Consider the following 115,001-nt stretch of genomic DNA (forward strand, 5'->3'; position numbering starts at 1 on the left):
CAGACTTGACAGCGTTGTTGCGCAGGCGAGCCTTCTCGTTGGTGAGGATGCGCTTCTTCTGGGACTTGATATTAGCCACGTGTGTGAACTCTTCTTTAATGCGGAAATGGTCTAGAGGGTTTTCAGGTTGGCCATCGACTGAGCGGCGTGGGGATGCCTATGGCAGCCAACCATGAGTGGCCGTCGACCTGCACGGACACACAGCCATAAATATTATCAGACTCGGCGCTTTTCCGGGGATTTGGCGTCTACGCCGAGTCGTGTTGCCCGCGCAGCCGACGCGCCACTAGTTGGAAATTGCGTTTGTCCAGGATGGCGCCCTCACGCCGGATGTCGGCAGGGTGGACGCGAACCACCCGGTCCACTTTGACTTCGCTGGGCCGCCCGCGGGGGTCCCAGGCGCCGGTACCGATGTCGACGTAGTCACCTGACCGACGGTCGCTATCGTGGTCTTTGCTGGTGAGCATCAGCCCCAGCAGCCACCCGCCGTCGTGCCCTATCAAAAGAACCGGCCGATCCTTGCCCTGGGAATAGTCCTCTTCGTAGGGGACCCAGGACCACACGATCTCTCCGGGGTCGGGCTTGCCGTCGGGATTGGGGGAGTAGCGCGGAGACACCGCGCCCCGGAAGTCGCCCGGATAGGGGCGGGAAAGCTGCCCGACGCCGGTGCTAGCGTTCCGGGGGCGGTTTGCCCCCGCCGACGCCCGGGTTTTCGGTGACTGGCGGGGTCCTGTACCGGCGGGCGCTCCGATGATCCGTCGAAGGTAACCCAAAGAGCCGTTGATGAGTCTGCCAAGCAAATGTGTGTCCGATGCCATGGCACCACCGTACTTTCCATTGCCATCCTGCGTCGCCCACAATGCAACGGCGCCTGATCACAGTGCACAACCGGCGTCGTGTTCATGGGAGACTATAAGTTCAGATATGCGGCATCGGCCGGATTGGTCCAGACCAGTCCGGGGTTCGGCCGTGTGAGTGTCGACAGTAAGGACCCTGCGTGTCTCCCATGGCCCGCACCGCACCGGTGCCCGCCGCGACAGATCCGGCCATCATCCGGAACTTCTGCATCATCGCCCATATCGACCACGGTAAGTCCACCTTGGCCGACCGCATGTTGCAGTACACCGGCGTCGTTAAGTCCCGCGACATGAAGGCCCAGTATCTGGACCGCATGGATATCGAACGTGAACGTGGCATCACCATCAAGTCCCAGGCCGTCCGCATGCCTTGGGAACTCGACGGCACCAGCTACGCCTTGAACATGATCGACACCCCTGGCCACGTTGACTTCACCTATGAGGTCTCCCGATCACTCGCGGCCTGTGAAGGTGCAATCCTCCTCGTGGATGCGGCACAGGGCATCGAAGCACAGACCCTGGCCAACCTCTACCTGGCGATGGAAAACAACCTCACCATCATCCCGGTGCTCAACAAGATCGACCTTCCGGCAGCCCAGCCCGAAAAGTACGCGGCGGAGCTCGCCAACCTGATCGGCGGGGACCCCGAGGACGTGCTGCGAGTGTCCGGCAAGACCGGTGCTGGTGTCGAGGCACTGCTGGACAAGATCGTCCGTGATTTGCCGGCACCTGTCGGTGACCCCAACGCTCCGGCGCGCGCCATGATTTTCGACTCCGTGTATGACACGTACCGCGGCGTGGTCACCTACGTCCGCGTGGTGGACGGCATGCTGCACCCGCGCGAGCGGATCCAGATGATGTCCACCCGGGCCACCCACGAGCTCCTGGAAATCGGCGTGAGCTCTCCGGAACCCACTCCTTCCAAGGGACTGGGCGTCGGCGAGGTCGGCTACCTGATCACTGGCGTGAAGGACGTCCGCCAGTCCAAGGTCGGCGACACCGTGACCAACCTGGCCAAGCCCGCCGCGGAATCCCTGGCTGGGTATGCCGACGCAAAGCCCATGGTCTTCTCCGGCCTGTATCCCCTGGACGGCACAGACTATCCGGTGCTTCGTGACGCGCTGGAGAAGCTGATGCTCAACGACGCCGCGCTCGTCTACGAGCCGGAGACATCGGCCGCGCTCGGCTTTGGCTTCCGCGTGGGCTTCCTGGGCCTGCTGCACCTTGAAATCACCCGTGAACGTCTGGAGCGCGAGTACAACCTGGACCTGATCTCCACCGCTCCCAACGTGGAGTACGAGGTCACGCTGGAGGACAAGCGGGTCATCCACGTCACCAACCCCAGCGAATACCCCACGGGCAAGATCTCCGAGGTCCGCGAGCCGATGGTGTCCGCCACCATTCTGGCTCCCAATGAGTTTGTCGGCGCCATCATGGAACTGTGCCAGACCCGCCGTGGCGTCATGGGCGGCATGGACTACCTCTCCGAGGATCGTGTGGAAATCCGGTACCGCCTGCCGCTTGCCGAGATCGTCTTCGACTTCTTCGACATCCTCAAGTCCAAGACCCGTGGCTACGGCTCGCTGGATTGGAAGGCCGACGGCGAGCAGGTCGCCGACCTGGTCAAGGTGGACATCATGCTCCAAGGCGAGCAGGTTGATGCCTTCAGCGCCATCACCCACCGTGACAAGGCTTACGCTTACGGCGTCATGATGACCGGCAAGTTGCGCGAGCTCATTCCGCGCCAACAGTTCGAGGTGCCCATCCAGGCTGCCATCGGCTCGCGCATCATCGCGCGCGAAAGCATCCGCGCCATCCGTAAGGACGTCCTTGCCAAGTGCTACGGCGGTGACATCACCCGTAAGCGCAAACTTCTGGAAAAGCAGAAGGAAGGCAAGAAGCGCATGAAGATGGTGGGCCGCGTAGAGGTTCCACAGGAAGCGTTCATTGCAGCCCTGACCACCGACGAATCCAAGGACAAGGCCAAGAAGTAATGGGGCTGTTCGCCCAGAACGCGGCGGGACGGGCGCGCGGGGGACGGGTACTTGGGGGATCCTGTGCCTAGTGTCCTTCCCCTCGGAGATCCGGCACCTGCGGATGGCGTCCTGCCGCCGCAGGTGCTTGACGGTGTCGAGTCGCGCAAGTTTGGACTGTACGTCCACATACCGTTCTGCGCCGTGCGCTGCGGATACTGCGACTTCAACACCTATACCGCCACCGAGCTTGGGGGCGGCGCGTCCCAGGACGCCTACGCGTCCACGGCAATTTCGGAAGTGGAATTCGCCGTCAAGGCCATGGGCGCCTCCGGGCTCCCGCATCGGCCCCTGAGCACGGTGTTCTTCGGCGGCGGCACACCGACTCTGCTGCCTGCTGAAGATCTGGCACGCATCCTGACGGCCGCCGTCGGGCACTGGGGTCTGGAAACCGGAGCCGAAGTCACCACTGAAGCCAACCCGGACTCGGTGACCCCCGAGTCGCTCCAGTTGCTGGCCGACGCCGGCTTCACGCGGGTCTCCTTCGGCATGCAGTCAGCGGTCCCGCACGTCCTCAAGGTTCTGGACCGCACCCACACGCCGAGCCGGGTCCCGTTGGTAGTCCAATGGGCGCGCGACGCCGGCCTTGCCGTGAGCCTCGACCTGATCTACGGCACTCCAGGCGAGTCGATGGCCGATTGGCAGACTTCCTTGGAGACAGCCCTGTCCTACGAGCCGGACCACATCAGCGCCTACGCGCTGATCGTGGAAGAAGGCACCAAGCTGGCTGCCCAGATCCGGCGCGGAGAAGTCCCGGGAATCGACGACGACGATCACGCCACCAAATACGAACTCGCCGATCAACTGATCAGCGCGGCCGGTCTGGACTGGTACGAGGTCAGCAACTGGTCCCGCACGCCTGGCCAGGCGTGCAAACACAACCTTGCCTACTGGCGGGGAGACGACTGGTGGGGCATCGGACCCGGTGCGCATTCCCACATGGGCGGCGTCCGCTGGTGGAACGTCAAACACCCCACCGCCTATGCCAGCAGGCTCGGTAGCGGGGTGTCGCCGGCCGCTGGGCGAGAAACCCTCGACGCCGGAACCCGGGAAGTGGAACGCATCATGCTGGAGGCGCGCCTCGGCACCGGGCTGCAGGTCGATGCCCTCGACAAGGTGGGCCGCCACGCCGTCGCGGGCCTCATCGCGGACGGCCTGGTTGAGCCTGCGGCGGCGTTCCAAGGACGGCTGGTATTGACGCTCAAGGGGCGGCTACTGGCTGACGCCGTGGTGCGCCGCATCCTCCCGGAGTAGCCTGCTGGCGCAAGCACTAGCTGGCCCGAACACCAGCGCGCCGGGGAGCAGCGGCTACTTGATCCAGCGCAGGTTGAAGCGGTAGCGGTGCGGCTGCCCGTGGTTGACACGGATGCCGGCCGAGACCGAGAAGCAGGTCACAGCGACCCAAATTGCCGTGGCCAGAACCGCGAACAGGTTTCCAACCACCGGGAGCAAGACCAGGATGTTGGCGAGCACTGCGGCAATCGTTGGAGGCAACGTGAAGTTCAGCGCCTCTTTGGATTCCTGTGCCGTGAACGGGCCACGTTCGCGGAAAATCAGGTAGATCAGGAGCGAGGGCACACACCCAAGGATGCCGCCAAAATGCGCCAGGGTGGCCCACTGCCTGTCTTCGGAGGCCGTCAAGGGCAGCGCATTGGCAGGAACGCCGTGGTACTGGGACTGGCCCGGGGCGCCGTCCCGTTCGTCAGGAGCGTTGTCTGCCACAGTTTCTTCCTTCGAGTGTCTATCGGTGCAGTGTTGCTGTCCCAGAATACTTGCTCGGCCGGCATCAGGGGACCAACCACCGGACCAGGAGTCAGGGTACGGTCAGGAAGTCGATCACTTCCTCCACCCGTCCCAGCAAGGAGGCCTCCAAATCCGCGTAGCTGCGGACGGCGCCGAGAAGCTTCTGCCAGCCCAGCCCTACGTCCTCTGCTGTCTCGTGCGGCCAGCCGAAGGACTTCAGGATGCCGGTCTTCCAATCAGTCCCGCGGGCGATAGTGGGCCATTGCTCGATCCCCAGGACCTTGGGGCGGATGGCCTGCCAGACGTCCACATAGGGGTGGCCCACGATCAGGACGTTTCCTGCCGCGCCGGGCAGTGTCATGGCGTCGGCAGCAATCCGCGACTCTTTCGAATCCGGCACCAGGTGATCTACCAGGACTCCGAGCCTGCGGCCCGGGCCGGGAGAGAACTCGGCAATCGCCGCCTTGAGATCGTCAACGCCATGCAGGGGTTCGACGACGATTCCCTCCACCCGGAGGTCATCTCCCCAGACCTTCTCCACGAGTTCGGCGTCGTGTTTGCCTTCCACCCAGATCCGACTTGCCTTGGCGACTTGCGCGCGCTGGCCGGCAACCCGGACGGATCCCGAAGCGGTCCTGCCTGTTTGCCCGGCAACCGCTCCGGCCGCCACACGTGGCGCCGGCGGAAGAAGTTTCACCGGTTGTCCGTCGAGAAGGAATCCAAAGCCGAGCCGGAACGACTTGTTCTTTCCCCGGCGGTCTTCCAGCACCACAATGTGCATGCCGCCAGACTTTTCCACCCTGGTCACGGCCCCGACCCAACCGGACTGCACGTCTTCGATAACCATCCCGCGCTCAACGGGGACCTCGGGCAGCTGCCGCTTGGCAGGCGAGGAAAGGTCTTGCGGGCCCCAATTGTCGTAAGACACGGTCTTCACACCACTTTGCGCTAAGGGATCAATGACAGTCACGGACATTCCGCCGGACCGCGCGGGAATCATGTTCGCCGCGAGCGGTACCAATGCTAACAACGTGGTGGCTCATACTAGACTTGTTAGCACTTGGGCATGTTGAGTGCTAATTGTTGAAAATCAGGTCGCTGAGTAGTAACTGTTCAGCACTGGCTGTTGAATGGAGGTGGGCAGTGAGCGAACCACGCAAGCTTGAAGTGTTGCGCGCCATCGTGGAGGACTACGTTCACTCCCGCGAGCCCGTCGGATCCAAGGCCTTGGTAGAACGGCACCATTTGGGAGTGTCGAGCGCCACCATCCGCAACGACATGGCCCTCCTGGAAGAAGAAGGACTCATTGCCGCACCGCACACCAGTGCCGGCCGCATCCCCACGGACAAGGGCTACCGCCTGTTCGTCGATCGTATTTCCCAGGTCAAACCGCTTTCGGCCGCCGAGCGCCGGGCCATCCACTCGTTGCTTGAGGGACCCGACGACGTCGAGGACATCCTTGAGCGCACCGTTCGGCTCCTGTCCCAACTGACCAATCAGGTCGCCGTCGTGCAGTACCCGCACCTGAGCCGCGCCCGCGTACGGCACATTGAGTTCGTGCTTCTGGCTCCGCGCCAGGTCTTGGTGGTACTTATCGCCGATACGGGCAAAGTGGAGCAGGGCGTGGTACACGCAGCGGCGGATGCCACGGACGACGAGCTTATGGCCTTGCGTACGCGTTTCCTTGGAAGCATTGCCGGCTCGCAGCTTGACCTCATGCCGCAGGTCCTGCCGTCAGTAGTTGCCCTGTGCCCGCCGGCGCTCCGAGGCCTTGCCAGTGTCCTCGCCCACGGTTTGGAAAGGCTGGCTGACCGAAGCCGGGACGAACGCATAGTCATGGCAGGCACAGCCAACCTGGCCCGGTCCAACGTGGATTTCCCGCTCAGCATCGGACCGGTCCTCGAAGCCCTCGAAGAACAGGTGGTCATGTTGCGCCTGCTCTCGGACATGGCCGAAGACCCCCGCGGAGTCACCGTGAGCATTGGCCGCGAGAACCCCTACGACGGTCTCTCCGAAGCATCGGTGGTCGCCACCGGCTATGGTCCGGGAAGCAGCGCCAAGATCGGCATTCTTGGTCCTACCCGGATGGACTATCCCAACACCATGGCGGCCGTCCGCGCCGTCGCACGCTACCTTTCCCGCATTCTGGGCGGCTGACAGCCGCGGCCGGAAACCGTCTCGCAAGAAACGCAGTACAACAAGGAAGAGATACCGACTTTGAGCAGCCACTATGACGTTCTGGGCGTCTCACCGGAAGCAACCGGCGAGGAGATCAAGAAGGCCTACCGAAAGCTCGCCCGTAAGCTGCACCCCGATGTGAATCCCGGGGAAGGCGCCGCCGAGGAATTCAAAGCCGTGACCCACGCCTACGAGGTCCTCTCCGACCCCCAGAAGCGCCGCGTGTATGACGCCACGGGCAACGAGAACGGCACCGACAACGGCTTCGGTGGAGGCTACGCGGGCCAGGGGTTCGCGTTCCAGGACATCTTCGACACCTTCTTCGGCGGAGGTGGCGGCGGCATGCAGGGACCGGCATCACGTATGCGCCGAGGCCAGGACGCCCTGATCAGTGTCCGCATCGATTTGCGCGAGGCCGTCTTCGGCGTCAACAAGAAGCTTGAAGTGGATACCGCGGTCGTCTGTCCCACATGCGAAGGCTCATGCTGCCGGGCAGGCACCCACCCGGAGCGCTGCGACATTTGCGGCGGCTCGGGTCAGGTTCAGCGCGCAGTCCGCTCGATCCTCGGCCAAGTCATGACTTCCGCACCGTGTGGTTCATGTGAAGGTTTCGGATCGATCATCAAAGATCCCTGCAATGAGTGCAGCGGCCAGGGCCGCATCCGCAGCCGCCGTTCGCTCACCGTCAAAGTGCCGGGTGGAGTGGCTACCGGAACGCGGATCCAGCTGTCGTCCCAAGGCGAAGCAGGTCCCGCGGGCGGCCCTTCCGGTGATCTCTACGTGGAGATCCGCGTCAACACTGATTCCACCTACATACGTGAGGGCGATGATCTTCACGCAACCCTGAGCGTCCCCATGACCGCCGCGGCATTGGGTACCGAGCTGCAGCTGGATACCTTCGATGGTCCCCAGGAGATTGATGTCAAGGCCGGCACGCAATCCGGCGAAGTCATCACTTTGCGTGGACTCGGCGTCACCCATCTCCGCGGTTACGGCCGGGGAGACCTCAAGGTACACCTGCACGTCGAGACGCCCGGGAAGATCGACGCGGCGCAGGAAGAGTTGCTGCGCCAGCTTGCCAAATTGCGCGGCGAACAGTTCACCGAGGGCAAGCTCGTAGCGAGCGGCGGTATGTTCGCGAAGCTGCGGGACAAGCTCGGTAACCTGTAGCGGTGAGCAACCCCGTATTTTTCACGCCCGCCGGGACGCTTGACGGGCTCGGGCCGGGTGACACGTTCGTGCTCGACGGCGCCGAGGCAAGGCATGCTGTCACCGTCAAGCGCCTGGAAATCGGCGAAGCGGTCGACATTGCCGACGGCGCCGGAAAGCGGCTTACGGGTACAGTGACCGAGTCCGGGAAGGGAACCCTGACAGTCCTTGCCTCCGCTGTCGAGGAGGAGCACCAGCCTATTGTGCGGCTCGTTCTAGTCCAGGCCCTCGCCAAGGGGGACCGCGATGAGCTCGCCGTCGAGACGGCAACGGAACTCGGGATCGACGCCGTGGTGCCCTGGCAGGCGGAACGTTCCATTGTCCGTTGGAAGGGGGAGCGGGCAGCCAAAGCCCACGCGAAGTGGCAATCCGTGGCCACTGCAGCGGCCAAACAGGCGCGGCGCGCGTGGATTCCGGAGGTGCGTGCCGCCGTCGACGGCTCGGGCTTGGCGGCGGCTGTTGCCGCGGCTGATCTGGCGATCATCCTGCACGAGGATGCAAAGCGCCCGCTGCGGGATGTTCTGGAGAAGTGGCACGATCAGCTTTCTGGCCATGACTCCGGAGCGGGGCGCGAGGTCCTGCTCATCGTGGGTCCGGAGGGCGGCATTTCGCCGCGCGAAGTGACCAAACTGAGCGACGTCGGCGCTGTCACCGCTCTCTTGGGGCACCACGTACTACGCTCATCGACCGCGGGCCCGGCCGCCGTCGTGCTGGCCAGCGACATTCTGGGGCGCTGGTAGGAAATCGCCGGGGCGCTGCCCACGTCGCCTAGCCCGTCGCAGGGCTAGCGGTCCACGTACCTGGTCAGCGGACGTTGAAAGAACGGGTGTCCGTGGAGACGTCGGCGTCGCCGGGACCCACCATGGAAACGCGCAGCTCGTAGCGGCCGTCTCCGAGGCCCACAGTGAAGTTGAAGGCGCCACCTTGCCCCGGTACGGCCGAAGCGGTGGCCTGGCCGGCCAGGTACGATGTCTTCTCGCCGCTTGAGTTCTCGCGGAGGATCTGCCAATGCAGTTTCTTCGAGGGGTCCGTGCTACGCCCATTGAACTTGACCGGACCAGCAGGGAGGGTCAGATCCTCCTGCGGGTCAATGATCCAAACGGGTGCCACCATAGTTGCGTCCCGGACCATCGGATCACCTAGCTTGACCTGGCCGAACGCCATGTAATCCGTGTGCCCGTCGACCAGGATGGTCACCTTGATCAGCTGTCCGGAGTCGATCAACCCTGAGCTAGCCGCAGCAGCGGTAGCGGTGTAGACGAGTTGCTGGACCGCCCGCTGCGCCATTCCGGCGTCGAGGTTGGAATTGAACGCGTCGCGGGAAACGTCGACCGTGACTACGTTCTTCCCGGAAATCGAGGTCGCAAGGTCGCTCGGATTTTGCCATGGCGTGAAGAAATCGTGATCCAACGGCTTCTGGGACATCATGATCCGCAGGGCAGTGGTGATGGGGTTCTCGTTGCCCGGGTTGTCACGAAATTCGCGGTACAGGAAGATATCCGTGTCGCTACGACCGATCCAGTACACCGGAATCTTGTTTGACGCCTGGGTTGTCTCAAGCGGCGCATTGGTGGCGGGTGCCGCCTGCAGGGCGGCGGACGGAGTGGGGACCGGCGTCGTTGATCCCTGTTCCGAACGGTCAGCAACGCAACCTGAAAGAATAAAGGCAGCCGACAGCGCGGACACAAGCATGGCGGAACGTCTCCGGATGCGTGTGTCCTCTGGAATGCCGGCTGGCCTGGTAATAGTGGATTCCTGCTCGTATCGGCCGCTGTCGTGCGGGGAGTCATACGCCCGAAGACCGGGTGCAGGGCATTTTGCCCATGAATCAGCTTGTCATAGTCCCTGCGGCGCTTGCTGGCGTTTCCACCCTCCGACGGCAACTGCAATGCGATTGATACGAGGTCGATACGGAGTTGATACCAAAGCGGCGGAAATCGGGCGCGTGCGGCTCTCCCGCGCATGGTCTGGAACCACCCTCCAGACTGGCTGGCGTAGGATTGGAAGCAATCCGAGGCCCGCGATCCTGCGCCCATCCAGCGAACGGAAATCGGAGCAAATCGATGGACATAACCAAGCCGGAGGAGCACAGGCCGCAAGGCCAGCACTATGACAGAATCATTGAACGGGCGGCCCAGGGCCGGCAGCGTTGACACAGGTCCGGCCGAGTTCGCACACTCTGTCCCGGGCGCCCGGACGGAAGTTGTTGTTTTCGACAACTCTGATCAGATGGTTCAGACCCTCGGCAGTCATGACGAGGCACTGCGCTACATTGAAGCCCAGTTCCCCGGCATCGACTTCCATGTGCGCGGCAACGAACTCTCCTTCAGCGGACCATCCGACGATGTTCCCCGGATCATGCGCCTCCTGGAGGAGGTCCGAGGTTTGGTGGGCAAGGGAACGGTTATCACCCCGGACGTACTCCAACAGCTCGTTTCCCTGTTGCGCAGCCAGTCCCTCCAAAATCCCGTGGAAGTGCTGACCCACAACATCCTTTCCAGCCGCGGACGCACCATTCGCCCCAAGACGCTGAACCAGAAGAGCTACGTCGACGCCATTGACGACAACACCGTGATCTTCGGGATCGGTCCCGCGGGCACCGGCAAGACGTACTTGGCCGTAGCCAAGGCCGTGCAGGCGTTGCAGCTCAAGGAAGTCAGCCGCATCATCCTCACTCGGCCAGCCGTCGAGGCAGGGGAGCGCCTCGGCTTCCTGCCGGGAACGCTGAGCGACAAGATCGACCCATATCTGCGACCTTTGTACGACGCTTTGCACGACATGATGGACCCGGAATCGATCCCGCGCCTCATGGCTGCCGGGACCATTGAAGTAGCGCCACTTGCGTATATGCGCGGCCGCACGCTCAACGACGCCTTCATCATCCTTGATGAGGCACAGAACACAACCGCCCAACAGATGAAGATGTTCCTGACGCGCCTTGGTTTCGGTTCCAAGATGGTAGTCACGGGGGATGTCACCCAGGTGGATCTGCCCTTTGGAGCCACTTCCGGCCTGCGCATCGTCCAGGAAATCCTCAGTGGGATCGACGGCGTGAACTTCACGATGTTGGACGCTTCCGACGTCGTCAGGCACCGGCTGGTCGCCGATATTGTGTCCGCCTACAGCATTTGGGACGAAAAGCACCGGGTCCGTGCACAGCACGCGGCCGCGCATGACAAACGGGGAGAACACAGATGAGCATCGAGGTCAACAACGAGTCCGGCGTCCAGGTGGACGAAGCACAACTGGTGACGCTTTCGCGTTTCATCTTTGAGAAGCTCTACATCCACCCCCAAGCTGAACTTTCCATCCTGCTGGTGGACGAACCCGCCATGGAAAAGCTCCACATCGAGCTCATGGACGAACCCGGCGCAACCGATGTCCTGTCTGTTCCCATGGATGAGCTGACGCCGGGAACACCAGGGAAGCCGACGCCACAGGGCATGTTGGGCGACATCGCGATCTGCCCGCAAGTGGCCGAGGTACAAGCGCGCAACGCCGGTCATTCAACGCAGGATGAAATGCTCCTGCTCTGCACGCACGGAATCCTTCACCTGCTCGGTTTCGACCACGCTGAGCCGGAGGAGAAGGAAGAAATGTTCGGCCTGCAGCGAGAGCTGCTGTCCGCGTTCCTCGGCAAGGACGCCCCCATGGAGACCATGCAGTGACCTCACTCATCCTGGTCGGCATGGCGTTGGTGTTCCTCAGCTTCGTCGCCCTGTTGACTGCGGCGGAGGCTGCCTTCACCTTCCTGCCGCGCCACGAGGCAGAGCAGGCTGTCGTCAAAAGCCGAGGGGATTCGCTCCGAAGTATCCTCGCCCAACCCGTTGCCCACATACGGGCACTGCGATTCTGGCGGGTCTGGTTCGAGATGGCGGCAGCGGTGGCCGTCGCCGTGGTCATGCACAGTCTCCTCGACAACGTTTGGCTTGCCGGACTGGCGGCGACGGGCATCATGGCCGTCATCGGTTTCGTCTTGGTGGGAGTCTCGCCTCGTCAACTCGGGCGCGCCAACTCAGGCGGCGTGGTCCGCTTCTCGGCGCCCCTCATCAGGTTCCTGTGCTGGATACTGGGGCCCATTCCCGGCTGGCTCGTAGCGATCGGCAGCGCGGTGGCGCCCGGGGCTCCCAGCGGTGATGAAGCCTTCTTCAGCGAAGAAGAGTTCCGTGAACTCGTCGACAGGGCAACGGAATCGGACATGATCGAGGACAGCGAGGCCGAACTCATCCAGTCGGTCTTCGACTTCGGCGACACGTTGGTCCGCTCGGTGATGGTCCCTCGAACGGACATTGTGAGCATCGAGTCGGGTTCCAGCCTGGAGCAGGCGATGGCCTTGTTCCTGCGTTCCGGCTACTCGAGGATTCCCGTTATCGGCGAGAACGCAGATCAGATCCGCGGCATTCTTTATCTGAAGGACGTCGCCGCCGCATTGCATCGTCCGGAGCAGCCTTCGGTCCTCCCGGACGTGGACGCCATAGCCCGCGAGGCCCGTTTCGTTCCGGAATCCAAGCCCGTCAGCGACCTCCTCAGCGAGCTTCAGCAAGAGTCCACCCACGTGGCCGTGGTTATTGACGAATACGGCGGCACGGCGGGACTGGTGACCCTGGAGGACCTCATCGAAGAAATCGTCGGGGAGATCGTGGACGAATACGACTCCACCGACGTTGAGGTCACTGATCTGGGTGATGGCACGTACCGTGTCAGTTCACGGATGAGCATCGACGATCTCGGCGAGCTTTTCGATCTTGACCTCGACGACGACGAGGTGGACACCGTGGGAGGCCTGCTCGCCAAGACCCTGGGCAAGGTGCCGATTGTAGGCAGTGCGGTAGAGGTGGATGGAATCTCCTTGAAAGCCGATAGGCTGGAAGGCCGGCGAAACCGGGTCAGCCATATCATTGCGGCAGCCATTCCAAAAGAAGACACTGACCTTGAAGACCTTCTCGACGAGGCCGACACAACGCAACAGGGAGTTCCACGTGAGCAAGCACAATAAGAAGTTCGAAGCCGATCAGGACTTCGGCGGCTTCCACGCAGGCTTCTCGGTTCTAGTGGGCCGTCCGAACGCCGGCAAGTCGACCCTCACCAACGCTTTGGTTGGCCAGAAAGTGGCAATCACCTCGGCAAAGCCGCAGACCACCCGGCACACGATCCGCGGCATTGTCCATCGCGAAGACGCCCAGCTGATCCTCGTGGACACTCCGGGTTTGCACCGCCCCCGGACCCTTCTGGGCAAGCGCCTCAACGATCTCGTAGCGGACACCCTCTCGGAAGTGGATGCCATTGGGTTTTGTCTGCCGGCCAACGAGAAGATCGGTCCGGGTGACAAGTACATTGCCGCGCAGCTCGCTGCCGTTGGACGCAAGCCCATCATCGCCATTGTCACCAAGACGGACCTCGTGGACCGTCAGGCCCTGACCGAGCAGCTCCTGGCGGTCGCGGCGCTGGGCCGGGAAGTGCTCGGCGGGCAAGGGTGGGCGGACATCGTTCCGGTCTCCGCGACAGACGGCTTCCAGGTCAATACCGTTGCCGATGTCCTCATTGGGCACATGCCCGCTTCTCCACCTCTTTACCCGGACGGTGAACTCACGGATGAACCTGAGGCCGTCATGGTCGCCGAGCTCATTCGCGAAGCCGCATTGGAAGGTGTCCGGGACGAACTCCCGCACTCCCTGGCAGTGGTGGTGGAGGAAATCCTGCCCCGCGAAGGCCGCTCCGAAGACAACCCGCTCCTTGACGTACGGGTCAATCTCTACGTTGAGCGCCCGTCCCAAAAGGCCATCATCATAGGCAAGGCGGGAAGCCGCTTGCGGGAGGTCGGAACGAACGCCCGCAAGGGGATCGAGGCCCTCCTCGGAACCAAGATCTACCTCGACCTGCACGTCAAAGTGGCCAAGGATTGGCAGCGCGATCCGAAGCAACTCGTGAAGCTGGGATTCTAGCCGCTGGGGATTTTCCCAGTTCGGGCCCGTAAAATGGCCCGAATCCCATTTTCCGAGGAAAGGTTGAGCGCGTAGTGCGACGTCGCGATGCACGCGTACAGGAGCCCGGCACCATTGGTGCGCGCGGCGCTGCACGCCACGGGGAAGCCCGCAGCACCCCCCGCCACATGAATGCGCCCAAGGGGCTCCCGCTCTGGCTCAGGATCACCGCAGTGTCGGTGTCTGTGCTGCTCGTTGCCGGCATTGCTTTCGCCGCGTACTGGGTTATCCGGTTGCAGGCGAACATCAGCAAGGCACCATTGACGGCGGGCGCCACGAGAACCGAAGCCGCGGCCAACGATGCCACGGACCGCTTGCAGATCCTCATCCTCGGTTCCGACACCCGGGATGGGAAGAACTCCCAATACGGTTCCTCACAGGACTCCACAGGCTACGGCCAGTCGGATGTCATGATGCTTCTGGACATTTCCGCGGACAACAAGAGGGTGAGCCTCACAAGTTTTCCCCGCGATCTCCTGGTGAATGTCCCGAAGTGCACCGACCCCAAAACCAACACGGTCTATGAAGCCCACCCCAACGTCATGATCAACTCAGCGATGGCTGAGGCCGGCATCGGTTGCGCAGTCGACACCGTGAACAAGCTCACCGGGCTCGAAATCGACCACTTCATGATGGCTGACTTCAACGCCGTCAAGGAACTGTCCAAAGCTGTCGGCGGAGTCGACGTGTGCGTGAGCGATGCCGTCTTCGACCCAGACTCCGGGCTCCGGCTCCCCAAGGGGACCTCGAAAGTCGAAGGCGAACAGGCATTGGCCTTCCTGAGGACCCGCCATGGTTTTGGTGATGGAAGCGACCTCGGACGCATCCAGGCGCAGCAAGGATTTCTTTCTTCGCTAACCCGCAAAGTCAAGGCTGACGGCACGCTCAGCAATCCGCAGAGCCTGCTTTCGATCGCCGATGTGGTGACCAAGAACCTCACCGTGGATAACGGCCTGGCATCCGTCCAGTCGCTCCTGACGATCGGGAGCCGCCTCAAAGACATTGACCTGTCCAAGGTGGCCTTCGTTTCGGTCCCCACCCAGCCTGCCGCCGTCGATCCCAACAGGCTCGAACTGGTCCAGCCGCAGGCCACGCAGTTGTTTTCGGCGATGCGGGCGAACCTGGACCTGACCAACCCCGGCGCCACGGCAGCTCCGTCTCCCAGTGCCTCGCCTGACCCGACGGCCGCCCCCTCATCGGGGGCACCTGAATCCAGCTCTCCCGCCGCCCCTGCCTACAACAAGGCTCTCCAAGCAGTGACTGTAGCCGACGGTTCGGGCGTTGCGTCGCGAGGCCGGGAACTCGCGGCCGCACTCATTGGCGGCGGGTTCACCAAGGCCGGCCATTTCCTGGCTGCGTCTGCTTCCAAGACGGTCGTGTACTACGGGACCGGCTATGCCGACGTTGCGCCGGACGTTGCCAGCGTGTTGGGCATTCCCGCCGCTCAAATCGAGCCGTCTCCGGGCATCGTCGGAGTCCAGGTGTATGTGGGCACCGACTTCACCACGGGAACAAAGTTCGGAATGGTTTCCGTTCCGGCCGACGTCGTCAAGCAGACTGCAGGCGACGTAAAGTGTCAGGCCGTCAACCCCGCCCTCATCACCCGGTAGTCGAGCGACAAAGCGAAGGGAGCGCTGACCACAGCTCGTGGTCAACGCTCCCTTCCTTTTGTATTGCCGTTTACCAGATACTGACGCGGTCCTCAGGCGACAGCCACATTCCATCCCCGGCTTCCACCGCGAACGCCTCATGGAATGAGTCGAGGTTCTTGGCGATGGCGTTCGTGCGGAACTCATTGGGGGAGTGCGGGTCCGTTGCGACGCGCCGGATGGCTTCCTCGGGCCTGATGACTTGGCGCCAGCCGGCAGCCCAGGACATGAAGAAGCGCTGCTGGCCGGTAAGGCCCTCCAGGACGGGCGGTTCCGAACCGTCGAGGCTCAGCAGGTAAGCCTTGTAGCCGATGGTCAGGCCTCCCAGGTCGCCGATGTTTTCGCCCAGTGTGAGCTTCCCGTTGACCTTGTGCTCAGGAGCTGCATACGGTGCAAGGGCGTCAAATTGGGCCACGAGCTTAGCCGTCAGTCCTTCGAAGGCCTTGCGGTCTTCCTCGCTCCACCAATTCCGCAGCGCTCCGCTTCCATCGAACTGGGAGCCCTGGTCGTCGAAGCCGTGGCCGATCTCATGTCCGATGATGGCACCGATGCCGCCGTAGTTGACGGCGTCGTCAGCCTCCGCCGTGAAGAAGGGCGGCTGCAGGATCGCCGCAGGGAAAACAATCTCGTTCAGCATCGGGTGGTAATAGGCGTTGACGGTCTGCGGGGTCATGAGCCACTTGTTCAGATCAACCGGCTTGCCGATCTCATCAAGGTGGCGGTCGACGTCGGCGTTGTGGGCCCGCTCGACGTTCCCCAGCAGATCAGTCGGGTCAATGTCGACAGCGGAGTAGTCGATCCACTTGTCCGGGAATCCGATCTTGGGCCGGAAGGCGTCGAGCTTCTTCAGAGCTTCCGCCTTGGTGTCCTCGCCCATCCAGTCGAGGTCCGTGATGCTCTGGCGGTACGCCTCGATCAGCTTGGCGACCAGTGTCTGCATCCTGGCCTTGTAACCCTCGGGGAAGTGGCGCTCCACATAGATCTGTCCCACTGCCTCGCCGAGGGCGGCTTCGACGACGGCGACGCCACGCTTCCAGCGGTCCTTGTTCTGCGGGGTGCCGCTCAGGGTGGTGCCATAGAAATCGAAGTTTGCATCGACGAAGACTGACGACAGATAGGGGGCAGCGGCGTTGAGCACACGCAAAGCCAACCATTCCTGCCAGGTTGCGAGGGACTCGGACTCGACAAGCGCAGCCGCGCCGGTGAAGAAATCCGGCGTGCTCACCACCATCTCGGTGAATTTGTCGCCCTCAATCCGGGCGGCGTCGAACCATGCGTCCAGGTAGGGGAACAGCTCACGTCCCTCGTCCGCGGTCTTGAGGTTGTAGGTCTTTTGCGGATCGCGAAGAGTGACGTTGTCCCAGTGGTGCGAGGCAAGGGCCTTTTCAAAGGCGACGACGCGCTCGGCCGCTCCGTCAGCGTCGGGAATACCGGCCAGGCCGAAGAGTTTGGCGACGTACTTGCCGTAAGCACTGACGATCGGCTCGAACTTCTCGTCCCGGTAATAGGACTCGTCTGGAAGGCCCAGCCCGCCCTGGCCGATGTACAGCAGGACCCGGTCCGGGTTCCCGGCGTCGGGCGCAGGGTAGATGGAGAAGAGGCCGGAAACGTCCGAGCGGAACAACCGCCCGGTCAGGGCAACGACCTCTGCGGGCGAAGCAGTGGCGAAGACCTCATCGATCCGGGCGCGGATGGGTTCCATGCCCTTGGCCTCTGTGGCATCTTCGTCCATGAAGCTCTCGTAGAGCCCGCCGACTTTCCGCTCAATTCCGCTGGCGTCCTCGCCCTTCGCGGCCGCCTCTTCGATGATCGCTTTGACTGCCAATTCGGCGCCATCACGAAGCGCGGTGAAGGTTCCCTCCAGCGCACGGTCGTCCGGAATAACGGTTGACTTCAGCCACGCGCCATTGACGTGCTGGTAGAGGTCGTCCTGCGGCCGAACGCTTTCATCGATGTTGGACAGTGTGATCCCCGACTGTGGCACAAGAACTCCTTCGGACGACGAGCGGATCCGGCTCACCACCGTAACCGCGTCTGCATAGTGGACGTTGCTTCAGGTATTGCATTGTCATCATACGCACCCGTGTTACTGTGAAATGGTGCGTGCAGGAATGCTTCTCCTTAGCTGCCGCGGCGGGGCCTTGAAAGCGAATATTCGCTAGGCCAACCCTCGCTGCGGAGTTAGCTATGCCCGGCCAATCTTCCTTCAAGATTAAGGAAAAGGCCCTAAGTCATGCGCAACGCACAAAAGCCCTCCGGAATGCCGATCCACCGGTACCTGCCCTTCCAAGACCAGATCAAGGTCGAGCTGGCAGACCGCACCTGGCCGGACAAAGTCATCACGAAAGCCCCGCGCTGGTGCGCCGTGGACCTGCGCGACGGCAACCAGGCCCTGATCGACCCCATGAGCCCGGCCCGCAAGCTGAAGATGTTCCAGCTGCTGGTCAAGATGGGGTACAAGGAAATCGAGGTCGGCTTCCCGTCCGCGTCGCAGACCGACTTCGACTTCGTGCGGCAGCTCATCGAAGGCGGCCACATTCCGGATGACGTTTCCATCCAGGTCCTGACCCAGGCGCGCGAGCACCTCATCGAGCGTACCTACGAGTCCCTCGTGGGCGCCAAACAGGCCATCGTCCACCTGTACAACTCCACCTCGGTCCTCCAGCGCCGGGTCGTGTTCAACCAGGACGAAGACGGGATCCTGGACATTGCCCTGCAGGGCGCGCGCCTGTGCAAGAAGTACGAAGAAACCCTCACAGACACCCACATCACCTACGAGTACTCGCCGGAGTCCTTCACCGGAACCGAGCTCGAGTACGCAGCGCGGGTTTGCAACGCAATTGCCGACGTTTTCGAAGCGTCCGCGGACAAGCAGGTCATCATCAACCTGCCTGCCACAGTGGAAATGGCCACGCCCAACGTCTACGCCGACTCCATTGAATGGATGCACCGGAACCTGCATCCCCGTGACGGCATCATCATCTCCCTGCACCCACACAACGATCGCGGCACGGGCGTCGCGGCGGCAGAGCTGGGGTACCTGGCAGGCGCCGATCGGATCGAAGGCTGCTTGTTCGGCAACGGGGAGCGTACCGGCAACGTGGACCTTGTCACACTGGGCCTGAACATGTTCGTGCAAGGCGTCGATCCGATGATCGACTTCTCGGACATCGACGAAGTCCGCAGGACCGTAGAGTACTGCAACCAGCTGCCCGTGCCCGAGCGCTCCCCGTATGGCGGCGATCTCGTGTTCACGGCATTTTCCGGTTCGCACCAAGACGCCATCAAGAAGGGTTTCGAAGCCCTCGAGAAGGACGCCGCCGCCGCCGGCAAGGCCGTTGACGACTTCATTTGGCAAGTCCCGTACCTGCCGATCGATCCCAAGGATTTGGGTCGCAGCTACGAGGCCGTCATCCGCGTCAACTCCCAGTCCGGCAAGGGCGGCGTGGCATACCTGCTCAAGAACGAGCACAGCCTGGATCTGCCGCGCCGGGCGCAGATCGAATTCTCCGGCGTCATCCAGCACCGTACCGATACTGTGGGCGGCGAAGTCAGCGGAGCCCAGCTGTGGGCCATGTTCCAGGACGAGTACCTGCCGGCCAGCACTGCCGATGGTCAATGGGGACGCTACTCCCTGGGCGCTATCCGCACCGAAACAGATGAGTCCGGCGAGCTGACGCTGCACGCAGCCCTGCGGGTGGACGGCACAGTAGTTCAGCGAACCGGCACGGGCAACGGACCCATCGCGGCGCTGCTGGATATCCTGCGTGAAGACGGCGTGGACGTGCGTGTCCTGGACTACTCGGAACATGCATTGTCCGAGGGCGGCAGCGCTAGTGCGGCAGCGTATGTCGAGTGCGCCGTCGGTGAGCGGGTCCTGTGGGGCGTCGGCATCGATCCCAACACGAGCACCGCTGCGCTCAAGGCAGTCATCTCTGCTGTCAATCGCGCCATTAGGGCTGTCCGGGCATAGCCATGTGCCGTGCGGCACCGTCAACACGGTGCCGCACGGCGCCGCCGGACCCGAGAAGGCCCGGCGTGGTGCGAAGATTTAACTGTGGCCAATCCTTCTTCGTTCGCAGCGCGGTCCTATCGGGACGATGCCGTTGTGCTGCGCACCCACAAACTGGGCGAAGCGGACCGCATCATCACTCTGCTGACAAAGCACCACGGCCAGGTTCGTGCGGTAGCAAAGGGTGTGCGGCGGACCAGTAGCCGCTTCGGGGCCCGGCTGGAGCCCTTCATGGTGGCAGACCTTCAACTCGTCTCCGGCCGCACCCTGGACATCGTCACACAGGCAGTCGCCAAAGGAGCCTATGGGAGCTCTATTGCCGCCGATTACTCCCGGTACACCGTCGCTGCTGCCATGACGGAAACAGCAGAGAAGCTGACAGACGCCGACGCCGACTCGGGGACCGCGCAATACAACCTCCTCGTGGGGGCTCTTGCCTCCCTGAGCCGTTCCGACCACCCGCCGGAACTCATTCTTGACTCCTACCTCCTCCGCGCTTTGGCCACTGGCGGCTGGGCGCCCAGCTTCACGGACTGCGCCCGCTGCGGGGCGGCCGGTCCGCACACCGCCTTCTCCGCTCCCTTAGGCGGAATGATCTGCAGTAACTGCCGCCCTCCTGGTTCGCCGGCGCCCGCACCCGAGACCGTGGTCCTGTTGGGCGCACTGCTGACGGGGGACTGGGCCACCGCGGATGTGTCCGAGAGCATGCATCGCCGCGAGGCAGCCGGTTTGGTGGCGAGCTACCTGCAATGGCATCTTGAACGAGCATTGAAGTCCCTCAAACATGTGGAGCGAAGCTGACAGTGGCACTGGGAAAAAAGAAGACGGCGATTGCGCGGAAGACCCCGGTGAAGGCCCCGTACCAACATCCCTCGGGGGCCAGGCCGCCCGCCATACCCGCCGAACTGGTGCCTCAGCACGTGGCCATCGTCATGGATGGCAATGGCCGCTGGGCAAACCAACGCGGCCTGCCACGCATCGAAGGGCACAAGGCCGGGGAGCCGGCGCTGCTGGATGTGATGGCCGGCGCGATCGAACTCGGCATCAAGTACGTCAGTGTCTACGCTTTCTCCACCGAAAACTGGCGCCGCTCTCCTGAAGAAGTGCGTTTTCTCATGGGATTTAACAAGGACGTGCTACGTCGACAGCGAAACCAGCTCGACGAGTGGGGGGTGCGGATTCGTTGGGCTGGCCGACGTCCCAGGCTATGGGGTTCCGTGATCAAGGAACTCGAGGAAGCCGAGGAATACACCCGCGGCAACGACACGTGCACGTTGACCATGTGTGTTAATTACGGCGGACGCGCCGAAATCGCCGACGCCGTCGCGGCGATTGCCCAGGACGTAGCCGATGGCCGCCTGAAACCCGGCTCGGTCACGGAGAAGACCATCCAGAAGTACTTGGATGAACCGGATCTTCCGGATGTCGACTTGTTCCTGCGCAGTTCCGGGGAGCAGCGGCTGTCCAACTTCCTCTTGTGGCAATCGGCCTACGCGGAGTTCGTGTTCATGGACACGCTGTGGCCCGACGTCGACCGCCGGACCTTGTGGGACGCCGTCGAGATCTATGCCAAACGGGACCGCCGCTACGGCGGTGCGGTGGACGCTGCAGCGCCTCGCTGACAATTAACACAAGTGCGCTGGCAAAGCCCGTCAGTCCGGATAGGAAGCCAACCAGATAGCGACGTCCCTGTAGGCCTGCTGCCGGATCGTGCGCCGTGACAAGAACACGTCGTGGAGGGCGCCCGGATAGCGGAATACTGCTGTCCTGCGGCCAAGGCCCAGCGCCCGGCGGGCCGTCTGCTCGACGTCGATCACGGCGTCGACGCGCATGAGCTCCGCGGTCCATTCGGCCTGGATCCGGGTCCGTCCGGAAAGCAGCACGAGCACCGGAGCGTCGATATTGAGTTTGCGTTCGACGGCGGCGTGCCCCGCAAGGACAGCCCTAGTCCACCCCGCGCGAATCGGGAAGGAAGCCCGCGGCCGCCATTCCGAATCAAGGGTCCATTCCCCGTGGGCCAGATTGCTGACGCTCTCCCAATAGGCCGGCATCTCAGGGAAACGGAAGGGTCGCTTGGGGTCGGTACGCGCAAACGGTTCCACCAGACGCATCGCCATGCTGCGGATCAGGCTGCTGCCCTGAAGCTCGAGCCACGGCGAATTCAGCGTCAGGGTGGCAATACGGCCGGGATTTCGATCAGCCCACAGCGCCGCAATCAGGCCTCCCAGGGAATGGGCCAGCAAGTGGACCGTAGGTACCTCCGTGCTACCGGTCATCTCGGCAATGTCCCGATGTATCGCAAGCAGCGCGGCATCGATATCTTCGTCATACACCGACAGATCGGTGGTGTAGCCGGGAGTTTGCCCCGGCCGTAGGCTCCGTCCGAACTTGCGTAGGTCAAGCGCATAGAAATGAAATCCGGAGGCACCCAGGAACTCCGCCAATTCTGTCTGCATGAAGTAGTCGGCCCAGCCGTGGAGGTACAGCACCACCCTCGGCGGGCCCTCCGTGACGGGAACTTCCCTCCGGCGTCGGCGTCTGGTGAAAGCCGTCAAGGCATCCAGGAGTCCGTGTGGCGCTGACTGTGCCGGCACGCTACGGACGTGTCGGACAAGGGTGGCGCAAACAGGACCCTCTTCGTCGGGTGGAAGTGCCAGTTCCAATGCCTCGAAACCACCTCCCAAGAAGTCCTGTTGCCATACCGGCAACCCCAGCTCGGTGGTCATGGAGCTCCCCCGTTTGTCCAGGCTCGTCGCCTGCCGCGTGCTCCGGACCTGGCCCGCTGGAAATGTAACCGTGAATCCAACGCGCAAGCCGGGCATAGGCGTCGGCACGCACCGGGCCTGCCGAAAGGAACACATCGTGGAGGCCGCCATCCACCCGTTCCAAGGTGACGGTACGGCCAAGAGTCATGGCACGGACAGCCATGGTGTTGACGTCCAGGACTGCGTCTGAACGCCTCATGGACTCCTGCCAGATCATGCCGTTCGCGCTCGCTCCGGAGATCAGCACAAGGATGGGGATGTCAATTCTCAGCCCGCGAGCCACCCTCGTGTGTCCGCTGAGGACCGCACTGAGCCATCCTGCCCTCATGGGGAAGGCCAAGGGTGGGCGGTATTTGGGATCGACGAGCCATTCGCCCTCGGCGGAGCTGCTGATGCTGCGGTAGTAGAACCCGCGTTCGGGCAGGCGCAGGATCGTCTTGGGCCGGAACCGCGCGAGCGGTTTCACCATGGTCTGGGCTGCGCGGCGGACCAAGGAACTTCCATGCATTTCAAGCCACGGGCTGTTGAGCACCAAGTATTGGACCGCGCCCGGGTGACGGCTGACCCACAATGCGGCCACGAGGCCTCCGGTCGAATGTCCCATGAGGGTCAACGAACCGGGCGACTCCTCGAGCGGGTTCCCGGATCGGATCATGTCGATGGCTTTGCCGATCTCGGCGTCGTAATCGTCCAGATGCTCCACGTAGCCACCCGGGGTGTCCGTCTGCAGGCTCCGGCCGTGGTTGTGCATGTCGAGTGCGTAGAAATGGAAACCTTGTCCGGTCCAAAACTCTGCCAGGGCCACGTTGAAAAAGTAGTCGCTCCAGCCGTGCAGGAAAAGGATGGAACCGTTGGTGGCCGGTGGGAGATCACCAAGACTATCCGCACCCTCGTGAGGGACGTGGCGAACCAGTGTTGCACGGCGGACCACCCCGTTGGGTCCTGCCGCATCGAATGCGCAACTTTCGAAGTCCGCGCCGAGGATATCGGTCTGCCACTCCATGGGAACAGCTTAGACACTCGCCGCGGCATCGCGCCCGGCTGCGCGTCCGGAGAACAGGCAGCCGCCAAGGAAGGTTCCTTCCAACGCCCGGTAGCCGTGGATTCCACCGCCGCCGAAACCCGCAGCCTCTCCTGCAGCGTACAAGCCCGGGACCGGCGTTCCGGAACTGTCAAGGACGCGTGATTGAAGGTCCGTTTGTAGTCCGCCAAGGCTCTTGCGTGTCAGCACGGAGAGCCGAACCGCCAGAAGAGGGCCGTGCTTCGGATCGGTGAGCCGGTGCGGAGGAGCCACACGCATGATCTTGTCGGTGGCGAACCGCCGCGCCGCCCGGACAGCGGCGAGCTGCGGATCCTTGCCCAGCCCGCTCGCCACTTGCTGGTCCCGGTCGCGGATCAGGGAATCGAGCTGCATGGCATCTATCAAGGGCGAGCCCGTCAGCGAGTTCATTCTCGCAGCCAGTTCTGCGGCTGTTGCGGCCTGGAGGAAATCCACACCATGGTCCAGGAAGTTGCCCAACGGGGAATCACTGCCGGGATTTAGCCGGGAGGCGAGGAGCCGGATGTCCCTGCCCGTGAGATCCGGATTCTGTTCTGAACCTGACAAGGCGAATTCCTTCAGCGCGATAGTCCGGTTGCACACGAACCACGAATGTTCGTGTCCGCTCGCCAGGATATGCCGGAGTGCGCCCAAGGAGTCGAAGCCTGGAAAGAGCGGGGCGGGCAGCTGCCGTCCTTTCGCGTCAATCCACAGCGACGACGGGCCAGGCAGGATGCGGATGCCATGCAAGGGCCACACGGGGGAGTGGTTGTGGATTCCTTCGGGGTAGTGCCACATGCGGTCGCCATTGATGAGCCATCCACCGGCGGCTGCAGCGGCGGCGAGGAACTCGCCGTCGACGGATGCCGGTACACCGCTCAGCATGTGTTCCGGCGAGCGGCCGTCCGGCCACTGCCTCCGCACCATGGTGTGGTTCCCGCCGATTCCGCCGGTGGTCACGATGGTCGCTCCTGCGGTCGCTTCAAAGCACCCGACGACGGTCCTTGGCGATGCTTCGCCGCGTCCGGCTCCGGACGCCTCGAGGATCTCGCCGACGACCCCGGTGACGCGGCCCGCCGTCGTCGTAATTTCCGTGGCGCGATGCCGGAAATGGAGGGATATCCTTCCGAGCGCGACGCCCTCGTTCACTTTTGCCAGGAATGGTTGCACGACGCCGGGTCCCGTGCCCCACGTGACGTGGAACCGCGGGACCGTGTTGCCGTGGCCTTGGGGACCATAGCCGCCGCGCTCGGCCCACTGCACCAACGGGAATAGCCGCACGCCGAGCGATCTCAGCCACCGGCGCTTCTCCCCGGCGGCAAAATCCACATAGGCTTCCGCCCACCGCCGGGCCCAGGAATCCTCCGGCCGGTCAAAGGCCGCGGACGCCATCCAGTCGTTCAAGGCAAGTTCGGCGCTGTCCCTCACGCCTAATCTTCGCTGTTCGGGAGAGTTGACCAGGAACAGTCCCCCGAAAGACCAATGTGCCTGGCCACCCACAGAGGCTTCGGGTTCCTGGTCCACTACAGCAACCCGTTTGCCGAGTGCGTAGGCTTGGGCCGCGGCGACCAGTCCCGACAGTCCCGCCCCAATGACGACGACATCGGCTTCAATAGTTGCCTTGGAGTGAACTCCATCACGTGGATTGCTCGGCATTGGTACATGCTACCGTCCGGTAACCGCCCTGGTTTGGTGCGCGACCCGTAAACCGGAAAACTAGGACCATGCGCGTTTACCCCACATTCTTCAAGTTGGCCTTCTCCTGGATGGATGCCGAAAAGGCCCACAAGATCGGCTTCCAGGCGATCCGCTTTGCACACCGCTCAGGAGCAGGACGCGTTCTGGCCAAAATGACGGCTCCGCACCCCTCCCTGCGAACGGAGGCTTTCGGGCTGACGTTCCCCTCGCCGTTCGGTCTTGCGGCCGGTTTCGACAAAGAGGGCCACGGAATCGAAGCCCTCGCTGAGCTGGGCTTCGGCCACGTGGAGGTAGGTACTATCACCGGCCAGGCACAGCCCGGAAATGAGAAGCCACGGCTTTTCCGCCTGATCGAGGACAAGGCGGTGATCAACCGCATGGGCTTCAACAACGACGGCGCGGCGGCCGTGGCCCCGCGGCTCAAGGCCGCCCGGGCGGCATTGCAGCGGACGCACTCAGGCGTTCGTCCCGTGATCGGAGTCAACATCGGCAAGACCAAGGTTGTTGAGCTCGACGACGCAGTTGAGGACTACTTGGTCAGCGCCCGCAGCCTGGCACCCGCCGCCGACTACCTGGTGGTCAACGTCAGCTCGCCCAACACTCCTGGATTGCGACTGCTCCAGAACGTCGAGACGCTTCGCCCGCTCCTGCGCGCCGTCGGAGATGCCGCAGACGAATCCGCTGGCCGCCACGTGCCGCTGCTCGTCAAGATCGCGCCGGACCTGAGCGACGAAGACATCGACGACGTCGCCCGCCTCGCCCTTGACCTCAAGCTCGACGGGATTATTGCCACAAACACCACCATCGGCCGGGAAGGCCTGGTTTCCGATCCGGGCAAAGTGGACGCGTGCGGCGCCGGCGGACTCTCCGGTGCGCCCCTCAAGGAGCGTTCGCTCGAGGTATTGCGCCGCCTGAAGGCCGCTGTGGGGGAGGGTCTGGTGCTCATCGCCGTCGGCGGTGTGCAGTCCGCGGCCGACGTCCAGGAAAGGCTGGACGCCGGCGCCACCCTGGTGCAGGGATACACGGCGTTCCTCTATGAAGGTCCTTTCTGGGCCGCCGGCATCAACAGAGCCCTCGCGAAGCGTCGCCGCTAAACAGGGAGCCGACGGCCGGGCACCTCGATCACCACGTGCGGACAAGCAGAAAGACCCTGGAACAGCTGTTCCAGGGTCTTTTCGCTTAGTCGGACTGTCCTTGGTGGCTTGCCGACCTAAGAGGGGTACTGGCCACGCTGGACCTGCGGCTTCGGAAGACGCAGGCGGCGGAATTGGAGGGAACGCATGCTGCCGTACCAAACAGTGCCTCGCTCGACGTCGCCGAACTTCTGCGTCAGGCCCTTGCGAAGCTTGCGGGAAAGGATGAACACGTCCGCGAAGACCGCCAGGAACATGACCCAGAACCCGATCAAGATGTAGCTGAGGGCGTCACTTCCTGAGGGAATGATGAAGGAGATCACTACGAACAGCAGTGCTCCGAACATCAGGTATTCACCGAGGCTGAAACGGGCATCGACGTAGTCGCGGGCAAAGCGCTTTTGGGGTCCCTTGTCGCGCAGCGGCAGGTATTTTTCATCACCGGTGTCCAGTGCCTGGCGCATTTTCTGGCGCTGGTCCTGCACGGCGATGCGCTCGGCCTCCTTGGAGGCCTTACGGTCTGTTGGCACCAGGGGGCGCTTGCGCGCCGCTTCCTGTTCCTTGCGCTTGGGTGTGGGTGCGCCCTTACCAGCACCTGCACCTTTCGCGGCGGCATCGTCGGCAAGCTGGTCTACTGAGTCTTGAGCGCTCGGCTCATCCTTTTTACGTCCAAACACCCCTACAGAATACCCCGCAGGAACCGCCCTGAAGTCAACGCAACGTGCGGCCACGTGAATGAGCCCGCCACGCGGTCCATACCGGTTCCCCAGCACCACTCCCGGCGGTAGTGTTTTCGCCATGACTTCAATGAATGCGGAGATCCCGCAGACCTTTTCCGGCGGCTCCGGCACGATCAATGTCGATGCGCTCAAGTCCGCCGTCGAATCTTCCTTTGACGAGACCATGGCGCGATTGAAAGCGCTCGTCGCCATCCCGGGGATTGCCTGGCCAAGTTTCGACCCGGCCGAACTTGAGCGGAGCGCGGAGGCCGTTGCGGCACTGGTCCGCGAGTCAGGCTTCGCCGACGTGCAGATCCTGCGCTGCGATAAGGCCGACGGCACCCCGGGCGGACCGGCCATTGTTGCGCGCCGAATTGCCGCGCCGGGCAAGCCGACCATCCTCCTGTACGCGCACCACGATGTGCAGCCGCCGGGCGACGTGAGCCTGTGGGACACGGAGCCGTTCGTGGCCCAGGAACGTGAGGGCCGCCTTTATGGCCGTGGCGCAGCCGACGACAAAGCGGGAATCATGGCCCACTTGGGAGCATACGCCGCCGTAACCCAGGTGCTGGGAGACGATTTCGGTCTCGGCGTCACCCTGTTCTTCGAGGGCGAGGAAGAGGCGGGCTCGCCAACCTTCCGTCCTTTCCTCGAGACACACCGCGATCTTCTCGAAGCGAACGTCATCGTCGTGGCCGACTCCAGCAACTGGAAGGTCGGTGTTCCAGCCCTGACAACCAGTCTCCGCGGCCTGGTCGACGGCACCTTCGAGGTGCGGGTCCTGGACCACGCGGTGCACTCCGGCATGTTCGGTGGTCCTGTATTGGATGCGCCGACCCTCTTGTCCCGCCTCATCGCGACCTTGCACGACGACGACGGCAACGTGGCCATCGAGGGCCTGGTTGCGAGGGACGACGTAGTAGAGGACGTTGACGAGGAACAGTACCGTGCGGACGCCTCTGTGCTCGACGGGGTGCAGCTTGCCGGCAGCGGCAGCATAGCCTCACGGCTATGGACCAAACCTGCCTTGTCCATCATCGGGATCGACGCACCCGCAGTTGACGTCGCATCCAACACCTTGCTCCCGTCCGCGCGGGCGAAGTTCAGCCTGCGTTTGGCTCCCGGTCAAGATCCGGATGCCGCCATGGACGCGATGGGCAGGCACTTGGCGGCCCACGCGCCATTCGGAGCGAAGGTGACGTTCGTGCCGGGGGAGCGGGGCAACGCCTTCTCTACCGATACTGGCTCGGCTGCGGCCCGGATCGCGATGTGGGCACTGGGTGAAGCATGGGGTGTGCAGGCCGTCGAAATGGGAATCGGTGGATCCATACCGTTCATCGCGGACCTGACCGAAATGTACCCCGATGTCCACATCCTCGTGACCGGTGTAGAGGACCCGGATTCCCGGGCCCACAGCGCCAACGAATCCCTTCACATCGGTGACTTCCGTAACGCAGTCCTGGCCGAGGCACTGATGCTGGCCCGCCTGAACTCGGAAGGCCTCTGATCCTCCACATCCCGAAGGTGCTTGTATGCACCACCGGAGAGACGAGATCCACTGTGGGGAACAAGGTAACGGTCCCGGCGGTTACGTCAGGAGTTATAGCTATGCGCCGGCTCGACGTAGCATGTAGCTATAACCCGCACGTATTTGGGTAAGGGCAGGTAGCGCGAAGGCGCAGCCGCCAAGAGCGTCATGAGAAGGTAGGCCAATGAGCACTGCAACCAACGAAAACAGCACCGGAGCGCAGCTCGCAGGCGGCGAGCTTCCCGAGCACGAGGTCAAGTTGACCGACGTCGCCGCAGGCAAGGTCCGGAGCCTTCTTGAACAAGAAGGGCGCACTGACCTGCGGCTCCGCGTCGCTGTTCAGCCGGGCGGCTGCTCGGGCCTGATCTACCAGCTCTACTTCGACGAACGCCTGCTCGACGGCGATGCCGTCCGCGACTACGACGGCGTTGAAGTGGTTGTCGACAAGATGAGCGTGCCGTACCTGAGCGGTGCCAGCATCGACTTCGAGGACACGATCTCGAAGCAGGGCTTCACCATCGACAACCCCAACGCCGGCGGGTCTTGCGCCTGCGGCGATTCGTTCCACTAACCCGGGCATTCGCAGGCTGTTGGCCCAGTTCAGGAACGGGTTTCAACCCGACCCGACGCACTGGGCCAGCATGTCGGCGAAAACCGCTCGGTAGCGGTAAGCTCTACATCGGGTAGTAAAACTTTAGTGTGCCCGGTGGGCCTTTGGCCTGCCGGGCTGCAGCAACAAGAGGAAGGGCCGTCTGTGAGTTCGCAGAACCGAACCGGCAGCCGACGCATAAAGATCACCTCGATCACTGGCTTGGCACTAGCCGGCGCGTTGGTTTTGACCGGATGTTCACCAGAGGTAGAGAAGGGCTGGTTGCCCACCGAGCGTGGCACCACCAACCACACCGATCGGATCATGGACCTCTGGGTCAACTCATGGATCGCCGCCCTGGTCGTCGGCATTATTACTTGGGGCCTGCTGGTCTGGTGCATCATCGCCTACCGCCGCCGCAAGGGCACCACGGGTTTCCCGAAGCAGCTTAGCTACAACCTCCCTCTGGAGGTCTTTTATTTGACCATTCCGCTCTTCATGGTCTTGGTGTTCTTCTACTTCACCGACCAGGATCAGCGTGCGATTGATGACCGCTCGCAGCCGGCCGACGTCGTCGTTGACGTCCGCGGCAAGCAGTGGGCCTGGGACTTCAACTACGTGAAGGGCTCGGTCGTCACCGAGGACCTCCACGAGGCAGGCGTCCAGGCGCACCTCACGGGCAACGACGTGGACAAGGAGAAACTCCCCACGTTGTACCTTCCGGTCAACAAGTCGGTTGACCTGCAGCTGAACTCCCGCGACGTCATTCACTCTTTCTGGGTCCCCGCCTTCCTGCAGAAGCGCGACATGATTCCCGGCAAGACCAACTACATCAGGTTGACCCCCACCAAGGAGGGAACCTATGACGGCAAGTGCGCCGAACTTTGCGGTGAATACCACTCAGAGATGCTGTTCCGCGTGAAGGTTGTTTCGGAGGCTGAGTTCCAGGCTCACATGGACCAGCTTCGCCAGAGCGGCAACACCGGTCTTCTCGATTCGAAGTACGACCGCAACCCGAACCTGAACGAGAAGAATTAAGGGAAGCGACGTGGCTACTTACACTCAATCCGCCGGAGTCCTTGAGTCTCCGGTAGTACCGAAATCCAAGGGACGCATCGTCGTCAACTGGATCACCTCGACCGACCACAAGACCATCGGGTACATGTACCTGATCGCGTCCTTTGTGTTCTTCTGCCTGGGCGGCGTCATGGCGCTGCTCATCCGTGCAGAGCTGTTCGAACCCGGCATGCAGATCCTGCAGACCAAGGAACAGTACAACCAGCTCTTCACGATGCACGGCACCGTCATGCTCCTGATGTTTGCGACACCGCTCTTCGCCGGCTTCGCCAACGTCATCATGCCGCTGCAGATCGGCGCCCCTGACGTCGCCTTCCCGCGGCTGAACGCGCTGGCCTTCTGGTTCTTCCTCTTCGGCTCCACCATCGCCGTATCCGGCTTCATCACCCCGCAGGGTGCGGCGTCCTTCGGCTGGTTCGCCTATGCGCCGTTGTCGAACACAACATTTACTCCGGGCGTCGGCGGCGATCTCTGGGTCTTCGGCTTGGCACTGTCCGGCTTCGGAACCATCCTGGGTGCCGTCAACTTCATCACCACCATCATCTGCATGCGCGCTCCGGGCATGACGATGTGGCGCATGCCGATCTTCACCTGGAACACCCTGGTTACGGCCATTCTGGTTCTCATGGCGTTCCCGCCCCTCGCCGCTGCGCTCTTCGCGCTCGGCGCGGACCGCCGCTTCGGCGCCCACATCTTCGATCCGGAGAACGGCGGAGCCGTCCTCTGGCAGCACTTGTTCTGGTTCTTCGGGCATCCTGAGGTCTACATCATTGCCTTGCCGTTCTTCGGCATCGTTTCCGAGATCTTCCCGGTATTCAGCCGCAAACCGATCTTCGGCTACAAGGGCCTTGTCTACGCGACCATCGCCATTGCTGCACTGTCGGTGACCGTCTGGGCGCACCACATGTATGTCACGGGATCGGTCCTCCTTCCGTTCTTCTCCTTCATGACGATGCTGATCGCGGTACCCACCGGCGTGAAGTTCTTCAACTGGATCGGAACACTGTGGCAAGGCTCGATCACCTTTGAAACGCCCATGCTCTGGAGCATCGGCTTCCTGGTCACCTTCCTCTTCGGTGGTCTGACCGGCATCATCCTGGCCTCTCCGCCGCTTGACTTCCACGTTTCGGACTCGTACTTCGTGGTGGCACACTTCCACTACGTGGTCTTCGGTACGGTGGTGTTCGCCATGTTCGCGGGCTTCTACTTCTGGTGGCCCAAGTGGACCGGCAAGATGCTCAACGAACGCCTGGGCAAGATCCACTTCTGGCTTCTGTTCCTGGGTTTCCACGGCACCTTCCTCATCCAGCACTGGCTCGGCGTCGAGGGCATGCCCCGTCGCTACGCGGACTACATGCCGCAGGACAACTTCACCTGGATGAACCAGTTCTCCACAATTTCATCCTTCGTCCTTGGTGCGTCGCTCCTGCCCTTCTTCTGGAACGTCTACATCACGTGGCGCAGCAACAAGAAGGTTGAAGTCGACGATCCTTGGGGCTTCGGAGCCTCGCTCGAGTGGGCTACGTCCTGCCCGCCGCCGCGGCACAACTTCACTTCGCTTCCCCGTATCCGTTCCGAGCGTCCGGCCCTGGACCTGCACCACCCGGAGCTCGCACAGCACCACACAGCACAGACGCCTGAGCCGGCAGCAACACTGCTCGGCAATGCTGATCAGAAGGATGCCAAGTGAAGATCGAATCATGGATTTTTGGAGCCGGGGCCTTCTTCTTCGTCCCCGTCGCATTGGCCTACGGTTTCCTGACCCACTGGTCTGAGTGGGTTGGCACCCTGGGTATCCTCCTGGTCGGTGGACTGGCCGGCATGATCGGTGCTTACCTCGGTTTCACAGGCAGGCGCGTCGGCATGCGTCCGGAAGACCGTCCGGACGCCGAGATTCACGAAGGCGCCGGCGAGCAGGGACACTTCAGCCCCTGGAGCTGGTGGCCACTGGTCCTCGGCTTGGCTTGTGCCGGTGGCTTCCTTGGTCTCGCCGTAGGTTTCTGGATTACGTTCGTCGCCGCTGGCTTGGCTCTCGTAGCCCTGGTCGGTTGGGTCTTCGAATACAGCCGCGGAGATCACGCGCACTAGAAGTACCTTGAACAACGACGTCGGGCCCCACCAATTGGTGGGGCCCGACGTCGTTGTCGTGTAATACCCGCCGGCAGGCCCCTGGGGCCGGGCCTCTGCCTTTGCCTTTGCCTGCTCAGCGCCCTTCTACGGCCTCCAGGACGGCCGAAAGGGCGGCCAGGGCATCAGTGACCTCTGCAAGCGTCCGACCAGCCGGTAGCGGTTCTCCAGGGACGGATAGAACCACTTCGCAGCCATGGCCGAAGTCCTCGGTCATCACCTCAAGCAGGGACCTGGCATCGACCGCTTGCTGGCCGGGTTTCCGAATGGTCACCGGAAGGCCCGTGGCCGTCACCGCACGAACAAACACGGCGGCTGCCCGTGCATGGAGGCCGATCTCTGCGGCGACGATGGCTTTGTGCTCGGGCAAACCGGCTCCTTTTGACTCGGACGGCCAGATGCCGACTGCGATTTTGATCCTTACAAGCGTAGCGCCGCCACACGCGGGCACGGCTCACAGCGACCAGCTGGTCTAGACCTGTGGGTGGATTGGCCTACGCTTGTTTCATGGAAGATTTCGTGGCCGGAGACCGTCATGCCTGCTGAAGCAGCACGTATCTCGGGGGAGATCGACCGCAAGAGCGGCACTCCCATATACGTTCAACTGCGCGAGATCCTGCGCAGCTACATCTCCGAGTCCTGCAAGCCTGGTGCTGCGTTGCCATCCGAGCGGGACCTCTCCGAACGTTTCGGGCTTGCCAGGATGACGGTGCGGCAGGCCATTGATGCCCTCGTCGGCGAAGAGGTCATTGAACGAGTGGTTGGCCTAGGGACTTTCGTGCGCAAACCGAAGCTGGATCTCCAAGTAAAGCTCACGTCGTACAGCGAGGAAATGCAACGTCGCGGCATGGTTCCAGCGGCGAAGGTCTTGAGCTTCGAGCAGATTGCCGCGAGTGCATTCCTGGCGCGCGAACTCCAGCTGGAAGAGGGGACACCGTTGGTTCGCTTCAGACGGCTGCTGCTCGCCGACAATGAGCCTATGAGCGTGGACGAGAACTTCATTCCTGCCCACCGCGTGCCGGGCCTGTTGGACGAGGCGCCCCCCACTTCCCTGTACAACGTATTGAGCGAAAAGTACGGACTCGTCATGGAATGGGGCGAGGACATGATCGAAGCAACGGCAGCTTCGCCATCGACCGCGCGGCTCTTGAACGTGGACGTCGGTACCCCGCTGCTCAAGATTCAGCGTCACGCTTTCGTCGCACGCGCCATGGTGGACTACTCCGTGTCCTACTACAGGGCTGACCGGTACAAGTTGTGGGTCCCGCTGCAGCGCCCGGGAGTTCGGTCCACCCGGAGCCAGTCCACGGGGTACCGCAACCACTAACCTCAAGCGTCAGGGCGTACCCCGGCCGGTACACACAAACAACGAGAGAGGGCCCCGTCCGCGTTGGACGGGGCCCTCTCTCAATTGCTATTGCCGAAAGCTAGTGGCTCAGGCTCTTGTGCTCTTCGACGGATTCGATGGCCTCATGGTGGCCATGCCCGTGTGCGGCTTCAAGCTCGGCGGGCGTTGCCGGAGCAACACGGTCCTCGAAGAACCACTTGGAAAGAGCCGCGCGGCGCTTTTCCTTCGGGGTGACCACACCGTGCTCGTTCGGTTCAGCCGGCAATGGGACCGGTGACTCGAAGCCTACGAGCTTGTAGTGCTTGTAGTCGTCCAGCGGTGCATGTACCTCGATGAACTCACCATGCGGCAAGCGTACGATGCGACCGGTTTCGCGGCCGTGCAAGGCGATCTCGCGGTCCTTGCGCTGCAGCGCAAGGGCCACGCGCTTGGTCACCATGAATGCAATGATCGGGCCAAGGAAGAAGAGCGTGCGCAGCCAGTACGTGACGTCGTTCAGGGCAACGTGGAAGTGCGTTGCGATGAGGTCCGAACCTGCAGCGGCCCACATGACGCAGTACCAGGTGAACCCTGCGACACCAATGGCGGTGCGGGTCGGAGCATTGCGAGGACGGTCGAGGACGTGGTGCTCCCGGTTGTCCTTGGTGATCCACCGCTCAATCCACGGGTACATGAAGAGCACCGTGAAGATGATGCCGGCAGGAACCAGGGCTGGGAGGAGGACATTCAGAGTCAGCACGTGGCCGAAGATGACGTACTCGAAGTGGAAGTCATTGACGACACCTGGCATAAGACGCAGTGCACCATCGACGAATCCGATGTACCAGTCAGGCTGTGTACCGGCAGATACGGGGGAGGGGTCGTACGGCCCGTAGTTCCAGATCGGGTTGATGGTGAACATCGCAGCCATAAGCGCGACGACACCGAACACGATGAAGAAGAAGCCACCGGCCTTTGCGGCGTAAACCGGGCCCAGGGGGTAGCCAACGACGTTGCCGTCGTTGCGGCCCGGACCAGGGTACTGGGTGTGCTTGTGGACAACCACCATGAAGAGGTGGATGACGATCATCAGAAGAATCATGGCCGGCACCAGCAGAATGTGAAGCACGTACAGGCGGCCGATGATGGCTGTTCCCGGGAACTCGCCTCCGAAGAGGAAGAACGAGATGTACGTTCCAATCACCGGGATTGACTTGATGACGCCGTCGATAATGCGCAGGCCGTTACCGGAGAGCAAGTCGTCGGGGAGGGAGTATCCAGTGAAGCCTTCAGCCATTGCCAGGATCAATAGGACACCACCCACAACCCAGTTCATTTCACGCGGCTTGCGGAAGGCACCCGTGAAGAACACGCGCAGCATGTGCACACCAAGCGAAGCCACGAACAGCAGAGCCGCCCAGTGGTGCACCTGGCGGAAGAACAGGCCACCGCGAATGTCGAAGGAAATGTTCAGCGAGGAGCTGTACGCCACTGACATCTCGACATTGGTCAACGGAGTATATGAACCCGAGTAATGGGTCTCAGCCATGGACGGGTCAAAAAAGAACGTCAGGAAGGTACCCGACATGAGGAGGATGACGAAGGAATACAGCGCCACCTCGCCGAACATGAAGGACCAATGGTCAGGGAAGACCTTCCGGCCAAACTCACGCAGGATTCCGGATCCGCCGACGCGCTCGTCAACGAAGTCCGTGATCCGGCCAACTTTGGTCTTCGGTGCGAAGGGGACTTCAGCTGTTGATGAGGCGCTCATGCTCGTCACGCTCCCAGTAACTCGGTCCTACAGGTTCTTTGAAGTCGCTCGTGGCTACGAGGTAGCCCTCAGCGTCGACCGCGATGGGCAGCTGGGGGAGCGGACGGCTGGCGGGTCCGAAGACAACCTTGCATTCCTTGGTGAGGTCGAAGGTTGACTGGTGGCACGGGCACAGCAGGTGGTGCGTCTGCTGCTCGTACAAAGCAACCGGGCAACCAACGTGGGTGCAGATCTTGGAGTAGGCAACAATTCCGTTGTAGCTCCAGTTTTCACGGCCCTTGGAGATCGTCAAGTCGCCCGGGTTGAGGCGCATGAGCAGAACGACGGCCTTGGCCTTCGCGTTCAGCTTGCCTTCTTGGAGCTCGTTAAGGCCTTCGGGGATCACGTGGAACGCGGAACCGATGGTTACATCCGATGCCTTGATCGGAGTTCCGTCGGGGTCGCGGGTGAGGCGCTTGAGCTTGCCGTCCTGGGGTGCCCACATGGTGTGTGCGAGCTTGTCATCCGGGCGGGGTCCAAGGTCACCGAAAACGGCCAGGGCCGGGAGGGGTGCCAGTGCCACAGCACCCAAAAGGGTGTTGCGGATCAGGGGGCGACGCTTGATGCCGGTTTCCTCGACGATGTCCTCGACGATGCGCACGGCGGCCTGGCGGTCTTCCTCGGTACGGATGGCGTGGCGCTCTTCCGATACCTCGTGGTCCGGCATGAGGGCCTTGGCCCAGTGCACGATGCCGGTGCCGATGCCGAGCATCGCGAATGCGGTGCCAAGGCCAAGCAATAGGTTCTGGGTGCGGATCGTTGCGATCGTGGAGTCTTGCCCAAGATCGATGGCAAAGTACGACACCAGGAAGATCACCGTGCCGATGACGGAGATGCCAAACAGAATGGCTACCTGTCGCTCGGCTCGCTTAGCGGCTCTCGGGTCCGTGTCAGCCAGGCGCAAACGGTGCGGAGGAAGTCCAGGATCCTGGAACTTCTCCACAACATTCTGACCAGCCGTAGCTACGGTGCCCGAGTGGTTCGGACTGCCGTCACTATGGTTGCCCATAATTCGCCTCATCCTTCTCTCGTTGTCCCGGCCGGAACCGGGTTAATGTTCAATTCAAAACTGCTGTGGGGACAGCAGAAGCTTTTAGTGCGTCTGGACTAAGACGTACGCGACGTCAGCCAGATGGTGAAGGCGATGATGACGCCGAGGCCTGCGACCCAGACGAACAGGCCTTCGGAAACCGGACCCAGCGAACCGAGGTCGGCGCCACCCGGCGAACCGTTGGCTTCGATCTTCTTCAGGAAGGTGATGATGTCGCGCTTGCCCTCAGGAGAAATGTTCGCGTCGTTGAAGACGGGCATGTTCTGCGGACCGGTTGCCATGGCTTCATAGATGTGCTGGCCAGAGACACCGGCCAGTGCCGGAGCAAACTTTCCGCGGGTCAGTGCACCGCCGGCAGCTGCCGCGTTGTGGCACATAGCGCAGTTCACGCGGAAAAGCTCGCCACCCTTGGCGGCATCTCCCTTTTCGTCCAGCAGTGCCGCATCGGGAATGGCCGGGCCGGCGCCGAGCGAAGCGACGTAAGCCGCCAGCTGCTGTGTCTGCTGGTCATTGAACTGCCTCGGCTTTTCTTGTGCCTGGGGTCCGTTCATCTGCATGGGCATACGGCCGGTGCCAACCTGGAAGTCAACCGCAGCCGCACCCACGCCGACCAGCGAGGGGCCGTCCTTGGTTCCGCTGGCGCCCATGCCGTGGCAGGTGGCGCAGTTGGCGGCAAAGAGCTTGCCACCCTCCTGGGCGTCGCTTGCGCTGAAGGTAGTGGTGTCTGCCTTCGCCTGGTTGACCGTTGTGGCAACGGCGTAAAGCCCACCAGTGACGAGGAGTCCCATCAGCAGCAGCGCAATGGCTGCCAGTGGATGACGTCGCTTCTGCGAGAGTGCCTTCACGTGGTGGTTCCTTTATTCGATCCTGCGTCGGCTCCGTGAGCCGCTTCTTGAAAATTCATCCTCTTGCGGAACAAGAGTCAGTGCCGGGCTACTTCAGGACGTAGATGACCAGGAAGAGGCCGATCCACACAACATCCACGAAGTGCCAGTAGTACGAGGTGACGATTGCCGAGGTCGCTTCAAAGTGTCCGAACTTCTTGGCCGCGTAAGCACGGCCGATGATGAACAGGAAGGCGATGAGGCCGCCGATGACGTGGAGACCATGGAAGCCGGTGGTGATGTAGAACGAGGAACCGTAGGCGTTGGCCGAAAGTGTGACGTGCTCGGAGACGAGCATGGCGTATTCGGTGGTTTGCCCGGCAACGAAGAAGGAGCCCATGAGGAACGTCAGGATGAACCACTCGTTCATACCCCAGCGGGTGAGCTGCAGCACGCCGCCTCGACGGCGTGGCTCAAGTCGCTCGGCAGCGAAGACGCCCATCTGGCAAGTAAAGGAACTGGCCACAAGGACGATCGTGTTGACAAGCGCAAACGGGAAGTTGAGCTTGCCGGTTTCTTCAGCCCACAACGCACCTGACGTGGAACGCAGGGTGAAGTACATGGCAAAGAGACCGGCGAAGAACATCAACTCACTGGAAAGCCACACAACGGTTCCAACGGAAACCAGATTGGGGCGATTCAGCGTCGGGTGCGCCGGGGTACTGGGGGCATGGGTCGCAGATGTCACAAGGACATTATGTCTGTAAAAGTCCGGACTTCCCAATGCGAACCGCCTTTTGGGGGGACTTTTTCTACAAACACGCGAATTCGCGCGGAAAAGTTCCCGGAGTGGTTCGCATTGGTCATGGAGCCGGGTGGATCGCTAGCATCAAGTGGTGACTTCACAGGCATCTGCACAGCAGGCAAGCAACTCGTGGCCCGGACTCATCTCCGCCTTGATCAAGGGGCAAGACCTCTCGGTCGAGAACACCGCATGGGCCATGAACACGATCATGTCCGGGGAAGCTGCTCCTTCCCAGATTGCCGGCTTCCTCGTTGCGCTGCGCGCCAAGGGGGAGACCGTGGAGGAGGTCACCGGACTGGTCGAGGCGATGCTCTCCAACGCCAATCCCGTGAGTATCCCGGGCGAAAAGCTGGACATCGTTGGCACCGGCGGCGATCAGCTCAACACCGTCAACATCTCCACCATGGCTGCACTTGTGGCCGCGGGCGCCGGCGCGCGCGTCGTCAAACACGGAAACCGGGCGGCGTCGTCGTCGTCAGGCTCCGCGGACGTTCTGGAAGCCCTTGGCGTGAGGCTCGACTTGCCGATCGACCGCGTTGCCCGCAACGCCGAAGAGGCTGGAATCACTTTCTGTTTCGCGCAGGTATTCCACCCGTCATTCCGGCATACCGGAGTTGTCCGGGCCGAACTCGGTATCCCCACGGCTTTCAACTTCCTGGGACCCATGACCAACCCGGCCCATGTGCAGGCCTCGGCCGTTGGAGTGGCCAACGCCACCATGGCGCCGCTGATCGCGGGAGTCCTGGCACGCCGGGGGAGTCGCGGACTGGTATTCCGCGGAGGAGACGGCCTCGATGAACTGACCACCACGGGTCCATCCACGGTGTGGGAGATCAGGAACGGGAAAGTCACCGAACTGCTGTTCTCGCCGGCGGACCTGGGAATCGCCTCGTCGACCGTCGCAGATCTCCGCGGCGGCAACGCCGAGGCGAATGCCGCCGTCGTGCGCGAAGTACTGGGCGGGAAGCCGGGCCCGGTCCGCGACGCTGTGTTGCTCAACGCCGCTGCTGGCTTGGTTGCCTTCGACACTTCTGCCGACGGACCGTTCCTGGACCGCATGAAGTCGGCCTGGCTGCGGGCCGCCGAATCCATTGACTCCGGAGCAGCGGCCAGGGTGCTCGGCACTTGGGTCGGACTCACTCAAAGCTGAGCCGGCCAGGCGGCGGGGTATTGGCGTTTACTGCTCGAAGCCCAAGGAAAAAGCGGCGTCCAGATCGTGCTGGGAGTATGCCCGGAAAGCGATGTGCGTGGTGGTGTGAACCACGGCAGGAACCTTGGAGAGCTTGTCTGCGATGACGTCCGCCAGCTCTTCATGCTTGGCGACGCGTGCCACGGCAATAAGGTCCCATTCTCCTGTAACGGAGTAGACCTCGCTGATGCCCTGGATGGCGGAAATCTCCTCTGCCGTCTCCGGGATACGTGAAGCGTCGGTCTTGATCAGGACAAAAGCGGTGATCACTGGGGGGCCTTTCCGAAGTGCAGCAGTGGACGATGCAAGCCTAGTGCATGGGCTGGCGCTCAGGGCTGACGGCTCCGTCGACGAACACGGGTCACGAGGGCGATCACTGCGCGGTAGCCAAGCAGCAGGATCGCCAAGCTGATCAAAGCAACGATGATGAAAGCGAGCACCACGGTCTGGCCGGTAACGGCCCGCAACAGCATGCCCCCGGCCACGGTTCCGATCCACACAGCGACGCCGGACGGCCAGATCGCGAAGGGCGCCCGCCAGATCCTCGCGGCGAGCCACCCTATCGCGGCACCCGCAAGAAACGGCCAGGCCGTCGAGAAGACCCCCGTCAGGACATCGGCGCGCTGGTGCGCGTCCCGGCCGATGGCCGCGAAAACCAGAATGAGAACGGCGTCAACGAATGCCGCGACGAGGGCAGTCCGGACCAGGGCGGGTTTTGAATCAGGCATGGAAACGACCATATCCCGCACGGAAGCTGAACTCGAACCGAAGGTTCCGGTCCTGGAACCAACGCCTGGAACCAAGTCCTTGAACCCCAACCCTGCGGCGCGGAAGATGTGGCTACCAAACATAAGAAGAACCAGTCCCTGGAGGTAAGCAATGAGGTTGATCCAGGTCGCCCAGCGGGCGGTTGACCTCGACCGGGCAGCAGCTTTCTACTCGCGGCTCCTGGGCAGCGGGCCGACAGCGAAGTTCGATCCACCCGGCCTCCTGTTCTTTGATCTGGACGGGGTTCGGCTCCTCCTGGATAAGGGCGCTCCGACGTCGCTGATTTATCTGGACGTGGCCAATGTCAGGTCCGCGATTGAAGGGATCCGTGCCTCAGGGGCCAAGGTCATTCAGGAACCACAGCTCATCTACAGTCACGTTGACGGGAGCCTTGGACCTGCTGGAACCGACGAATGGATGGCGTTCATCGAGGACAGTGAAGGCAACACGGTGGGACTTGTCGGTCGGGAGCCGAGAGGAAACTAAGCGACGGGTCACGTCCGGTCTGTGGCGATTTTGGCCGCTAACCCGATGAGTACGACGCCGGCGATGCGGTCCGTGACTTTGCTCACAACAGGCGATTGGAGCCATCTGCGGGCAAAATGGGTTGCCGCGATGATGCCCGCGAACCACAGGATGCCTTCGATACTGTGGACAGTCGGCAGAAGTACCCCCATCAACAGCGGCGGGGCGTCGGGCGGCAAAAACTGGGGGATCATCGCCATGTAGAACACTCCTACTTTGGGATTCAGCAGACTGCACGTGATGCAGGTGAGCCATGAAGATCGTCCGCTTGCCTGCCGGGATTGCTCCAGGGCTTCGGCCATGGCTGGGGCAACGTCCGGAGCTGATGCTTGGGGGACCCGCCGGAAACTCTTGATCAGCATGGATACACCCAGCCACGCCATATAGGCGGCGCCGGCCAGCTTGAGGACCAGGAATGCGGCTTCCGAAGCAGCGAGCAAAGCAGACGCTCCGACGGCGGCGGCAACACCCCAGACCATCGTGCCTGTGCAGATTCCCCCGGCTGCGGCGAAGGCTGGAACCCGGCCGTGGCTGATGGCAGTGCGCAGCACGAGGACCGTATCCATTCCTGGGATGATCGTGAGCAGCGCGGCAACGAGGGCGAAGGAAGCCAAAGCGGCGGGGATGGTCATGCTCCATGGTAGCCAGCCGCCGTCGGGCATTGTTTTCCGGACCGGGCGACGGCTGCCAGAGCGCCTAGGACGGCGCCTGAGGGTGGCGTCCGGCACGGAGCAAATTCCTGTGGATGCTACAGGCCGGCGCTGTTAGCATGACGCAAAGGTAGCAGAATCCGCTGCCACAAAAACTGAGGAGCCATGTAATGACCACCAACCTCAATCCTTACATCAGCTTTCGGGACAACGCCAAGGAGGCCATGGCCTTCTACAAGTCGGTCTTCGGCGGAGAGCTGACCCAGAGCACCTTCGCGGAGTTCCACGCCAGCGAAGACCCGGCTGAAAGCGATAAGATCATGCACTCGGCGCTCAAGACCGACAACGGACTGCTGTTGATGGCTGCGGACACTCCCAACAGCATGGATTACAGCCCTGGCAACAACATTTCGGTGTCCCTCAGCGGAGACGATGAAGCCGAGCTTCGCGGCTATTGGGACGGCCTTGCCGACGGCGGGACGGTCACCGTACCGATGGAGAAGGCGCCGTGGGGCGACATTTTCGGAATGTTGACCGACAAGTTCGGAATTGCGTGGCTGGTCAACGTCACAGGGGAGCAGCCCCAGTAACGGGATGTTCAGGTAACAACCGCTTTGTGGCGGCACCGCCGTCCCGAACCCCGGCGGTAAAGACAGGTCCAGCCTCTGGTCGCTTTGCCACCAAAGGCTGGACCGGCGCCCTGTGGGTGATGCGGCGCAGGACCCATGGCGCCAGGTACTCCCTTGCCCAGAGGATGTCGTCTGTTCGGGCCTCCCTCCAGCTGCTCGCGGGAAATGTCTTAGGTTCGAAAGGCCTGAGGGAGTTCTCGACATTGAGGGACTTCAGAACCATCATCGCCACCGTGTGGTGTCCCAGCGGCGAGAAATGCAAGCGGTCCGGGTCCCACATCGTCGGATTTGCCAACTGCTGGAGAGCCCACAGATCCGCAACTATGCCGTCGTGGCGGCTTGCAATTGTCCGAAGATTTTCATTGAAGATGGCAACTTTGCGGCGGTTGTGCCTGAAAACCGGGGTTGATCCCCAGTCCGGACCGGCGAAAAGCACGATGGTGGCACCTGTGGACACCAACTCTCCGACTGCGGGATCCAGTTCATTCGCCAAGCGGTCGGGATCGCTTCCACGGAAGACCAAGTCATTTCCGCCTGCCGAAAGTGTGACCAAGTCTGGCCGTAGTGCCATCGCCGCTCCCAGTTGCCGGTCCAGGATCTGGTGTAGCAGGAGCCCACGAACTGCAAGATTGGCATATGTGAAGCCGGGATGGCCTACGCTGAGTTCTTCCGCAACGCGGTCGGCCCAGCCTCGGAGGCCGCCCGGGTTGCGAGGCTCCGGATCGCCCACTCCTTCCGTGAAGGAGTCTCCGATCGCCACGTATCGATTCCATGGATGCAGGCCCTGGCGCACAGTCACGGGGCGGCCGGGCTCGGCGTGCTCCTGACTGGAATCGCTCATGTCTCATACTGACCCTCATTCAGCCACCGCACCAGACAAGCACGGGACCACCGCTAAGATTCCGTCAAGATCGTCCGGGATTGCGCTCCCCGCCATGGACGCGGTGCTAGGGTCTGCCTTAATCGGGCAGCGCTTCGCATCTGGCGAAAGGGCACAAATGACCAGCATGAGTAGACCGCCTGCAGATCCTTCCGCGCTCCCTCCAGGGACCAAGGAAGCACTCAGGACATGGCTGCTGCTTGGCCTTCAGGATTCCAAGGGCTCCCATCAGGGCCCTGGCGGGGTACTTGCCTCGCAGGAAAAGCCGCACTCCTGGTGGCGGGTGATGTGCCTGACCGGGGTCGACTACTTCTCAACTCTGGGCTATCAGCCCGCCATCGCGGCACTTGCGGCCGGGGTGATTTCGCCCTTGGCCACCTTGGTGCTGGTGGCAGTCACACTGCTGGGGGCGCTCCCGGTCTACCGCCGCGTGGCGGGTGAGAGCCATCGGGGCGAAGGTTCCATCGCCATGCTTGAGCGTTTGCTTCCCCGGTGGGGCGGCAAACTTTTTGTCCTGGTCCTGTTGGGTTTCGCGGCAACGGACTTCTTGATCACCATGACACTTTCCGCGGCAGACGCCTCGGCGCACCTCGTGCAGAATCCTTTTGTCCCAGGCTGGATGCAGGGCCAGAACCTCATCATCACTTTGATACTCCTGGCGCTTCTGGGAGCCGTCTTCCTCAGGGGATTCAAAGAGGCCATCGGGGTGGCCGTAGTGTTGGTGGCCATATACCTGGGCCTGAACGTCGTCGTGGTTGTGTCAAGCATCCTTGAGGTGCTCGCTCGACCGGGTGCTGTTGGCGACTGGTGGGTGGCCCTCTCCACGTCCCATGGAAATCCACTCATGGCGGTCGGCATAGCGCTTCTTGTCTTCCCCAAACTCGCGCTCGGCCTATCAGGCTTCGAAACCGGAGTGGCGGTGATGCCGCAGATCCGGGGTTACGGATCCGACACTGAAGATCACCCGACGGGGCGCATTCAAGGCGCCCGCAGGTTGTTGACCACGGCCGCCGTGATTATGAGCTGCTTCCTCATCACCAGCAGTTTCACCACCGTGGTCCTCATTCCTGAGCAGGAATTCCAGCCAGGCGGGCAAGCGAACGGCCGCGCCCTGGCTTTCCTCGCCCATGAATACCTCGGGCCCGGGTTCGGTACGGTGTACGACGCAAGCACCATCGCGATCCTCTGGTTCGCGGGGGCCTCAGCCATGGCGGGGCTCTTGAATCTCGTTCCGAGGTACCTGCCGCGCTATGGCATGGCCCCGGAGTGGAGCAGGGCAGTTCGGCCACTCGTGCTCGTCTTCACCCTCATCGGTTTCCTCGTCACCTACCTTTTCAACGCCGACGTCGACGCCCAAGGAGGCGCGTACGCGACAGGCGTACTGGTGTTGATGACTTCGGCGGCGGTCGCAGTCACGTTGTCGGCCCGCCGCCGCCAACAACACAAGCGAACCGTGGGATTTGGGCTCATCGCAGTCGTATTTATCTACACCACCGTTGCCAATATCTTCGAACGCCCTGAGGGGATACGCATCGCCGCATTCTTCATTGCCGGCATTGTGCTGATTTCCCTGCTCTCCCGGATCATGCGATCGTTCGAGCTGCACGCAACCCATGTCCGGCTCGATGCGAAAGCACTTGAGTTCATTACGGCCAACGACACTGGGCCGATCGGCATCATCGCCCACGAGCCGCTCCGGATGACCGCCGCCGACTACCGGGACAAACTCGATTCGGCCATGGCAGTGAGCCACCTTCCCGATGACTATCCGGCGGTGTTCCTTGAGGTCACGGTAGATGATTCTTCGGACTTTGAAACCGCGTTGGAAGTACATGGCCTCTACCGGCACGGCTATTCGGTGTTGGAGGTTCACGGGCCAGTGGTCCCGAACACCATTGCTTCGGTTTTGCTGCATATCCGTGACGTCACCGGACTGATGCCGCACATTTACTTCCGCTGGACGGAAGGAAACCCCGTGATCAACCTGTTGAAGTTCCTCTTCCTCGGGGAAGGCGAGATAGCCCCGGTCACACGGGAAGTACTGCGCCAGGCCGAACCTGAAGTCACCCGCCGTCCGTGGGTCCACGTCGGCTAGCGAAGACTTCCGTACGAATCAGGCGACCAGGAAGAAGGCACCCCGCCGCGCAACCCTGGACAGGGGCGCCCTGTGTACCAGCTACCCCGTGGGGTTGGTTGCCTGACACGTCTGGTCTTGGGCGGTCTGGGCAACCACATCATTCGGCTTGGGTGCCGGGAGCGTCGGCTTGCTTCCTGTCGCGAAGTCTTGCCCAGCGTAAAGCTGGACTCCCTGGACGCTGGCAACCTGCTGCACGCTCGTCGCCGGCAACCCGAACATGGCAGCAACGTCCGCTGCCACGTCGGCAAACCCGGCACCGTAGTAGACCATGGTTTGGGGCCGCGCGTCGGCTTGAATCCGGGCCACCTTCGTGAAGCCACCGGAAGAGAGTAGCGCTGCGATGTCCTGGCTCCTGCCAGTCACGCCTGTTCCATTGGCGACGGCGATCGGCTGAAGCGCCTTGTTGTAGGCCGCCTTCGGAGCCTCAGTGGACGGGGCAGGTGAGGGAGCAGCGCTGGCGGCGGGCTGGCTGAGGTCGGCGCTTTGTTTCAGGGCGGCAAAGAAGTTGCTGGCAGCCGGTTGATCGAGGTCGAGTCTGTTTGGATCTGATGCCGCTGGCACATTCGGGACGGTGATGAAGTTGACCTTTGCCGGGTCTATGTTCTTCAGCCGGTCGGCGATGGTCAGCAAAGCAGGAACGGAAGCAAGGCCGTCGTCGACGGTCAGGTTTTTGGTGACCGTGTCGGCGATGCTCAGCATCTTCTGTGGGTTGCCGAGTGTTCCGTCGGCTTTGAGTTTGCGGGTCAGCGAGCCAAGAAACGCCTGCTGGGCCTTGATGCGGCCGAGGTCGCCGCCATCCGCAAATGCGTGGCGAGTGCGTAGGAAGGCCAGCGCCTGATCCCCTTGGACCTGCGATGTGCCTTTGGGCAGGTGAAGTCCGGAGTCGGGGTCGTTCACGGCCGAACTCACGCAGACGTCCACGCCACCGACCGCATTGGACAGTTCCTTGACTGCGTTGAAGTCGGCCATCATGAAGTGGTCAATCTCCAGGCCCGTCAGATTGTTTACGGTGTCTACGGCGCAGCCAATGCCGGCCTCGGCCATCGCGCTGTTTATCATGGCGTTCTGCCGCTCTGCGTAGTGCTGGCCGGTCTTGTTATCAGTACACGCAGGGACGTCGACCAGCAGGTCCCGAGGAAGGCTGACGACGTTGACGTGATTGTTGTCCGCGGAAATATCCAGCAGCATCATCACATCGGACTGTCCATAGCCAGAGGACTGGTCTGTGGTGCCGAATTGTCCGTTTTTCCCGCTTCTGGTGTCTGTACCGAGAACGAGGATCTGCAGGCGGTCCTTCCGGTCATCTACCGGGCCTTCCGATCTGTGGCCACCGGCGCCTAGAGCAGACGTCGAAATGTTGGATTGAAGCCTCCACACCCAATATCCGCCGAAGGCAATGACGCCGATCAGCAGGACAGCCACCACGGCGCTCGTGATTTTGAACCAACGCGGCGCCCGACGATAGCTGAAACGCCGGCTGCGGGTAGCCAATTTGCCCTGCCCCGGATAGGCGACAGGTGCGGACTGACCCGATTCCGGGTTGGGTGCATCGTGGCGAGTTACCAAAAGGGGGACTACCTCTCCGGGGGAATGACGGACGGCCCCCATTGTAGCGGGGACCTCTGGGAAGGTTCCGTGCGCCCCGCGACGCCTAGCACCAACCTCCGGCAATGGTTGAATGGGACGATGACTCTGAGTTCACTGGCGGCGTTCGTCGGGTTGTGCGCTGTTTTGGCCCTTACGCCCGGCCCAGACTCCTTCCTCGTGCTCAGGTACAGCCTGTCAAACGTCAAAGCCGGCCTCTCAGCCGCGTTCGGATCCTCGCTTGGCAGCATCTTCTGGGCAGGTCTCGTGGGCATCGGATTGGCGGCCCTTCTGGAGCAGTCGGCCGAGGCCTACAGGGTGGTGAAGATCATCGGTGGTCTGTACCTGATTTACCTGGGAGTCAGCGCCTTTGTCCACAGCCGTCGTCCCCAAGCAGCACCGCAACCAGACGACGGCCCCGGGGTGCGCGGCCAACTGCGCTCAAGCTTCGCCGCCGGACTTGTATCGTGCCTGCTCAATCCGAAGGTCGGACTGTTTTTCCTCGCCGTTGTACCCCAGTTCCTGCCTTCCGGTGAAGCATCATTTGGCTTGACGATGATGCTCGGCGTGATCGACTTTGCAGTCTCGTTGATCTATCTCGGAATCCTGTCCTTCGTAGCCACCAAGGCCGTTCTCTGGTTGAAACGACCACCCGTGACCAAGGCGTTGGAGCGGACCTCCGCTGCGATACTCACGGCGCTGGGCGTGGGGACTGCGGTTTCGGCAAGTAGTTGAGGGGGCCGCGCCCACACCGTTCAGCTCAGGTCAAATGGTCAAAGTCTCCGCGTGCCCATGCAGCATGCCGTTGCGCTGAATCATGCAGCACGGCTTTGGCCTCTGAGGCGATCACGTTGTTGAAGTTGCCGTAAATCCGATCGAATTCGAGCATCCCGAGTTGCCTGGCGATTCGCAGCGCCACCGCGCCGGATAGCGGAAGGCGATTCGGGTAACTACGCATGAAGGCGATAGAGCGACGGTCGGGATTCGGAAACACGCTGTCTCCGGTCAGCAGGGCTCCCTTTCCGCCTGCCCCGGCAGCCCAGTGAGCTACCGAGCTGCCAGGGAAATGCCCCCCGGTCTGGTGCAGCGTGAGCCCTTCAGCGAGCGGTCGGCTGCCGGACCAGAATTCGACGGCGGGTCCCGTTCGCCCCAGCCAGTCGCGGTCGGCGTCGGCCACAAGTACCGGCACCCCGCCCAAACGGTGGGACCATTCGAGCTGCACGCCGAACATGTGCGGGTGGCTCGCAGCGATCGCGAGGACCGGGCCCCGTCCGAGTACGACGTCCACAGCGTTGTCATCAACGTAACCTGTGGGATCCCACAGGAGCGAACCCGCTGGCGTGACCACTAGCTGTGCGGTCTGGCCAATCCCGACGGCGGGCTCCGTGGCGATCCCGGTCAGCCCCGGCTCGTTCTCCTTCAACACGGTGCGCTGGCCGCCCTGTTCGAGCTCGTCCAGTCTGAGCCAGCGCTGTCCGCTGGCGGGTACATACTGGCGCTCATCATCACAGATCGGGCAGACCGCCGGGGCGGGCTCCTCGTATTCGACGGCGCACGTTGCACAGATCAGCACTGTGGGTCCCTTCTTCGCGTCAGCTTTCCCTTCTCGCCGATGCTCCCACTCGGCGATGAGTTCGGGAAGGCTGGTGGCGGTGATTCTGCGCGTCAGCTGAGTGAGGCGGCAGCTTTCCTGATCACGTCAGCGACCACGTTGGGACGTGACACATAGACTGCGTGACTTCCAGGAGTCTCACTGACCGTAGCTCCGATACGCTCTGCCATGCTGGCCTGAGCGATCGGCGGGATCATTTTGTCCTCGGTCACGTGGAGATACCAACTGGGCTTAACGCGCCATGCGGCGGAAGAAACCACTCCGCCAAGCGCTTCGAGCCCCCACGGGACCTGGGAGTCTGCAAGGAAAGCCGCTTCTGCGGGCGTGACGTCGCCGGCGAAGGACTCATGGAACCTATCGCGGTCGAGGAAGAGGTACCCGTCGACGGGAGGCAGGATGGGTGGCTGGGGGCCGTCGCTTGGGAACGTTTCGAGCAGGGAGTTCACGGATTCACCCTGATCCGGGGCGAATGCCGTGATATACACGAGCGCCGATACCTTTTCGTGATTGCCTGCTTCGGTGATGACGGCTCCGCCGTACGAATGACCCACAAGTACGACCGGCCCGTTTGCTTCGTCAAGGACCTTCCGGGTGACTGACGCGTCATCGGCCAGCGATTTCGTGGGGTTTTGCACAACTCGAACATCGAAGCCATCTTCGGTGAGGTCGTCGTAGACCCTCCGCCAGCCGGATCCGTCAACAAATCCGCCGTGGACAGGGACGATCGTTGGTTTCATGATTTGCTCCTAACAGTTGTTGGACAGGAGCAACAGTAGGGTTTCGCCTCCGCGAGGTAATCCGTCAAATGACGTACATTCACAGGCGCAATTGATCGCCCTCAGCTGAGAGGGCGTCACGCAAACCCGCTCGAGTCGAGATACCGAGTTTTGAAAACGTACGCGAAAGATGGGTGGAAACGGTTCGCGGCGACAAGAAGAGCGACTCGGCTATTTGCTTGTTTGACAGCCCCTTCGCGGCGAGGTCGGCGACGACCGATTCCTGAGGGGTTAGTCCGCTCGAACGCACCCCGGAGGCTCGCATTGCCCGCAGTTCCCGATCGGCGCGCAGGGCCCATGCATGCGCACCCAGCTGTATGAAGACCTTCTTTGCCTCGGCGAGCTGGACTTTGGCGGCAGCGTGGTCCCTCCGGCGACGAAGCTCCTCACCGAAAAGTAAGCGGATCCGCGCGCGGTCGAACTGCCAGCGCTCACTGTCAGGGGTGGCAAGAGCGGTCTCGAACTTTTCTTTCCACTCCGGGCCCTCGGCCAGCAATCCTTGGGCCGTCAGGACGAGGGCACGCAACCGCGGAGAGTGGCTAGCGATTTCCGTGCTTTCAAAGGCCCGCAAGTGCATCTTGGCCTGTTCCCGACGGCTGGATCGTGTAGCCGCTTCGATGAGGTCGAAAGCCGACCAAATAGCGTGGGGGATATAAGGCGGGAGCGTGCCAGGTGGACTGATCGTCGCTGCATGGATGAAAGCTTCCTCGAATTGGCCGGCCGGCAACGCTGTCATGCATCGAATGTGTGATGAGTAATTGGCAAGCGCGATAAGTCGACGCGGCGCGGCCCAAATAAGTAGGTCTTCGGCAGTGCCGTGCGCGAGTGTTTCCTGGCCACGTGCCGCCTGAACCAGCGCCAGCAGGAACCTGGCCGGGGCAGAAGTAAGGGCATAGCCGTGTTCGAGTGAAAGATCGAGGCCTTCTTCTACTACAACCTCGAGCTCTTCCCAGCGGCCAGTGAAGTAGTCGTCATTCGCGAGCAGGAAGAGGGCCTGAATGGCAGGAGTGATGGCTTCCCCTCTTCGCCCGTCTTCAACAACCCGCCACAGGGCGTCGCGCATACCGCCAAGGGAATCGATGTAGGCCCCAGCGGTAGCGAATCGCGCGATATACAGGGGATCTGTGACGAATCGAAGATGATCCATTCCTTGGCGAAAGTGCTCGATCATTGTACCTTGAGCGCGAGCAACATCAACGAATAGTTCGATTTGAAACCGGAGCACATCGGGCAGCCTGGCTTCAGTCGACGAGTGCGCCAACAGCGTCTGCCAAAAGTCGCCGCTGCCTCCGAAGAACCCCACCAGGACGAGCGTGTACAGGGCCTCAACATAGTCATTGCGGTCCACATTTGGTCCGGAAACTCCAGCCGATAATGCGGCAAGCAAGAGCCGGCGAGCGGTCGCAACATCACCTTCACTGTTAAGTCAGGTTGTAAGTCACCGCAATGACGGTCGCGAGTTGTGGTGACTCAGAGGGGTTTCGAAAAGCTTCAGTGAGGAGGGCCGGGCTTTGATCGATGGCTCCCGCAATCAATGAGCCAAGATATGCCGAGCGCGCCACCCTGCGTTCACGATCGCTGACGGAAGGGGTGAGCTCAGCCGCCCTGAGCATTGCAGCAGTTGCTCGAGTGCCGTCACCAATCTCAATGAGCCGCTGGGACACGCTTTCGAGAAGCGCCGCGACTTCCTCGTCGGGACGGGTCGCCGCTTGACCGAGGTGCCAGGCTCGCCGTTCGGGCTCCTCCGCGAAGGCGTCGGCGAGGATTGCGTGCACGCGCCTGCGTTCGTCCTCCGTCGACTGCTCGAACACGGCCGTGCGGATCAGCGGGTGCCGAAATTGCCATCGCCCCGAACGCGGGTCGAAACGGACGATTCCTGCGCGCTCCGCTGGACGGAAGCCTTCGCGCCCAGAGCTCGTCGGGATACATTTTTCGACGGCCTGGCTATTTTCGGCGCCAGCGAGAACCACGAAAAGCAACATTTCGCGCGTCCGCTGCGGCAGCGCCAACAACCGGTCGCCGTAGAGCGATTTCAGGCGGTTCGTGAGTGGCAGCATGCCGGGCAACCGCTGCGTACTGGGGTACGAAAGGGCGGCGGGTAGCTCCAGCAGTCCGAGTGGATTGCCGAGCGCCTCACTTTGGATCCGCCGTCGAACGCTTTCGGACAGTGCCGGGAAGCGTTCGGCGAGCAGGGCGTCCGCGGCGTCGTCCGGCAGGGGAGGAAGAAGAAGCGACGGAAAGCCGCTGCGGACGAAGACTGTTTCCTCGTCCGTTCGGGCAGCCACCAGGATTTTCGCCGATCGGTCGCCTAGGCGTCGGCCGAGGTAGGTCAAAGTCATGGCGGAAAGCAAGTCCATCCAAGGAGAGTCATCCACCATCAAGAGCACAGAGTTCGATTCCTCTTCGGTCTGTTGGAGCAGCGCAAGCGCCGCGGCGCCAGCAACAAGCAGGCCGGGCATAGCACCGGCTTGAAGCCCGCAAATGATACTGAGCGCTTCCTGGTGGTCCGGAGCGAGCCGCGCGAGGGAGTCAGACAACGGGAGCAGCAGCTGATTGACTGTGCTGTACGGAAGGTCAGCCTCAAACTCGAGGGCCCTCGCACGCAGCACTCGGGCACCGTGGAGCGCGGCTCGATCTCCGATCAACTCAAGCAGGGCGGATTTTCCGACGCCGGGATCTCCGCCGATAACGAGGAGTGAATCTCCTCCGGGTTCGCTAAGGAACGCCTCGATAGCCTTGAGCTGGACATCCCGACCGTGCAACGTTGCTTCCATCAACCTGAATCTCCGACACGAGGTCTTCACTTATGAGGAAAGGCTAAGAGCCGCGGTGAAGCGTGACAAGGAGAGCGCCATTATTCATCAGATCGATCAATAAACGGCCTGGTGCTTGAACGTTGTGCGGCGGATCCTGGTGACCGGGGAGGTCCATGCACCGTCGGGTTCTGCTGGATCATTCTCTTCGTCGAAGTTGCCCGTCCCGTGATTCCGCGGGCCCGGAGTTTGTCCATTCGAATGATTGAGCAGAATCCGACATTCGAGCGAAGACGAGCCCGGGACGGACATGACGCGCCCGGGATTTGCACAGGCTTTGTCCTATAACCCGACGATCCAGGGGAGTGTGACCACGACCTGGGTACGAGTGTCCTGGCGGGCGACGTCGCTGCAGCCGACCCGAACACAGACGCGGCTTTGGGGGAGAGCTAGGGCCAGACTGCCCGGGAGGTCGGAGCGCCGTCACGGACGGCACCGCCGCAGCCTGCCAGCCCGGGCCGGCGTCGTCCCCTAGAGGGCGGCACGCGCCTCGTCGGCGCTCAAGAGCTTTCCACCGAGCCCGCCATTCTGGTGAAGGTCTCCGCGCATCAGCTCCAGTCTGCCGGCCGCCTCGATTCCTCCGGCTTTGACCGGATCAAAACCAGCGGCACTGATGAGCCTCTCCACCGTTTCTGCCGCGGTGTCGTCGTCGCTTGCGTAGAACAGAACGGCCCGCCCGGACGGCCGGTTGGCAGCCGAGCCCAGCGCGTCGGCCCCCAGCGTGCCGAAAGCCTTCACGAAGTGCGCCCCGGCGGGAAGCAGATTTGCCAGGATCGAGGCTGCCGATTCGCCCTCCGGCAGTGTCGTGGTGAAACCGCCGCGGCCATCAGGCCCGATCGGGTTGGACGGGTCGATGACCACCTTGCCGACCAGCGCCTGTCCCAACTGGGAAATGAGTTCCTTCCCAATGTCCAGCCACACGGCCAACAGAACAGCGTCAGCCTGCGCCACGGCATCAGTAACGCTTGCAGAACTCGCGAGCTCACCGAGCTCGGCCGCCAACGCGTCAGCGCCGGATTGATTGCGCGCGGCCAAAACGACCGGCTCGCCGCCCTGAACAAGATTGCGGGCGACCCGGGAGCCGACATTACCGATACCGATGATTGCAGTTGTCACGTCAACCTCCAGAGTATGGTGACAAAAGCCTATGACCGCGGGGGAGTGCGCGTAAACGGGGCGGGCAGACGAGAAAGGGCCTCAACTCAATCCAGTTACTGGTAACCATGCATATTCGTTTTGGTACTAATCGCAGCTGACGAGACTCACCGGGAGCCTCAGTATCGTGGTTCAACGGGGCTATGCGACATACTCGGGGCATGGTTGCCCAACGAAGATCCGCTCAGTCTGCTGCCAAATGGCGCTCGGAGCATGACGTCTGGATCGACCACGCATCACTCGACCTCTCGGATGTCGAGTGGCTCTCGGGTGTCCGGCGCCTAACGCTCTGGGCAGTAAAAATCCCCGAGGGCTTCTTGTCGTCTCTGCCGCAGCTGCAGTGGTTGGACATCCGAGGGGGCTCCGGAACATCAATTGACGTGGTCAATGGCTGCTCGAACCTGACTTACCTCGCCGTCAACCAGATCCGCGGCCTGCATGACCTGTCTGCTCTGGGCGCTCAGGCAAGCCTGCGGCTGCTTAGCCTCTATGGTTTACCGCAGGTACGGTCACTGCCTTCACTCGCTGGCCTTGTCCACCTCAAGCGCTTGGAGATCGGTTCGATGAAGGGTCTCTCCGGGTTGGGCCCACTCCTTGAAGCGCCGTGCCTGGAGGAATTGTTGCTTATCAGGGCAGTTGCTCTGTCGAGTACGGACCCGGCGGCAATCGCGGCCCACCCGACGATTCGGGCCTTTGAATGGTTCGCAGAAGACGTGCCCGACAAGACTTGGGTCCCTGTCGTTGATCAAGTGGGACGGCCGAAAGCGAAACCCATGGAGGCCTCGGACTGGTTCGCCCGGAATCCGTGATTGAGTCCCGTCCTGGTTCCCGGTTACGGGGTGAGGCCGTGCCACTGCAGTGTCGAGGGCGCGCGGGAGTATCGGGACCAGGGTTCCGCTGTTGCGGCCGCATGTTTCTGCGTGACCTGATAGCTGTAGCCGAGCATTTCGGCGACGAGCGGGGCGGGAACTTCCTTCACGAGCCCGCGGAGGGATGCGTTCCGTGCGCCCAGGAGGTCGATGCCCAGTTCCCGGAGACGCTCCATGAGAGTGTTGGGGTGGATGTGTTGCCCGGGCCGGTATCCGGGAAACAGCCATTCGCTGCCTGAGCTGCTGCCGGTGCGCATGTTGGGGCGTGCCGCCAAGTGTTCGGTGAGCAGTGACGCGAACGGCTCCGGTACTGGTGCAGGGTCGCCTTCGCCGAGAGACAGACGCAATCCGTCGGGCGTGATGATCACGTCGGTGCTTTTCATCGCGGCGATCTTCACGACTGGCTGGGCGTAGAGCAGCAGGAGAGTGGCGGCGACCCGGTAGTGCAGGGTGTCGATGTTGTCGGTGAGGCAGGCTTTGAGCATGGCGAGCCGCTGGCCCTGGGTGAGCAGTGGCACGGTCTTGGCCTGCCGGAATCCGATGACGATGTTGGTGCAGGTCCGGTTCTTGACAGCCCAGACGAAGAATGTTCGGATGGCGTGCCTGGTGGTGGGGCCGGCGGCAAGCCAGGCGTCGACGTCGGCTTGGACGCAGGAAGCAACCGCCCGCCCGTGGGTGGTTTTGAGCCAGGTCAGGAATTTGATGTTTTCGGTGATTTCCTGCTTGGCATTGTGCACGGGACCGCGGGTGGGTTTCCCGTCCCCGTAGAGGCTGCGGATGCGGCGCAGGTGGTGCCAGCGGGCGAAGGATTCGACGGGCCGGCGGATCTCGGGGTCGTCGATGTCCTCGAGCTTGCTGGCGAGCCACCGTTCGAAGAGCGAGAGGTAGTGGTCGCGGTTCGGGAGCAGTTTGTGGTGGGTGAGCAGGCTGCGTAGGTGTTCCACGCGCTTGCTGTTCGGTTCTCCATCCAGCGCCTCGTGGCTAAGAGGAATGTTGCCGGTGGAAATCCGTTCGAGGAGGTCTCTGACGCCGGCGTCGCGAAGCCAGCTCAGGATGCTTTCGGGGCGTTGGGCTCCGCAGAGGGCCGTGAGCAATTTCGCCGTAGCAGTCTCGGCCTCCGCACTTCTCTGTTCAATGCGGAGTAGCACTGTGAGGTCGTCCCGCAGCGAGCAGCGGGCGCAAGTGCCTTGGCGGTAGTGCTCGGTTTCCGTGCCGCAGCGCGAGCATTGGTAGTCCTGGGTGATGCCCGCGCAATCGACGCAGATGGGCTTGTTGCCATGGGCAAGGGCTCGGCCGGGGAGCATGCGGTCCGTGCCGCATCCAGGGCACGACCCGTGAGTGCGCATGGCAATCGTGAAGCAGGTCCCGCAGATCCTGCCTTCGGGCCAGCTTGCGCGGTGTTTGCCGGCCGTCCTTGAGCACCGGTCACACGTGAAGGTCCCTGCGTTGCGAGGGCGGCCCCGCACGATAGGGCGCGGCGTGATGTCAGCCGTCATCGCGGATCACGCGGGCGCGTTTGGGCCGGATGGTCTTGTTTAGGTCCACGACGTTGGCGTCGGAGGCGACCTTACGGACCTTGGCATCTGTTGCCGTGACGGTGACCAGGTCCTCGGGTCCGCAGGAGAAGATGTCGCAGAGGGCGGCGACCATCATGAGTGAAACGCGTTCCGGGCGCTGGGTGACGAGCCGGTATACCTGGGAGGCAGAGAGTTCGATGCCGCGTTCTTTTAGCAGTGGGCTCAGGTCGGTGCTGTTGTGCATTCCGCGGGCTGCCATGAGTTCGGCGAGCCGCCACCGGTAGTCGATCTCTCGTTTCATAGGGATTAGTCTTCCATTCCGCCCAGTGCGGCCCTGACGGTCGAGTCCAGGGCGCGGCGCAGGGTTTTGACCCGGAAGTCACTCGACACGGACGTGTAGAGGGCCGTGGTCGAGGCATGTTCATGCCCTGCCTGGTGCTGGACGAACAAGGCGTCCATGCCGGACTCGATCAGGTGGGTGATGTAGGAACGGCGCAGCGAGTGGATGTCCAGCCCGGGGGAGAGGCCCAGGTCTTCGCAGTACCGGTTGAAGCGGCGGTTCAACGCGGTTTCGGAAACCAGCGTGCCGCGTTCGGAAGGGAACAGGTCCAGTCCGTCCGTCATGTGGGGGCGCCCGCGTTCGAGCCAGTCGGCGATGATCTCCGTCGACCAGTCGAATACCGTCAGGACGCTGCGGCGTTTTGGTGGTGATCCCTTCATGGCTTTTCCGTAGCGGACCTGAAGCACGCCGTATTTGCCGAACTCACGGGCGTGCGGATTCCTGCCGAAGTCCACCGTCTGCAGGTGGCGGACCTCATTGCGGCGCAGACCCCAGCAATAGGCCACTTTGAACAGGACCGCGTCACGGTAAGCCGGCAGCCAGCCCTTGCGGCCCAGCGAGGCGATCCGGTCGACCTCATCATCGGCCCGGTCGAAGAAGTCCTGGAGTTCCCGCTGCGTGAACGGCCGGCGCTTGGGGGAGGACTCGCCGGCTTGGGCGTGGACGGCTGTGTTCCAGTCAAAGCAGACCTGGACCGGATGAGTCCCGAAATGCTGTTCGCAGACACGGTCCCAGCCGTACTCCGGGGAAGCCACGTAGGCGCAGAACGCTCTCAGTGCGGCCTGATAGGACCGGATCGTCGATTGGGCTGCGTGCTTCAGACTGCGAAGATCCCCGAAAAATTCGTCAACATGGGCCGGCGTCCAGTGCCAGGGATACTCGTTCGTCGATTCCTGGAAGCGCGTCACGAGCCGTTCCCTCGACTCGATGGTGCCGAAGGCCAGGTTCCTGCTCAACTGCTGGTTGCGCCAGCCCGTGAGCATCTGCGTGAACACATGGTCCTCGGGATGAAGGAACCGCACAGGGCCGAAATCAAGCACACGACCCGCTGCATCAACTGCCACGACAAACCCCTTCTGACATTGCATTGGATGAATGAATCATGCAATTAATGCAGAATCGGCGCAAATCCGCAGGTCAGGGCCCGTCTCGGACAATGCCTTTAGGTCGCGTCGGGTACACGCCAAACACCCGAGGCGTGGCTGAGATCGGCAGCAGAAGCGGCATTACCGCAGGTCAGGGGGCAGTTCCGGCATCCAGGCGATCCACGCAGGAAGAGATGGGCGAAAGAAAGGTGATCATGCATCAGATGCAATAATCACGGTTCTACTTTACATAATGTAGATTATCGGCGTTAAAAGTACGGGAGTTGAAGTAGCTGCGAGAGCTCCCGTTGTCCGCAGCCTGCGGCGGCGTAATCCGCTCGACGTCCGTCTGTTCATCGGCAGGCAATTCAACCGTGACTGGCTTTATCGCGTGGCGGCTACGAGAGTGAAAGACCGAGCTTGCTGCATCATTGTCACCAACGGTGCTGGCTGGGATACTCAGAGCACAGTCGCCGTCCACGGGCCCCTTCCGGTGCCCCTGCAACGTGAAATGGATCCGCCATGGCAGAGCTCACCGAACGCGAACTGCTCGAGATCGACAAAGCCAATGACTCCGGACGGCGTCCGGTGATGTTCGTCCACGGGCTTTGGCTGCTCTCCAGCAGCTGGGACCGCTGGAGAGCGATCTTCGAGGAGGATGGTTATGCCACCCTCGCTCCCGGCTGGCCGGACGACCCCGAATCGATCGAGGCAGCTCAGCGGGATCCGGACGTATTCGCCAAGAAGATGATCAAACAGGTCACGGAGCACTACTTGACAGCGGCCGGCGCTCTCACCACCAAGCCCGCGGTCATCGGACACTCTTTCGGCGGTCTGATCGCCCAGAAAATGGCCGGGACCGGGGCGTCGGCCGTAACGGTGGCCATTGACCCGGCCCCGTTCCGGGGCGTGTTGCCCCTGCCGGTCTCCTCACTGAAGTCCGCGTCACCGGTACTGGGGAACCCGGCCAATGCCTCGCGCGCGGTGTCGTTGACGTTCGAGCAATTCAGCTACGGCTGGGCAAATGCCCTTCCGGAAGAGGAAGCCCGCGAACTGTATGAGGCGTTCCACGTGCCCGCCTCCGGAGTGACGCTGTTCCAGGCGGCAACGGCGAACCTGAACCCTTTCACCGAGGCCAAGGTTGACTCCAAGAACCCGGAGCGGGGGCCCTTGCTGATCATTTCCGGCGAAAAAGACCACACCGTGCCCTGGTCCATTGCCCACGCATCCTTCAAGCGGCAGGACCGGAACCCGGGACTCACCGAGTTCAAGGAAATACCCGGGCGCGGCCATTCACTCACCATCGACCACGGCTGGCGCGACGTCGCGGACACGACCCTGGAGTTCATCAAACGCAACAGCTGAAGAAGTGTTGCGGGCTCTGCCATTGTCAACGGCATCTTCGTCGCCAACAATGAAGCATGCCGGTCTACGTGAGGTCTCTGGAAACTGCCGTACCGCCCACAGTGCTTGTGCAACCACAAGCACGCGACGTTTTTGCATCCCAACCCGGACTGACGCGCCTCGGATCCCGACTTGTGCGAACCTGCTTCGATTCGGCTGCCATTGACACCCGGTTCACCGCCGTCGCTGAACTAACCCTTGATAACCACGCAGAGAACCCGTCATTCTTCGACCCCGAGTCAGGCCGGGTTCTGAGCCCCAGCACCAAAGTCCGCAACGAGATCTTTGCTGTCGAGGCCACCAAGCTGTTCATAGAGGCCGCCAAAGCCGCCGTCGGGAAATGTCCTGATATTGATTTACTTGACATAACTCATGTCATCACGGTCTCCTGTACCGGATTCTTCAACCCCGGGCCCGACTATAAGGTAGTTCGGGCCCTCGGTCTCAGCCCGGCCGTGCAGCGCTACCACCTTGGCTTCATGGGTTGCTACGCCGCGTTCCCGGCCCTCCGGGCAGCCCGGCAGTTCTGCCAGGCCGATCCCTCCGCCGTCGTCCTGGTCATTTGCGTAGAGCTGTGCTCCCTCCACGTCCGGACCTCGAATGACCCGGACACCATCATGGGATCGGCGATCTTTGCGGACGGTGCGGCCGCCGCCGTCGTGACTTCCCGGGAACCTGAAGGGCCGGACCCTGTGATCAGGCTGGACCATTTCGAGACTGTCCTGACGCCGGTGGGCGAAGAAGCGATGGCCTGGAACATCGGCGACGAAGGTTTCGAAATGGTTCTCGGAACGTACGTGCCGCACATCATCGAAGAGCACATCACCGGGGCGCTCGAACCGCTCCTTGCCCGCGACCCCTCCTTGGCCGGACTCCCCTACCGGGACATCACGCATTGGGCCATCCATCCCGGCGGCCGCAGCATTCTCGATAAAGTCGAGTCAAAGCTCGAGCTCACCGAAGAACAGATGATTCCCGCACGCGAAGTCCTTCGCAACTACGGCAACATGAGCAGCGCCACCGTGCTCTTCGTTTTGAAACACATCCTGGGACAAACGCCAGCACAGAGGGAGGAACGTATCTGTTCCATGGCCTTCGGGCCCGGCCTCACGGTGGAGACGGGGCTGTTCACCCGGGTATCTCCAGCATTGTGATGCCTGCCCTCCCCCGCCCAGGTGGTTTTCTCGGCGAACGGGATACGACCGCCATTGAGGACATGGACCGCCCCGATTGCGAGCTCGACCGGCTCAACCGCAGTTACGCGCGGTTTCCGCTCGTCAACGCTGTGGTCTCCGGCTGGCGGAATACGTACGAGTCCCTGATCAGGCCATTGCTCACGACGGCGGCGCCCACCACCGTCCTCGATATCGGCTGCGGCGGTGGTGACGTTGCCCGAGGCCTCGCGCGCCGGGCCGCCGCGGAGGGATACCCGCTCGAGGTGACTGGAATCGATCCGGACGAGCGTGCCTTCCGCTTCGCGAACTCCGTGCCGGCAGTCGCGGGCGTGAGATATCGGAAGGCCTTCAGCTCGGAGCTCGTGTCAGAGGGGCTCCAATTCGACGTCGTCATCTCCAACCACGTCCTGCACCACTTGACGTCCGCCGAACTTGCCTCGTTCCTTCGCGACTCCGAACACCTGTGCCGCCGGATTGCCCTCCACAACGACCTCAGGCGAAGCCGCCTGGCCTACTCCCTCTTCTGGGCCGGCGCCTGGCCACTCGGTCTCGGCTCCTATATCCACGGCGATGGACTCACGTCCATCAGGCGCAGCTACACCATGGCGGAACTACGTGCCGCCACTCCCCTAGCCTGGACGGTGGAAGAGAGCGGACTGTGGCACAACCTCCTGGTTTACCGCCCCCGTGAGGCTCCACATGTTTGACGTCGTGGTGGTCGGTGCAGGGCCAGTCGGGCTGTACATGGCCGCGCTGCTATTGCAACACGGGCACCGCGTTGCCATCCTGGAACGACGGGCGACGCCGAGCCACCAAACCCGGGCCATCGGAATCCACCCTCCGGCGCTAGCGGCACTCGACGCCGTGGGGGCTGCCCATTCCCTGGTTTCTTCGGGCGTCCGGATCACCCACGGGGCGGCGTACAGCGGCGGCCGCAAAGTTGCCGACATGGACTTTGCCCGCCCTTCGGCTGAATACCCCTTCATCCTTTCAGTCCCGCAATATTTCACCACCCAAACCCTCGAGTCCAGGGTTATCGAACTCGATCCGGCCGCCCTTCTCCGCGGCGTGCACATCGAGGAAGTGGTCGACGACGGCGGGTACTTGCGTTTGCGAGGACAGGAAGGCGGGGCGGCGGTGGAGTTCCTGGGCCGCTTCGTGGTGGCGGCCGATGGCGTCCATTCCGCCGTCCGTGAGGGCCTTGGCCTGGAGCCGCGATTGCGTACTTACCCCGACTACTACGTCATGGGCGATTTCCGGGATGAGTCGCCGTACGGCAACAATGCAGTCCTCTTTCTCGAGCCGGGAGGAATCGTCGAGTCTTTTCCACTTCCCGGTGGTATCCGAAGGTGGGTGGTCCGGCTTGGCGCCCCCTGCCAAGAGCCAACTCCCCGTGTGCTCGCTGCCCTGATCCGAAAACGGACCGGAACGGCGGTGGACTCGGCAAGCAATACGATGATGAGTGCGTTCGGCGTGACATCGCGCCTTGTCTCCCGGATGGTTCATGGACGCGTTGCCTTGCTCGGCGATGCCGCACACGAGATCAGCCCGATCGGCGGTCAAGGGATGAACCTGGGCTGGCTGGATGCCGTTGCCCTGGCGCCGATTATCAGCGAAGTGTTGCGAACATCGGGACGAAGGCCTGCCGCCAAGGAACTCGCGGAATTCGAGCGCAACCGACAGCGAGCAGCGAAGAAAGCCATTTGGCAGGCCAGCGTGAATATGGCGCTGGGCCGCCCATTGCCTCCGAAAGTCCTGGGCGCACGGAACGCCTTGATCGGCCGGGCGATTACCTTGCCGATGTTCTCCGAGCTCGTGGCCCGCCGATTCACGATGCACTAGACGCCAATTTCCACACGGCCGGCGGAGACTGCGTCTTGCGAACTGGTGGTCCTGCACCACGTGATTGCGTCCTAGACTGCATCCATGACCGCCAGGGGCGAAAAGTGAGGAGCCGACGACGGCGGGCAGCCGCCGTCGTACTCATCGCTCTGTTGGGCATCGCCGCAGCTTCTACTGCGGGATGTTCGGCGACGCCTGGACCACAGCCCACGACGCCGGCCGGTCCACTCACCGCCCAACTGAACCAGTTCCGGGACAACTACAGCACGCACATCATCGAGATCCAGTTCAGCAACCCCGGCCCCGACACCATCACAGTTGTACGCGCGGCCTTGCGGACAGGGAGCTTTGACGGGACGATCGGATGGCTTTCGAGCCCCGGTGGCACCGCCATTCCGCCGGGGCAGACCAAGAGCCTGCCCGTGCAGCTTCCGTCCGCGACCTGTCCCCCGGCTCCTCGGAGTCCACGGTTGACTATGTGCTGGCGGGCACGGATCGCGTGTACAGCGAAACTGTGACGGACCCCTTCGGCGTGCTGGCCCGGAACAACAGCGAACTATGCCTTGAACGCGGTGCCTCGGAAATAGCGAGCCTAGAGCTCCTGGCGACGTTGGACACAGGCCCCCGGAAAGGCTTGGCAACACTGACCATCGCTGTCAAACCCCGCGGCGGAACAGGATCCATGACCATCGACTCAATCGACGAAACCACCCTCCTTGCAGCGGACCCGGGTAACCCGTGGCCCCACGGCGTCGTGATTCATGGCACCGACAAGGACTCGACCCTGGGCCTGCGCATCCGCCCCGCGCGATGCGACCCGCACGCCGTCGCGGAGGACAAAGTGGGCACGCTCATGCCACTGCACGTGACGGTCAATGGAGTTGCCGGGACCATCAAAGTGGCTGCCGGCACTGCGCTGCGTGGAAGCATCTACGATTTCGTGACAAAGAGTTGCGGGGACGGTTGACGGGCCATCCCACTAAGCTCAATCCATGGACTTTGAGACCCGACCCCTGCCTGCCGGCCCGGACACGACGTTCACAGCTTCCCAGATCCGCGCCGCGGTTCAGGATCTACTCGGCCTCGACGGCCTCCCGCCCATCGTCCAAGTCGGCCACCCGGTGCTGCGGCAACTCGCAGCACCTTATGATGGCCAGCTCGAGGACACCGAACTGGCGCAACTGATCGAGCGGATGCGGGATGTCATGCACGCCGCCCCTGGAGTCGGCCTCGCAGCACCCCAGCTCGGCATTCCATTGCAGCTGGCCGTGCTTGAAGACCATTTCGATGTTGACCCCATCGCTTCGGAAATCCGCGAGAGGACTCCGCTGCGTTTTTTCGCGATCCTGAATCCCAGGTACGAGCCCGAAGGGACTTCCACGGCGTCATTCTATGAAGGCTGTCTCTCGATGCGTGGATTCCAGGCCGTGGTGACGCGACACCGGGACGTTCGCCTGCACTACCAACGTCCTGATGGAAGTACAGCCTCGGAAGGATTCTCCGGCTGGCAGGCACGGATAGTCCAACACGAGACCGACCACCTGCACGGCGGACTCTACTTGGACAGGGCCGAGCTACGGTCCCTTGCCGACGATCAGCAATATGGCGCCCATTGGGCGTACCCCGGAATCGACGAGGCACGCCGCGGGCTGGGCTTCCTTAACTCTTAGCTGGACCGGATTCGCGCGGTGGGTTTTCCGTGGTGGGCAGGTACTTTGCCCACCACGCGAGGATCTGTTCGAACCGCTGACGGCGGTGATATGGCGTTCCCGACCGCGAAAGTTCGTGGTCCTCGCCCGGGAAAAGAAGCAACGCGGTCTCCACGCCCTGGGCCTTCAGGGCAGCGAAGTAGCGCTGTCCCTGCTCAACCGGGCAGCGGAGATCGTTTTCGCTGTGGATCACGAGCGTAGGTGTCCGGACATCGGTCACTACGGCCATGGGGCTTTGGGCGGCCATCTGCTCCGGCGATCCACCCGTGTATTGGCCACCGAAGAACCACCCGATATCCGAGGAACCGGCAAAACTGACATGGTCAAGGAAACCCCGCTCAACAATGGCCGCCTTGAAGCGGTGTTTATGCCCGATAACCCAGGCCGTCAGATATCCACCATAGGACCCGCCCATGATGCCGACCGATTCCTTGTCCATCGTCGGGAAGGCTTGCAGCGCGCCATCCAGGAAGGCAAGGACATCCGCCATGTCCACGGTGCCCATTTTCTCCTTGATGGCGCCACCATGTGCCTGGCCGTACCCGGCAGAACCACGGGGATTGCACATCAGCACGGCGTATCCCGCTTCTGCATACACCTGGGCCTCATCGAAGAACGCGGCCGTGTATTGGGCGAACGGGCCGCCGTGGATGGTCAGCAGCACCGGATGGGGACCCTGGCCATCCGGCAGGACGGCCCAGCCATGGACCGGGTATCCATCATTGCCAGTGGCAGTAAATTCCTGCGGTTCAAGGATGCTGGCTTCGGATCGGAGCGCACCCGAGAAGTCAGTGAGCAAGCGCAACTCCCCCTGCTCCAGAACGCCGAGTTCACCATTGCTGGAAGCGTCGCTGACACTGACCGCCACCACGTCACCCACCGCAGAAGCACCCCCTGCCACGCGGGGCCCGTCGAGGAGGACCGAACTCCCGCCGTCGGCCGCCCATCTGATCAGCTCCACGCTCCCACGGCTTGTGTTGAGACCAAGCATGCCAGCCACCCCGAAAGGTTCGAGCGGGCCGGAAATATCCTGGTCTTCGACATCGCTCAGCATTGTGGCCCTGCCCCCGCGAACGGGCATCACATACAGGGCCGTGTTCCTGGCGACGAAGTCCAGGCCGTCGTCGCCGAGGTCCTGCGCAGTGAAGAACAGCCATTCGCCGTCGGTGGATTCGCGGACCTCCTGGACAGCCTGCGGCGCAGCGTCGGGCCGCACGGCTTCCGGCTCGCCACCCGCGGCCGGGACACGATAAATCCCGGAGGCGATGTCGGCGTCGTGCCCTTGATGGAGCGGGGCGACAAAGTAGACGCTTTCGCCGTCGCGGCTGAAGGACGGTGAGGTGTGATCGGCGTCGCCGAACGTCAACTGCGCCGCGGTCGGCAGGAAGCTCGGCGCATCAGCTCCGCTTTCTTTCGCGGCCCGCCCCACCGGAACCACGGGCGGTTCCGCTCCGGGCTCCGGAACCTCGACGACGAACAGTTGGGCTGGCTTGTCCGCCGTGTAGCCCAGTCCGTTGAGCCGGTACTGGTTGTCCGTGATCAGCCGGGGGTCTTCGCTTCCCGGCCCCACACCGTCAACCGTCCCGTAGCGGCCTTGTTCGGGAACGCGCGTCGAGAACACAATCTTGCGGGAATCGGGCGCCCAGGAAAACTCCGAGACTCCCAATTTTTGTTCCGTGACGGCTTGCGGCTCCCCACCGTCGGCTTCCACGATGTGCAGCTGCGGTTTGCCGTCGGGCGTAGCGCGGAGAAACGCCAGCACCTTGCCATCGGGGGAAAAGGCAGGTGCGGTGTCCCGGAAGCCTCGGGTAATCCGTCGCGGCGCCACTGCGGTGTCAAAGGCAGCGCTCCAGAGTTGCCCTACGTACGCATCGGCGTCGAAGTCGGGCCGGGTGACGGACACGACGGCGCGTGTGCCATCGGGGTGGACGGCAGGGGAAGAGACGGACTTCAGCAGTGGGAGTTGTTCGGCTTTCACGCTGGTGAGCCTAGCGGCCGTCCCGCCGCGACGGTATGTGCCACTCCGGCCACCGTAGGATTGTCCATATGCTTTCCGACGCCGTCCCTTCCCTGCGCTGCCCGGTCTGCCAGGGTCCTTTCGGTCTCAGCGGCGCGGCTCCCATTTCGTTGAAATGCGTCGCCGGCCACAGTTTCGATGCCGCCAAACAGGGCTATTTCAACCTGCTCACCGGCAAGGGTACGGTCTTCGAGGCGGACACGGCAGAGATGGTCGCAGCCCGCAATGACTTCCTGGGCGGCGGCCATTACGCCCCCCTGGCTGATGCCATCGCCGAGCTGGCATCCCCGGTCCTGTCGGCGCCGGGATCCCTCGTCCTGGATTCCGGCACGGGCACCGGCCACTATCTACATACGGTCCTGGACCGCTCCCCTGCGGCAGCTATTGGCATCGACATCTCCAAGTTCGCCCTCCGCCGCGCAGCGCGGCTGAATCCCGGCGCCATCAATCTGGTGTGGGACATCTGGCGTCCCTTGCCGCTCGCCGACCAGACCGTTGACGCCATCATCGTGGTCTTTGCGCCGCGGAATCCTCCGGAGTTTGCCCGCGTACTGCGGCCAGGCGGCCGGGTGATCGTGGTGACTCCCCGGAACGGACATCTCGCCGAGATTGCGGAACGCACCGGGATGCTCAGCATTGAACCGGGCAAAGACGAGCGCCTGGCAGAGTCCATGCAGGAATTCTTCATTCCCGGGGATGCTGTCCAACTCGACGTGAAACTGACACTCACTGGGCGCGATATTGCCGATGCCGCCTTCATGGGCCCGGCAGGGCACCACCTTGAGCGCCCGGCTTTGTTGGCGTCGATCGCCGGAGAATCGTCAATCGGTGCCACCGCGAAGTTCACCCTCAGTGTATTCACTGCGCCCGAGCGACGCTCCTAACGCGAAGCTTCGCACCGGGCTAGGATGGAAAAACAGCGACTGTGATCTTGCTGACGCTGCAGTCCGGATCAGGCCGGCTGCCGCCGCAAGTCCGGAAACAGGGGGAACGATGTTTGAATGGCTTGGCAGCAACTGGTGGGCTCTCTGGCTCACGGTTTTCCTCGCGTTTGCCGTAGTGGAGATGCTGACGCTCAGTTTCTTCTTCATCATGCTCGGCGCCGGGGCACTGGCTGCCCTCGTCGCTGACCTTGCCGGAGCTGATCTCTGGCTTCAAACCGTCGTCCTCTGCGTCGTGTCCTTGCTGATGATCGCCTTTGTCCGTCCTATCGCCCTGAAGCATCTGCACAAGGGTCCCGCCGAACAACGCACCAACGTGGACCGCCTGATCGGCCAATCGGCGCTCGTAATGGAGCCCGTCAGTGCGACGGCAGGATTGGTGAAGATCGGTGGCGACGTCTGGACCGCCCGCAGCGCCGCGGGAATCATCGACGCCGGCCAGACAGTGCAAGTCACCAGGATCGACGGCGCGACGGCGGTAGTCGCCTCAACTGCGGAAAACAGCCCGCGCTGAGCGGTTCCGCGGAGCGCACGGCCGCGGACTTCGCTGAATAACGATCGGCGCATTACCGCACACAGGACCACATCAAATACGTAACTGGGGAATGAAGGAGATGTATGGATAGCTTGGGAGGAACCGCAGCCGCGATCGTGCTGCTAGTTCTCGTCATATTTGTGATCATCGTGTTGGTCCGCTCGATCAGGATCATCCCGCAAGCGCGCGCTGGCGTCGTCGAGCGCCTGGGCAAGTACCAGCGCACGCTTAACCCCGGACTCACCATCCTGATCCCCTTCGTCGACCGCCTGCTGCCGTTGTTGGATCTTCGCGAACAAGTGGTTTCCTTCCCGCCGCAGCCGGTGATTACCGAGGACAACCTGGTTGTCTCCATCGACACCGTGGTCTACTTCCAGGTCACGGACCCTCGCGCCGCGACCTACGAGATCGCCAATTACATCCAGGCTGTTGAGCAGCTGACCACCACGACGCTCCGCAACGTGGTGGGCGGCCTGAATCTCGAAGAAGCGCTCACCTCTCGCGATCAGATCAATGGCCAGCTCCGGGGCGTCTTGGACGAAGCCACGGGGCGCTGGGGAATCCGCGTTTCACGCGTGGAGCTCAAAGCAATCGACCCGCCCCACTCCATCCAGGATTCGATGGAAAAGCAGATGCGGGCCGAGCGCGACCGGCGTGCTGCAATCCTGACCGCCGAAGGTACCAAGCAGTCGCAGATCCTCACGGCCGAAGGGCAGCGGCAGGCTGCAATTCTTGCCGCCGAGGGTGACGCTAAGGCGGCGATCCTGCGCGCCGACGGTGAAGCCCAAGCCATCCAGAAGGTCTTCGATGCCATCCATAAGGGCAACCCGGATCAAAAGCTGCTGGCCTACCAGTACCTTCAGATCTTGCCGAAAATCGCGGAAGGATCATCCAACAAACTGTGGATCATCCCCAGCGAGGTCGGTGAGGCGCTCAAGGGCATCGGCGGTGCACTGGGAGGCGCCAACGGAGGATCCGGCGTCGCAGACTTGTTCAGCGATTCCGGGAAGCCCGCAGCCGAGGTTTCCGCACCGGCGGCCACGGCAGCGAGTTCCGGCCGGCCCGAATCGACTCCAGCTACACAAGAACCGTCGGCGTAACTGCGGACAGTTTGCAGGGGACCGGCCAATTTCTCTGGCTGGTCCCCTTCGCTTTGTGGTGCGTGCATCGATCCGCGTATAATGGTGTATTTGTCCGGCCGGTTCAGTCCGAACGGAACATTAACGCTTGGTCAGGCGTTTCATCTAGTGATGCAACGTGTGCATACAGTAGCCCGGGCGGCGTCGATTCGGCGTCCGGCTAGCGCGGAGCCTGGTTCCGTGAACAGACAGAGGGAGTAATCATGAGCGATCGCAGCCTGCGGGGCATGCGTCTTGGCGCCCAGAGCATGGAAACCGAGTCCGGTGTTGAGCCGGCACCGCGCCAGAGGGTTGAATACCGTTGCGCGGACGGGGAGCAGGTCTTCGTGACCTTCTCGTCCGAAGCGGAGATCCCCCCTGTTTGGGTTTCCAAGACGGGCAAGGAAGCGCTCCTGGTTGATGGCGAACGCCCCGTTGACACCAACGAGAAGGCCGTCCGTACCCACTGGGACATGCTGCTGGAACGCCGCAGCCTTCCCGAACTCGAGCAGATCCTCGAAGACCGGCTGAACATCCTGCGTGAACGCCGCGGGGAACGCCGCTCGGCATAAGGCACAGCCATAAGACGCAGTCCTAAGGCGCAGTCCTAAGACAAAGGCCGGGTCCGCACTCTGAACTGAGTGCGGACCCGGCCTTTGTCTTTCTGGTCTACTTTGAGGCCGGAGCCTTCTTCCGGGTCAACGCGGCCCAGCGGGAGGCCAACCCCCACTTGGTCACATTGATCATGGCCTCAACAACGATGTTGCCGCTCATCTTGGAAGCCCCTAGCTCGCGCTCCACAAAGGTGATGGGGCGTTCTACGATCTTCAGTCCCAACTTGGCGACCCGCCATGCAAGGTCTACTTGGAAGCCGTAGCCGACCGATTCGACCTGGTCGAGCTTGAGTGCCTCGAGGGTGCTGCGGCGGAACGCGCGGTACCCTCCCGTGATGTCCTTGATCTTCAGGCCAAGCATGATGCGGGCGTAAGTACTGCCCGTGCGTGAGATCGCTTGGCGGTACAACGGCCAGTTCACAGTGCCTCCGCCGGGAACCCAGCGTGAGCCCATGGCGAGGTCGGCGCCGTCGTTGATGGCATCGAGCAACAATGGCAGCTGCTCGGGCTGGTGGGAACCATCGGCGTCCATCTCTACGAGGACGTCGTAGCCGGCCGCCATACCCCACTTGAACCCGGCAATATAGGCGGCCCCGAGGCCTTCCTTGCCTTTACGGTGGAGGACGTGGACCTGGCTGTCCTCGGCTGCGATGCTGTCGGCGAGCTGTCCCGTGCCGTCAGGGCTGTTGTCGTCGACAACCAAGACGTCAGAGGCGGGGACAGCGGCGCGCAGCCGTCCGAGGGTCTTGGGCAGCGATTCCAGCTCGTTATAGGTGGGGATGATCGTCAGGACACGCAAGAAGAGGCCTTTCCTTGATGGAGCGGTCAGTGGGCCGGAGCAGCAGCGAGGCTGGGATTCTGGCGCAACTCTCCATTATAGGGCGACAACTCGGCGTGCTCGGGCCCACCTGTGGCCCTTGACACACCAAGGGTGCTTTGGCCGCGGGCAGGTCCACTAGCCCAGGTCCAGTGCCGGCCCGTGTTTTCAACTCGTGGCCGAACCGTTTTCTGCTGCTCAGTGGACCTGCCCACTACGAGTGCCACGGTCTGAAAAACGGGCCATTGACTGTTTTGAGCCGGACCCCACCGCGGCCAGGCAACCAGGTATTCCCTGTGGCAGCCTGTTGACCCTAAATGCTACGGGCTTCACAAATCCTGTCAAGCGCCTCCTGACCTGCGGCTTCATTCGTAGCCGCAGGTCAGGAGGCCTTCGGGATCGGCAAGATATTTACAACTATGACCGCAATGATTCACTCGAGAAGAGCTCGCGGCCCTCCCGTACGGTCTGCAGGCAGGCGGGGTCGCTTCCGCTGTCCAGCGCCGGCAGAAGGGGCGTGCGGGCGCGCGGATCCGTGGACCAGGACTGAACGCGGTCATCCGCCACCTGAACCATCAGCTCTTCAACCTCCCACACCGCAAAGCTCGCAGGCGCCCCTGGGACCAATTGCCCCATGAGCGGATTGCGCTGCTTGCTGGCCCGCCAACCGGCGCGGGTGTGTCCGATGAACGCAGCCCGCGCCGAAATGCGCTGGCCGGGATTGCTGTGCTCCAAGCACGCCCTGACACTGGACCACGGGCGCAAGGGCGTGACCGGGCTGTCGCTTCCAAAGCACACCGGCACACCCGCGGAGTAGAAGGAGGCGAAGGGGTTCATGGCCTCGCTCCGTACGCCCAGGCGCCGCTCATAGAGTTTTCCTGCTCCACCCCAGGCAGCATCGAACGCAGGCTGCGCGCTAACCGTGATCGAATACTTGGCGAGACGGGCGAGATCCGCCGCATCTGCCATTTCCACGTGCTCGAGGCGATGAGCAGCTGCACGGACCCGCTGCTCCCCCACTTCTGCCGCGGCAAGGTCCAAGGCATCCAGCGCGGTCTTCAGTCCGGCGTCGCCGATGACGTGGAAGCCTGCCTGGATGCCCAGCGCTGAACAAGCAGCCAGATGGCGGGCGGCCTCGTCCACAGAGAGATAGAGGCTTCCACGATGCCCCGGCGCATCAGTGTAGTCGGAGCCGAGGGCCGCCGTTCGGGACCCGATGGAACCGTCGATGTTCAAATCACCGGCCAGGCCAAGAACAGGCACGTCCAGGCCTTCCAGGATGGAGGCGGCATGCTCGGCAGATGCGGCAAGTTCACCCCAATAAGGCAGGATCTCGGGGACGCCCTCTCGGCTTTCGTTCCACGACGATGACATCTGCAGGTCCTCAACGCTGCACAGGTGTGGCGCCGCCATCTCTGCCAGCGCCACGTAGCCGTTGGCCGCAGCCTCGCGGAGGGCCAATTCCTGGTACCGGCGGCGCTCGGCTTCGGGGAACTGCCTGGCGATCAAGCGCGAGGCAGTGTGGGCGGCCCTCAGGACGTGCGCGGTCCCGTCGTAGCCGTCAAGGCCACCGATGCCGGCGGCGGAGGCCAAGGAGGATGACGCAAGGGCGGAATGTGCGTCCACACGCGCCAGATACACCCTGCGGCCCCCGGCGGCGCGTTCGAGTTCCTCCGCTGTGGGCAGTGTCCTGTCCTGCCACATCGATTCGTCCCAGCCATGGCCCAGCACAGTGCCCCTGGCGTCGAGCGCCTCCGCGGCGTGGGCGACGACGTCGAGCAGTTCCCGGGCCGAACGGACTCCGGCCAGGTGGAGGGCATCGGATGCAATTCCGGTCTCGGTGAGATGCATGTGGGAATCCACAAAGCCGGGAGCCAACAAGGCCCCCCGCAAATCAATGACTTCCATTGAGGAATCGGTAATCGACGTCGCCGCTTGCTCTGAACCAACCCAGGCGACGGTGTCCCCGTCAACCAACATTGCCGTCGCAAAAGGGTCCGCGGCCGTATAGACGGAACCGTTCCGGTACATCGTGACCTTGCGCGGCGTGGTTTCGGCGGGCATGCCTGAGTGGGTCATGGAAATGCTCCTTGCTGGGAATCTGTGGTGGGTCAGGAGACGTTGGAGTAGGCCACTACGCCGCGGCGGACCAGGTCGATCGCTTCGCGGCACGTCTTGGCCTGGCGCCGCTCGAGTCCGGGGATCTTCGCCATCTGGTCCAGCAGATCGATCACCTGCTTCGCCCAGCGCACGAAATCCCCTGCGGCGAGGTCGGTGCCGCTGAGTACTTCCTGAAGGTGGCGTCCCTTGGCCCACTTGAAAATGGGCCAGACAAGTCCAAGTTCCGGCTCGGCCGTCAGCGGGAGCCTGTTCTTGTCCTCGACGTCCTCCAGCGCGGACCATTCATGCACCACGATGTCCACGGATGTTTCAAGGGAGATGGACGGCATCTTCGGCCGGAGACCGCGATCGTCGCGCTTGGCCTGGTAAACCATGGTGCTGGCCAGCGCAGCCAGTTCCGCGGCGTCGAGGTCCTTGATGGCGCCTTGGCGAATGGACTGGGAAATGAGCAGGTCCTTTTCGCCGTAGATACGGCGAAGGCGCTGGCCGTCCGCGCTGATGGTGACATGACCGGCGTCGGACGTCTGAAGGTAACCGTAAGCGGCGAGGACATCGCACACACGGTCAAAAGTCTTCGCGATCGTGTTGGTACGGCCCTGGATCTGCCGTACGAGCCCATCGGTTTCATGGCGCAGTTTCCACCAACGCTCGGCCCAGCGGGCATGGTCTTCACGTTCGCTGCAGCCGTGGCAAGGATGTGCGCGGAGTGCCCGGCGCAGGTCCGCGATCTTCTTTTCCTGGTCCGGCAAGTAACGGGCGCGGCCGAAGTCCTCGTTCCGGCTGGTCCCCCGGGCCGGCGGCCGCCCCTCCCGCACGGCGTTGCGCATCGCCGATGCCAGGTCACGGCGGGATTTGGGCAGCTTCGCGTTGAACGACTTCGGAATGCGGATCCAGGACACGGGCGCGACCGGCCCCTCGACCTCGTGGGCGCCGATCCTATGCAACTGGCTGTCTTCCGTCAGGACTGCGGGCCGCGGTTCACGCGCATTGGGATCGGCATCGAGCACGACGGCGTAACCGGGCGAGCGTCCGCCGGGAACCTTGACGATGTCACCAGGCATGAGGCGGGTGAGGGAGTCTACCGTGAGGGATTTGCGGGCCCTGGAGGTGCTCCGCGACGCATACTCCTCGGCATCGCTGAGGTCCCGCCGGAGCTTGGCGTACTCGGTAAAGTCACCAAGGTGACACTTCATCGACTCCGCATAGCCAGCGAGTGACTCTTCACGGCTCCGAACCTGCCGCGCGAGCCCCACGACGGAACGATCGGCCTGGAACTGGGCGAACGATGATTCGAGGATTTGCCGCGCCCGGGGGCGTCCGAACTGGGCGATCAGGTTGATGCTCATGTTGTAGGTGGGCCGGAAACTGGAGTTAAGAGGATAGGTGCGGCGCGAAGCAAGGCCGGCGACAGCCCCAGGATCGGTTCCCGGCTGCCAAAGGACCACGGCGTGACCTTCGACGTCGATTCCACGCCTTCCCGCACGGCCGGTCAGCTGGGTGTACTCCCCCGCGGTGATGTTGACGTGGGCTTCGCCGTTGAACTTGTCGAGCTTCTCCAGGACGACGCAGCGGGCCGGCATGTTGACGCCCAGCGCCAAGGTCTCCGTGGCGAACACGGCCTTCACCAGGCCATCGGCGAACAGGGTCTCGACGACTTCCTTGAACGTCGGCAGCAAGCCGGCGTGGTGCGCAGCGAGCCCCCTGAGCAGTCCATCCCGCCAGCTCCAAAAACCCAGCACATCGAGGTCGTCTGCGGGAATCTCGCGGCTCGCCTCATCTACCCGGGCCGCGATGATCTGCTGTTCCCGCTCCGTAGTCAGCCACAACCCGGCTGCGGCACACTGCGCCACAGCCCCGTCGCAGCCGGCACGGGAGAAAATGAAGGTAATGGCCGGAAGGAGTCCTTGGCGGTCCAGGCTCGCAATGATCTGAGGCCGGCTGGCTTTGCGCACCGGGCTTCGCTGCTCCGAGGCACTGTTGTCACGTTGGCGGTCCTGCCTGCGGCGGCTGCGTCCACCATGACCGAATCGGCCACGGAAGTTCATCTGGCTCTCTGCCCTGGCCATGGAGAGGAGCTCGGGATTGACCTCGAATTCCTTCTGCCTGGGATTCCGGTCCGGCTCCTGGACTGCCACGGGCGGGGGGCCTCGTTGTCGCTTGCCCCCGGAGCGATCTGGTCAAAGCTCGTGTCCCCCGCGAAGAGATCGACGATCTCGCGGCCCACCATGACGTGCTGCCACAAGGGGACGGGGCGGTGCTCGGAGACAATCACATCCGTGTGTCCGCGCACGGTGTCCAGCCACGCACCGAACTCTTCAGCATTGGAGACCGTGGCACTGAGGGAAACCACCTGCACCTCGCTGGGCAGATGGATGATGACTTCCTCCCAAACTGCGCCACGGAAGCGGTCCGCAAGGTAGTGCACCTCATCCATCACCACGTAGCCAAGGTCACCCAGGGTGTCGGAGTCCGCGTACAGCATGTTCCGCAGGACTTCCGTGGTCATGACGACGATGGGAGCCTCGCCGTTGATGGTGGTGTCACCGGTCAGCAGTCCCACGTTTGATGCGCCGTACTTCGCCGAAAGCTCTGAGAACTTCTGGTTGCTCAGCGCCTTGATGGGCGTCGTATAAAAGGCTTTGAGTCCGCGTTCAAGGGCAAGGTAGATCGCGAATTCTCCGACGATTGTCTTTCCGGCCCCCGTGGGCGCCGCAACCAGCACTCCTTTGCCTTCCTGCAGCGAACGGCAGGCGTCACGCTGGAAATCGTCAAGTTCGAACTCCAGTGACTTGGCAAAGGTGCCGAGGTAGGTTTTCGACTCAACACTCCGTTGCGCTGCAGCTTGAAAAGCTTCTGAGGGCGAAAGGGCCCCTGAATTGGAGGACATGCTTCAAGCCTAGTGGCCGGAAGACTACAGATTCTCCAGATCGGAGGCAGGTGTGGCGACGTCGGCAGTGGCCTCCGTCTCAGCGGCGACCTTCGCCTGATGGCGCGCGCGCCGTTTGTCGTTCAGGATGCACAGCCCGATTGCGGCGAAGAACAGCGCGAGCAGGGGGCCGGCGAGCATGAACATCGAGAGCGCGTCCGCACCGGGAGCTGCCACCGCGGCCAGGACGAACACAAGGAAGACGGTGATCCGCCACGCCTTGAGGATGGTCCTGCCGCTCAAAACGCCTGCCATGTTGACGCCCACCAACACCACAGGGACCAGGAAGGCGATACCGAGGAAAAGAAGCATGTGCGTGGCGAACGTCAGATACTGCGATGCGTCGATGTTGTTGGCACCGTTTTGCGGCGTGAACTGCAGCAAGGCGCGCACAACGTTCGGAATCACTAGCCATGCGACATACACGCCAACCAGGAACAATGGCACCGCCGCGGCCATATACCCGAGCGTGTACCGGCGCTCCTTCTTGGTCAGACCGGGAGTGATGAAGGCCCAGACCTGGTAGATCCAGATCGGGCTGGAGATGACCAGGCCGATCTGGATGGCGATACGGAGCTTGAAGTCGAACGGATCCGCCACGCTCGCGAAATTGAGGACGGCCGTCCGCTTGGTCTCCTGGGCGATCTTGACCAACGGATCCGACAAGCTGTTGACCACAGGCTCATAGAGGAACCATCCTGCCACTGCGCCCAGGAACACGCCGATGGCAGACTTGATCAGCCGGTTCTTGAGCTCCCTCAGGTGGTCTAGGAGCGCCATCCGCCCTTCGGGGTTGGCTTTGCGGCCCGTCTTCGTTGCCACTACTGCTTAGCTACGGGTTGCTGGCGGAACGTCAGTGTCGTTGCCGCTCTTGGAGTTGGCTTCAGGGTGGTTGACCACTTTGCCTTCAACGGGGTCCGTCTCGTCCTTGGCCGCCGGCTTCCCGTCGTTCTTCATTTCCTTGACTTCGGATTTGATGATGCGCATCGACTGACCGAGGCTCCGGGCCATGGCCGGAAGCTTGGGTGCCGCAAACAGCAGCAGGGCCACGATGATGATAATGACAATTGGCCAAGGGCCATCAAATAGTCGTCCCACGGGAAGTCCTTTCGTTGGAATACATCCTACGTCTAACTGAATTCGATGTCGTGCAGAGACTGGGGTTGGCCCCGTTCTGCTTTGCGCTTAACGCGCTTTTGGCGACGCACTTCCTGGCGGGAGGCCTTGGCCGTCACGTAATCATGACGCATCTCTTCCGGTGAGGCAAAAACGGCCGCGCCGAACAGTTTCGGCGACGCTCCGCCGTCGTCGTCAGGGTGTTCGGAAAGGTGCGTTCGATGCCCCAGCCGCTCCCCCGCCGCACTCAACTCATGCACCGTCGCCATGAACTTACGGAAAAGCCTGATGCCCAAAAGGACGTAGCAAAGCAAGGACACCGAAATCAGAGCGACCCACAGAAGGATCCAGGACCACCAAGGCATTTGAGTAGTCTATCCAGCCTTCATCGTTTGTCTTGGGTCCGGTTGTTCGTACTGCCCGAGGGCCGCGGCAAGCCATTCTGCCGAGGCATCCGCCAGTTCGGCAGGCTGCAGGATCCGGGCCGCGCCGCCGTGCTGGGCAACGAACATCGGCAACCAATCCGCATTCCCGAATCGGATCTCGGCAAGCAGGCCGCCGTCGGGCAGTACTGCTGTCCGCTCCGCGTAGTAGTCATCCGCCAGCCCGGCGCCTTGCCGGGTCAACTGCAGGACAACCACGACGTCGTCGTCGTTGGGCGTGTAGAGCTTCACCGGAACGCCGTCCTCGGCGCTGGCAGCCCCGGAAACAACCCTCCCGTTCGGTGCGATCTCCTCAACCCGGTCCAAACGGAAATTCCGCAGTCCGGCTTTGCTGTGACAGTACGCCTCGAAGTACCAGGTATTGTCCAGCGAGTAGAGCCGGAGGGGGTCGACGTCCCGTTCGGAGACTGAATCGCGCTGCTGTGACAGGTAGCGAAGACGCAATTGGTTGCCCGCTTGGATCGCCCGGGTGATGGTCTCGAAAGCTCCGGCATCGGCGGGGGTCACGGGTGGGCCGGCGACGGCAGCCGCCAGACGGCCAGCCTCCCCGGCCGCGCCAGTGAGCTTCAGGGTCACGGACTCCAGGGCTCCGCTCTGTTCATCTTCCGACATTCCTGCTTGGGCGGGGAGTCCGCCCAGCGTGGCCAGGCCCGTCAACAGCGCGCAGGCTTCGTCGACGCTGAAGCGGATGGGTCGGTTGAGTTCGAGGTGCTCCCTGATGTAGACGTGGTCGTTTTCCCAATCGATATCGAACAAGTCATCCGGATAGCCTTCGGGACGGCCGGAGCAGATCAGTATCTTCAAGTCCTCGAGCAATTCCTTGCGGGTGATGCCGAAGCGGTCCGCCACCTCCTGGATGGGCAAGCCCTGGTTGTGGACAAGGAAAGGCACCAACTGCAGCATGCGGTTGAGTTGGTCCTCCGACGTCCGCTTGCGCACCCGCGGCGCGGGACCGGCCTCGGGAAAGCGGATCTCGACGGCAGGGCGCGAGGCGAACGCGGCGGCGGCTTCAAGCCGCCGGATCACGGCGTCACGCAGCTCTGGCGGCCCTGCCACACTTACGTGCGGACCGTAGGAGGCCAGTTCTTCGGCCAGCAGTTCGCTGTCCCGGAACGGCACGGAGAGACGGTCCCTGCCGTTCCGTAGGCCAGCGCCGGCAGCCGTGCCCGCGCTGCTCACCGCCCGTTTGCGGAGCCCCAGCAAGCGGCCTTCCGCTACGTCGAGATGGGCCTCCTGCAAAGGGAGTTCGCTGAGGCCGTCCAGTTCAGCGCGGGTATCAAAGCCCGGCGGAATCTCGCAGTGGTCCTTTGTCTCGACGTGGACCTCGCTGGTCATCCGGGACAGGCGGAAGAAGCGTTTCGCTCCTCGACCCCGGTCGAAGCCCACCAGGTACCACTGGCCAAAGCGGCTCCCCAAGCCCCAAGGCTCTACAAGGCGGCGCTCTTCCTTGCCGGTGCTGGCGGCTCGGTAATGGAATCCAACGGGGTGCTGGCCGTTCATCGCGGCGATGATGTCGTCAAAGGCCTGGCCCGCGGGCTTGATGCGCGGCTGGACTCCCGCCGGAAGTTCGACGTCGGCAAGGTCGCCAGAAGCCTGCAGCTTCCGCAGGGCGCTGGCTGCTGCTGAGCCCAGCGCCGCGCGTTCCCACAACTGCGCTGCCAGAAGCAGCACCGTTCCCTCCGCGGGGGTCAGATGCACATCCGGCAGGCGGTTGGACTCCCTGCCGATGCGATAGCGTGTGGAAGCGGGATCGTCTGAGCCGAAACCATGGTCAAGCAGCGTTTCGATCTCGAATCCAAACTGCTTCAGGTCCGCTTTGTCCCGTTCGAACATGCGGCCAAACGCGACATCGCCATCGCCGGCGTCGCGGTAGACCTTGGCCCTGAGAACGGCCCGGGACAGCCCGTATTTCGTGTTCAGAAGGGCGATCAGCAGGTTCAGGAGTCGTTCGGTACGTGATGCGGACACGTTTGCAACGTTACTAAACTCCTGCGGCAAAGTCGGAAGGCGCGTCTGCGGCCGGATTTCTCCCGCTGCAGACGCGCCTTCCTATGCTGTGGAACCTACCGCTGTGGAACCTAGCGAACCGCCACGAGGTCCACGACGAAGATCAGGGCCTCGTTGGGTTTGATGGCCCCGCCCGCGCCACGGGAGCCGTAGGCGAGCTCGGAGGGGATTTCCAGGCGACGACGGCCGCCGACCTTCATACCAAGCAGACCCTGGTCCCAGCCCTGGATGACCTGGCCGACGCCGACGCGGAAGTCCAGCGGCGCTCCGCGGCCCCACGATGCGTCGAATTCCTCGCCCGTGGACCAAGCAACGCCAACGTAATGAGTGGAGACGGTGTCGCCGGCCTGGGCCTCGGCGCCGTCACCGACGATGATGTCCTTGATGACGAGTTCCGTGGGGACGTCGCCCTCCGGGAAGTCGATTTCCGGCTTAGTGCGGTCGTAATCACGCTGACCAAATGACATGGGTACTCCTCAATTTGATAGTGGCAATGCGGTGTGAATTTTGCTGAAGGCTAATTGGCGCCGAGGATGTCCACGACGAAGACGAGGTCGCCCTTCGCGTCGCCTTGACCGGCGTCGCCATAAGCGAGGTCCTTGGGGATAACCAGAAGAACCCGGGAGCCGACTGTCTTGCCGGCAAGGCCTTGCGTCCAGCCCTTGATGACGCCGTTGAGCGCAAAGCTTGCAGTCTGTCCGCGGTCGTAGCTGGAGTCGAACTTCTTGCCGCCAACAAGGTTGACGCCGACGTAGTTGACCGTCAGGGTGTCCGTTTCCTTGACGACGGCGCCCTTGCCCTTGATGAGGTCCTGGGCAACAAGACTCTGCGGAGCCTTGGCGCCGTCAACGGAAATCTGCGGAATTCCCTTGTCATCGACTTTGACCGTGGGGAGGCCTGCGGGAGGCGTGACGGTATCGCCTTCGGGCTTGTCCAGGGCCTTGGTGGCGTCCTTGACGGAAGTGATCTTGAAGACCACCAGCTGCGACGATGTGGCGGCTGTTGTTCCGCTCGCCGCGGTTCCGGGGACGGCGAAAGCGATGTCGGCGCCCACTTTCGCGCCGACCAGCGCGTTGTAGAGGACCGCGCTGCCAGTCTTGAGTTGGTCGTTCAGTTCGACCGGCATGGGTCCCGTGGTGAAGGTGTCTTCAAGGGTCTTGCCATCTTTGCCGTCGACGGCGATGTAGGCGATCTCAGCAATCTGACCGGCTTTCACTTTGTCGCCGGTGCCGTCGCTGACCAGTTTGATGGTTGGCTGCGTTACGTCAAGCGGCTTGGTGAATTCGAGGCCGGGCGCCTTCTTGTCTCCGTTGTCGGAGACCTTGAGGGAATCCAGCTTGGCGACTTCGCCGGCGGACTGACTGGTGGGCTCCGGTGCTGCTGCCGGACTTCCGCCACAGGCGGTGAGCAGCAAGAGGCCAGGGATAAGAATTGCTAGTAGACGTCGCACAAATTGAACTTTCGTCGGGGCAAAAGGAGAGCATGGCCGGGCCAGGCTCGGCCATGCACGTAGAGGCCCAATAAAGGCCAACCTCCAGAATAACCCGTGAAGCTGGGAGTCAGCCCATTGAGTCCAGCAGTGCATCTACCCGCTCGTCGACGCTACGGAAGGGGTCCTTGCACAAAATCGTCTGGTGGGCGCGGTCGTTCAACTTCAAATGGACCCAGTCCACGGTGTAATCACGGCCAAGCTCCTGGGCCCGCCGGACGAAGTCGCCGCGGAGCTTTGCCCGCGTAGTCTGCGGCGGCGCATCCACGGCGTCCTTGATGTCGGTGTCCGCCACCAAGCGCCGGGCAGCACCGCGGGACTGGATGAGGAAGAAGAGACCGCGCCTGCGGGAGATGTCGTGATAGGTGAGATCCAGCTGCGCGATCCGCGGGGAATCCAGGCCGATTCCATGGCGACGCATGTAGCCATCCATGAGCTTCTTTTTGATGGCCCAGTCAACTTCGGTGTCGATCCCACTAGTGTCGCCGCTTTCAATGGCGTTCAGCGTGCGCTCCCACAGGTCCAGGATGAGCGGCACATGGGGGTTGTGGGCTCCGTTCGATGCCACGAAGGCGCTCACTTTCGCAAGGTATTCGCGCTGGATATCCAAGGCCGTCAGTTGCCGCCCGTTGGCCAGGCGCACCAACGCCTTACCGCTCAGATCGTGGGAGATTTCGCGGATGCTGCGGATGGGATTCTCCATCCGCATGTCCCGCATGATGACTCCGGCCTCGATCATGCGCAGGAGCAGGTCCACTGTTCCCACCTTCAACAGCGCGGTGGTCTCGGACATGTTGGAGTCGCCGACTATCACGTGCAGGCGACGGAAGAACTCGGCATCGGCGTGCGGCTCATCGCGGGTGTTGATGATGGGACGGGACCTTGTGGTAGCCGAAGATACGCCTTCCCAAATGTGGTCTGCCCGTTGGGAGAACGCGAAAGTGGCACCATGGGGCGTCTTCAGGACCTTGCCCGCACCAGCGATCAGCTGGCGTGTGACGAGGAAGGGAATGAGGATCTCGGCGAGCCGCGAGAACTCCCCCCGCCGGGGAATCAGATAGTTCTCGTGGCTGCCGTAGGAGTTTCCCGCGGAATCGGTGTTGTTCTTGAACAAGTAGACCGTGCCGTTGAATCCCTCCGCCGCGAGGCGCGCCTGCGCTTCGTCTACGAGGTCATCGAGAATGAGTTCGCCCGCCCGGTCGTGGGCGATCAGCTGCGCGAGGTCGTCACATTCCGCGGTGGCGTATTCCGGGTGTGAGCCGACGTCCAGATAAAGGCGCGAACCATTGGTGAGGAAGACGTTGGAGGAGCGTCCCCAACTCACCACTTTGCGAAAAAGGTACCTGGCGACTTCCTCGGGGGCCAAGGGCCTTGAGTCCGGGCTCGAATACGAAATACCGAACTCTGTTTCTATCCCGAATATTCTCTTGTCCATCTCAGGCCTCCCCTGCCAGCAGCTGCGTGATTTCTTCTGCCCGGAGCCGCCGGAACGCCCGACGGGACCCGCGCCCGCTTTCCGGACTCCGGTCCAGCACTGCGGCCTCGACGGCGGTCCCGGGCAGGGCGTCCACGTCCTTGTCCGTGGCCAGCGCCTTGACCGCCAGGCGCAGGGCACCGGCCAAGCTCAGATCGGCCTTCCAACCGCCAGCCACGACCTCCGCTACTTGCTCGGCCAGGCCGCCCATGACCACAAACCCGTTCTCGTCGGCAATCGAACCATCAAACGTCAGCCGGTACAGATGATCCTCGTCCTGCTTGTGCCCGACCTCTGCCACCGCAAGCTCCACTTCGAACGGCTTCTGTTCCGCGGTGAAGACGGCGCCGAGACTCTGCGCATAGACACTGGCCAGTCCGCGGGCGGTGACGTCCTCGCGATCGTACGAATAGCCGCGGACGTCGGCGTAGCGGACACCGGCCTGCCGGAGGCTCTCAAACTCGTTGTACTTGCCCACCGCGGCGAAGGCGATCTTGTCGTAGATCTCACCGATCTTATGCAGGGATGGCGAAGGGTTTTCCGCCACCAAGGCGATGCCGTCCGCGCAACTGATCACGACGACGGAACGGCCCCGGGCAATGCCCTTCCGCGCGAAATCCGCACGGTCCTTCATCAGCTGCTCGGGCGAAACATAGAACTGCTGGGTCATATCAGGCCTCCCGTCCGGCAACTGCGCGCGATTCAACGATGGATCCGGCGATCGCCGCCAACTCCCGTTCGGACACCCGCCGCGCGCCGGCGCGGTTGACCGTATAAACCACCGGCCAGAGTTGGCGGACAGGATCCGGACCACCTGTGGCGGAGTCGTCGTCGGCCGCGTCATAGAGGGATTCGACGGCGACGGCGACTGCCTCGTCTTCGGTGAGGTTCGGCCGCCACAGCTTCTTCAGGGCACCACGGGCGAACACGGAACCGGAGCCGACAGAGTGGTGCTCGAATTCCTCGTATCGTCCGCCGGTGACATCGTAGGAAAAAAGCCGACCGACGCCGGCTGCTTGGTCGAAGCCCGCGAAGAGCGGGATCACGGCCAGGCCTTGCATGGCCATCGGCAGGTTTCCCCTGATCATGGCCCCGAGCCGGTTTGCCTTGCCGTCGAGGCTCAGTAGCGTGCCTTCGATCTTTTCGTAATGTTCAAGTTCCACCTGGAACAAGCGTGTGATGTCGATGGCCAGTCCCGCCGTGCCGGCAATGCCCAGGACGGAGTAGTCGTCGGCCGGGAAGACCTTCTCGATGTGCCTGCTGGCGATGAGGTTGCCCATGGTGGCGCGCCGGTCGCCCGCCATCAGGACGCCACCGGGATAGCTGAGTGCAACGATTGTCGTGGCATGGGGCGCCGGCGGAACCTGTCCCGCGGGCAGCACTTGATTGAAGGGAAGGAGTTCAGGCCTGGAGCGTTGCAGATGCTCTGTGAACGAAGACGTTGCTTGGGTGGCCAGGTGGCCGGCTGCTGGATCCTGCATTGCTGCGCTCCTTCGACTCTGACATCCGATGCCCGGCGGCCTCACGCCGGCCGGGCCCTGAGATTAGCTGGCGGCTGCTTACTGGCCGCCCTTTTGCACAAATGCCCGCACGAACTCTTCGGCGTTCGATTCGAGTACGCCGTCGATTTCGTCGAGGAGATCGTCCACGCCCTGCGTGGCGACCGAAGCCTGTGCATCCGGTGCTGCGGGCGGGGCCTCCGGGACGTCAGCCTCTGTCTCGACGTCGCGGGACTGCGGTTGCTGCTGCTCCTGAGCTGCCATTTCCTTCTCCATTCTGTCCATCCCCGGCAACGGGGACTTCCTGTAATGCCATACTGCCACGGGGCGGGCCGCTCCGCTGCGGTTTAAGGGCCTGGTTGGCGGCCTTTCATGCGCTGCCTGTTCAGGCGGGCGGGGCCGGGTCCAGTCCGAGCAATTCACGGAGGAACGCGCCCGCTGTAGCGTGCTTCTGAAAGAGCTTGCCCGTGAGTGCTTCCGTGCCGCGGAGGGGTTCCCGCGTGGGCACCCGCTGGAGTTTGCCGATACCGGGAACGTCGAAAATGACCGAATCCCAACTGGCGCCGACCACGTCCTTGCCGAAGCTGGAAACGCACTTGCCGCGGAAAAATGCCCGTGTGTCGGAGGGCGGTTCGACGACGGCGCGGTTGATGGCGGCGTCGTCGACGATTCTCTGCATGCGGTCACGGGAAAGCATTCGGTAGTAGAGGCCTTTCTCAGGCCTCACGTCAGACCATTGCAAATCGATCAGCCCCAAGCGGGCGTCGTTCCATTCCAGTCCGTCACGGTTCCGGTAGCCATCCAGCAGGGACATCTTGGCGAGCCATTCGACGGACGACGCAGCACCAGCGGGGTTGCTCCCCAGAAGCCCCAACGTCGACTCCCACCGGTCCAGGACATCCCGGGTATGGCCGTCTCCAGTGAAGGAATCGGAGACACCGCTTTCCTGGGCAAGTTTGGCGGCGGCCTCGTAATACATCCATTGGATATCCAGCGCAGTGACTCGGCGGCCGTCAAGAAGCCTGACCGTGGCAGTCAGGGAAGTGTCGTGGCTGATGGCCTGCAGTCCCGCCACGGGCTCATGCACTTCGATCTTCGGGGCTTGGCCGGCTTCGATGAGGCTCAGGACCAAGGCCGTGGTGCCAAACTTCAGGTAGTTGGACACTTGGCTCAGGTTGGCGTCGCCGATGATGACGTGCAGGCGCCGGTACTTGTCCGCCGTGGCGTGCGGCTCATCGCGGGTGTTGATGATCGGACGCCTGATGGTAGTTTCCAGTCCTACCTCGGCTTCGAAGAAGTCCGCGCGTTGACTGATCTGGAATCCGGCAGTCGAACCATCCTGGCCCTTGCCAAGACGTCCGGCTCCGCAGATGACTTGGCGAGTGACGAAGAACGGCGTCAGGCCACGAACGATCTCTCCGAAAGGCACCGAGCGCGGCATGAGGTAGTTCTCGTGGGAACCGTAGGACACCGATTTGTTGTCGGTGTTGTTCTTGTACAGGTTGATCGCTGGCAGATCGGGATCGGATGCGACCTTCCGGACGGTGGCCAAGGCGACGAGATCGCCGGCTGCGTCCCAAGCAACAATGTCGCGGGGATTCGTAACCTCGGGACTGGAGTATTCCGGATGGGCATGGTCCACGTACAGGCGCGCCCCGTTCCCGAGGACCATGTTCATCAGCAGCGAACCTGACTCGTCGCCGCCATCGGCTTCGAGTTCCTGCCGCCCGTAGGCCAGCGCAACGGCCTCTGCGTCGAGCACGGGAGGCCTGTCAGTCAGCTGGCTGGGATCTGCGGCACTGCGCTCAAGCGTCCAGCCACGTGCATCATGCAGGGGTTCTTCGTCCGTATAGTCCCACCGCGTTTCAGCGCCCCCGGCCGCCCGCTGCCTCGTCAGGTTCGCGTAGGCCTGGATGATGCGCGCGGACATCATCGTAGCGTTCGCCCCCGGTGCGGAGGGCGCGTGGATACCGTATTCAGTTTCCGAACCCATGACCCGCATGGCCCCGCCCACGGGAAGTTTCTCCGAAGGCAGGCCTTCCGGCCGGGCCGTCACAGGTACTGGCCGGTGTTGGGAGTCGTCTCGATCGACTTCCCGGGCTCCTGGCCGGCCTTGCCCTGGACGATGGTGCGGATGTACGTGATGCGTTCGCCCTTCTTGCCTGAGATACGTGCCCAGTCATCCGGATTGGTGGTGTTGGGCATGTCCTCGTGCTCGCGGAATTCGTCGACGACGGCTCGCAGAAGGTGGTCGATCCGAAGGCCCTTCTGCTGGGTCAGCAAGAGATCCTTGATGGCGTATTTCTTGGCCCGGTCCACCACGTTTTGGACCACTGCACCCGAGTTGAAATCCTTGAAGTAGAGCATCTCGGTGTCTCCATTTGCGTAGGTGACTTCGAGGTATTCATTGGATTTCTCGGTGGAGTACATGGCTTCAACAGTGCGCTGGATCATGGCGTCAACGGTGGCCTGCACGTCGCCGCCGTGTTCAGCCAGATCCGTCGGATGGAAGGGAAGGTCCGTGGTGATGTACTTTGCGAAAATATCCGCGGCCGCCTCGGCGTCGGGCCGGTTGATCTTCACCTTCACGTCCAAGCGGCCAGGACGAAGAATCGCTGGGTCGATCATGTCTTCGCGGTTCGAGGCGCCAATGACGATGACGTTGTCCAGCCGTTCGACGCCGTCGATCTCGCTGAGGAGCTGCGGGACGATGGTTGTCTCGACGTCGGAGGAGACACCCGTGCCGCGGGTGCGGAACAGTGAGTCCATTTCGTCGAAGAACACCACCACGGGGCTGCCGTCCGAGGCCTTTTCACGGGCACGCGCAAAGATCAGGCGGATGTGGCGCTCTGTTTCGCCAACGTATTTGTCAAGGAGTTCAGGACCCTTGATGTTCAGGAAGTAGCTCTTCAGGTCCACGTTGCCGGCCCGTTCGGACGCGCGGGCGGCGAGGGAGTTGGCAACGGCCTTCGCGATCAGCGTCTTGCCGCAACCCGGAGGGCCGTAAAGCAGGATGCCCTTGGGCGCCTTGAGCCCGTGTTCCCGGTACAGGTCCGGGTGCAGGAAAGGCAGTTCGACGGCGTCGCGGATCTGTTCGATCTGCGGTCCCAGGCCGCCGATATCCTCGTAGGTGATATCGGGGACCTCCTCGAGGACCAGGTTCTCGACTTCCGCCCGGGGCACCTTCTCGAGGGCGTAGCCGGTGCGGGAATCGAGCGACAGGGCATCACCGACCCGCAGGTGTACCTTCTGCAGGGCGCCTGAAAGCCTGATAACCCGTTCTTCGTCGGCCCGGCCCACCACCAGGGCCCGGTCCGTGCCAAGCATTTCCTTGAGCGTGACGAGTTCGCCCGCCCTCTCATAGCCAAGGCCAGCCACCACAAGCAGGGCCTCGTTGAGGAGGACCTCCTGTCCAACCGCCAGCTGGTTGAGGTTCACGAGCGGGCTGACGCCCACGCGCATCTTGCGGCCGGCATTGAAGATGTCAACCGATTCCTCAGTGGCCGCCTGGCCCGTGCTGCCCGCCGTCGGCTGGCGCCTGGGGTTGATTTGCAGGACGGTCCCGAAGCTGTAAGGCGGTTGGCCGTCTTGTTCGAGGGCGCCTTTGAGCCGCAGGATTTCAGCCTTGGCTGTTTCCAGCATGGTCACGAGCTTGGTGTTGTTCTGCGTGGCCGCGGCCAGCTGACGGTCGATGTGGCGCAGCTTGTCGCGAAGGATGTTTATCTGGCGTTCCGCGACAGTGAGCTCACCGGCGTCATCCACCGGTTGAATTGCCCCACCACCATGTCCCGTTTTTCCCTCAGCCACAGCCTTGTTCGATGGCTCCTCGGGTGTTGTCCGCCCGAAGTCATTGTTCGACGTATCCACGAAGCATCAGCTCCTTCCCGCTTTCTATAAATAGACCTTAGCCCTCAAAAGCGTCGGGAAACCTGTGACATCCGGAATGCGGACCAGTTTGTGATGTTTGGCTAGTGCGAGGGTGCGGGGTCGTCCTTGACATTGGTCCCGGCAATCGCATCACGTGCCGCACGGCGCAGTTTTTTGTCGGAAACAGCCCGCTCCCCCACGGCTCCCGGCGTCCAGGCGTTCAAGTCCTCTTCGCTGAACTCGGTCTTGGAAGGACGGCGCTTGACGGAGATTCCGGTGACGCCGTCCGCGAGGCGACGCGTCACCAACAGGAAGCCGGTGTGGGCAACCATGCGGTGATCGGGACGGACAGCAAGGCCCTCAAGGTGCCAACCCCGGACCATGGACTCCCAGGCGTCTGGTTCCGTAAACCGGCCGTCGGCGCGGATGGCTTCGGCAGTACGGGAGAGCTGGGTGACGGTGGCCACATAGTTGATCCACACGCCGCCGGGGGCCAGGACCGTCGCTACGGCGTCCAGGCATTCCCAGGGAGCCAGCATGTCGAGCACCACGCGGTCCACGGATCCGGGTTCCTCGCTGCGGACGACTTCCTCCTGGAAGTCGCCCAGTGAGATCTTCCACGCCGGGTGCGGTCCGCCGAAAATGGTTTCAACGTTGCCGCGGGCAATGTCCGCGAATTCTTCGCGGCGCTCGAACGAGTGGAGGTAACCGGCGTCGCCCACTGCGCGAAGCAAGGAGATCGAAAGCGCACCGGAGCCCACACCGGCTTCCACCACGCGCGCGCCCGGGAAGATGTCCGCCATGGTCACGATCTGGCCAGCGTCTTTGGGGTATACCACGGCGGCACCGCGGGGCATGGACAACACGAAGTCGGAGAGCAAGGGCCGGAGCGTCTGGTACTGCTGGCCAATGTTGTTTGCCACCACCGAGCCGTCAACCTTGCCGATGATTTCATCGTGGTTGAGGAAGCCGCGGTGCGTGTGGAAGGCGCCGCCTTCCTCCAGGGTGATGGTGTTCATCCGGCCGCGTTCGTCCGTGAGCTGGACCCGCTCCCCCACACGGAACGGCCCGCGGCGCCGTGCCGCACCAGTGGGCTGGGTGGCAGGGTTGGCGGCGGTGGCCGTGTAGTCGGCGGCGGTTTCGCTGCTCATGGGTGTTTCCTCGCTCCTGTACGGCTGGGCCGTCAATTGTTGCCACAGTTACTGCTCAGTGATGCGCACTGCCGGCCGGGTTATTTCGCGGCCGGCAGGTAACTCTACCGGGAAAGGTCCTACGGGCGCCCGCTCCGGCGGGCTACTTTACCTGTAATGGCTGTCACTACGGCCTGCTGCCGCAGCAGGCCGGTGACGGTGCCGACGTCGTCCACCACGGCATATTCGCCGCCATTAAGCTGGGCCAAATACTGGATCAGCTCCTGGCCGCTGGATGTCCGGGGCACGTAGGCGCCCTCGGCGAGCGGGGTGGAAACTGCCGTCACCAGTGTCGTGGAAACTTCCGAGGCCGGCACGGCCGCAGTTGCCACCGGATCGACGAGTCCTTGTGGCCGTCCGTCCGGTCCGCAGATCACGACGGCGGGGGTACCGTAGGGTGCCACGCGCAGGACATCCGCGACGGTAGCCGAGTTCGGGATCCCGACGGCGGGTTCGGCCAGCGCGGCGGCACTCACCAAGTGGAGGCGGCCCCGGAGCGTGGCGTTCTTGATGGCACCCGATGCGCCCATCCAGAGGAAGCTGCAGACCAAGACGGTGATGAGCATCAGGCTGAGATCGGGCGTGCTGCCGCTCAGCAAGGGCAACGCGATAAACCAAACAACCAGGACGATCACGATGACACGTCCGGCCCAACCGGCCGCTACCGTTCCCTTTTCCTGGCTGCCGGTCGCTTTCCACACCGCGGACTCCACCAAGCGACCCCCGTCAAGGGGCAAGCCCGGGAGCACATTGAAAATACCGATCAGCAGGTTGGCCCACATGAAGATGTTCGTCAGGGTGTCGCCTACCCCGGTGAACACACCGGTCTCCAGCATCAGCCAGGCTGCGCCGGCGAGGACAAAATTCGCAGCCGGTCCCGCCAAGGCAACAACCACCGAGCGGCCCGGGGAGGCGATGAAGCTCTCAAATTGCGTGTGCCCGCCCCAGAGATTCAACACGATTTTCTCGGTGGGCCATTTGAAAGCCTTGGCGCTCAACGCATGGGCCAATTCGTGCACGAGCACGGAGAGCGCAAGGAGGAGCGCGTAGGCAAAGGCAACAAGGTAGGCGCCAATTCCCAAGGAGTGGTTCCGCACGAGCAAAGCGGGTCCATAGACGATGACCGTGAACGCGGCAATGATGAACCAGGAATACGCGAGGTAGACCGGAATTCCGGCAATGCGGCCGAGTGGAATCCCGTCCTTCCTGCCGCCACGGGTGCTGTGGCCGCCATTCCGGGGAGTGCTCACCTAGTTTGCCTGTCCGAGGAGGGCGCCATCCAGCGCGCTGGCGGCCGCCCTGGCCACAACGAGTGCTTCGAGATCCGCGACCTTCCGGCCCTCAAGGGTGTCCCAGGTTGCCCTGCGGGGGTCCTCGGGAAGTGCCATTTGGTGCGGAATTCCGACTGTGACCACGCCGGACTCGATCGCTGCCGCAACTCCGGGGACGGAATCCTCGAGCGCGATGCAATGATCAGCGGTCAACCCAGGGTCTGCGTCCTGGAGTCGCTGGACGGCGGTGAGGTAAGCCTCCGGGTGGGGTTTTCCTTGGCTGACAGTGTCCCCGGTAATGAGGAATTCAAAGTACGGCTTGGGGAGGTTCGCCACGACTTCCCGGGCCATGGGGCCTTCGGACATGGTCACGAGGGCACAGCGGACGCCCGCCTGGTACAGCTCGTCAAGCAATTCCTTGGCGCCGGGCCGCCATGGCACCTCGACGCGGAGGCGGTCGATGACCTGGCCGCTCAAGATGTCAACGATCTCCCGCTTTGCCAGATTCACACCGGCCGCCTGAAGAATGCCGGCCGAATGCATCAGCGACTGTCCTACGAGCTGCATGGCTTGTTCATGGCTCCAGACGCCACCGTGGGACTCTACGAGGGCGCGTTCTGCGGCAATCCAGTACGGCTCGGTGTCCACCAGGGTGCCATCCATGTCCCATAGCGCGGCTTTGAGGAGGGGCTGGGTGGCTGAGGCATGCATGCCTAAAGTCTACGTGGAATGAAGGGAGGCAATTGTCGTTGTACGCCCGGGGCGAAGTGTGGCCACGCCGACCCCCTTAAGGCCATGCATGGGTGGCGGTCTTGGACGTAGGGTGAGTGGATGAACAGTTTGGACGGAGCCCCTGACGGACAGGCCACTCCACCGGAGCCTGAGCGCCTTCTCCAGCCTGTACCCGAGGGCCAGCGCATCACTGTGATGCTGGCGGCTTTCGAAGGCTGGAACGACGCCGGCGAGGCGGCCAGTGATTCCCTGCACTACTTGAACAAGTTGTGGCAAGGAAAGAAAGTGGCATCCGTTGATGCCGACGATTACTACGACTTCCAGTTCACCAGGCCGACGGTACGACGTACCGCGGCCGGAACCCGCAAAGTGAAATGGCCTTCCACCCGCCTCTACAAGGCCAGCGTCCCGGACAGCAATGTGGACGTGGTGTTCGTGCTCGGCACCGAGCCTTCCTACCGCTGGCGTGCCTACACTGCCGAGCTTCTGGTCCATGCCGAAACGCTCAAGGTTGACTACGTCGTGCTGATTGGTGCCCTCTTGGCTGATGTCCCGCACAGCCGGCCGATCCCCGTCAGCACCACGTCGGATGACAGTGGGCTGAGGCAGCGCTTGAACCTGGAGGCCTCACAGTATGAGGGGCCGGTGGGCATTGTCGGGGTCCTGGCCGAGTTCGCCCTGCTTGCGGGTCTGCCCACGGTATCGCTGTGGGCAGCCGTACCGCACTATGTCGCGCAGGCGCCCTCGCCGAAGGCACAACTGGCCATTTTGAACAGGATCGAGGATCTTCTCCAGGTGCCGCTGGAAACGCATGCATTGAGCGAGGAAGCGGAGGCGTGGGAGCGCGGCGTGGACGAGCTGGCCACCGAGGATCCGGAAATCGCCGCCTACGTCCGGCAGCTCGAAGAAGCCAAGGACACGGCCGACCTTCCCGAAGCAAGCGGTGAATCCATCGCCCGCGAATTCGAGCGCTACCTCAAGCGCCGGGGCAAGGATAAGCCCTGACGGCTTCCCGCCAGGGCTTATCGACCACTTGCCCGGCAGAAGCCCGGTTCGGCTTTCGGTCCAAGAGCTTACTTAGAGTTCGACGCCAAGCAATCCGTTGACGGCGTCGCTCACCAGCGCGGTGTCCAGTGCGCAAGGCTTCGCGTTGGAATGTTCGCTGAGGGCTGCTGCCGCCCAGGCATCGACGGCGGCGATCGCGCCGGGAGCGTTGAGATCGTTGGAAAGCTCGGCGCGCATCCGTGCCAGCAGCTCAGCGGCTGTTCCCTCCGGTGCGATGTCGCGGGCGGCGCGCCACGTGTTGAGCCGCGCCTTGGCCTGCGCGAATCCTTCATCGGTCCAGGACCAATCCGAGCGGTAGTGGTTGGCCAGGATCGCCAAGCGGATTGCCGCGGGTTCCTCCCCCGCGGCGCGAAGCTTGGACACAAGCACCAGGTTGCCCTTGGACTTGCTCATCTTTTCGCCGTCCAGGCCCACCATTCCAGCGTGGGCATAATGGTGCGCCAGGGGTACGCCGCTGAGCGAATACGCGTGTCCGGCACCCATTTCGTGGTGCGGGAAGACCAGGTCCGAGCCGCCGCCCTGCACAGTGAAGGGAGCGGGCAAGTACTTCTGGGCGATGACCGTGCACTCAATATGCCAACCGGGCCGTCCGTCGCCCAGGCTCGCACCGGGCCAACTCGGCTCGCCGTCGCGGGCAACGCGCCACAGCAAAGGATCGAGGGCGTTGCGCTTGCCGGAACGGCCGGGGTCTCCACCGCGTTCGGCGAAGAGTTCCAGCATTTCCACTTCACCGAGACCTGAAATATCGCCTAACGTCCAGGCATCCGGACTGTCCGAGCGCTTGCCTGCGGCCTCGACGTCGTAATAGACATCACCGTCAGGCTCACCGTCGGTGCCGTGCACCCGATAGGCGAGCTCGTCCGCGATCAGTTGTTCAATCGCCGGGACAATCATCGGGATCGCCTCGACGGCCCCGATGTAGTAGTTGGGAGCCAGGACGTTCAGGGCGTCCATGTCAGTCTGGAAAAGTTCAATCTGGCTGGCAGCCAGCTCGCGCCAGTCCACGCCCGTGGCGGTGGCGCGCTCCAGGAGGGGATCGTCGACGTCGGTGACATTCTGGACGTACGCGACCCGCTGGCCGCTGTCCCGCCACGCCCGGTTGAGAAGGTCGAAGGCGACGTAGCTGGCCGCGTGTCCCATGTGTGTGGCGTCGTAGGGCGTGATGCCGCAGACGTACATGGATTGCTCGGCGCGCGGCTCGACGTCCACCAAGGCCTTCAGGGCGGTATCAAACAGCCTCAGTTGGGGCATGCTGCCGGGCAGTTCAGGCACAGGGCGGGAGGTCCACGATTTCACAGCCTCAACCATAGTGCTAGGCGCTGATGACATTGAAACCGAGCAATACATAGAGGGCGAGGCCAAGGAGGATCCGGTACCAGACAAAGACACGGTAGCTGTGGGTGGAAACGAACTTGAGGAACCATCCGATGATGATGAAGCCCACAACGAAGGCGATGACCGTGGCCAAGGCTGTTTCGGGCAGGCCGAAGGGTCCGGTGATTCCTTCCTTCGACAGAACCTTGTACAACTGGTACAGGCCGCTGCCGAAGACCGCCGGGATCGCCAGCAGGAACGAATACCGCGCCGCGGCTTCACGGGTATAGCCCATCAGCAGGCCGGCAGTAATAGTTCCGCCCGAGCGGGAAACACCCGGGATGAGCGCCATGGCCTGGGCCAGCCCGTAGAGGATGCCGTGCTTGTACGTCAGTTGGCTCAGCTCCCGCTCCTGCCGGCCAACGGCGTCGGCTACCGCGAGGATCATGCCGAAGACGATCAGCATGGTGGCGACGATCCACAGGCTGCGGAGGACGGACTCGATCTGGTCCTGGAAGAGCAGGCCAAGCACGATGATGGGCAGGCTGCCGAGGATGACCAGCCAACCCATCCGGGCATCGGGGTGGTCCCTTGCCACCTTGCCGCGCAGCGATCCGAACCAAGCCCGCACAATCCTGACGATGTCCCGCCAAAAGAAGACAATGACGGCCGTCTCGGTGCCCAACTGCGTAATGGCTGTGAAAGCAGCACCAGGATCCGCCGCATTGGGCAGGAACGAACCGACAATACGCAGGTGTGCGCTTGAAGAAATCGGAAGGAATTCTGTAAGGCCTTGCACGAGGCCGAGGAAGGCCGCTTCTATCCAGTTCACGTGAATAGACCCTACGTCATGAACTACCCGAACTCCCCGTAAGCTATCAGCTATGCAGCAGCGTTACGTCGGCAACAGCGGGTTTCGGGTGTCCACCCTTTCCCTGGGCACCATGTCCTGGGCGGAAGAAACGGACGAACAGGATGCGCGGGAGCTGCTCCACACCTTCGTTGCGGCAGGCGGCACCATGATCGATACCGCGGCTTCCTACGCAGGCGGACAGGCCGAGGCTCTCCTGGGCTCCATGCTGGGCGACGTGGTGGCGCGATCGGAGGTTGTCCTTTCGACGAAAGCAGGGGTCTCGACGTCGGACGGCCGCCGCAGCATCGATGCCTCCCGGGGCTCCATGTTGTCCGCGCTAGACGCCAGCCTTGCCCGATTGGGAACCGACTACGTCGACATCTGGTTCGCCCACGCATGGGACGGCAATGTTCCGCTCGACGAAACGCTGTCCGCCCTCGACCTTGCGCTGAGGTCGGGACGCGCGCGGTACGTCGGCATCTCCAACTACAACGGGTGGCAGACCGCGAAAGCTGCCGCGATCGCCGGCTTCACTATCGTGGCCAGCCAATCCGAATACTCTCTGCTGCAACGCAAGCCGGAAGAGGAGCTGGTGCCGGCCGTCGAGGACGCCGGTCTGGGCCTCATGGCCTGGGGGCCGCTCGGCCGCGGCGTGCTCAGTGGCAAATACAGGGGACAGATCCCTTCAGACTCGCGCGCGGCTCAGGGCCGCTTGAGCAGCTACGTCGAAAAGTACCTCGACGCGCGGGGCGCACGGATCGTCGAAGCAGTGGCCATGGCGGGGCGTGGATTGGGACGCTCCGCCGTAGACGTATCCCTGAGTTGGCTGCTTTCCCGCGCGGGCGTTTCAACGGCTGTTGTGGGCTCGCGCAACGCCGTCCAGCTCAAGGAACTGCTCGATGCGCAGCTATCGCCGCTTCCGACCGAAATCTCGCGGGCATTGGAGGACGTTTCAGCGATCTAAGGATGGCTGAAGCTGTTGCGTTACCGGGGGCCTTACTGGTCCGGCATTACTGATCGGCATCACTGGTCGAGGATCTCCAGCTCGTCTTCATCGAGGAGCTCGTTATTGTCCTCGTCGTCATCTTCTTCATCGTCGTCAAACACCTGGAGGGGTGTGACTTCCGAGTAGGCCTCGTATAGTGAGTCCTCATATACCTCAAAGGCATCTGCGACGGCGAAAAACGCTGCCTCCACAGTGGGGTCTCCTTCGCCCCGGCGGGCGGAAGCGGCAATCAGGTGCTCTTCCAAGGCGGCTGTCAATGACTGAAGCGCGACACGCGGATCGATGCTCATGACTTCACGTTAGCCCGAAAAAGACGAAAATGGAGAGGGATGAGAGAACAATTTCTGAGCAGTTCGGTGGAGCGTCAGCGGGACTACGCAAGGCAGTACGAGTATCTGGTACTGACCGTCAGCCCTGATGATTCCTTGCCCGAGGCGCGGCGTCGGCTTGTGGAGCACTCCGAGTATGGCAAGTGGGAACTGGAGCGCAGCATTCTCTACATGGGCGGCGGACGCCGTTTCTGGTTGCGCCGTAGAGTGCTCAACGTACAGCGCACCGTCTAGCTGCGAGGCCTCGTTTCGGGGTCCCCGACTCAACTTTCGAGCGGTTCAGCTTTCGAGCGGGCCGAGCCACGCGTTGGCCACGGTGGTGTGCGCTGACTCATCATTGGAGGGATGGAAAATCCCGGCCAGCACATCGCGATACAGCCGTTCAAGCTCGGAGCCATGGAAATAGCTGGAGCCTCCGGAAACCCGGATTGCGACGTCCACCATGCTCCGGGCGTTTTCGGTTGCCCGCACCTTGAGTCCGACGAACTTCGGAAACCACTGGGCGCCGTGGTCAGCCAAGGCGTCCACGTCACGGGCAACTGACGCCAGCTGCGGCTGGATGGAATCCATGGCCATGGCGGCGTCGGCAATCCTCCACCGGATGTCCGGATCTTGCGAAAAGCTCCGGCCACCGTATTTTGCCGAGGTCCGGCGCTTAACCGCCTCAACGGCCAAGGTGAATGCCCGTTCCGCGATGCCCGTGTACACCGCGGCGAGCAGTGTTTCGAAGCATGCGAAAATCGCGAAGATCAGCGGATCCTGGTTGGGCCCCACGGGCAGTTTCCGGAAGATGCGCTCCGGCGGAACCACGGCACCCTGCAAGAGCGTGGTGTTCGATTGGCTGGCGCGCATGCCCAGGGTGTCCCAGTCGGCCAGGGTCTCGTGACCCGGGGCATCACGCTGGATGAAGCCGAAAACCAGCTCTCCATCCCCGTCGCGCGCGCCACCGTCCTTGCCGAAGATCCCGAGGCGCGTCCAGGCCGGTGACAGGCTCGTGAAGATCTTGCGGCCCGTGAAGCTGTACCCGCCGTCGTCCTGCGGTTCGGCCGTGGTCCCTGAGTCAAAGAGCATGGAGTCGTTGCCCGCCTCGGAAATCCCGAAGGCAAAGAGCTCGCCTTGGCCGGCCTCCCTGAGGACAAAGTCGAGGGAGTTGTCTCCGCGGGCCGCGAGGACATGCGCGACGCCGGTCCAGACAAGGTGCATGTTGACGGCCAACGCGGTGGCCGGGGCAGCCGTCGCGAGCCGGCGCTGAAGCGCCGCCGCAGCTTCGAGCCCGAGCCCGAGTCCGCCGTCGGACTCCGGGACGAAGATCCCCAGGTAGCCCGCCGCAGCGAGCTCCCCAAGGTCTTCGTGGAAAAACGAGTTGCCTTGGTCATACCCTGCGGCACGGCTCCGAATTCGGTCCAGCAGCGCGTCCGGCAGGATCTCCTCGGGAGTCACGGCATTCTCCCTTAGTAGTTGCTCAGCAGGGTGTTGAGCACCCTGGACCCGAACTTGAGCGAATCGGCGGGGACACGTTCGTCAACCCCGTGGAACATTCCAGTGAAGTCAAGTTCCTCCGGCAGCATCAGGGGCGCAAAGCCATAGCCGGTGATGCCGATCTTGCTGAGCGACTTGTTGTCGGTGCCACCGGACAGGGTGTACGGCAAGACCTTGGCTCCGGGGTCCTCGGAGTGCAGTGCATCGATCATGGCGTCCACCAGGTTGCCGGCAAACGGCACCTCGAGGGAGACGTCCTTGTTGACGTAACTGACCTCCACGCCATCGCCGGCAAGCTGCCTGATGGTTTCGAACACGAGCTCCTGCTGGCCGGGCAACGTGCGGCAATCCACCAGCGCCTCCGCGGATTCCGGGATGACATTATGTTTGTATCCCGAGCTCAGGAGCGTGGGGTTCGAGGTGTTCTGCAAGGTGGCTCCGACGAAACGCGCCACGGTGCCGAGTTCCTTCAGCAGGATCTCGGGGTTGTCCGGATCGAACTCGACGCCGGTCAGTTCGGTGACGCCGTCCAGGAACTGCCGGGTGGTGGGGGTCAGCTCGACGGGCCACCGGTATTCTCCGATGCGGGTGACCGCGCCCGCCAGACGGGTAATGGCGTTGTCTGTGTTGATTTGCGATCCGTGCCCGGCCCGGCCGTGGGCAACAAGCCGCAGCCAGGAAAGGCCCTTCTCCGCTGTTTGGAGCAAATAAGTGCGCTGGCCGCCGATCGTCGCGGAGAAGCCGCCTACTTCGGAGATCGCTTCGGTCGCGCCGTCGAACAGTTCGCGCCGGTGCTCGACGGCGTAGCGCGCACCGTGGTTGCCGCCCGCTTCCTCGTCAGCGAAGAAAGCAAAGATGATGTCGCGTTTCGGCTTACGTCCCGTCCGGGCGAAGTCGCGCATGACGGAAAGAATCATGGCATCCATGTCCTTCATGTCCACGGCACCCCGACCCCAGATGAGGCCGTCCTTGAGTTCGCCGCTGAAGGGATCCACGGACCACTGGTCCTTGAGCGCAGGAACGACGTCAAGATGGCCATGCACCACAAGGGCATCAGCTGAGGGGTCCTCCCCCGCCATGCGCGTGACGACGTTGGCGCGCCCGGGAGCCGATTCAAAGATTTCAGCGTCCAATCCCACTTCGCTAATCAGCGCCGCAGTGTATTCGGCGGCAGCACGTTCCCCGGGACCGGAATCGTCACCGAAGTTCGAGGTGTCTATCCGGATGAGTTCCTGGCAGATCCGGACTACTTCGTCTTCGGGTCGGATATCAGTCATGGAACTCTCCTCGCTGGCTGGGATTCGTGTACTCCGGCGGGCAGGCGTCAAGGTGCGGACGCTCCCGCGCGCTTCCCTCAGCCTACCCACCGCCCGCCCGTTTGACCGCGTGTTTTCTTGTGTTTTGACGGGGACTGACAGGAACTAATTGCCGGCCCCGGCACCTCGGCCACCTCCGATTTTTTTATTTCCCAGAAACCGTGTTAGAGTTTTTCTCGCTGCTTCGGAGGAAAGAGAAGCGCCGAGAGGCGCAGAACGAACGCTCCGAACACCACCTGCGCGGGTGGCGGAATGGCAGACGCGCTAGCTTGAGGTGCTAGTCCTCGAAAGGGGGTGGGGGTTCAAGTCCCCCTCCGCGCACAATTGCAAGGCCCGGAATCGTAAAGATTCCGGGCCTTGTTTGTTTAATATGAATTTGCATTTTCAGCGCTTGATGCGACGTTCATCACATTCATTAAATTGCATTACCGCCAATTCGCGCGCGGCGGCGAACCGGACCCCAACAGACGCCGACGGCGGGCACCCGAGTGGGGTGTCCGCCGTCGTCGTGGCCGTCCTTGAACCCGGTTCCTGGCCCTTGTTCCTGAACCACGCCCCGACGCCCTAAAGCGCCGTCACGGACCCGCTGAAGTGCTTCCTGCCGCTCCGGGGGTTCCAGGCGATATAGTCGGAAGCCTCCCAAGCCCCCGACGCGGAGTGGAGCGTGCTGATTTCCAAAGCCACCCTCGCCGGGAGGAACACGGGTGCCTCGAAGTTCACGGCCCAACGGAATGCCTCCGACTTCACCGAGCCAACGTCTGCCAAGGCTCGGGATGCAAGGTACATCCCGTGTGCGATGGATCGCCGGAGGCCCAGTGCCTTGGCAGAGAGGACGCTCAGGTGGATCGGATTGAAGTCCCCGGACACTGAAGCATAGAGGCGACCGGTATCCACGCCGAGCTGCCAGACGGCGGTTGGCGCAGGAGGAGTGAACTCCCCCGGCGCGGCGGCCGTATTCGCTTTGTCGACCCCCGGCAAGAACACTCCCTTGGCCAGGTACGTCGAGACACCCCGCCAGAGCAAGGCCCCGTCGCTGCTGGAACGGGCCTCGGCGACGACGTCGAGCTGGGTTCCTGCCCTATGGCCGCGCATGTCCTCGGCCCAGGACCGGATGTCTAGCAGTTCGCTGAATTGGACCGCCCGCAACTGCTCCACATGGTTCCGTAAGTGGATCATTCCGAGCAGCGGAAGCGGGAAGTCGTCGCGGTTGAGCACACTCATGGCGACGGGGAACGCGAGGGCGTGGATGAAACCGGCAGGCAACACGTCGCTGGCGCTCTCGCCAACGAGGTGCTGGTATGCGGTGAGGTTTCCCACGTCGGCCTGCACCCCACGGACCTCATGACTGCCTTGAGGCAGCACATTGGCAGTCTGGAAGCCCAGCATCCTCCTTCGCGCCGCCGTCGCCGCCGCATTCACATACAGCTTCGAGAGGGAAGGCAGGTCCCCCAGGATGAGCGGTTGTTCGGTTCTCATGCACCCACCAGGTTCTGCCCGCATACCCTGAGCACTTCGCCCGAGATCCCGGCGGCCGCATCCGATGCCAGGAACGCTATGGCCTCCGCGACGTCTCCGGGCCGGCCGCCCTGCTGGAGGGAATTAAGCCGTCGCGCCACTTCCCGGGTAGCAAAGGGGATCCGGGCAGTCATGTCTGTCTCGATGAAGCCCGGGGCGACCGCGTTGATCGATCCACCGCTTTCCGCCAGAAGGGGTGCCGTGGCGCGGACCATTCCGATCACTCCGCCCTTGGAAGCCGCGTAGTTGGTCTGCCCCCGATTCCCTGCAATCCCACTGGTGGAAGCCACCGAGACGATTCTGGGGGCCTTGCTGAACCGCGCGGAGTCCAGAAGCGCCTCGTTGATTCGCAACTGCGAGGCGATGTTGACGCCGATGACCGAGTTCCAGCGGCTTTCGTCCATGTTGGCCAGGAGCCTGTCCCTGGTGATGCCGGCGTTGTGGATGACGATATCCAGGCCGCCATGGCGATCCATGGCGTGGTCTATGATCCGATTCCCCGCATTCTCCGCCGTGATGTCCAACTGCAGGGCGGTGCCATGGACTTCGTTGGCGACTGCGGCAAGGTGGTCGCCCGCGGCGGGGATGTCAACCACCACCAGCCGGGCCCCGTCGCGGTACAGGGTGCGCGCGATCGCCGCACCAATTCCACGGGCGGCCCCTGTGACCACGGCGACTTTGCCGTCCAAGGGCTTGTCGGCATCGGCGGGTAGCTGGCCGGCACCCGTGGTGACCGTCAGGAACTGCCCATCCACGAATGCGGACCGGCCCGACAGGAAAAAGCGCAATGCACCCAGGGTGCTTGGGCTGGTTGTGCCGGCGCTGTCTCCAAGGAGAATGCCATTGGCCGTGGCGCCCGCCCTAAGCTCCTTGGCCAGCGAACGCAGTAGCCCGTCGACGCCTTGGCGGCCGGCAGCGACAGGCGGGCTTGCCGCGGATGCGGAGGTGCGGGAGATCGTGACGACTCTTGCGGAGGGGAGCAAATCCCGGAGCGATTGCGCGGCCGTGAGGACGGGCCCCGCAAGGTCTTGAGGGTGCTCAAGGTCGTCGAGCACCAGGATGATCGCACCGAGCTTTTCCTTGGGCAGGGCATTTCTCCGAACATCCAGCCCCCACCCGAGGAGCGCCGCCGCCAGTTCATCGGCGCCTACGGCGTTCCCGTTCCCGCTCCCCAGCAAAAGTACCGGCCCCGGAACCAGTGGTTCTCCCGCTTTGTACCTCCGAAGCACCGCAGGTTGGGGCAGGCCGAGCTTTTTGGCCAGGTCCTTGCCGATCCCGTGGCTGACAAACTGCGTGTATTTGTCGGTCATGCCGGCTACCGCCCTTCCGGAGCGGAGTAAGCCTCGAGGATAGCGACGACGCCCTGTCCCCCGGCGGCACAGATGGAAATGAGTCCGCGGGCGGGACGGCCGTCCACCGGGCCGTTCTCGTGGAGCATTTTCGCCAGCGAGGCGACAATCCGTCCACCAGTTGCAGCAAAGGGATGGCCGGCCGCCAAGGACGAGCCGTTGACGTTGAGCTTGGCGCGATCGATCTTGCCGAGGGCACCGTCCAAGCCCAGGCGGTTGCGGCCGAATTCTTCGTCTTCCCACGCAGCGAGCGTACTTAGAACGGTTCCCGCGAAGGCTTCGTGGATTTCGAAGAAATCGATGTCTTCGAAGGACAAGCCGTTGCGGGCGAGAAGCCGTGGCACAGCAAAGGCAGGAGCCATGAGGAGCCCGTCCTTGCCGTGGACGAAATCAACGGCGGCCGCTTCGCCATCGACGACGACGGCCAGTTTGGGCAGGCCCCGGGTGTCGGCCCAGCCTTCCGTGCCCAGGAGCACAGTGGAGGCGCCGTCCGTGAGGGGGGTGGAGTTTCCGGCCGTCATGGTGGCTTCCGCTCCGAGGCTCTTGCCGAAGACGGGCTTCAGGGTGGCCAACTTCTCCCTGGACGTATCCGGACGAAGGTTCGAATCACGGTTCAGGCCACGGTAAGGAGTCACGAGGTCGTCGAAGAAGCCGCGCTCGTAGGCGGCGGCGAGATTGTGGTGGCTGTTGAACGCGAGCTCGTCTTGGGCCTCACGGCTGATCTTCCACTGGGCCGTGGTCAACGCCTGGTGCTCACCCATGGACAGGCCGGTCCGCGGCTCCCCGGTGTTCGGGGCGTCCGGAGCCAGATCCTTGGGACGAAGCCGGGACAGGACCTTGAGCCGTTCGGGCAGTGATTTGGCCCGATTGAGGTCCAGCAGGATTTCGCGGAGGCCCTCGCTGACGGCAATAGGGGCATCGGACGCGGAGTCCACGCCGCCCGCGATGGCCGAGTCGATCTGGCCGAGCTTGATCTTGTTGGCCAGGCCCAGGACTGTCTCAAGGCCGGTGGCGCACGCCTGCTGGAGATCGTAGGCCGGCGTCTCTGGCGCCAGGGCTGAGCCAAGCACCGCTTCGCGGGTCAGGTTGAAGTCGCGGGAGTGTTTCAGGACCGCTCCAGCAGCAACTTCACCGATCCGCTCCTCCTGGAGCCCGAAACGGGCGATCAACCCGTCCAGGGCGGCCGTCAGCATGTCCTGATTGGACGACTTGGTGTAGGCGCCGCCGGTCCGCGCAAAGGGGATCCTGTTGCCGCCAATCACCACGGCCTTGCGAAGTGCGCCCGGGCCGACGGCGATTTCCTGTGGTGCACTCGCGGGCACTGCTGCTTCAGGCATGCGTTTCTCCTTATGATCACATCGGGTTACTGATACCCAGCGTACCTGATACGCTGAGTATCGTGAACATCCCCAGCCCAGCACTTTCTGCCGACCACCCTGCCGGGATCCCCGCCTTGGCAGAGGGCGGGAGCCCCGCCGTCGACGGCCGCGCCGCGCGCTGGCAGAGCCACCGCGAGGAACGTCGCCGCGAACTCATCAAGGCCGCGCGCAAGGCTGTCCACGCGCTGGGCCGCGACGCGTCAATGGAGGACATAGCTGCCGCCGCCAACACCTCCAAGTCGGTGTACTACCGGTACTTCGGGGACAAAGCAGGCTTGCAACAAGCCATGGGCGAAGTGGTGCTGGGACAAATGCAGCGGCGGATGAAGGAAGCGGCGGAAAGCGCGCAGACTCCGCGCGAAGGCTTGTTCGCCATGGTTTCGGCCTACCTGCAAATGGCAGAGTCGAGCCCCAACGTCTATGCCTTCGTCACGCGACTCACGAACGGCGAGCCGTCGGCTCAGGACGCCATCGCCGCTTCCGGAGCCCTTGGCCACTTCTTCGAGTCGATCAGTGCCATGATCGCCCAGCCCATGCGGGAGCACCTGGGGGCGGAAAAGGAAGCACTCATTGACTACTGGCCCACCGCCGCAATCGGACTTGTCCGCAATGCCGGCGAAATGTGGCTAGGCAGCCCGGCATCCCCGGCGAAGCCCAACCAGGAAACCATGGCATCCCGGATCACCGATTGGCTATGCGTGGGAATCGCCCCCGAGCTCAAGACCAACTCTGCAGAAAATCAGCAATGACATATCAGTTGTTCGGAACCAAAGAAGGAATCAACATGACTGAAGTAGTGGATCGCACCCCCTCCAGCACCCGGGAGCCTGACGGAACCGCTGCAACCCGACAGCCCGCGGCGCCGGTAGTTGATGTGGCGGCGCTCGGCGAACTGCTGCTGGGCAAGTGGGCCCACATCCGGCGCACGGCGCGCGACCTCGCCGGCCGCCCGGAGGTACACAAGATCGAAGGCCTGACGCATACCGAGCACCGCAAGCGTGTGTCCGCGCAGCTGAAGTACCTCGTGGACAACAACGCCGTGCACCGGGCCTTCCCCGCCAGCTTGGGCGGTTCGGACGACCACGGCGGCAATATCGCAGGGTTCGAGGAACTCGTCACCGCCGATCCTTCACTGCAGATCAAGGCCGGCGTGCAGTGGGGGCTGTTTGGTTCCGCCGTCATGCACCTCGGTACGGAGGAACACCACAACAGCTGGCTGCCGGGCATCATGAGCCTGGAGATCCCCGGCTGCTTCGCCATGACCGAAACCGGCCACGGTTCCGATGTTGCCAGTATCGCCACCACTGCCACGTACGACGAGGCCACACATGAGTTCGTGATCAACACGCCGTTCCGTGCGGCGTGGAAGGACTACATCGGCAACGCCGCCGTAGACGGCCTGGCCGCCGTCGTGTTCGCCCAAGTGGTGACCCGCAAGGTGAACCATGGCGTCCACGCGTTCTACGTTCCGCTCAGGGACCCGGACACCAAAGAGTTCCTTCCGGGAATCGGCGGCGAGGACGACGGCGTCAAAGGCGGCCTCAACGGCATCGACAACGGCCGGCTTCACTTCAGCGATGTCCGCATCCCCCGCACCAACCTGCTCAACCGTTACGGCAACGTCTCCCCCGAAGGGGAGTACACCTCCCCGATCGCCAGCCCGGGCCGCCGCTTCTTCACGATGCTCGGCACGCTGGTACAGGGCCGCGTCTCCCTTGACGGCGCCGCTGTGGCCGCGAGCAAGGTGGCCTTGACGGCCGCCATCCGATACGCCGCCGAACGGCGCCAGTTCAACGCTTCCTCTCCCACCGACGAGGAAGTCCTGCTGGACTACCAGCGGCACCAGCGGCGACTGTTCACCCGGCTGGCCACCACCTTCGCGGCGAGCTTCGCGCACGAGCAGCTGCTCGAAAAATTCGACGACGTCTTCTCCGGCCGGCACGACACCGACGCCGACCGCCAGGACCTCGAGACCCTCGCCGCGGCGCTCAAGCCCTTGAGCACCTGGCACGCTCTCGACACCCTGCAGGAATGCCGTGAGGCCTGCGGGGGCGCCGGATTCCTCATCGAAAACCGCTTCGCCTCGCTCCGCGCAGACCTGGATGTCTACGCCACCTTCGAGGGCGACAACACCGTCCTGCTCCAGCTCGTCGCAAAGCGCCTGCTCTCCGACTACGCCAAGGAGTTCCGCAATGTGGACTTCGGCGTACTGGCCCGCTTCGTCGCGGCCCAGGCAGCGGACGTCGCCATCAACCGCACCGGGCTGCGGCAGGTGGCGCAGTTCGTGGCCGACACGGGATCCGTCCAGAAGGCTGCCCTGGCCCTGCGGGACGAAGAAGGCCAGCGCACGCTGCTGACTGACCGGGTGCAATCGATGGTGGCTGAGGTGGGTTCGGCTCTCAAGGGTGCGAACAAGCTTCCACAGCACCAGGCCGCCGCCCTGTTCAACCAACATCAGGACGATCTGATCGACGCCGCCCAGGCCCATGCCGAACTCCTGCAATGGGAGGCTTTCACGGAGGCCCTTGGCAAGATCGGCGATCCCGGCACACTTCAGGTGCTGACTTGGCTTCGCGACCTCTTCGGCCTCTCGCTCATCGAAAAACACTTGTCCTGGTACCTCATGAACGGCCGCCTTTCCATGCAGCGCGGGCGCACAGTGGGCGCCTACATCAACCGCCTCCTCGTCAAGATCCGTCCCCACGCCCTGGATCTGGTCGATTCCTTCGGCTATGGCCCCGAGCACCTGCGGGCGGCCATCGCGTCCGGAGCCGAGAAGGAGCGCCAAGACGAAGCCCGCGGCTACTTCCGGGCACAACGAGCCAGCGGCAACGCTCCAGCCGAGGAGAAAACCCTGCTTGCATTGAAAGGGAGGAAGTCCGGCTAGCATCCTGCCGTGACCGGCCGGTGAACAATTGCCGAATCCTTAACGACGACGGCGCCGCACCCCTCAGCGGGAGTGCGGCGCCGTCGTCGTTCTTCCCAACTCACTCGCAGTTGTTGTCGTTATGAGCCCCCAAAACGACACTTTTGCGGGGGCCCACGCCGCCAGGGTTCCCTGGCCGAGCTTGCGAGGCGAGGGGGGCGGTGGGGACTAGTTGGGCTGGTGGGCTAGGGGTCAGGGGGCGAGGACTGAACGGTAGACCTCAAGGGTTGTCTCGGTGATCGATTCCCAGGAGAAGTGCTTCTCCGCCCGGACGCGACCGGCCGCGCCCATGACCTTGGCACGCGCAGGATCAGACACGACCTCGTTGAGGGCCACGGCAAAATCGGCAACAAACTTCTCAGGATCCAGCGGGGTCCCGGTACCGTCCGTCACCTGCTCCAGCTCCACGAGGAGTCCCGTTTCACCGTGCTGAACCACTTCGGGGATACCGCCCGTGGCACTCGCCACCACGGCCGCGCCGCAAGCCATGGCTTCGAGGTTGACGATGCCGAGCGGCTCGTAGATCGACGGGCATGCGAAGGCCGTGGCATGGCTGAGAACCTGGATGAGCTCGTGGCGCGGAAGCATGCGCTCGATCAGCACCACACCCTCGCGCTTGCTCTGCAGTTCCTCGATGAGGCGGGCCGTTTCCGCGGCGAGCTCCGGCGTATCCGCGGCTCCCAAGCACAACACCAACTGAACGCCTTCCGGCAAGCTGGCGGCGGCCCTCAGGAGGTACGGAACACCCTTCTGGCGCGTATTGCGCCCAACGAAGACCACGCTCGGCTTATCGGGGTCGATGCCAAGGGCACGAATTGCGTCCTCGCCTTCGTCCGGCTGCCACATGTCGACGTCAATGCCGTTGTGGACCACGCGGACCTTGGCGGGGTCCACATTCGGATAGCTGCGCAGGATGTCCTGCCGCATGCCGTCCGAGACCGCGATGATGGCCGCAGCAGCCTCGTAGGCTGTCTTTTCAACCCACGAGGACAAGGCGTAGCCGCCGCCCAGCTGCTCCGCTTTCCATGGCCGCAGCGGTTCCAGGCTGTGGGCACTGAGCACATGGGGTATTCCATGCAACAGCGAAGCCAGGTGACCGGCCATGTTGGCGTACCAGGTATGGGAATGGACCAGGTCCGCTCCGGCGATGTCCGGCACTATGCGCAAATCCACCCCAAGGGTCTGCAGTGCGGCGTTGGCCGTCCCCAGATCCTCCGGTGTGGAATACGACGTCACCGTTGCACCGTGGAAGTCCGCATCACGGGGCGCGCCGAAGGCACGCACCTGCAGGTCCACATGTTTTGCCAGGACGCGGCTGAGCTCGGCAACATGCACGCCGGCCCCGCCATAGATTTCGGGTGGAAACTCTTTAGTCACAATGTCTACGCGCACGTTACCTAACGTAGTCCTTCCGAGGTATGTGTTCTAGTGTGAAAGGGTCCGGCAACCCGGGCTTTTTTCGGGGGCTACAAAGACGTACAGGGAGAGCAAACACCATGGCGTTGAAGAAAGTATTGTCAATTGTTTTGGCTGGCGGCGAAGGAAACCGCCTTATGCCATTGACGGCAGACAGGGCCAAACCTGCGGTGCCGTTTGCAGGGGGCTATCGTTTGATCGATTTCGCTCTCTCGAATCTGGTCAATTCCGGGTACCTGCAGATCGTGGTGTTGACCCAATACAAGTCGCACAGCCTTGACCGCCACATTTCCGAGACCTGGAGGATGTCCACGCAGCTGGGCAGATACGTGGCCTCGGTTCCCGCCCAGCAGCGCGTGGGCAAGAGCTGGTTCCTCGGCAGCGCGAACGCCATCTACCAGTCCCTGAACCTGATTCACGACGCGGATCCCGATATCGTGGTGGTGGTCGGCGCGGACCACGTCTACCGCATGGACTTCCAGCAGATGGTTCAACAGCACGTGGCCAGCGGAGCCAAAGCCACAGTCGCCGCCGTCCGCCAGCCGCTGAACATGGCCAACCAGTTCGGTGTGATCGAGGTCGACAAAAACGATCCGCAGAAGATCTCGGCGTTCGTGGAAAAGCCTGCAGAAACAGAAGGCCTCGCGGCCGACCCCACACAGTTCCTTGCTTCCATGGGCAACTACGTCTTTGATGCCGACGCACTGGTGGAGGCCCTTCGCGTTGATGCGGAGCGACTGGACACCAAACACGACATGGGTGGAGACATCATTCCGTACTTCGTTGGCCAGGGCGAAGCAGGTGTCTACGACTTCACCCTCAACGACATTCCGGGATCCACCGACCGTGACCGCACCTACTGGCGCGACGTAGGCACCATCGATTCCTTCTATGACGCCCACATGGACCTGATTTCGCCCGTGCCGATCTTCAACCTGTACAACTCGGAATGGCCCATCTACACGCGCCAGAGCATTTCGCCGCCTGCCAAGTTCGTCCGAGGGGACAACAACACGGTTGGCACGGCGCTGGACTCCATCGTGGCCAGTGGCTCGGTGATCTCCGGCGGAATCGTGGAAGGATCCGTCCTCTCCAACGATGTCTACGTGGGACCGGCCACCAGGATCCAGGACTCGGTACTGATGGACAAAGTGCGGATCGGTGAAGGCGCGGTGGTCAAGCGCGCCATCATCGACAAGAACGTGAAGATCCCTGCCGGAGCTGCGATCGGCCTGGACGCAGATCTCGACCGTGCCCGCGGCTTCAAAGTCACCGAATCGGGAATCACAGTGCTAGCCAAGGGTCAGGTGGTACCGGAGCCGGACGCGTCCGAGCTCGCCTTGGCTGCCGAATATCGGCGCTCGGTGCCCGAGGCGATCAAGGCTGCCACGGAGAAATTCCCCGACCTTCGGGATTCCGCGGAACAGGTCACCAAAATCCAGGCTTCCTCGGTAGAAGTCTGACCCGAACCGCAGGAACCAGAGCAGCCCCCGGCCTTCCCGGCGACAGCAGGCGTCCAGCCTCTGTCGCCGGGGAGGCTTTGCTGTGCCCGACCCTGTAAAATTGAGCCAATGAGCCCCGCCGATTTAACGCCTGAAGAGATCCAGGCCGCCCTCAAGGTCCTGAACACTATCCACGTTTACGACGAGGAGCACCCGGACTACGTCGCCGTCCGTCGTGCCACGGGGAAGATGTTCAAGGCCGTCAAGCGCCACCGCCGGGTCACCAAACGGGACGAGATCGCGGAAGCCGACCGCGCGGTCCTCGCGCTTACTGCCACAGCGGCTCCGGACAGGATCGACGATGAGACCCGCGGCAACAAGCTGGCCACCTCTGCCACCGGTGAAATCGCGGGCCATCTCATCCGTTCGAGGCCCTGTTACATCTGTAAACAGCACTACACGCAGGTTGACGCGTTCTACCACCAGCTGTGCCCGGAATGTGCGGCCTTCAGCCACAGTAAGCGGGATGCCCGCACCGACTTGAGTGGACGCCGCGCCCTGCTCACGGGCGGGCGCGCCAAGATCGGCATGTACATCGCCCTCCGCTTGCTCCGTGACGGCGCGCACACCACCATCACCACCCGTTTTCCCAAGGACGCGGCACGCCGTTTCGCGGCTATGGAGGACAGCGCGGACTGGCTGCACCGGCTCAGGATTGTGGGCATCGATCTCCGTGACCCTTCACAGGTCATGGCCCTCACCGACTCGCTCAACGAAGCCGGTCCGCTCGACATCATCATCAACAACGCGGCCCAGACGGTCCGGCGTTCCGGGAACGCGTACAAACCCTTGGTGGATGCCGAGGACGAGCCGCTGCCAGAGGCCCTGCAAGTGGCCAATGGCGGCCCGGAGCTGGTTACGTTCGGCCACGCCCACGACAAACATCCCTTGGCCATCACCCACAGCGTCACCGAGCATCCGGTACTTGCGGGAGATGCGATTACCTCGCTAGCGCTGTCCACGGGCTCCGCTTCTTTGGAGCGAATAGCCACGGGTACCGCGATCGACGCCGGCGGACTGGTCCCCGACCTTGCGGCGATCAACAGCTGGACCCAAGTGGTGGACGAAGTCGATCCCCTGGAGATGCTCGAGGTTCAGCTTTGCAACGTCACGGCGCCGTTCCTGCTGGTCAGCCGGCTCCGCGGGGCCATGAAGCGCTCCACGGCACGCCGCAAGTACATCGTGAACGTCTCGGCCATGGAGGGGCAGTTCTCCCGCGCGTACAAAGGCCCAGGGCATCCGCATACCAACATGGCAAAGGCTGCGTTGAACATGATGACGCGGACCAGCGCACAAGAGATGCTGGACAGTGACGGGATCCTGATGACCGCCGTCGACACCGGTTGGATCACAGACGAACGTCCGCATTACACCAAAGTCCGGCTCATGGAGGAAGGCTTCCACGCACCGCTCGACCTCGTGGATGGAGCTGCGCGGGTCTACGATCCCATCGTCATGGGCGAAAACGGCGAAGACCAGTTCGGCGTCTTCCTGAAGGACTACAAGCCCTCCCCCTGGTAATCCAGGAGGAGGGCCGCCGGCCCGCTACGTCAGTCGCGTGATCTCGACCGTCACGGTCAGGCCCGAGCCGCCGCCTCCGGACAAGATGCCCTTCAAGGGAGGAACGTCCCGGTAGTCCCGGCCTCGTGCCACTGTGACGTGATAGTCACCGGCCGGCTTGTGGTTGGTGGGGTCCCAGCTGCGCCATTCGCCGTCCCACCATTCCAACCAAGCATGGGATTGGCCAGCCACCGTTTCGCCGATCTCGGCCGTGGGCCGCGGATGGATGTAGCCGGACACGTACCTCGCTGGAATGCCGCAGCTGCGAAGCGAGCCGATGGCCAGGTGTGCCAGGTCCTGGCAGACTCCTTGACGCTGGTTCCAAGCCTCTTCGGCGTTCGTAGTGACGCCGGTGGTGCCTTTCACGTAGCTCATTTCGCCGCGCATCCATTCGAAGATGGCCATGGCAGTCTCGTGGGGGTTCTTGCGGGCGACGACGGTGGGGATGATGCCCAGGACTTCCGCACCGGGTCCGCTGAGCTGCGATTGCGGAAGCCAGTCGCTGAATTGGTCGCGGATCTCGTCCGAACCCATCACATCCCAGCCAACAATCTCTTCGTCCAGGGCCACGCGTTCCACCCGATGGACTTCCACGGTGGCGGTGGCCACGACTTCGAGGCGCTCGTGCGGCATCTGCATGTCGAAGGCCGTCACGCGAGTGCCCCAGTAATCACGGTAGGTGCTCACGGCAGCCTGCGACGGCGTGATCTTCAGCGATGATTCAAGGACCACCTGTTGGGGATCGGTCAACGGCGTCATGCGTGCCTCGTTGTACGACAGAGTCACACGGCGGTTGTATTTGTAGGCCGTCCTGTGGACGATGCTCAGCCGGGTCATGAAACTTCTCCCACCCAGGCCAGTTCATCCGCCTGATTGAAGTACTTACGGGAAATCGCGTCGGAGGCCTGCGTTACAGCCTTCTGCACCCGGTCCATATGCTCGGGCAGCTCGGACATGAGGTCGTCCGTGCGGTGGAACTCAAGGAAGGTGCGGGCCTGGCCAACGATCCGACGGGCGTCATTGATGAAACCCACCCGCTGGGCGGATGGATCCAACTTGGCAAGGCACTCGTCAGCGTCGCGCAGGGCGAAGACGATGGAGCGTGGGAACAAACGGTCCAGCAGGAGGAACTCGGCGGCGTGCTGGTCCCCGAAGGCCGCACGGCGAGTACGCAGGAACGACTCGTAGGCCCCGGCGCAGCGCAGCATGTTCACCCAGGACATTCCTGCGGACAGGACATCGCGGGTGGACAGCATGCGTGCGGTCATGTCGGCACGCTCGAGCGAGCGGCCCAGGACGAGGAAGAGCCAGCTTTCGTCGTGGCTCACAGTCGTGTCCGCGAGACCCCTGACCATGGCAGTTCGTTCCAGCACCCAGTTGCAGAATCGGTACGTTCCGACCACGTCTTTACGGTGCTGGTTCAACCCGTAGTACGTCGTGTTGAGGCTCTCCCACAACGAAGAAGAGACGGTCTCGCGTGCCCGGCGCGCATTCTCACGCGCAGCCCCCAGTGAACCCGCAATGGAGGTAGCACTGGCCTTGTCGTAGGCGAGGGCGTGGAGCAGCTCCGGCAAGCCGAAGTCCTCGCTCTGGGGACGTGCTCCCATGACGGCAAGCAGTTCCCTCGCTACGCTGCGCTGCTCCTCGAGCGGAAGGTGGTTCAAGCGTTCCAAGTGGACGTCCAGGATTCTGGCCGTCCCGTCGGCGCGTTCCACATAGCGGCCGATCCAGAAAAGGGATTCAGCAATACGGCTCAGCATGGGCTGTGCCTCCTTCGGGTCCTGCGTTGTGGTGATGAATGTCATCCGGTCCGTGCATCATGACGTGACGGATCACTGCTGCTGGTCCGATTGGCGATCCCGCCAGTTGCTTTCGACGGGCCAGACCGAGACCTGTTCACGGACCGTGACCGAGGACCGGGGCAGCTCGACGGCGGGCAGCTGCGGGGAGTCCGAGAGCACCCAGGTGTCCTTGGACCCGCCGCCCTGGGACGAGTTCACGATCAGCGAGCCTTCCTTCAACGCCACCCGGGTCAGGCCCCCGGGCAGCACCCACACGTCCTCGCCGTCGTTGACCGCGAACGGACGCAGGTCCACGTGCCGGGGCCCGAACTTCTCCCCCGAAAGGGTCGGCACCGTGGACAGCTGCAGCACCGGCTGCGCGATCCAGCCCCGCGGATCCGCCAGCACCCGCTTCCGCAAAGCCTCCAGCTCCTCGGCCGAGGCATCCGGACCGATCACCAGGCCCTTGCCCCCGGACCCGTCCACCGGCTTGACCACCAGTTCCCCGAGCCGGTCCAGGACCTGCTCCCGGGCCTCCTTCTCCTCCAGCCGGAACGTCTCCACGTTCGCGATCACCGGCTCCTCATGCAGGTAATACCGGATCAGGTCAGGCACGTACGAATACACCAGCTTGTCATCGGCCACCCCGTTGCCCACCGCGTTCGCGATCGTCACCCCGCCGGCCCGGGCCGCGTTCACCAGCCCCGGACACCCCAGCATCGAATCCGAACGGAACTGCAACGGATCCAGGAACTCATCATCGATCCGCTTGTAAATCACATCCACCCGCTGCTCCCCCGCGGTGGTGCGCATGTACACCCGGTTCCCCCGGCAGATCAGGTCCCTGCCCTCCACCAGCTCCACACCCATCAACCCGGCCAGCAGGGTGTGTTCGAAGTAGGCGCTGTTGAAGACCCCGGGGGTCAACACCACCACCGTCGGGTCATCCACCCCCGAGGGCGCCGTCTTCCGCAACGCCGACAACAAGCGGCGCGGATACTCCTCGACCGGACGGACGTGCTGCTGGCCGAACGCCTCCGGCAAACCCTTCGCCATCGCCCGCCGGTTCTCCAACACGTAGGACACCCCCGACGGGACCCGCACGTTGTCCTCCAGCACCCGGAACGTGCCCGCCGCATCGCGGACCACGTCGATCCCGGACACGTGCACCCGCACCCCGCCGGCCGGCTCGAAACCATGCACCGCACGGTGGAAATGCGCACTCGTGGTCACCAATGCCCGAGGCACCACACCGTCGGCGACCACCGCCATCCGCCCGTACACATCATCCAGGAACGCCTCCAACGCCCGCACCCGCTGCGCCACCCCGCGCTCCAGCACATCCCACTCGTCCGCCGGAATCACCCTCGGCACGATATCCAACGGGAAGGGTCGCTCCTCCCCCGCATAATCGAAGGTCACCCCCCGGTCCAGGAACGTCCGCGCCATCGACTCAGCACGCGCACTCACATCGGCAAGCGAAAGCTCGCGGAGCGCACCGTCCACCTGGCCGTAGGATTTTCGGGCGACTGTGCCTGGGGCGAACATCTCGTCGTAGGCGCCGGAACGGGCGGCGGCTTCGGAGTAATCCCGGAATAGCTCTGACATGGGACTCAGACAATCACCTTTTCGATTACGAACGCATTTCGCGTTCTGCATGTTGCGCAGTGACAGCAGCCGTAGCGCTGGGTTTGCTAGCTGCAAATATACCGGGCACGGCGGCATGGGCTGCCGGACGCGCCCGCCCGGGCCTGGACTTCGCCGGCAGGCATCACATGCGGGGCGGGGCATCGCGTCGCCGGGCATAGGCGCCGTCCGGCTCGTGATTAGATAGCTGAGTGTCGAGTCCCTTTCTGGCGCGCGCTGAGGCCGCCACCCGTTCAGCCCTGATCAGCACACAAAGCTACGATGTCTCCGTCGACGTCCGAGAGGCCGCAGACCCTGCCGTGCCGGGGTACACGAGCCGCAGCGTCATCAACTTTTCCGCCGAGCCGGGATCCTCCACGTTCTTGGATTTCATCCACGGCGGGGTGCACAGCGTCTTCCTCAACGGAAAAGGCCTCGACGTTGCCCGGGTGGTGGACGGCGACAGGATCCGCCTGGACAATCTCCAGGCGGAGAATCAAGTCACGGTCACCGGAACCGCGCTCTACAGCCGCTCCGGAGAGGGCATGCACCGCTTCGTCGATCCCGCCGACGGACAGTGCTACCTCTACACGCAATACGAACCGGCGGACGCCCGCCGCGTGTTCGCGAATTTCGAGCAGCCGGACCTGAAGGCCGAATTCACGTTCCATGTCATGGCCCCTTCCGGCTGGCAGGTGGCCTCGAACGGCACCGAGATCGCCCGGACGCAACTGACCACCGATCCCGCCACAAGCCGCTGGGATTTCTCCACCACCAAGCGGATGTCCACCTACATCACCACCGTGCTGGCCGGTCCCTACTTCCGTGCCACGGATCACTGGAGCAAGACGCTCGACGACGGGACCAGCCTTGAGGTTCCGCTCGCGCTGTATTGCCGGGCGTCCATGCAGGAGTCCTTCGATGCCGGGGAGATTTTCCGGCTGACGAAGAACGGCTTGGACGTCTTCAACGAACTCTTCGACTATCCATATCCCTGGGGCAAGTACGATCAGGCGTTCGTGCCCGAGTACAACCTTGGTGCCATGGAAAATCCCGGCCTGGTCACTTTCACGGAGAAGTACGTCTTCACCTCGCGGGCTACCGATGCCCAGTACCAGGCCCGTGCCAACACCCTCATGCACGAGATGGCCCACATGTGGTTCGGCGACCTCGTGACGATGACCTGGTGGGACGATCTGTGGCTCAAGGAATCCTTCGCGGACTACATGGGCACCCTGGGCGTGGACAAGGCCACCGACTGGGACAGCGCCTGGGTAAATTTCGCGAACAAGCGCAAATCCTGGGCATACCTCCAGGACCAATTGCCCACGACGCACCCTATCGTTGCCGATATCCCCGACCTGGAAGCCGCCAAGCAGAACTTCGACGGCATCACTTATGCCAAGGGGGCATCCGTCCTCAAGCAATTGGTGGCCTACGTCGGCTTCGAAGCGTTCATTGACGGCTCGCGACGCTACTTCAGGGATCACGAGTTCGGCAACACAACCCTGACCGACCTCCTCCAAGCCCTGGACACAGCGTCGGGCCGGGACCTTGGAACATGGGCCCGCCAATGGTTGCAGACTTCAGGGATCTCCACCATGACGGCGGAGATCTCCGGGGGCAGCGATGTCATGGAGGCAGTCACCCTGCGCCAAGACTCAGTAGACCCCATCACGGGCATGCAGGAACACCGTCCCCACAGGATCCGGATCGGTCTCTACAACGTCGACGACGCCGGTCAGTTGCGCCGTACCGAAAGCGTCGAGATCGACGTCGACGGCGCCGAGACTTCCGTGGAGGCGCTGGTGGGCAAGCCGCGACCGGCCCTTCTCCTCGTCAACGACGACGATCTCAGCTATGCCAAGGTACGCCTGGATGCGGTCTCTGAGGCAACCGTGCGCTCAGCCTTGGACCGACTCAGCGATCCGATGGCCCGGGCCTTGTGCTGGACAGCCCTGTGGGATTCAGCGCGCGACGCCGTCACGCCAGCGGCGCTGTACGTCGCCGCCGTCGAGCGCTTCGCCCCTGCCGAGTCAGGAATCGGCGTGTTGCTGAACGTACTGGGCAACGCAGTGACCGCCGTCGAACGCTATGTCCCGGCACCGCAACGCAACGAGGTTCGCGGGAGCCTGCTCGAGACCAGCGCGCGGCAGCTGCGCTCAAGCGAGCCGGGTTCGGACCAGCAGCTTGCCTGGGCGAGGACCCTTGCCGAGGTGTCGCGCCGTGATGACGCCTACGCGGAGTTCCTCCGCGGCATCCTCTCCGGAAGCATAGTTGTGGACGGCCTGGCGGTGGACGCGGAGCTCCGATGGAGCTTGTGGCAGGCACTTGCAGCGAACGGAGCGGCTGAGCTGTCGGAATTGGATGCAGAACTTGCCAAGGACCACACGGCATCGGGGCGCGAAGGCCATGCATTGGCTGCTGCTGCCCGTCCGGACGCCGCAGTGAAAGCGGCCGTATGGGATGCCGCAGTCAACGACACCGAGCTCTCCAACGAGATTCTGGGCGCAACGATCGCAGGTTTCTCACTTGCCCCGTCGGGTCTGCTGGACGGGTTCGCCGAACCGTACTTCGACTGCTTGGAAAGCGTCTGGGAGTCCAGGAGCATCGAGATCGCAAGCCGGATTGTGCGGGGCCTGTTCCCCTCAGCCCAGGACCTGGCCCCGGGCATGGCTCCGACGGATCACCCGGTCCTTCGGCGTACCGACGATTGGCTTGCGGATCACGCGGCAGCCCCGCGTGCCCTTCGGCGCATTGTCATAGAGCAGCGGAGCCATTTGTTCCGTGCGTTGGAGGCTCAAGCCGCCGGCTAAGTACTAAGGAACCCGGTGCAGCCATTCCTCGGTACCGAACTTTGACTGCACCCGCTCCCGGGCTGTTGCCAATTCGGCGTCGGTGATGCTGGACTCCGTGGCGCCGTAGCGCTCGATGAAGACCTCCTGCATGGCCTTGATGATTTCCGTCCGTGCAAGGCCGGTCTGCCGTCGCAATGGATCCACGCGCTTCTTGGCGCTGCGGGTGCCCTTGTCGGAGAGTTTTTCCTTGCCGATGCGCAACACCTCGACCATCTTGTCGGCGTCGATGTCGTAGCTCATGGTGACGTGGTGCAGCATGCCGCCGTTGGCAAGGCGCTTTTGCGCGGCTCCGCCGATCTTGCCCTGCTCGGTGGCGATGTCGTTGAGTGGGACGTAGAACGCGGTAATGCCCAGTTTTTCCAGGGCAGCCATGACCCACGCGTCCAGGAACGCATAGGAGTCGGCGAAGCTGATGCCGTCCACCAGGCTCTGGGGCACATAGAGCGAATAGGTGATGCAGTTTCCTGCCTCCATGAACATCGCTCCCCCGCCACTGATGCGCCGGACAACCGTGATGCCGTGGCGCGCGACGCCGTTGGGATCCACTTCGTTGCGGTAAGACTGGAAGCTGCCGATCACTACTGACGGCTCTTCCCAGTCCCAGAAGCGCAAGGTGGGGTTGCGGAGCCCCGCTCCGACCTGCTCGGTGAGGACCTCGTCCAGGGCAACGTTGAGGCGGGTGGGAAGGACCGACGGCGGGATGACCTCCCACTGGTGGTCTGCCCAGCCGCTGG

The 115,001-nt window shown here is 62.9% G+C and carries 103 protein-coding genes, 1 tRNA gene and 1 pseudogene (2 of these 105 only partly in view); 45 read left to right on the forward strand and 60 right to left on the reverse strand.

Annotated elements, in window-relative coordinates; all coding sequences use genetic code 11:
- Nucleotides 1-79 carry the beginning of a 30S ribosomal protein S20 gene (gene rpsT, locus ACX5I4_RS11220; protein WP_028267110.1) on the reverse strand. 182 nt of this gene lie to the left of the window's left edge, so the window shows 79 of its 261 coding nt (coding positions 1-79); its start codon is at nt 77-79; its stop codon lies beyond the left edge, outside the window.
- A 169-nt stretch (nt 80-248) separates the two neighbouring features.
- Nucleotides 249-818, reverse strand: coding sequence for a type II toxin-antitoxin system PemK/MazF family toxin (locus ACX5I4_RS11225; protein ID WP_461836729.1), 570 nt, complete (start codon nt 816-818; stop codon nt 249-251).
- Nucleotides 819-997: 179 nt separating this feature from the next.
- On the opposite strand from ACX5I4_RS11225, the gene lepA reads away from it, so the two are divergent.
- Entirely contained in the window at nt 998-2,851 is a 1,854-nt protein-coding gene (gene lepA / locus ACX5I4_RS11230) for a translation elongation factor 4 (RefSeq protein WP_461836730.1), read from the forward strand.
- 63 nt (nt 2,852-2,914) lie between these two features.
- A complete protein-coding gene (hemW, locus tag ACX5I4_RS11235; protein WP_461836731.1) occupies nt 2,915-4,144 on the forward strand; it encodes a radical SAM family heme chaperone HemW in 1,230 nt (409 codons plus the stop codon).
- Nucleotides 4,145-4,198: 54 nt separating this feature from the next.
- Here hemW and ACX5I4_RS11240 read toward each other — a convergent pair whose 3' ends face one another.
- A complete protein-coding gene (locus ACX5I4_RS11240) occupies nt 4,199-4,612 on the reverse strand; it encodes a DUF4870 domain-containing protein (RefSeq protein WP_461836732.1) in 414 nt (137 codons plus the stop codon).
- 91 nt (nt 4,613-4,703) lie between these two features.
- On the reverse strand, nt 4,704-5,561 hold the full coding sequence (locus ACX5I4_RS11245; RefSeq protein ID WP_461836733.1) for a DUF3097 domain-containing protein: 858 nt from the start codon (nt 5,559-5,561) through the stop codon (nt 4,704-4,706).
- Nucleotides 5,562-5,776: 215 nt separating this feature from the next.
- Here ACX5I4_RS11245 and hrcA point away from each other — a divergent pair, with 215 nt between their 5' ends.
- Genes hrcA through ACX5I4_RS11260 form a run of 3 tightly spaced genes read left to right on the forward strand, consistent with a single transcriptional unit; the run spans nt 5,777 to nt 8,760 of the window.
- On the forward strand, nt 5,777-6,790 hold the full coding sequence (gene hrcA / locus ACX5I4_RS11250; protein WP_461836734.1) for a heat-inducible transcriptional repressor HrcA: 1,014 nt from the start codon (nt 5,777-5,779) through the stop codon (nt 6,788-6,790).
- A gap of 60 nt (nt 6,791-6,850) precedes the next feature.
- On the forward strand, nt 6,851-7,981 hold the full coding sequence (dnaJ, locus tag ACX5I4_RS11255) for a molecular chaperone DnaJ (RefSeq protein WP_461836735.1): 1,131 nt from the start codon (nt 6,851-6,853) through the stop codon (nt 7,979-7,981).
- Nucleotides 7,982-7,983: 2 nt separating this feature from the next.
- Nucleotides 7,984-8,760, forward strand: coding sequence for a 16S rRNA (uracil(1498)-N(3))-methyltransferase (locus ACX5I4_RS11260; RefSeq protein WP_461836736.1), 777 nt, complete (start codon nt 7,984-7,986; stop codon nt 8,758-8,760).
- Between the two features lie 64 nt (nt 8,761-8,824).
- Here the strand turns inward: ACX5I4_RS11260 and ACX5I4_RS11265 are convergent, their stop codons facing one another.
- The gene (locus ACX5I4_RS11265; protein WP_461836737.1) at nt 8,825-9,712 is read right to left on the reverse strand and encodes a GerMN domain-containing protein; all 888 of its coding nucleotides are present in this window, start codon (nt 9,710-9,712) and stop codon (nt 8,825-8,827) included.
- A gap of 417 nt (nt 9,713-10,129) precedes the next feature.
- On the opposite strand from ACX5I4_RS11265, the gene ACX5I4_RS11270 reads away from it, so the two are divergent.
- From ACX5I4_RS11270 to ACX5I4_RS11290, 5 genes are all read left to right on the forward strand, one after another.
- Nucleotides 10,130-11,218, forward strand: coding sequence for a PhoH family protein (locus ACX5I4_RS11270; protein WP_461836738.1), 1,089 nt, complete (start codon nt 10,130-10,132; stop codon nt 11,216-11,218).
- A complete protein-coding gene (gene ybeY / locus ACX5I4_RS11275) occupies nt 11,215-11,688 on the forward strand; it encodes an rRNA maturation RNase YbeY (protein ID WP_461836739.1) in 474 nt (157 codons plus the stop codon). Before ACX5I4_RS11270 ends, ybeY begins: the two co-directional genes overlap by 4 nt.
- Nucleotides 11,685-13,016: a hemolysin family protein gene (locus ACX5I4_RS11280; protein ID WP_461836740.1), complete on the forward strand. Its 1,332-nt coding sequence runs from the start codon at nt 11,685-11,687 to the stop codon at nt 13,014-13,016. The genes ybeY and ACX5I4_RS11280 overlap by 4 nt, the downstream gene beginning before the upstream one ends.
- On the forward strand, nt 13,000-13,962 hold the full coding sequence (gene era / locus ACX5I4_RS11285) for a GTPase Era (protein ID WP_461836741.1): 963 nt from the start codon (nt 13,000-13,002) through the stop codon (nt 13,960-13,962). Before ACX5I4_RS11280 ends, era begins: the two co-directional genes overlap by 17 nt.
- 74 nt (nt 13,963-14,036) lie before the next feature.
- Nucleotides 14,037-15,611 (forward strand): LCP family protein, encoded by a 1,575-nt coding sequence (locus ACX5I4_RS11290; RefSeq protein WP_461836742.1) that lies wholly within the window; start codon nt 14,037-14,039, stop codon nt 15,609-15,611.
- Nucleotides 15,612-15,681: 70 nt separating this feature from the next.
- Here the strand turns inward: ACX5I4_RS11290 and ACX5I4_RS11295 are convergent, their stop codons facing one another.
- The gene (locus tag ACX5I4_RS11295) at nt 15,682-17,634 is read right to left on the reverse strand and encodes a M13 family metallopeptidase (RefSeq protein ID WP_461836743.1); all 1,953 of its coding nucleotides are present in this window, start codon (nt 17,632-17,634) and stop codon (nt 15,682-15,684) included.
- A 249-nt stretch (nt 17,635-17,883) separates the two neighbouring features.
- Here ACX5I4_RS11295 and leuA point away from each other — a divergent pair, with 249 nt between their 5' ends.
- From leuA to ACX5I4_RS11310, 3 genes are all read left to right on the forward strand, one after another.
- Entirely contained in the window at nt 17,884-19,623 is a 1,740-nt protein-coding gene (gene leuA, locus ACX5I4_RS11300; protein WP_461836744.1) for a 2-isopropylmalate synthase, read from the forward strand.
- A gap of 84 nt (nt 19,624-19,707) precedes the next feature.
- Complete coding sequence (recO, locus tag ACX5I4_RS11305; RefSeq protein WP_461836745.1) at nt 19,708-20,463, forward strand: DNA repair protein RecO; 756 nt, start codon at nt 19,708-19,710, stop codon at nt 20,461-20,463.
- A 2-nt stretch (nt 20,464-20,465) separates the two neighbouring features.
- A complete protein-coding gene (locus tag ACX5I4_RS11310; RefSeq protein WP_461836746.1) occupies nt 20,466-21,284 on the forward strand; it encodes an isoprenyl transferase in 819 nt (272 codons plus the stop codon).
- A 30-nt stretch (nt 21,285-21,314) separates the two neighbouring features.
- On the opposite strand, the gene ACX5I4_RS11315 is transcribed toward ACX5I4_RS11310, so the two are convergent.
- Genes ACX5I4_RS11315 through ACX5I4_RS11325 form a run of 3 tightly spaced genes read right to left on the reverse strand, consistent with a single transcriptional unit; the run spans nt 21,315 to nt 25,122 of the window.
- Entirely contained in the window at nt 21,315-22,370 is a 1,056-nt protein-coding gene (locus ACX5I4_RS11315; RefSeq protein ID WP_461838701.1) for an alpha/beta hydrolase, read from the reverse strand.
- A complete protein-coding gene (locus ACX5I4_RS11320) occupies nt 22,258-23,430 on the reverse strand; it encodes an alpha/beta hydrolase (RefSeq protein ID WP_461836747.1) in 1,173 nt (390 codons plus the stop codon). Before ACX5I4_RS11320 ends, ACX5I4_RS11315 begins: the two co-directional genes overlap by 113 nt.
- Before the next feature lie 9 nt (nt 23,431-23,439).
- A complete protein-coding gene (locus ACX5I4_RS11325; RefSeq protein ID WP_461836748.1) occupies nt 23,440-25,122 on the reverse strand; it encodes an FAD-binding dehydrogenase in 1,683 nt (560 codons plus the stop codon).
- 68 nt (nt 25,123-25,190) lie between these two features.
- Between ACX5I4_RS11325 and ACX5I4_RS11330 the strand changes: the two genes are divergently transcribed.
- Nucleotides 25,191-26,258, forward strand: coding sequence for a quinone-dependent dihydroorotate dehydrogenase (locus tag ACX5I4_RS11330; protein WP_461836749.1), 1,068 nt, complete (start codon nt 25,191-25,193; stop codon nt 26,256-26,258).
- A gap of 116 nt (nt 26,259-26,374) precedes the next feature.
- Here ACX5I4_RS11330 and ACX5I4_RS11335 read toward each other — a convergent pair whose 3' ends face one another.
- Nucleotides 26,375-26,974: a DUF3043 domain-containing protein gene (locus ACX5I4_RS11335; RefSeq protein WP_461836750.1), complete on the reverse strand. Its 600-nt coding sequence runs from the start codon at nt 26,972-26,974 to the stop codon at nt 26,375-26,377.
- 121 nt (nt 26,975-27,095) lie between these two features.
- Here ACX5I4_RS11335 and ACX5I4_RS11340 point away from each other — a divergent pair, with 121 nt between their 5' ends.
- The 5 genes from ACX5I4_RS11340 to ACX5I4_RS11360 all read left to right on the forward strand — a co-directional run bounded on the left by ACX5I4_RS11340 (nt 27,096) and on the right by ACX5I4_RS11360 (nt 32,298).
- Nucleotides 27,096-28,523, forward strand: coding sequence for a M20/M25/M40 family metallo-hydrolase (locus ACX5I4_RS11340; protein WP_461836751.1), 1,428 nt, complete (start codon nt 27,096-27,098; stop codon nt 28,521-28,523).
- Between the two features lie 205 nt (nt 28,524-28,728).
- Nucleotides 28,729-29,115 (forward strand): HesB/IscA family protein, encoded by a 387-nt coding sequence (locus tag ACX5I4_RS11345; RefSeq protein WP_059390004.1) that lies wholly within the window; start codon nt 28,729-28,731, stop codon nt 29,113-29,115.
- A gap of 183 nt (nt 29,116-29,298) precedes the next feature.
- A complete protein-coding gene (gene ctaC, locus ACX5I4_RS11350; RefSeq protein ID WP_461836752.1) occupies nt 29,299-30,171 on the forward strand; it encodes an aa3-type cytochrome oxidase subunit II in 873 nt (290 codons plus the stop codon).
- Nucleotides 30,172-30,181: 10 nt separating this feature from the next.
- Nucleotides 30,182-31,900, forward strand: coding sequence for an aa3-type cytochrome oxidase subunit I (gene ctaD, locus ACX5I4_RS11355; protein WP_184735142.1), 1,719 nt, complete (start codon nt 30,182-30,184; stop codon nt 31,898-31,900).
- Complete coding sequence (locus ACX5I4_RS11360) at nt 31,897-32,298, forward strand: cytochrome c oxidase subunit 4 (protein WP_461836753.1); 402 nt, start codon at nt 31,897-31,899, stop codon at nt 32,296-32,298. Before ctaD ends, ACX5I4_RS11360 begins: the two co-directional genes overlap by 4 nt.
- A gap of 115 nt (nt 32,299-32,413) precedes the next feature.
- Here ACX5I4_RS11360 and ACX5I4_RS11365 read toward each other — a convergent pair whose 3' ends face one another.
- Nucleotides 32,414-32,707, reverse strand: a complete 294-nt coding sequence (locus tag ACX5I4_RS11365) for an HPr family phosphocarrier protein (protein ID WP_461836754.1) — start codon at nt 32,705-32,707, stop codon at nt 32,414-32,416.
- 165 nt (nt 32,708-32,872) lie between these two features.
- On the opposite strand from ACX5I4_RS11365, the gene ACX5I4_RS11370 reads away from it, so the two are divergent.
- Complete coding sequence (locus ACX5I4_RS11370) at nt 32,873-33,664, forward strand: GntR family transcriptional regulator (RefSeq protein WP_461836755.1); 792 nt, start codon at nt 32,873-32,875, stop codon at nt 33,662-33,664.
- A gap of 100 nt (nt 33,665-33,764) precedes the next feature.
- Here the strand turns inward: ACX5I4_RS11370 and qcrB are convergent, their stop codons facing one another.
- The 4 genes from qcrB to ctaE all read right to left on the reverse strand — a co-directional run bounded on the left by qcrB (nt 33,765) and on the right by ctaE (nt 38,100).
- A complete protein-coding gene (gene qcrB / locus ACX5I4_RS11375; RefSeq protein ID WP_461836756.1) occupies nt 33,765-35,438 on the reverse strand; it encodes a cytochrome bc1 complex cytochrome b subunit in 1,674 nt (557 codons plus the stop codon).
- On the reverse strand, nt 35,416-36,486 hold the full coding sequence (gene qcrA / locus ACX5I4_RS11380) for a cytochrome bc1 complex Rieske iron-sulfur subunit (RefSeq protein WP_461836757.1): 1,071 nt from the start codon (nt 36,484-36,486) through the stop codon (nt 35,416-35,418). Before qcrA ends, qcrB begins: the two co-directional genes overlap by 23 nt.
- A gap of 98 nt (nt 36,487-36,584) precedes the next feature.
- Nucleotides 36,585-37,373, reverse strand: coding sequence for a cytochrome bc1 complex diheme cytochrome c subunit (qcrC, locus tag ACX5I4_RS11385; protein WP_184735153.1), 789 nt, complete (start codon nt 37,371-37,373; stop codon nt 36,585-36,587).
- Between the two features lie 88 nt (nt 37,374-37,461).
- Complete coding sequence (gene ctaE / locus ACX5I4_RS11390) at nt 37,462-38,100, reverse strand: aa3-type cytochrome oxidase subunit III (RefSeq protein ID WP_461836758.1); 639 nt, start codon at nt 38,098-38,100, stop codon at nt 37,462-37,464.
- 148 nt (nt 38,101-38,248) lie between these two features.
- Here ctaE and trpD point away from each other — a divergent pair, with 148 nt between their 5' ends.
- Complete coding sequence (gene trpD / locus ACX5I4_RS11395) at nt 38,249-39,307, forward strand: anthranilate phosphoribosyltransferase (RefSeq protein WP_461836759.1); 1,059 nt, start codon at nt 38,249-38,251, stop codon at nt 39,305-39,307.
- 27 nt (nt 39,308-39,334) lie between these two features.
- Here the strand turns inward: trpD and ACX5I4_RS11400 are convergent, their stop codons facing one another.
- Both ACX5I4_RS11400 and ACX5I4_RS11405 read right to left on the reverse strand, forming a co-directional pair.
- The gene (locus ACX5I4_RS11400) at nt 39,335-39,616 is read right to left on the reverse strand and encodes an Lrp/AsnC family transcriptional regulator (protein ID WP_078108932.1); all 282 of its coding nucleotides are present in this window, start codon (nt 39,614-39,616) and stop codon (nt 39,335-39,337) included.
- A 59-nt stretch (nt 39,617-39,675) separates the two neighbouring features.
- Entirely contained in the window at nt 39,676-40,074 is a 399-nt protein-coding gene (locus ACX5I4_RS11405; protein WP_461836760.1) for a DUF3054 domain-containing protein, read from the reverse strand.
- Between the two features lie 151 nt (nt 40,075-40,225).
- Here ACX5I4_RS11405 and ACX5I4_RS11410 point away from each other — a divergent pair, with 151 nt between their 5' ends.
- Nucleotides 40,226-40,600, forward strand: a complete 375-nt coding sequence (locus ACX5I4_RS11410; RefSeq protein ID WP_461836761.1) for a VOC family protein — start codon at nt 40,226-40,228, stop codon at nt 40,598-40,600.
- A gap of 8 nt (nt 40,601-40,608) precedes the next feature.
- Here ACX5I4_RS11410 and ACX5I4_RS11415 read toward each other — a convergent pair whose 3' ends face one another.
- On the reverse strand, nt 40,609-41,271 hold the full coding sequence (locus ACX5I4_RS11415; RefSeq protein ID WP_461836762.1) for a LysE family translocator: 663 nt from the start codon (nt 41,269-41,271) through the stop codon (nt 40,609-40,611).
- Nucleotides 41,272-41,459: 188 nt separating this feature from the next.
- On the opposite strand from ACX5I4_RS11415, the gene ACX5I4_RS11420 reads away from it, so the two are divergent.
- Nucleotides 41,460-41,879 (forward strand): VOC family protein, encoded by a 420-nt coding sequence (locus tag ACX5I4_RS11420; protein ID WP_461836763.1) that lies wholly within the window; start codon nt 41,460-41,462, stop codon nt 41,877-41,879.
- Here the strand turns inward: ACX5I4_RS11420 and ACX5I4_RS11425 are convergent.
- A complete protein-coding gene (locus ACX5I4_RS11425) occupies nt 41,857-42,759 on the reverse strand; it encodes an SGNH/GDSL hydrolase family protein (protein ID WP_461836764.1) in 903 nt (300 codons plus the stop codon). The genes ACX5I4_RS11420 and ACX5I4_RS11425 overlap by 23 nt on opposite strands.
- 157 nt (nt 42,760-42,916) lie before the next feature.
- Here ACX5I4_RS11425 and ACX5I4_RS11430 point away from each other — a divergent pair, with 157 nt between their 5' ends.
- Nucleotides 42,917-44,893 carry an APC family permease gene (locus ACX5I4_RS11430; protein ID WP_461836765.1) on the forward strand — a complete coding sequence of 659 codons (1,977 nt, stop codon included), beginning with the start codon at nt 42,917-42,919 and terminating at the stop codon, nt 44,891-44,893.
- An 81-nt stretch (nt 44,894-44,974) separates the two neighbouring features.
- Here ACX5I4_RS11430 and ACX5I4_RS11435 read toward each other — a convergent pair whose 3' ends face one another.
- Entirely contained in the window at nt 44,975-46,543 is a 1,569-nt protein-coding gene (locus tag ACX5I4_RS11435; RefSeq protein ID WP_461836766.1) for an LCP family protein, read from the reverse strand.
- Nucleotides 46,544-46,621: 78 nt separating this feature from the next.
- Here ACX5I4_RS11435 and ACX5I4_RS11440 point away from each other — a divergent pair, with 78 nt between their 5' ends.
- Entirely contained in the window at nt 46,622-47,254 is a 633-nt protein-coding gene (locus ACX5I4_RS11440; RefSeq protein ID WP_461836767.1) for a LysE family translocator, read from the forward strand.
- 25 nt (nt 47,255-47,279) lie between these two features.
- On the opposite strand, the gene ACX5I4_RS11445 is transcribed toward ACX5I4_RS11440, so the two are convergent.
- The 5 genes from ACX5I4_RS11445 to ACX5I4_RS11465 all read right to left on the reverse strand — a co-directional run bounded on the left by ACX5I4_RS11445 (nt 47,280) and on the right by ACX5I4_RS11465 (nt 52,836).
- Nucleotides 47,280-48,092: an MBL fold metallo-hydrolase gene (locus ACX5I4_RS11445; RefSeq protein WP_461836768.1), complete on the reverse strand. Its 813-nt coding sequence runs from the start codon at nt 48,090-48,092 to the stop codon at nt 47,280-47,282.
- Nucleotides 48,093-48,184: 92 nt separating this feature from the next.
- A complete protein-coding gene (locus tag ACX5I4_RS11450; RefSeq protein WP_461836769.1) occupies nt 48,185-48,868 on the reverse strand; it encodes an alpha/beta fold hydrolase in 684 nt (227 codons plus the stop codon).
- Between the two features lie 79 nt (nt 48,869-48,947).
- A complete protein-coding gene (locus tag ACX5I4_RS11455; protein ID WP_461836770.1) occupies nt 48,948-50,210 on the reverse strand; it encodes a helix-turn-helix transcriptional regulator in 1,263 nt (420 codons plus the stop codon).
- A 118-nt stretch (nt 50,211-50,328) separates the two neighbouring features.
- Complete coding sequence (locus ACX5I4_RS11460; RefSeq protein WP_461836771.1) at nt 50,329-51,681, reverse strand: AAA family ATPase; 1,353 nt, start codon at nt 51,679-51,681, stop codon at nt 50,329-50,331.
- Between the two features lie 510 nt (nt 51,682-52,191).
- Nucleotides 52,192-52,836, reverse strand: coding sequence for an NADPH-dependent F420 reductase (locus tag ACX5I4_RS11465; RefSeq protein ID WP_461836772.1), 645 nt, complete (start codon nt 52,834-52,836; stop codon nt 52,192-52,194).
- 200 nt (nt 52,837-53,036) lie between these two features.
- On the opposite strand from ACX5I4_RS11465, the gene ACX5I4_RS11470 reads away from it, so the two are divergent.
- Nucleotides 53,037-53,684, forward strand: coding sequence for a hypothetical protein (locus tag ACX5I4_RS11470; protein WP_461836773.1), 648 nt, complete (start codon nt 53,037-53,039; stop codon nt 53,682-53,684).
- A gap of 23 nt (nt 53,685-53,707) precedes the next feature.
- Here the strand turns inward: ACX5I4_RS11470 and ACX5I4_RS11475 are convergent, their stop codons facing one another.
- The 3 genes from ACX5I4_RS11475 to ACX5I4_RS11485 all read right to left on the reverse strand — a co-directional run bounded on the left by ACX5I4_RS11475 (nt 53,708) and on the right by ACX5I4_RS11485 (nt 56,665).
- Nucleotides 53,708-55,048 (reverse strand): hypothetical protein, encoded by a 1,341-nt coding sequence (locus tag ACX5I4_RS11475; RefSeq protein ID WP_461836774.1) that lies wholly within the window; start codon nt 55,046-55,048, stop codon nt 53,708-53,710.
- A 181-nt stretch (nt 55,049-55,229) separates the two neighbouring features.
- On the reverse strand, nt 55,230-55,562 hold the full coding sequence (locus tag ACX5I4_RS11480) for a helix-turn-helix domain-containing protein (protein ID WP_028275137.1): 333 nt from the start codon (nt 55,560-55,562) through the stop codon (nt 55,230-55,232).
- A 5-nt stretch (nt 55,563-55,567) separates the two neighbouring features.
- Nucleotides 55,568-56,665: a tyrosine-type recombinase/integrase gene (locus ACX5I4_RS11485; RefSeq protein ID WP_461836775.1), complete on the reverse strand. Its 1,098-nt coding sequence runs from the start codon at nt 56,663-56,665 to the stop codon at nt 55,568-55,570.
- A 543-nt stretch (nt 56,666-57,208) separates the two neighbouring features.
- Here ACX5I4_RS11485 and ACX5I4_RS11490 point away from each other — a divergent pair.
- The 6 genes from ACX5I4_RS11490 (at nt 57,209) to ACX5I4_RS11515 (ending at nt 62,777) form a co-directional block, all read left to right on the forward strand.
- Nucleotides 57,209-58,051: an alpha/beta hydrolase gene (locus tag ACX5I4_RS11490; protein WP_461836776.1), complete on the forward strand. Its 843-nt coding sequence runs from the start codon at nt 57,209-57,211 to the stop codon at nt 58,049-58,051.
- 56 nt (nt 58,052-58,107) lie between these two features.
- Nucleotides 58,108-59,244, forward strand: coding sequence for a type III polyketide synthase (locus ACX5I4_RS11495; protein WP_461836777.1), 1,137 nt, complete (start codon nt 58,108-58,110; stop codon nt 59,242-59,244).
- A complete protein-coding gene (locus ACX5I4_RS11500; RefSeq protein ID WP_461836778.1) occupies nt 59,244-59,972 on the forward strand; it encodes a class I SAM-dependent methyltransferase in 729 nt (242 codons plus the stop codon). Before ACX5I4_RS11495 ends, ACX5I4_RS11500 begins: the two co-directional genes overlap by 1 nt.
- Nucleotides 59,965-61,107, forward strand: coding sequence for an FAD-dependent oxidoreductase (locus ACX5I4_RS11505; protein WP_461836779.1), 1,143 nt, complete (start codon nt 59,965-59,967; stop codon nt 61,105-61,107). The genes ACX5I4_RS11500 and ACX5I4_RS11505 overlap by 8 nt, the downstream gene beginning before the upstream one ends.
- A gap of 364 nt (nt 61,108-61,471) precedes the next feature.
- Entirely contained in the window at nt 61,472-62,074 is a 603-nt protein-coding gene (locus ACX5I4_RS11510; RefSeq protein WP_461836780.1) for a hypothetical protein, read from the forward strand.
- Between the two features lie 25 nt (nt 62,075-62,099).
- Entirely contained in the window at nt 62,100-62,777 is a 678-nt protein-coding gene (locus ACX5I4_RS11515; protein WP_461836781.1) for a peptide deformylase, read from the forward strand.
- Here ACX5I4_RS11515 and ACX5I4_RS11520 read toward each other — a convergent pair.
- On the reverse strand, nt 62,767-64,794 hold the full coding sequence (locus tag ACX5I4_RS11520; protein ID WP_461836782.1) for a S9 family peptidase: 2,028 nt from the start codon (nt 64,792-64,794) through the stop codon (nt 62,767-62,769). The two genes, ACX5I4_RS11515 and ACX5I4_RS11520, sit on opposite strands and share 11 nt — an antisense overlap.
- Before the next feature lie 68 nt (nt 64,795-64,862).
- On the opposite strand from ACX5I4_RS11520, the gene ACX5I4_RS11525 reads away from it, so the two are divergent.
- The 4 genes from ACX5I4_RS11525 (at nt 64,863) to ACX5I4_RS11540 (ending at nt 67,999) form a co-directional block, all read left to right on the forward strand.
- On the forward strand, nt 64,863-65,717 hold the full coding sequence (locus ACX5I4_RS11525) for a methyltransferase domain-containing protein (RefSeq protein WP_461836783.1): 855 nt from the start codon (nt 64,863-64,865) through the stop codon (nt 65,715-65,717).
- Between the two features lie 109 nt (nt 65,718-65,826).
- Nucleotides 65,827-66,288 (forward strand): NfeD family protein, encoded by a 462-nt coding sequence (locus tag ACX5I4_RS11530; RefSeq protein ID WP_461836784.1) that lies wholly within the window; start codon nt 65,827-65,829, stop codon nt 66,286-66,288.
- Nucleotides 66,289-66,392: 104 nt separating this feature from the next.
- Nucleotides 66,393-67,409: an SPFH domain-containing protein gene (locus tag ACX5I4_RS11535; protein ID WP_461836785.1), complete on the forward strand. Its 1,017-nt coding sequence runs from the start codon at nt 66,393-66,395 to the stop codon at nt 67,407-67,409.
- Nucleotides 67,410-67,651: 242 nt separating this feature from the next.
- The gene (locus ACX5I4_RS11540; protein ID WP_059389983.1) at nt 67,652-67,999 is read left to right on the forward strand and encodes an RNA polymerase-binding protein RbpA; all 348 of its coding nucleotides are present in this window, start codon (nt 67,652-67,654) and stop codon (nt 67,997-67,999) included.
- Nucleotides 68,000-68,096: 97 nt separating this feature from the next.
- Here ACX5I4_RS11540 and ACX5I4_RS11545 read toward each other — a convergent pair whose 3' ends face one another.
- The 18 genes and pseudogenes from ACX5I4_RS11545 to ACX5I4_RS11630 form a co-directional block, all read right to left on the reverse strand.
- On the reverse strand, nt 68,097-68,840 hold the full coding sequence (locus ACX5I4_RS11545) for a polyprenol monophosphomannose synthase (protein WP_461836786.1): 744 nt from the start codon (nt 68,838-68,840) through the stop codon (nt 68,097-68,099).
- Nucleotides 68,841-69,275: 435 nt separating this feature from the next.
- The gene (locus ACX5I4_RS11550) at nt 69,276-70,937 is read right to left on the reverse strand and encodes an amidohydrolase (RefSeq protein ID WP_461836787.1); all 1,662 of its coding nucleotides are present in this window, start codon (nt 70,935-70,937) and stop codon (nt 69,276-69,278) included.
- A 32-nt stretch (nt 70,938-70,969) separates the two neighbouring features.
- Nucleotides 70,970-73,866 (reverse strand): annotated as a pseudogene (locus ACX5I4_RS11555) (DEAD/DEAH box helicase).
- A gap of 24 nt (nt 73,867-73,890) precedes the next feature.
- Nucleotides 73,891-74,685, reverse strand: coding sequence for a twin-arginine translocase subunit TatC (gene tatC, locus ACX5I4_RS11560; RefSeq protein ID WP_461838702.1), 795 nt, complete (start codon nt 74,683-74,685; stop codon nt 73,891-73,893).
- Nucleotides 74,686-74,733: 48 nt separating this feature from the next.
- Nucleotides 74,734-75,003 carry a Sec-independent protein translocase subunit TatA gene (gene tatA / locus ACX5I4_RS11565; protein WP_461836788.1) on the reverse strand — a complete coding sequence of 90 codons (270 nt, stop codon included), beginning with the start codon at nt 75,001-75,003 and terminating at the stop codon, nt 74,734-74,736.
- Nucleotides 75,004-75,035: 32 nt separating this feature from the next.
- Nucleotides 75,036-75,386, reverse strand: coding sequence for a hypothetical protein (locus ACX5I4_RS11570; RefSeq protein ID WP_461836789.1), 351 nt, complete (start codon nt 75,384-75,386; stop codon nt 75,036-75,038).
- Nucleotides 75,387-75,395: 9 nt separating this feature from the next.
- Entirely contained in the window at nt 75,396-77,432 is a 2,037-nt protein-coding gene (locus ACX5I4_RS11575) for a helix-turn-helix transcriptional regulator (RefSeq protein WP_461836790.1), read from the reverse strand.
- Nucleotides 77,433-77,542: 110 nt separating this feature from the next.
- Complete coding sequence (locus ACX5I4_RS11580) at nt 77,543-77,938, reverse strand: FKBP-type peptidyl-prolyl cis-trans isomerase (protein ID WP_059389230.1); 396 nt, start codon at nt 77,936-77,938, stop codon at nt 77,543-77,545.
- Nucleotides 77,939-77,988: 50 nt separating this feature from the next.
- On the reverse strand, nt 77,989-78,921 hold the full coding sequence (locus tag ACX5I4_RS11585) for an FKBP-type peptidyl-prolyl cis-trans isomerase (protein WP_461836791.1): 933 nt from the start codon (nt 78,919-78,921) through the stop codon (nt 77,989-77,991).
- 109 nt (nt 78,922-79,030) lie between these two features.
- Nucleotides 79,031-80,395, reverse strand: coding sequence for a Pup--protein ligase (pafA, locus tag ACX5I4_RS11590; protein WP_461836792.1), 1,365 nt, complete (start codon nt 80,393-80,395; stop codon nt 79,031-79,033).
- A 1-nt stretch (nt 80,396) separates the two neighbouring features.
- Nucleotides 80,397-81,104: a proteasome subunit alpha gene (gene prcA / locus ACX5I4_RS11595; RefSeq protein ID WP_461836793.1), complete on the reverse strand. Its 708-nt coding sequence runs from the start codon at nt 81,102-81,104 to the stop codon at nt 80,397-80,399.
- Nucleotide 81,105: 1 nt separating this feature from the next.
- Nucleotides 81,106-81,915, reverse strand: coding sequence for a proteasome subunit beta (gene prcB / locus ACX5I4_RS11600; RefSeq protein ID WP_461836794.1), 810 nt, complete (start codon nt 81,913-81,915; stop codon nt 81,106-81,108).
- Between the two features lie 78 nt (nt 81,916-81,993).
- Nucleotides 81,994-82,197 (reverse strand): ubiquitin-like protein Pup, encoded by a 204-nt coding sequence (locus tag ACX5I4_RS11605; protein ID WP_461836795.1) that lies wholly within the window; start codon nt 82,195-82,197, stop codon nt 81,994-81,996.
- A 121-nt stretch (nt 82,198-82,318) separates the two neighbouring features.
- Nucleotides 82,319-83,935 carry a depupylase/deamidase Dop gene (gene dop, locus ACX5I4_RS11610; protein WP_461838703.1) on the reverse strand — a complete coding sequence of 539 codons (1,617 nt, stop codon included), beginning with the start codon at nt 83,933-83,935 and terminating at the stop codon, nt 82,319-82,321.
- Between the two features lie 50 nt (nt 83,936-83,985).
- Nucleotides 83,986-85,740, reverse strand: a complete 1,755-nt coding sequence (arc, locus tag ACX5I4_RS11615) for a proteasome ATPase (protein ID WP_461838704.1) — start codon at nt 85,738-85,740, stop codon at nt 83,986-83,988.
- A 161-nt stretch (nt 85,741-85,901) separates the two neighbouring features.
- The gene (locus tag ACX5I4_RS11620; RefSeq protein WP_461836796.1) at nt 85,902-86,951 is read right to left on the reverse strand and encodes a tRNA (adenine-N1)-methyltransferase; all 1,050 of its coding nucleotides are present in this window, start codon (nt 86,949-86,951) and stop codon (nt 85,902-85,904) included.
- 119 nt (nt 86,952-87,070) lie between these two features.
- A complete protein-coding gene (locus ACX5I4_RS11625) occupies nt 87,071-88,240 on the reverse strand; it encodes a site-2 protease family protein (protein ID WP_461836797.1) in 1,170 nt (389 codons plus the stop codon).
- Complete coding sequence (locus tag ACX5I4_RS11630; RefSeq protein ID WP_461836798.1) at nt 88,241-88,972, reverse strand: HAD family hydrolase; 732 nt, start codon at nt 88,970-88,972, stop codon at nt 88,241-88,243. It abuts the gene before it with no gap.
- 120 nt (nt 88,973-89,092) lie between these two features.
- On the opposite strand from ACX5I4_RS11630, the gene ACX5I4_RS11635 reads away from it, so the two are divergent.
- The gene (locus ACX5I4_RS11635) at nt 89,093-89,998 is read left to right on the forward strand and encodes a PAC2 family protein (protein ID WP_461836799.1); all 906 of its coding nucleotides are present in this window, start codon (nt 89,093-89,095) and stop codon (nt 89,996-89,998) included.
- Between the two features lie 72 nt (nt 89,999-90,070).
- Here the strand turns inward: ACX5I4_RS11635 and mshC are convergent, their stop codons facing one another.
- Nucleotides 90,071-91,354: a cysteine--1-D-myo-inosityl 2-amino-2-deoxy-alpha-D-glucopyranoside ligase gene (mshC, locus tag ACX5I4_RS11640; protein WP_461836800.1), complete on the reverse strand. Its 1,284-nt coding sequence runs from the start codon at nt 91,352-91,354 to the stop codon at nt 90,071-90,073.
- Nucleotides 91,355-91,370: 16 nt separating this feature from the next.
- Nucleotides 91,371-92,204 carry an undecaprenyl-diphosphate phosphatase gene (locus ACX5I4_RS11645; RefSeq protein ID WP_461836801.1) on the reverse strand — a complete coding sequence of 278 codons (834 nt, stop codon included), beginning with the start codon at nt 92,202-92,204 and terminating at the stop codon, nt 91,371-91,373.
- Between the two features lie 52 nt (nt 92,205-92,256).
- Between ACX5I4_RS11645 and ACX5I4_RS11650 the strand changes: the two genes are divergently transcribed.
- The gene (locus ACX5I4_RS11650; RefSeq protein ID WP_461836802.1) at nt 92,257-93,189 is read left to right on the forward strand and encodes an aldo/keto reductase; all 933 of its coding nucleotides are present in this window, start codon (nt 92,257-92,259) and stop codon (nt 93,187-93,189) included.
- A gap of 59 nt (nt 93,190-93,248) precedes the next feature.
- Here the strand turns inward: ACX5I4_RS11650 and ACX5I4_RS11655 are convergent, their stop codons facing one another.
- The gene (locus tag ACX5I4_RS11655; protein WP_059389240.1) at nt 93,249-93,521 is read right to left on the reverse strand and encodes a hypothetical protein; all 273 of its coding nucleotides are present in this window, start codon (nt 93,519-93,521) and stop codon (nt 93,249-93,251) included.
- A 39-nt stretch (nt 93,522-93,560) separates the two neighbouring features.
- On the opposite strand from ACX5I4_RS11655, the gene ACX5I4_RS11660 reads away from it, so the two are divergent.
- Nucleotides 93,561-93,794 carry a DUF5703 family protein gene (locus ACX5I4_RS11660; protein WP_461836803.1) on the forward strand — a complete coding sequence of 78 codons (234 nt, stop codon included), beginning with the start codon at nt 93,561-93,563 and terminating at the stop codon, nt 93,792-93,794.
- A 45-nt stretch (nt 93,795-93,839) separates the two neighbouring features.
- On the opposite strand, the gene ACX5I4_RS11665 is transcribed toward ACX5I4_RS11660, so the two are convergent.
- Both ACX5I4_RS11665 and ACX5I4_RS11670 read right to left on the reverse strand, forming a co-directional pair.
- Entirely contained in the window at nt 93,840-95,000 is a 1,161-nt protein-coding gene (locus tag ACX5I4_RS11665; RefSeq protein WP_461836804.1) for an acyl-CoA dehydrogenase family protein, read from the reverse strand.
- 11 nt (nt 95,001-95,011) lie between these two features.
- The gene (locus tag ACX5I4_RS11670) at nt 95,012-96,316 is read right to left on the reverse strand and encodes a M20/M25/M40 family metallo-hydrolase (RefSeq protein WP_461836805.1); all 1,305 of its coding nucleotides are present in this window, start codon (nt 96,314-96,316) and stop codon (nt 95,012-95,014) included.
- A 277-nt stretch (nt 96,317-96,593) separates the two neighbouring features.
- On the opposite strand from ACX5I4_RS11670, the gene ACX5I4_RS11675 reads away from it, so the two are divergent.
- Nucleotides 96,594-96,676: transfer RNA gene (locus tag ACX5I4_RS11675), tRNA-Leu, on the forward strand.
- Between the two features lie 243 nt (nt 96,677-96,919).
- Here ACX5I4_RS11675 and ACX5I4_RS11680 read toward each other — a convergent pair.
- Genes ACX5I4_RS11680 through ACX5I4_RS11690 form a run of 3 tightly spaced genes read right to left on the reverse strand, consistent with a single transcriptional unit; the run spans nt 96,920 to nt 100,556 of the window.
- Nucleotides 96,920-97,831, reverse strand: coding sequence for a MaoC/PaaZ C-terminal domain-containing protein (locus ACX5I4_RS11680; protein ID WP_461836806.1), 912 nt, complete (start codon nt 97,829-97,831; stop codon nt 96,920-96,922).
- The gene (locus ACX5I4_RS11685) at nt 97,828-99,180 is read right to left on the reverse strand and encodes a 3-oxoacyl-ACP reductase (protein WP_461836807.1); all 1,353 of its coding nucleotides are present in this window, start codon (nt 99,178-99,180) and stop codon (nt 97,828-97,830) included. The genes ACX5I4_RS11680 and ACX5I4_RS11685 overlap by 4 nt, the downstream gene beginning before the upstream one ends.
- 5 nt (nt 99,181-99,185) lie before the next feature.
- On the reverse strand, nt 99,186-100,556 hold the full coding sequence (locus ACX5I4_RS11690; RefSeq protein WP_461836808.1) for an acetyl-CoA C-acetyltransferase: 1,371 nt from the start codon (nt 100,554-100,556) through the stop codon (nt 99,186-99,188).
- Between the two features lie 107 nt (nt 100,557-100,663).
- Between ACX5I4_RS11690 and ACX5I4_RS11695 the strand changes: the two genes are divergently transcribed.
- A complete protein-coding gene (locus ACX5I4_RS11695) occupies nt 100,664-101,347 on the forward strand; it encodes a TetR family transcriptional regulator (RefSeq protein ID WP_461838705.1) in 684 nt (227 codons plus the stop codon).
- Nucleotides 101,348-101,382: 35 nt separating this feature from the next.
- The gene (locus tag ACX5I4_RS11700) at nt 101,383-103,485 is read left to right on the forward strand and encodes an acyl-CoA dehydrogenase family protein (protein ID WP_461836809.1); all 2,103 of its coding nucleotides are present in this window, start codon (nt 101,383-101,385) and stop codon (nt 103,483-103,485) included.
- Nucleotides 103,486-103,716: 231 nt separating this feature from the next.
- On the opposite strand, the gene glgA is transcribed toward ACX5I4_RS11700, so the two are convergent.
- Entirely contained in the window at nt 103,717-104,916 is a 1,200-nt protein-coding gene (gene glgA, locus ACX5I4_RS11705) for a glycogen synthase (RefSeq protein WP_461836810.1), read from the reverse strand.
- Nucleotides 104,917-105,020: 104 nt separating this feature from the next.
- On the opposite strand from glgA, the gene glgC reads away from it, so the two are divergent.
- Together glgC and ACX5I4_RS11715 are read left to right on the forward strand one after the other, a co-directional pair.
- The gene (glgC, locus tag ACX5I4_RS11710; protein ID WP_461836811.1) at nt 105,021-106,403 is read left to right on the forward strand and encodes a glucose-1-phosphate adenylyltransferase; all 1,383 of its coding nucleotides are present in this window, start codon (nt 105,021-105,023) and stop codon (nt 106,401-106,403) included.
- Nucleotides 106,404-106,511: 108 nt separating this feature from the next.
- Nucleotides 106,512-107,963 (forward strand): SDR family oxidoreductase, encoded by a 1,452-nt coding sequence (locus tag ACX5I4_RS11715; RefSeq protein ID WP_461836812.1) that lies wholly within the window; start codon nt 106,512-106,514, stop codon nt 107,961-107,963.
- Nucleotides 107,964-107,987: 24 nt separating this feature from the next.
- Here the strand turns inward: ACX5I4_RS11715 and ACX5I4_RS11720 are convergent, their stop codons facing one another.
- From ACX5I4_RS11720 to ACX5I4_RS11730, 3 genes are all read right to left on the reverse strand, one after another.
- Nucleotides 107,988-108,839, reverse strand: coding sequence for a transglutaminase family protein (locus ACX5I4_RS11720; RefSeq protein ID WP_461836813.1), 852 nt, complete (start codon nt 108,837-108,839; stop codon nt 107,988-107,990).
- Nucleotides 108,836-109,762: an alpha-E domain-containing protein gene (locus ACX5I4_RS11725; protein WP_461836814.1), complete on the reverse strand. Its 927-nt coding sequence runs from the start codon at nt 109,760-109,762 to the stop codon at nt 108,836-108,838. Before ACX5I4_RS11725 ends, ACX5I4_RS11720 begins: the two co-directional genes overlap by 4 nt.
- A gap of 72 nt (nt 109,763-109,834) precedes the next feature.
- On the reverse strand, nt 109,835-111,391 hold the full coding sequence (locus tag ACX5I4_RS11730; RefSeq protein WP_461836815.1) for a circularly permuted type 2 ATP-grasp protein: 1,557 nt from the start codon (nt 111,389-111,391) through the stop codon (nt 109,835-109,837).
- 230 nt (nt 111,392-111,621) lie between these two features.
- On the opposite strand from ACX5I4_RS11730, the gene pepN reads away from it, so the two are divergent.
- Nucleotides 111,622-114,225, forward strand: coding sequence for an aminopeptidase N (gene pepN / locus ACX5I4_RS11735; RefSeq protein WP_461836816.1), 2,604 nt, complete (start codon nt 111,622-111,624; stop codon nt 114,223-114,225).
- 3 nt (nt 114,226-114,228) lie between these two features.
- Here the strand turns inward: pepN and ACX5I4_RS11740 are convergent, their stop codons facing one another.
- Nucleotides 114,229-115,001: the 3' portion of a lipoate--protein ligase family protein gene (locus ACX5I4_RS11740; RefSeq protein WP_461836817.1), read on the reverse strand. Its footprint extends 325 nt past the window's final position; only the last 773 of its 1,098 coding nucleotides appear in the window; its start codon lies off the right edge, out of view — the gene reads right to left on this strand; it ends in the stop codon at nt 114,229-114,231.

Source organism: Arthrobacter sp. MMS24-S77 (assembly GCF_054888235.1).

Bases quoted from the DNA above. Each gene is read 5' to 3' on its own strand.
- ACX5I4_RS11225 (WP_461836729.1), bottom strand. From the start codon at position 818: ATGGCATCGGACACACATTTGCTTGGCAGACTCATCAACGGCTCTTTG.
- ACX5I4_RS11265 (WP_461836737.1), bottom strand. From the start codon at position 9,712: ATGCTTGTGTCCGCGCTGTCGGCTGCCTTTATTCTTTCAGGTTGCGTT.
- ACX5I4_RS11270 (WP_461836738.1), top strand. From the start codon at position 10,130: ATGACAGAATCATTGAACGGGCGGCCCAGGGCCGGCAGCGTTGACACA.
- ybeY (WP_461836739.1), top strand. From the start codon at position 11,215: ATGAGCATCGAGGTCAACAACGAGTCCGGCGTCCAGGTGGACGAAGCA.
- leuA (WP_461836744.1), top strand. From the start codon at position 17,884: ATGCGCAACGCACAAAAGCCCTCCGGAATGCCGATCCACCGGTACCTG.
- ACX5I4_RS11320 (WP_461836747.1), bottom strand. From the start codon at position 23,430: ATGGAGTGGCAGACCGATATCCTCGGCGCGGACTTCGAAAGTTGCGCA.
- ACX5I4_RS11325 (WP_461836748.1), bottom strand. From the start codon at position 25,122: ATGCCGAGCAATCCACGTGATGGAGTTCACTCCAAGGCAACTATTGAA.
- ACX5I4_RS11330 (WP_461836749.1), top strand. From the start codon at position 25,191: ATGCGCGTTTACCCCACATTCTTCAAGTTGGCCTTCTCCTGGATGGAT.
- ACX5I4_RS11340 (WP_461836751.1), top strand. From the start codon at position 27,096: ATGACTTCAATGAATGCGGAGATCCCGCAGACCTTTTCCGGCGGCTCC.
- ACX5I4_RS11345 (WP_059390004.1), top strand. From the start codon at position 28,729: ATGAGCACTGCAACCAACGAAAACAGCACCGGAGCGCAGCTCGCAGGC.
- ACX5I4_RS11370 (WP_461836755.1), top strand. From the start codon at position 32,873: ATGCCTGCTGAAGCAGCACGTATCTCGGGGGAGATCGACCGCAAGAGC.
- qcrB (WP_461836756.1), bottom strand. From the start codon at position 35,438: ATGAGCGCCTCATCAACAGCTGAAGTCCCCTTCGCACCGAAGACCAAA.
- qcrA (WP_461836757.1), bottom strand. From the start codon at position 36,486: ATGGGCAACCATAGTGACGGCAGTCCGAACCACTCGGGCACCGTAGCT.
- ACX5I4_RS11405 (WP_461836760.1), bottom strand. From the start codon at position 40,074: ATGCCTGATTCAAAACCCGCCCTGGTCCGGACTGCCCTCGTCGCGGCA.
- ACX5I4_RS11410 (WP_461836761.1), top strand. From the start codon at position 40,226: ATGAGGTTGATCCAGGTCGCCCAGCGGGCGGTTGACCTCGACCGGGCA.
- ACX5I4_RS11415 (WP_461836762.1), bottom strand. From the start codon at position 41,271: ATGACCATCCCCGCCGCTTTGGCTTCCTTCGCCCTCGTTGCCGCGCTG.
- ACX5I4_RS11420 (WP_461836763.1), top strand. From the start codon at position 41,460: ATGACCACCAACCTCAATCCTTACATCAGCTTTCGGGACAACGCCAAG.
- ACX5I4_RS11425 (WP_461836764.1), bottom strand. From the start codon at position 42,759: ATGAGCGATTCCAGTCAGGAGCACGCCGAGCCCGGCCGCCCCGTGACT.
- ACX5I4_RS11430 (WP_461836765.1), top strand. From the start codon at position 42,917: ATGACCAGCATGAGTAGACCGCCTGCAGATCCTTCCGCGCTCCCTCCA.
- ACX5I4_RS11435 (WP_461836766.1), bottom strand. From the start codon at position 46,543: ATGGGGGCCGTCCGTCATTCCCCCGGAGAGGTAGTCCCCCTTTTGGTA.
- ACX5I4_RS11440 (WP_461836767.1), top strand. From the start codon at position 46,622: ATGACTCTGAGTTCACTGGCGGCGTTCGTCGGGTTGTGCGCTGTTTTG.
- ACX5I4_RS11450 (WP_461836769.1), bottom strand. From the start codon at position 48,868: ATGAAACCAACGATCGTCCCTGTCCACGGCGGATTTGTTGACGGATCC.
- ACX5I4_RS11460 (WP_461836771.1), bottom strand. From the start codon at position 51,681: ATGGAAGCAACGTTGCACGGTCGGGATGTCCAGCTCAAGGCTATCGAG.
- ACX5I4_RS11470 (WP_461836773.1), top strand. From the start codon at position 53,037: ATGGTTGCCCAACGAAGATCCGCTCAGTCTGCTGCCAAATGGCGCTCG.
- ACX5I4_RS11475 (WP_461836774.1), bottom strand. From the start codon at position 55,048: ATGCTCCCCGGCCGAGCCCTTGCCCATGGCAACAAGCCCATCTGCGTC.
- ACX5I4_RS11480 (WP_028275137.1), bottom strand. From the start codon at position 55,562: ATGAAACGAGAGATCGACTACCGGTGGCGGCTCGCCGAACTCATGGCA.
- ACX5I4_RS11490 (WP_461836776.1), top strand. From the start codon at position 57,209: ATGGCAGAGCTCACCGAACGCGAACTGCTCGAGATCGACAAAGCCAAT.
- ACX5I4_RS11495 (WP_461836777.1), top strand. From the start codon at position 58,108: ATGCCGGTCTACGTGAGGTCTCTGGAAACTGCCGTACCGCCCACAGTG.
- ACX5I4_RS11500 (WP_461836778.1), top strand. From the start codon at position 59,244: ATGCCTGCCCTCCCCCGCCCAGGTGGTTTTCTCGGCGAACGGGATACG.
- ACX5I4_RS11505 (WP_461836779.1), top strand. From the start codon at position 59,965: ATGTTTGACGTCGTGGTGGTCGGTGCAGGGCCAGTCGGGCTGTACATG.
- ACX5I4_RS11510 (WP_461836780.1), top strand. From the start codon at position 61,472: ATGGCTTTCGAGCCCCGGTGGCACCGCCATTCCGCCGGGGCAGACCAA.
- ACX5I4_RS11515 (WP_461836781.1), top strand. From the start codon at position 62,100: ATGGACTTTGAGACCCGACCCCTGCCTGCCGGCCCGGACACGACGTTC.
- ACX5I4_RS11525 (WP_461836783.1), top strand. From the start codon at position 64,863: ATGCTTTCCGACGCCGTCCCTTCCCTGCGCTGCCCGGTCTGCCAGGGT.
- ACX5I4_RS11530 (WP_461836784.1), top strand. From the start codon at position 65,827: ATGTTTGAATGGCTTGGCAGCAACTGGTGGGCTCTCTGGCTCACGGTT.
- ACX5I4_RS11535 (WP_461836785.1), top strand. From the start codon at position 66,393: ATGGATAGCTTGGGAGGAACCGCAGCCGCGATCGTGCTGCTAGTTCTC.
- ACX5I4_RS11540 (WP_059389983.1), top strand. From the start codon at position 67,652: ATGAGCGATCGCAGCCTGCGGGGCATGCGTCTTGGCGCCCAGAGCATG.
- ACX5I4_RS11550 (WP_461836787.1), bottom strand. From the start codon at position 70,937: ATGACCCACTCAGGCATGCCCGCCGAAACCACGCCGCGCAAGGTCACG.
- tatC (WP_461838702.1), bottom strand. From the start codon at position 74,685: ATGGCGCTCCTAGACCACCTGAGGGAGCTCAAGAACCGGCTGATCAAG.
- ACX5I4_RS11570 (WP_461836789.1), bottom strand. From the start codon at position 75,386: ATGCCTTGGTGGTCCTGGATCCTTCTGTGGGTCGCTCTGATTTCGGTG.
- ACX5I4_RS11580 (WP_059389230.1), bottom strand. From the start codon at position 77,938: ATGTCATTTGGTCAGCGTGATTACGACCGCACTAAGCCGGAAATCGAC.
- pafA (WP_461836792.1), bottom strand. From the start codon at position 80,395: ATGGACAAGAGAATATTCGGGATAGAAACAGAGTTCGGTATTTCGTAT.
- prcA (WP_461836793.1), bottom strand. From the start codon at position 81,104: ATGACCCAGCAGTTCTATGTTTCGCCCGAGCAGCTGATGAAGGACCGT.
- prcB (WP_461836794.1), bottom strand. From the start codon at position 81,915: ATGCAGGATCCAGCAGCCGGCCACCTGGCCACCCAAGCAACGTCTTCG.
- ACX5I4_RS11605 (WP_461836795.1), bottom strand. From the start codon at position 82,197: ATGGCAGCTCAGGAGCAGCAGCAACCGCAGTCCCGCGACGTCGAGACA.
- dop (WP_461838703.1), bottom strand. From the start codon at position 83,935: ATGCGGGTCATGGGTTCGGAAACTGAATACGGTATCCACGCGCCCTCC.
- ACX5I4_RS11620 (WP_461836796.1), bottom strand. From the start codon at position 86,951: ATGAGCAGCGAAACCGCCGCCGACTACACGGCCACCGCCGCCAACCCT.
- ACX5I4_RS11630 (WP_461836798.1), bottom strand. From the start codon at position 88,972: ATGCATGCCTCAGCCACCCAGCCCCTCCTCAAAGCCGCGCTATGGGAC.
- ACX5I4_RS11635 (WP_461836799.1), top strand. From the start codon at position 89,093: ATGAACAGTTTGGACGGAGCCCCTGACGGACAGGCCACTCCACCGGAG.
- ACX5I4_RS11650 (WP_461836802.1), top strand. From the start codon at position 92,257: ATGCAGCAGCGTTACGTCGGCAACAGCGGGTTTCGGGTGTCCACCCTT.
- ACX5I4_RS11655 (WP_059389240.1), bottom strand. From the start codon at position 93,521: ATGAGCATCGATCCGCGTGTCGCGCTTCAGTCATTGACAGCCGCCTTG.
- ACX5I4_RS11660 (WP_461836803.1), top strand. From the start codon at position 93,561: ATGAGAGAACAATTTCTGAGCAGTTCGGTGGAGCGTCAGCGGGACTAC.
- ACX5I4_RS11670 (WP_461836805.1), bottom strand. From the start codon at position 96,316: ATGACTGATATCCGACCCGAAGACGAAGTAGTCCGGATCTGCCAGGAA.
- ACX5I4_RS11680 (WP_461836806.1), bottom strand. From the start codon at position 97,831: ATGAGAACCGAACAACCGCTCATCCTGGGGGACCTGCCTTCCCTCTCG.
- ACX5I4_RS11685 (WP_461836807.1), bottom strand. From the start codon at position 99,180: ATGACCGACAAATACACGCAGTTTGTCAGCCACGGGATCGGCAAGGAC.
- ACX5I4_RS11690 (WP_461836808.1), bottom strand. From the start codon at position 100,556: ATGCCTGAAGCAGCAGTGCCCGCGAGTGCACCACAGGAAATCGCCGTC.
- ACX5I4_RS11700 (WP_461836809.1), top strand. From the start codon at position 101,383: ATGACTGAAGTAGTGGATCGCACCCCCTCCAGCACCCGGGAGCCTGAC.
- glgC (WP_461836811.1), top strand. From the start codon at position 105,021: ATGGCGTTGAAGAAAGTATTGTCAATTGTTTTGGCTGGCGGCGAAGGA.
- ACX5I4_RS11715 (WP_461836812.1), top strand. From the start codon at position 106,512: ATGAGCCCCGCCGATTTAACGCCTGAAGAGATCCAGGCCGCCCTCAAG.
- ACX5I4_RS11720 (WP_461836813.1), bottom strand. From the start codon at position 108,839: ATGACCCGGCTGAGCATCGTCCACAGGACGGCCTACAAATACAACCGC.
- ACX5I4_RS11725 (WP_461836814.1), bottom strand. From the start codon at position 109,762: ATGCTGAGCCGTATTGCTGAATCCCTTTTCTGGATCGGCCGCTATGTG.
- ACX5I4_RS11730 (WP_461836815.1), bottom strand. From the start codon at position 111,391: ATGTCAGAGCTATTCCGGGATTACTCCGAAGCCGCCGCCCGTTCCGGC.